Consider the following 115,343-nt stretch of genomic DNA (forward strand, 5'->3'; position numbering starts at 1 on the left):
TAAGCAATCGCTCGGCTTCGGCTTTAAAGAAACTTACTAAAACTAATCGCCTAACGCCACTGCCACGTTTGTTTAAAGGGATTCCATCTGTACTTAGATTAACTGAAAACAACCCTGTCCATTTAGCTGGAGTTGGTGGTGTGAACTCTGGCGTCAATTCGCTTGCTAAATTGCTGTCGATAGTTTTTAGAGCTTCATGCGTGTTATTCGCAATCTCCTCCGTTCTCTCCTGAACTTTTCGCTGAATACGGTCAATATCATCTTGAACCTCAGCAATGGCAGCTGCGACAGCAGCTTTCATTGGATCTTGAACTTCACCATCAGAATCTTTACTGCTACGATCACTTTGGAATAGCGCAAATAGTGGAAGGTATTTATCTACTTGCTCCCAGATTCTTTTGCTATCTTCTTTTGGTTTCGTAACTTGAATTGCAACTTCATTTAACTCTAATTCAGTTGTATTGCTCCAAATAGCAGACCTCATTAAAGGGTTTCCCTTTAATGGGCTTTCTATTTTTCTATCCTTGATGATTTTCTGAAGATCTTTTTCTTTCAACTCTAAGAGGTTGTCACAACCTTTTGCTGTTGGATGTTCCGCCAAGATGAATACATCGCAAGACGGAGTTTTTTTGCTACAGTCAAAAACTTTTTTAATCTTCAGTGTAGCGTCTTTCGTTAGTAAATATTCGTTTGCTAATGTTGTTTCAGTGCCGCTATCAAGAATTATTGTTTCTGGAAGGGATGTGAACTCACACGTGATCGATACTTTTTCATTCGCACTATGTATATTCGCGTCATCTTGGGATATTTTCACGACATCATTATTAAAAAATATCTCCATTGCTTCCAGTATCGTAGATTTCCCAATATCATTTTTACCAATAACAGTGGTTAAATCATCAATTTTTACTTTTACTGGCTCTTGATAACACCGTAAATTTTCAACTTCTAAAGATATTAATTTCACCTAAAACTCCTTTAGGGTTATAACGCCGCATTAAGTGGTGAACAACGCCAACCACCCGACCTAAACCATTGTGCCGTAAACACTAAAGCTAAATCAAACCGAAAGCGCCAAGCGTTGTGAATCCGTCTTAAATGCCTTGTTATGTTCGGACTAAAACTTGACGCTTAATAAAGTTTTTAGTCCGAAAGAACAATTAAATATACCTGAACCTAGAAAGTAGCAACACACCGCTTGTATGAGAAACTTGATTTCATCTGAATATTTGAACAGTTGAATTTGCTCTTCATACAACCAAGCTATTCCAGGCACAATTATCATTGGAATCGTACACATAATCCCATGAAGGAAATGAATCGATCCTTCCCTGTAAATCTTATGGTCATGACCATTATTTGACTGTCCGCTAAAACACAAACTAGCCAGTGCTAACAATATCGAAATTAGAGTAACGGACACCTTGAACAAGCTCTCATAATCACCAGAAATGATCAAAGCAAGCAGCGCAGCAAAGCCAGTAACAAACGAAAAATATACACTGGATATTACTATTTTATTCATAAATCTCTACTTACTCTTTATAGAACATAACGCTGCGTTAAGTGGTGAGCAACGCGACCACAATCCTAAACCATTGCGCCTTAAACACAAAACTCAACCTAGAACCGAAACTCCCAAGCGTTGGGAATCCGTCTTAAACGCCTTGTTATGCCTGTACTACTTTCTGCGTGAAGTGCTCAAAAGCCGTAACTTTAGAGTAACCCTCAGATAAATATAGACTTTTTGCAGATTCATTATCTACTGAAGTAGCAAGCTTAACAGTTAAAGCATTGGTTTCTCTGGCATAAACTTTGACTTGTTGTAGCAATGCTTTACCAACACCATTATGTCTCGCTGATTCAGTGACATACAAGTCATTCAAATACCACATTCGCTTCATCGCGACTGAAGAGTATGACGGGTAAAGCTGAACAAAACCCAACGGTTGACCATGATGATCAAGTGCTAGGAAAATGACTGAGTCTGAATGGTTGAGCCTCTCTTCAATGAAACTCATAGCCTGCGCTAAATCCGATTCTTGTCCATAAAATTGGCGATATAAATCAAATAATTGAGCGACAGCTTCAAGGTGAATTTTATCTACTTCTACTATTTTCAAATTGACTCTCCTTATCGATTTTTGTGGAAAAGGCATAACGCCCAATTAAGGGGTGAACAACGCCACCACCCAACTTAACGCATTGTACCGTAAACACTAAATTTGAAGTAGAAGCAAAAGTGCCAAGCGTTGAGAATCCCTCTTAAATTGCTTGTTAGCTGCAAATTGTCGATATGGATTTTCGGATTACCCAAATATAGAACAACGCCAATAAGTCAATTTGAAAGAACCCCAAGTTATACTGGTTTGAATACTCTAGAAGTGAGCCACCTAAATTAAAGGATACTGATAACCAATTAAATGTATCACTAACCCAGTCTAAGGTGAGGAAAATACCGCCAATACCATAGTAATTGAAATACACACCACCAAACCCAAAGGCAAATACTTGTAGTCCAATATTCAAATATGGAAGTACGTAGTATGTTGAGGCCCTTTTGTATAGGATCAGACCCGATAATGTATTGAGGATAATTACAAAAAATGAAGCAACTACTTCAAGCATGCTCAATCCAGAGAACAAAAGAACAAGCATTACCAACGCTATTAGCGCAACCAGCAATTGATTCACGCTTATCACTGTTAGTATACGACTCCATCGTAGTTTTCTAGCGTTTGCCTGCTGCTCATAAAACTCTTGAATCTCGTGCTTTCTTGTCGCTATTTCATTGGTTAAATTTTTGTAGTTTTCAGGGTATGCCTCAGCATCAATGCTTCCTAACGCTTCAAGCAACGATTTCGCATTATACTTTGTATAGTTAATTTCCATTTATATACTCTATTTTCCAGTTTGCAACTAACGCCGCATTAAGGTGTGAGCAACGCTACCACGAAACCTAGCCATACCACCGTAAACACAAAACCCAACGCGAAGCTAAGAATACCAAGCGTTGGGAATCACTCTTAAATGCTTTGTTATTGCGCTATATCGTCGTTAGATCGATGGACAATTGCCTTTTACTGCCATGTCTACTTTTAAAACTTCAGCTTTACCTTTGCTTTCGTCCACTAACTCTACGCCAGCACCGCCAACAAACACACCCATTTTGATATATTGATTAACGAAGTAATTACGGCCTTCTTCGGTGTAAATGGTTAAATGATTCTCGGAAAACTCTGATTCCGTACTTACTTGATGCTCTTTATTACCTTCTACTTCATGGTAGAAGAAAATCCCAGGAGCAGTCTCACCTATACACTCGCCATCAACATAAACGTATTTTTTAAGTGCCGCGCCAACAAAGCTATCCTCACGATAAATATAAATACCAGAATTACCTTCTTGAGGAGCTTCAAATGATTTAGCTTCATTCGAAACTGTCGAATCGACGGTAGGAACTGAAGCACAGCCTGATAAACCCAAAAGCAGAGCGGAGCACAAAATTACTTTATTTTTCATATTATTAACCTAGCTACGATAAAAAACCGCGCCAAACATACTATATAATAATATGTTGTTTAATAATCATATTCGAAATTTGTGATTCAACTAGCGCTATAACGCCCAATTAAGGGGTGAGCAACGCTACCACCCAACCTAACGCATTGTACCGTAAACACTAAAATTGAAGTAGAAGCAAAATGCCAAGCGTTGGGAATCCCTCTTAAATTGTTTGTTATACATTTATATCAGCGCATTAAGTAACCTAATTGTGCTGTTGAGTAAATCTGCACTCTTCAGAAAAGTAGAAACTCGACTATCTTCATTTTCTTTCGACTCTTCAGTTGAATTAACCGGAAGTTGAACGACATTGTTGGTTGAGTTTTCAAGCTCTAACTTGATTTCCGGACTATGGCTTGCTGTTGAGATTAACTTGCTCTTCAGTTGCTCTGCTTCTTTCTGAAGAACTTCAAAACGTTGCTCAACTATAGACTCAAACTGTGTGAAAGAATCTCTCTGTTGAGATAGTTGAAGCTCAAGAATGCGAACTTCCTTTTTGTGCAATAGCCCCAATATGAGCCAACAAAGCGCAGCAACCGAACATAGCAAACCGACAAAACCACTTAATAGGTACTTCCAATTCTCGATGACGAATGTGCCAACAACTAATACTATCTCTTGATTATCCATATGTTCCGTAAGCCAAAATAAATGTATAACGCCCAATTAAGTGGTGAACAACGCACTGGCCAAGCCGCTGCATTGCACCGTAAAGCACTTTACCTGACGCATAGTAAAACTGCCACGCGTTGAGAATCCACTTGAATTGCTTGTTATGTGAATTTTACCGTGAATTCAAAGTAAACCACCGTAGAAATGAAGAGATTTTAATAAGTTACGTACAAAGACGATGCTGACCAAATCCTAAATATCACAGCGTTCTGAGCCAAAGAAAGCCACTTGCAGAATCAACAACAAAGAAAGCACCCTTTCAGCAACCGTTAAATTTTTTGCTTCACCAGACTTTCAGAGCTGAATGTCAGCAAATGAATCAGTCAAAAAGACATTTCAATTAAAGCGATTTGAACTAGCGAAATTCAACACAAACCAGATCCAAAACTTAATTGAGGCAACCCAAGAACCTTGAAAACGATAAATCTCAGATTGTTCAAGAATCCATTTCGACCAAGCCAACTTGCCGAAAACACGGAACGAATTCTCAATAAAATCGTAGAATTAACCTCAAAAACTCATCCAACACATAACGCCCAATTAATTGAGGCAACCCAAGAACCTTGAAAACGATCAATCTCAGATTGTTCAAGAATCCATTTCGACCAAGCCAACTTACCGAAAGTACGGAACGAATTCTCAATGAAATCGTAGAATTAACCTCAAAAACTCATCAAACACATAACGCTGCGTTAAGTGGTGAGCAACGCGACCACAATCCTAAACCATTGCGCCTTAAACACAAAACTCAACCTAGAATCGAAACTCCCAAGCGTTGGGAATCCGTCTTAAACGCCTAGTTAGCTGCTGCACTTTCGCTAGCAAATTACACCAAAATGCCTAATTTGAAACACATTATTGCTTTCAAACGGCAAAGTAAAACGGACAGCTGTGAAATTAAAACCTAATCCACGAAATGCGCTTGGCAAAGAAGAAATGACCGAGAAAATCACCATTTTTAAGCATGGTAATTTGCAAAGAATTCTATCGAAAAAGCCAACGACAGAGCACACGAAATGAATTTAGGCATTCATGAATTTCAACAGCAAAGAAACCACGCCAACGAACTTAACAAACACAACATTTCCCGTAAGCAGACTTCGTTAAGTTCAAACACTTCCCAAAAAGTGCCACTGGCGAGATAGTTGAGAAACTGAGATTTGTCCGGTGTGTAGCTAGAAAACCGAAAGCCTTTCCACCCTAAATTCACCGTTTTTCTTAACCCCAGCTAACGCCCAATTAAGTGGTGAACAACGCACTGACCAAGCTGCCGCATTGCACCGTAAAACACTTTACCTAACGCATAGTAAAACTGCCACGCGTTGAGAATCCACTTGAATTGCTTGTTATGTGAATTTTACCGTGAATTCAAAGTAAACCACCGTGGAAATGAAGAGATTTGAATAAGTTACGTACAAAGACGATGCTTACCAAAACCTAAATTTCACAGCGATCTGAGCCAAAGAGAGCCACTTACAGAATCGACGACAAAGAAAGCGCCCTTTCAGCAACCGCTAAATTTTTTGCGTCACCAGATTTTCAGAGCTGAATGTCAGCAAGAAAACCAGTCAAAAGGACATTTCAATTAAAGCGATTTGAAACTGACGAAACTCAACACAAGCCAGATCCAAAACTTAATTGAGGCAACCCAAGAACCTTGAAAACGATCAATCTCAGGTTGTTCAAGAATCCATTTCGACCAAGCCAATTTGCCGAAAACACGGAACGAATTATCAATGGAATCGTAGCTTTGACCTTAAAAACTCATCCAACACATAACGCCCAATTAAGGTGTGAACCACGCGACCACATAGCTCAATTTGAACGCCCTAAACACTGAACTTAACCCAAACCAAAAGTGCCAAGCGTGGTGAATCACTCTTAAATTGTTTGTTATAAAACAATTGGCCCCTTCATCTGAAAGATGTCTGCATATGTTTCAAATGATTTATATACTTCTTGAGTCAAATTCGTTTGACCAGTGAGGATAGAACCAAAAACTGCAACTAACCCGTTAACACCATTTGACGCTTTCAATACCTGTTCTAGCATAGCGATTGGATATCCTTTGCTATGTCTATCAACAGCATGTAAGCCTCCATGAACGTATGAGCTAAGCGGTTTCCAAGAATACTCTTTGAACTCAAGAATAGGATCTATTGCATTTTTGGGAGCCTTCTTCTCCAACTGGCTGATCATTTCGCTCAACATCGGCAAGTTGTTAGCTCTTCTCTGGTTTTCTTCATTTAACTCTGCAGTTAGTTTGCTTAGTGCTATGTCACTTGCAGCATACAACACCCACATTCCCCGAACTAGACTCTCAAACTGAAGCCTCAGAAGCCCAAGAGCAGAAGTGAAGTTTCTTGTCGCTAGCAGAATCTTTAAACTTTCAGCATGCTCCAATGATACGCTGCACATTATTTTGCTAACTCGAATCCTATCAGAGCCATCATACAGCGGTTGCCTTAGTATATAGTCAACATAGTTCTCGTATTCAGCTGACCTTGTAAGTAAATTGTCGATGGTCTACTCCTTGTTTTATAACGCCGCGTTAAGTGGTGAGCAACGCGACCACAATCCTAAACCATTGCGCCTTAAACACAAAATTCAACCTAGAGCCGAAACTCCCAAGCGTTGGGAATCCGTCTTAAACGCCTAGTTAGCTGCTGTACTTTCGCTAGAAAATTACGCCAAAGTGCCTAATTTGAAACACATTATTGCTTTCAAACGGCAAAGTAAAACAAACAGCTGTGAAATTAAAACCCAATCCACGAAATGCGCTTGGCAAAGAAGAAATGACCGAGAAAACCCCCATTCCAGAGCATGGTAATTTGCAAAGAATTCTATCGAAAAAGCCAACGACAAAGCACACGAAATGAATTTAAGCATTCATGAATTTCAACAACAAAGAAGCCACGCCAATGAACTTAACAAACACAACATTTCCCGTAAGTAGACTTCGTTAAGTTCAAACACTTCCCGAAAAGTGCCACTGGCGAGATAGTTGAGAAGCTGAGATTTGTCCGGTGTGTAGCTAGAAAACCGAAAGCCTTTCCACCCTAAATTCACAGCTTTTCTTAACCCCAGCTAACGCTGCGTTAAGTGGTGAGCAACGCGACCACAATCCTAAACCATTGCACCTTAAACACAAAACTTAACCTAGAGCCGAAACTCCCAAGCGTTGGGAATCCGTCTTAAACGCCTAGTTAGCTGCTGCACTTTCGCTAGCAAATTACGCCAAAATGCCTAATTTGGAACACATTATTGCTTTCAAACGGCAAAGTAAAACGGACAGCTGTGAAATTAAAACCTAATCCACGAAATGCACTTAGCAAAGAAGAAATGACCGAGAAAGTCACCATTCCTGAGCTCGGTAATTTGCAAAGAATTCTATCGCAAAAGCCAACGACAAAGCACACGAAACGAATTTAGACATTCATGAATTTCAACACCAAAGAAGCCGCGCCAACGAACTTAACAAACACAACACTTCCCGTAAGCAGACTTCGTTAAGTTCAAACACTTCCCGAAAAGTGCCACTGGCGAGATAGTTGAGAAGCTGAGATTTGTCCGGTGTGTAGCTAGAAAACCAAAGCCTTTCCACCCTAAATTCACCGTTTTTCTTAACCCCAGCTAACGCCGCGTTAAGGTGTGAGCAACGCCTCCACCGAACCTTAACCATACCGTCGTAAACACAAAACCCAACCTTGAACTGAAAATGCCAAGCGTTGGGAATCACTCTTAAATGCTTTGTTATGTACGTACTAACTAGTAACACCAAGAGCTTTTCTAAATATATCAATCACTTCTCTTCTCGGCTCTCTACCTTTGTTCACAACATCATGAAACTCTTCTGGCATCAAAGATAGCTGATTGTAGTTTAGTTCAAGAACTCTATCGAAATACGGCTTATATGCGCCCAATACCGACTCTATGAATTGGTCATCAAAGTAAAGAGCTTTCTTATGCATAACCGAATTAATGTATAAATATTTCTCACAGAATGCTTCTCCACGTATTCTCATTGAATCATCTGCTACAGCGGAATCTTGCTCTGAGCAAATACCATCATTAACTTTCCGTGTGTATGCCCACCAATGCAAAAGAAAATTTTGTAACTCAAACTCAGCTTCGAGCATCTGTTCGTAAAGCTCTTCGATGAGTTCAACTCTTTTATTGTGAAGTAAGCGTCGATTTAACCCCACCTACTAATATTTCCGCATGCTCGGCATAGTGATTCCATAACTAAGGAGTCACCATGAACCCATCCAATAAACCTCAGTTCTGGGCTGAAATCATTGAACAGCAGAGCCAAAGTGAGTTATCCATTGTCGCGTTCTGCAAAGCAAATCAATTGACGGAACATACTTTTTATTACTGGCGTAAAAAACTTTACGGCGGGGGTCAATGTCAGCTTGTCCATCCTGTTGTGATCGAAGATAAACCGAAAATAAAAAGCAATATTCAATCGGTAGTGCTCTCACTACCAACAGGAATAACGGCTGAGTTGCCCGCTGAAATGCCAGCACACCAAATCCAGAACTGGTTACAGGCACTGATGTGTTAACACCAAATTCGGGTATTTATCTGGTCTCTGGTATTACCGATATGCGTAAGTCCATTGATGGCCTGTCACTGATTGTTGCTGATGTACTGGACATGGATCCGTTCAGTGAAGCCTGGTTTATCTTCTGCAACCGTGGACGAGATAAAATCAAAATTCTCTTTTGGGATACCAATGGCTTCTGGCTTTATTACCGCCGACTGGAGAAAGGCCGCTTTAAATGGCCGAAACCAAATAAATCGGGTCACGTAGCTATTTCCAGACAGCAGCTTCAGTGGCTATTATCAGGGCTTAATCTGGAGCATCCTAAGGCTCACCAGCCCTTATATGGTCTTGAAGTGTGAGCTAAAACCATGATCGATATAAAGGGCTTGAACGATCCTTTTCCCCTGTCAGACTAACAGCATAATCTTGACCAAGAGCCTGACAAATGAATGACCTTCCTGATGATGTAGAACAACTGAAAGCGATGCTGTTAGCGCTTCAGGAAGCCAACCTGGCTAAGGATAAACTGCTACAGGCTCAGCAAGAAGAAATGGCTGAGCTTAAAACACGGGTGGAACTTCTACTTGAGCAACTCAATCTCAGTAAATCCAAACGGTTCTCTTCCCAAAGTGAAAAGGTGGCTAAAGGTACCTTTAACGAAGCAGAGCAGCAAAATGCGTTGAACAAGCCAGCCCATCATAAAAAAGGACGTAAGCCTTTACCCGAAGAGTTAGAGCGGGAAGTTCAGGTGCATACGCTGAATGCGCCACACTGCGAATGTTGCGGTCATGAACTGCATAAGTGTGGCGTGGAGACTTCGGAAGAGCTGAAGATCATCCCTCAGAGAATCAGTGTGCTCCGTCATGAACGAACCAAATATGCTTGCCGCCAGTGCGAGCATACCGAAATCAGTAGTAAGATAGTGACAGCTCCAAGACCCGCTAGCATGATCCCCAAAAGTATCGGCAGCCCAGAAACCTTCGCCGCCATCGTTACAGCAAAATATGTGGATGCATTACCGTTATACAGACAGGTTGATATCCTCAAACGCGGTAATATCGATATCAGCCGAGGTACTTTGGCAAACTGGTGCGTTCAGTTAGGGAGTAAAATTGACGTCATTATCGACCAGATGAAAGCCCGTCTGTTATCAGAAAGCCTTATCTGCGCAGATGAAACCACGGTACAGGTGCTATCGGAGCCAGGAAAGACAGCTCAGAGTCAATCCTACATGTGGGTCTACCGAAGTGGCGAGTTCCATACGACTCCCGTAGTCATCTACGATTACCAACCGAGTCGAAGTGCAAATTGTGTAAAAACCTTCTTGGGTGACTACTCCGGGTATCTACTGTCAGATGGATATCCTGCCTATGACACACTGAAAACAGTAACACAAGCGGGTTGCATGGCACATGTGAGACGTAAGTTCACCGATGCTCAAAAAGCCCAACCAACAAAGAAAGTGGGCCGTGTAGAGAAAGCGTTGAACTATATTGGAAAACTCTACGGCATTGAACGGGAAGTCAGAGAGCTAAGTCCAGAAATACGACAGCAGATTAGGCAACAAAAATCCAGCCCCGTTCTTGATGAGTTCCACAAATGGCTGGTCGGAATCAAAGAAACACAATTACCTAAGGGAAAGCTCGGGGTTGCTATCAACTATACGATAAACCAGTGGCCAAAACTCCTTACCTATCTGGCAGACGGAAATATCAGCATCGATAATAACGTGACTGAAAGAGATGTGCGTCCGTTTACGACTGGGCGCAAAAATTGGATGTTCTCAACTTCAGTTGGCGGAGCAAAGGCCAGTGCAAACCTCTATAGCCTAGTCATGACTTGTCGCGCTAACGATATCAATCCGTACTTCTACTTCGTGCACCTGTTCAGGGAATTACCGAAGCGCTCTTCAAGTGATGATCTGACCGATCTTATGCCATGGAATGTAGAAATCCGTGAGGCTGAATAAGGCCTCACTGGTTAATTAAGCGTTTACGAAAATCCTCTCATGTAGTTGCCCCTTTTGATAAATTATTCTAACGCCCTGTTAAGGTGTGAGCAACGCAATACCGAAGCTGCCGCATACCACCTTAATCACTTAAACCAACGCATAGCGAAAATGCCACGCGTTGCGAATCACTCTTAAACAGTTTGTTATGTGGCTGTTAACCAAATCAATATTTCACTCTTAAATACAAAAGACACAATGGCACTAGCGCTCAGAAAATAGGGAGCAAACAAATCTAAGCTTTCTCTGTACCTTAGTATTGATTCAGTTTGGTATTTGAGTTCGACCCAGATAAGATAAATGTAGTCTTTTGGTCGCCACCTATCAGTAAACTTATTTAACACAATATACTTGGTATAATAGTAGGGACCTCGATGCTCATCTTCTCCCTCACTTCTATAAGACAAAGAACGTTTGAAAAATCCTGTGTAACAGTATGATGGTTGACCTATCCCAGGCTCATCATAGCCCAATACATCGACTGCTTTACCCAATAATCCTGACACTTCCTCTTCTTCGTGATCATAATGAAAAACGTTATAGTCATCCAGCAACCGTTGAGTCCAAAATTTATACAATCTATTGTGATAACTCTGAGCATAAGAGTAATACCTGATTGTCATGAATAAAATTGAAGCCACGAAGAAATAGCTCAAACCAACATGATTAGTAAACGTTATTTTGAATAAAAATGTATTTGCTTCTTCCAAAGTAGCCCCGCTTAAATTCAAGGCTAAAAAGATTAGGCAAACCATTACAAGTATACGCCTCTTGGATTGAAGACCAGAATCTTCATCAAGTGATTTACGAAAATTTTCTAGTTCATTACTCATTATATTTATTTTCTCGAAACTCGATTAGCCACATAACGCCCAATTAAGTGGTGAACAACGCACTGACCAAGTCGCTGCATTGCACCGTAAAACACTTTACTCAACGCATAGTAAAACTGCCACGCGTTGAGAATCCACTTGAATTGCTTGTTATGTGAATTTTACCGTGAATTCAAAGTAAACCACCGTAGAAATGAAGAGATTTTAATAAGTTACGTGCAAAAACGATGCTTACCAAAACCTAAATTTCACAGCGTTCTTAGCCAAAGAGAGCCACTTGCAGAATCAACAACAAAGAAAGCGCCCTTTCAGCCACAACCAAACCTTTTGCTTCACCAGACTTTCAGAGCTGAACTTCAGCAAGAGAGTCAGTCAAAAAGACATTTCAATTGAAGCGATTTGAAACTGGCGAAACTCAACACAAGCCAGATCCAAAACTTAATTGAGGCAATCCAAGAACCTTGAAAACGATCAATCTCAAGTTGTTCAAGAATCCATTTCGACTAAGCCAACTTGCCGAAAACACGGAACAATTCTCAATGAAATCGTAGCTTTGACCTTAAAAACCCATCCAACACATAACGCCCAATTAAGGGGTGAGCAACGCTACCACCCAACCTAACGCATTGTACCGTAAACACTAAATTTGAAGTAGAAGCAAAAATGCCAAGCGTTGGGAATCCCTCTTAAATTGCTTGTTATGTGAACTTTACCGTGAATTCAAAGTAAACCACCGTAGGAATGAAGAGATTTGAATAAGTTACGTACAAAAACGATGCTGACCAAAACCTAAATTTCACAGCGATCTTAGCCAAAGAGAGCCACTTGCAGAATCAACAACAAAGAAAGCTCCCTTTCAGCAACCGCTAAATTTTTTGCGTCACCAAATTTTCAGAGCTGAATGTCAGCAAGCAAATCAGTCAAAAATGCATTTCAATTAAAGCGATTTGAAACCGATGAAACTCAACACAAACCTGATCAAAAAACCAATTGAGGCAACCCAAGAACCTTGAAAACGATCAATCTCAGGTTGTTCAAGAATCCATTTTGAGCAAGCCAACTTGCCGAAAACACAGAACGAATTCTCAATGAAATCGTAGCTTTGACCTAAAAACCAACCAAACACATAACGCCGCATTAAGGTGCGAACAACGCTAAACACCTAGCTTAAACCATTGCACCTTAAACACTAAAGCCAAGTTTAAACTGAAATCGCCAAGCGTTGTGAGTCACTCTTAAATGCTTTGTTATGTATATTCCCTCTCGAACATACTAGGCTACTCCCGGAACTGATTCGGTTCTCATATATCGACGCCCTTTGCTTTCTTCCGTAATAAATACATCGATCAAGCTCATCTTATTGTTTTTTCTTATTTTTTCATACAAAGATTGCAGTTCTTCATCATTGCTGTATAAGTAAACCCATATGCTTGGCTGACGTTGACTGTTCAATTTTGAAACTAATGCAAAGTACTCATACCCTTTCTTTGAAGCTAATTCTGACGCTCGATTTACATAGTTTGACAGACTATGCGCCTCTATCTCTTGGCTTTTAGGAGCTAATAGTTGTTTCATAATAGGAGCTAATGTCCTTTGCGTACTAGCTGTACTTTGACAACCTAACAACGCCATCAGAAACACAATTACAACTGTTACTCTCATTAATTTTATCTCCTTTATCAAATTAGAATCTAATTTATATTCATATGAAACACTCAGCATTTTGCATCACATCAATAATAATTAATATCTGAAAACGCAGGACTTTTGAGGTTAGTAGTTGAATATACATAACGCTGCGTTAAGTGGTGAGCAACGCGACCACAATCCTAAACCATTGTGCCTTAAACACAAAACTCAACCTAGAGCCGAAACTCCCAAGCGTTGGGAATCCGTCTTAAACGCCTAGTTAGCTGCTGCACTTTCGCTAGCAAATTACGCCAAAATGCCTAATTTGAAACACATTATTGCTTTCAAACGGCAAAGTAAAACAGACAGCTGTGAAATTAAAACCCAATCCACGAAATGCGCTTGGCAAAGAAGAAATGGCCGAATAAATCACCATTCCTGAGCTCGGTAATTTGCAAAGAATTCTATCGAAAAAGCCAACGACAAAGCACACGAAACAAATTTAAGAATGCATAAATTTCAACACCAAAGAAGCCGCACCAACGAACTTAACAAACACAACATTTCCCGTAAGCAGACTTCGTTAAGTTCAAACACTTCCCGAGAAGTGCCACTGGCGAGATAGTTGAGAAGCTGAGATTTGTCCGGTGTGTAGCTAGAAAACCGAAAGCCTTTCCACCCTAAATTCACCGTTTTTCTTAACCCCAGCTAACGCCGCATTAAGTGGTGAGCAACGCAGACCACCACACTTAACGCATTGTGCCGTAAACACTAAATTCAAAGCAAACCTAAAATGCCGAGCGTTGGGAATCCGTCTTAAATGCCTTGTTAGTTGCTCATTTTTAGTGGTAGTGCTAACATTTGTGTGCACACCACTTTTTAAGGACTAGCACATGGACACTAGAATCCAGTTTCGTGTTGATGACGAAACAAAACGCCTAGCTCAACAAATGGCAGAAAGCCAAGGTCGTACTCTTAGCGATGCGTGCCGTGAACTCACTGAGCAAATGGCTGAACAACAAAGAAAGACATTATCCCACGATACTTGGCTTACTGAACAAGTAAACCTTGCTTTTGAGAAGTATGACTCTGGTAAAGCTGTGTTTATTGACAATGAATCAGCTAAGTCACGAATGGAAGCACGCAAAGCTAGGATTCGTAGTCGAGGCCAACAATGATTTTATGGGAAGAAGAATCACTAAATGATCGAGAAAAGATCTTTGAGTTTCTCTACGATTTTAACCCAGACGTTGCAGAAAAAACTGACAATATCATTGAAGCCAAAGTAGAAAGCCTACTTGAGCAACCTTTGATGGGTGTACAACGAGATGGCATTCGTGGAAGACTATTAATAATTCCCGAAGTTTCAATGATTGTATCTTATTGGGTTGAGGGCTCGATAATTCGCATTATGCGAGTGCTGCACCAAAAACAAAAATTCCCTGCGGACTGATGCGGCGTATGGCAACTAACGCCGCGTTAAGTGGTGAACAACGCGACCACCTAACCTAAATCATTGTGCCGTAAACACTAAAGCTGATTCAAACCAAAACTGCTAAGCGTTGTGAATCCGTCTTGAACGCTTTGTTAGTTGTTTATTAGCACCTTTTGATAAAAAATTTTGTCTACGTCTTTTACCAAATAGTCCTTATAACGACCAATTTCCTTGAAACCATGAGACTCATAAAATTTGGGAGCTTGAAACGTATACGTATCAACTGCAATATTACTTATTTCTCGCTCTTTACAGATTAGTTCTATTTTCTGCATTAGCGCACTTCCAACCCCTTGATTTCTTAGTTTTTCTGATAGCCACAAAAATCTAATTTGAACTGAAGTTATATAGATAAAACCAGTCAAACCACCGAGAATTTCTCCTGATTTATCCCGAACAAAAATAGCAAAAGACTCATCTGTGATTTCTGGTACAAATCTTTGATTAAAATCGCCTAATCCTTGATAGATGCAATCGATGTCCTCAGAGTTTGGCGAATAAGTAAAAATGATATCCAATGAATTCTCCGTAATCTGATTAAACAACTAACGCCCAATTAAGGTGTGAAGCACGCAGCCACTACACTTAATTTGACCACCGTAAACACTGAACTAAACCCAAACCAAAAATGCCGAGCGTGCTGAATCACCCTTAAATTGTTTGTTATAAGACATTTTCGCTTGGGACATTATCGATTAAGAATTCTAAATAACACTCCAAATTGCCTTTTATCTTTTCAAATATTTGAGGAAAGTAGTTCGAGAACTCTTGGAACGTTGGGTTGTCCGTACTAGGTCCACCATGGTAATGACGCATATGCTCAAGAATGTCCTTTTTTTCTTCAGCGGACAAAATTTCCAGAGGATTTGAAACGTTATAGCCATGGAAATTAGAAAGATGAATGAAAGCACAACCAAACTTATAGACGGAGCGAGACCAGCCTTGAAATTTTTCCGATACTTCTACCATCATTGCATCTGTTACGACTGCATGCTTACCTTTATCAGTTTTTATTCTCCATCGTTCGCCATCAATAGTACATTTCATCAGCCGATCTCTTTCACTAAAATCAGCTAAAGATAAAAGGAATAAAACTCTGATCAAAGAGTCTAGCTCTTGCCTCAAAATGGGCATCATAGCTCCAGGAAGATCATGTAAACGAGAGAACGCCTGTTCATTTTCATCGGATCTTGATTGAATTAATTTTATGAACTTTTCCACGAAACTTCCTTTGTCTTATAACGCTGCGTTAAGTGGTGAGCAACGCGACCACAATCCTAAACCATTGCGCCTTAAACACAAAACTCAACCTAGAGCCGAAACTCCCAAGCGTTGGGAATCCGTCTTAAACGCCTAGTTAGCTGCTGCACTTTCGCTAGCGAATTACGCCAAAATGCCAAATTTGAAACACATTATTGCTTTCAAATGACAAAGTAAAACGGACAGCTGTGAAATTAAAGCCTAATCCACGAAATGCGCTTGGCAAAGAAGAAATGACCGAGGAAATCCCCATTCCTGAGCATAGTAATTTGCAAAGAATTCTATCGAAAAAGCCAACGACAGAGCACACGAAATGAATTTAAGCATTCATGAATTTCAACAACAAAGAAGCCGCGCCAATGAACTTAGCAAACACAACATTTCCCGTAAGCAGACTTCGTTAAGTTCAAACACTTCCTGAAAAGTGCCACTGGCGAGATAGTTGAGAAACTGAGATTTGTCCGGTGTGTAGCTAGAAAACCGAAAGCCTTTCCACCCTAAATTCACAGCCTTTCTTAACCCCAGCTAACGCCCAATTAAGGGGTGAACAACGCCTCCACCCACACCTAAAGTATTGTGCCATAAACACTAAATTTGAAGTAGAAGCAAAAATGCCAAGCGTTGAGAATCCCTCTTAAATTGCTTGTTAGGGCTCTTAGCCGGCTGCAACCGAAATTCCCGTAACAAGAACAGATACAATAACAGCACCAAAAGCTAGCCACACTGCATACATAGAAAATTCAGTTTGTATAGCAGACAACAAATCCCGAATTTCAGTTAAGATCGTCTGCAACTCAGACTCTAACAAACCAACTTTGTGTAACACATTATCGATTGTAGCTGTATACAATGGAGGCATAGAAATATCTTTTAAGTCCGTAATTTTCCCCTTTACCAACTTTGCCTCAAAGAAGTTTTGACACCAATACGAGTTTTGCCACTCCTCATCAAACTCCCCTTCAAAAAATAATTGTCGAGGTGAGTTCCTAGAAGCCCAACGTTCCTTTGATATCTGCTGAAGTGACTCAGACATGAGCTCATACTTTTTGATTGACTGTTTAATACTGTACATCTCTTGAATACTTGCCTTCGAGGCATTCCAAGAAGTGTACTTATCCACAAACATTGGCAGCGATTTTGTTATGTCAGTCATAGCCTTAGAGATCGTATCAGAAGCTATGTTGATACGATTTCGAACGCTATCAATATTATCAGCAAAATTAGAGTACTCTAAAATGTAAAACATGTGGTGTGAGTTCATTTCTAGAATGGTACTCCTCTCCCCAATGTATACTTCGTACTCTTTGCCAATTTTAGAGTGAATCAATCCAGTTACAGTAACAAAGTTACTGTCGTTAAGCCGTAGGCTTAACTGGGCTTCACCTTCTCTTTTCAACCCAAATAGATTCCAATCAGGAGCCTCAGCAGAATAGAATGAATACATTGAGTACTGCATTTCCGGCAGCTCAGGAATTATCTGGCGTAAAACATCGCCAAAGTCTCTGATAATGTTATCTTTACGATACGGATAACCCGTAAAATCTTGTAGTTGCTCCAATGAACAGTCGCCACTGTGCACTGTCTCAGATACACAGTAAACTAAACCATCATACATAATTTCATGTCCACTATTGTGCTTAGCAACCAATTGATACGGTAAACCCAAATGTGATGATTTATGAAAAATTTCCGCTTTTTCAAACTTGTCACTACTTTCAATTTTTTCTAGCAACGGTTGCAAAGTTTCATGACTGGTTCGGTATAGGTGGCTCGTGCGATCGAAATAATTAAGGTTTGAATCATACACATCATCTATTTTTAATAGCGAAATTGTCTCTTTAATCGTTTCTTTTCTTGAAATGAGAGTTTTTGGAAAGCACCCTAGATGATGTAAATAAACTTCTTTTATAGCTTTGTTTTCTTGCATAATATTCTCGTATAGCTCGGAGCCCTAACGCTGCGTTAAGTGGTGAGCAACGCGGCCACAATCCTAAACCATTGTGCCTTAAACACAAAACTCAACCTAGAATCGAAACTCCCAAGCGTTGGGAATCCGTCTTAAACGCCTAGTTAGCTGCTGCACTTTCGCTAGCAAATTACGCCAAAATGCCTAATTTGAAACACATTATTGCTTTCAAACGGCAAAGTAAAACGGACAGCTGTGAAATTAAAACCTAATCCACGAAATGCGCTTGGCAAAGAAGAAATGGCCGAATAAATCACCATTCCTGAGCTCGGTAATTTGCAAAGAATTCTATCGAAAAAGCCAACGACAAAGCACACGAAACGAATTTAGGCATTCATGAATTTCAACACCAAAGAAACCGCGTCACCGAACTTAACAAACACAACATTTCCCGTAAGTAGACTTCGTTAAGTTCAAACACTTCCCGAAAAGTGCCACTGGCGAGATAGTTGAGAAGCTGAGATTTGTCAGGTGTGTAGCTAGAAAACCGAAAGCCTTTCCACCCTAAATTCACAGCTTTTCTTAACCCCAGCTAACGCTGCGTTAAGTGGTGAGCAACGCGACCACAATCCTAAACCATTGCGCCTTAAACACAAAACTCAACCTAGAATCGAAACTCCCAAGCGTTGGGAATCCGTCTTAAACGCCTAGTTAGCTGCTGCACTTTAGCTAGCAAATTACGCCAAAATGCCTAATTTGGAACACATTATTGCTTTCAAACGACAAAGTAAAACGGACAGCTGTGAAATTAAAACCCAATCCACGAAATGCGCTTGGCAAAGAAGAAATGACCGAGAAAATCCCCATTCCTAAGCATGGTAATTTGCAAAGAATTCTATCGAAAAAGCCAACGACAAAGCACACGAAATGAATTTAAGCATTCATGAATTTCAACAACAAAGAAGCCGCGCCAATGAACTTAACAAACACAACATTTCCCGTAAGCAGACTTTGTTAAGTTCAACCACTTCCCGAAAAGTGCCACTGGCGAGATAGTTGAGAAGCTGAGATTTGTCCGGTGTGTAGCTAGAAAATCCAAAGCCTTTCCACCCTAAATTCACCGTTTTTCTTAACCCCAGCTAACGCCCAATTAAGGGGTGAGCAACGCTACCACTCAACTCAAAGCATTGTGCCATAAACACTAAATTTGAAGTAGAAACAAAAATGCCAAGCGTTGGGAATCCCTCTTAAATTGTTTGTTATGAAACATTCTGTCAGCCTCCCAATAACTTCAGAAGGACTTGTATCAAAACATCCGCAAGCTCTGAAATAGAAGGAAAATCCACAAACATAGAAGTTAAGTAATCATGAGCTTTGACAGCTGCTTCTTGGTCATTAACGAATGATTCAAGCTCTCCACTAACTAAGTCTGCATTATCTGAAATGTAATCCAATACAGAACTACGCTCCTTTTCAGAAAGTTCTTCAGTTGCTTTAACTGTATCCGTAAATTTTTTGAGGGTTGTAACTTTAAGCTGTTCAAAGTCGATACCATTAGATGTAACCATAAAGGGTTCGGGATCTTTACCTTGTTCGGTAACAACTTCGAAGCCTTCAACCGACTTCTTATAGTATTCTTCTTCCACTGTAACCTCCTTGTTTCATAACGCCCTGTTAAGGTGTGAGCAACGCAATACTGAAGCTCCCGCATACCACCTTAAACACAAAACGCAACGCATAGCAAAAATGCCAAGCGTTGCGAATCACTCTTAAACAGTTTGTTATGTGCGTACTAAACGTTGCCACTGTTAGAAGAATTGAAAGAAAACATACGAACTTCGTCGCGAGGAAACCAACCTAATTTTTCGTAGAAAGACTGCGCATTAATGTTTTCATTTGCGACGAATAGATGCGTTTTGGCTATACCTACATTTGATAAGGCTTCCAGTGCTGACGATATGAGCTTTGCACCAACTCCTTTACCTCGAAAAGTTGAATCAACAGCCAGATGCTGCACATAACCTCGACGACCATCAGTCCCAACTAAAATAGCACCAATAATATCGTCACCATCCAATGCGACGAAACTAAGGTTTGGATTGCGTTTTAGGTACTTACCTATGTTTTCCTTTGAATCTGCATCTCGCAGCAACATCGCTTCTGTTGTTGACCACAAGCCGATTACTTGCGAGTAATCTGAGATATGCATTTCTCTTATCACTACCGATTTTCCTCTAAGCACATAACGCCCAATTAAGTGGTGAACAACGCACTGACAAAGCCGCTGCATTGCACCGTAAAACACTTTACCTAACGCATAGTAAAACTGCCACGCGTTGAGAATCCACTTGAATTGCTTGTTATGTGAATTTTACCGTGAATTCAAAGTAAACCACCGTAGAAATGAAGAGATTTGAATAAGTTACGTACAAAAACGATGCTTACCAAAACCTAAATTTCACAGCGATCTGAGCCAAAGAGAGCCACTTGCAGAATCAACAACAAAGAAAGCGCCCTTTCAGCAACCGCTAAATTTTTTGCTTCACCAGATTTTCAGTGCTGAATGTCAGCAAGCAAATCAGTCAAAAAGACATTTCAATTAAAGCAATTTGAAACTAACGAAACTCAACACAAACCAGATCCAAAACTTAATTGAGGCAACCCAAGAACCTTGAAAACGATCAATCTCAGATTGTTCAAGAATCCATTTCGACCAAGCCAACTTGCCGAAAACACGGAACGAATTCTCAATGAAATCGTAGAGTTGACCTCAAAAACTCATCAAACACATAACGCCCAATTAAGTGGTGAACAACGCACTGGCCAAGCCACTGCATTGCACCGTAAACACTTTACCTGACGCATAGTAAAACTGCCACGCGTTGAGAATCCACTTGAATTGTTTGTTATGCCTGTGATGCGATGTAAGATTTATAATTAACTTCTTCAAATACAAGAGAGAATTGATCGTTCGACCTTTGTCCTTGATAGAATTTAACATTCGGATTTTGCCCTTGGATTATAAGGCACAGGATTTCTAGAAAGTCGCGATCAATTTCCGAACCAAAATAAACAGCAGTTAGTGCATCAGAAGAATAATGATAGACCTTATTCATTTCATTGTGAAAAACACGCCATTCTTTTTCGTAAGCCCAGTGTAATGACTTTGTGCACAACAAGTTGTCTAAGAAATAATCTCCACCGCCTATCATCATGCTTACGTAATCTACCTGTTGTGGGTTTTCCACGTAGTTCACTTTACGTGCTTTTTCGAATGGTTCAATGTCTGTACGAAATTCAAGGCAAAACCCTTTTGCAGAAGATGCATAGTGCGACCACATAAGTAAGTTATCATTCGTTTCACTGAAACAACTAACGCCTTTATCTTTAAACAAGCTTTTAACACGTTTTTCGTATAGATCTAGTGCCATTTTTTCAAGACTGACTTTGAATTCATTCAAAGGTGTATTACGAAGATGGTCATATTCTTCAAACTTATTGCTATTCAGAAATTCAACTTCAAAGTCTTTCTTTATAAGACTTGCCTCAAGATCATATGGGCATCGAAGCTTCAAAGGAACTTCACAATCAAAAGGGTCATTAAAGTTACTCGGTGAGTTAAAGTACAAAGCCTGAGATTTCAGATTAATCAAAGACTGCACTGTCATCGGCTCATATTTATATATTTTATTAGGAAGTTTCATATTTTCTCACTAGAGGCATAACGCCGCATTAAGGTGTGAGCGACGCTTGGCTATACTTGAGCGAAGCGAAAGCGCCAAGCGTTGCGAATCACTCTTAAATGCTTTGTTATATTCGTTGTTTAACAATCCCTAGAATATCAAAAACTTCCGTCCCATTCAGGAACTTGTTATCAATTTCATATGCCATCAGTTCAAGAGGTGCATTGTTGTAGCCTAAGCTGCTAACCTCGCTAATATAACGCGTAATAAAGCCCTGAACACCCAGCATTGACCATTGAGCAACATGAACTAACTCGTGAACGTGAAGAGCTAGATTGCTCGCCATATGAGGTTTAACAAAATACAGATTCTTGTATGTTATACCGTCAACGTCCATCTCAATAAATGCATTCAAGAAAGGGTCAGACGAAGGAATCTGTGGCTTGGGAATATCATTAGTTACTACAAAGTAACTGTTTTCCAAAAACTCTTCTGGATAATACCCTTTTAAATGAGGAGCTAATTCTGAGCACTTACGAGCATGTGGCATATATTGAGCCACTGTGAATTCGATCCATTGTGATACTTCGTTTATCATTTTCCCACCGAGAATATAACGCCGCATTAAGTGGTGAGCAACGCTACCACCCTACCTAAACCATTGTGACATAAACACTTAAACCGAAGTACGCCGAAAACGCCAAGCGTTGGGAATCCGTCTTAAATGCTTTGTTATGTACGTGGCTCACTTTTACCGAGAAGGTAACCAGTCAGCAATGCATCAAGTTCGATTCGACTCATGTGCCCGAACGATTTAACCAAATACTTTGTCGCCTCAGACGAATGGGAAGCACCAGTGATACCAAATTCCGACTTATAGTTACCCACTTTAGCTTTTACCGACTCAAACTTTAGTCCTGTCGATACAGCTAATACTTCACAAAGATCACTTTGTAGTCCTCTCGGGAAATCAAGCTCTTCAAGCGTTTTATAGACGATCAAACACCTTATCTCGGTTTCAATACTCCAACCTGAGTCAACTCTGAATGAGAACATATTTCCTCCTAGTACATAACGCTGCGTTAAGTGGTGAGCAACGCGACCACAATCCTAAACTATTGCGCCTTAAACACAAAACTCAACCTAGAACCGAAACTCCCAAGCGTTGGGAATCCGTCTTAAACGCATAGTTAGCTGCTGCACTTTAGCTATCGAATTACGCCAACATGCCTAATTTGAAACACATTATTGCTTTCAAACGGCAAAGTAAAACGAACAGCTGTGAAATTAAAAGCTAATCCACGAAATGCGCTTGGCAAAGAAGAAATGACCGAGAAAATCACCACTCCTGAGCTCGGTAATTTGCAAAGAATTCTATCGAAAAAGCCAACGACAGAGCACACGAAACGAATTTAGGCATTCATGAATTTCAACACCAAAGAAACCGCGCCAATGAACTTAACAAACACAACATTTCCCGTAAGCAGACTTCGTTAAGTTCAAACACTTCCCGAAAAGTGCCACTGGCGAGATAGTTGAGAAGCTGAGATTTGTCCGGTGTGTAGCTAGAAAACAGCAAGCCTTTCCACCCTAAATTCACCGTTTTTCTTAACCCCAGCTAACGCCCAATTAAGTGGTGAACAACGCACTGGCCAAGCCGCTGCACTGCACCGTAAAACACTTTACTCAACGCATAGTAAAACTGCCACGCGTTGAGAATCCACTTGAATTGCTTGTTATGTGAATTTTACCGTGAATTCAAAGTAAACCACCGTAGAAATGAAGAGATTTGAATAAGTTACGTACAAAATGATGCTGACCAAAACCTAAATTTCACAGCGATCTTAGCCGAAGAAAGCCACTTACAGAATCAACAACAAAGAAAGCGCACTTTCAGCAACCGCTAAACCTTTTGCGTCACCAGACTTTCAGAGCTGAATTTCAACAAGAGAATCAGTCAAAAAGACATTTCAATTAAGGCGATTTGAACTGGCGAAACTCAACACAAACCAGATCCAAAACTTAATTGAGGCAACCCAAGAACCTTGAAAACGATCAATCTCAGGTTGTTCAAGAATCCATTTCGACCAAGCCAACTTGCCGAAAACACGAAACGAATTCTCAATAAAATCGTAGAATTAACCTCAAAAACTCATCCAACACATAACGCCGCGTTAAGTGGTGAACAACGCAACCACCTAACCTAAACTATTGTGCCGTAAACACTAAAGCTGATTCAAACCAAAACTGCCAAGCGTTGTGAATCCGTCTTAAACGCTTTGTTAGCCGTCTTGGACACCGACCATAGAAAAGTGGTGACTAGCGATATTGAAGCCTTCACGTAAGTAGAACTTATGTGCCGGAAAACGCTGAACACCAGAATCCAGATGTATTTGTTCACAACCGCTTTCTAAGGCGTATGTTTTAAACCAATCGATAATAAATTTACCGACTCCACGCGAACGAAATTGAGCATTAGTTACCAAGTCTTCAATGTAAATATGCTTACCCCAAGCCAGCTTTTCACCTACGCTAAAGCCAGCTACCACAAGTACACCTTCTGACGATTTAACATAGACGACCTGGTAACCATTTGATTGCTGTTTCTCGATCTGAGCAGACAAAGTATCTAAGTTGTAATTTGGGCGAAGTTGCAACAACACCTCTAGGACTGGCTCATAATCAGAGTTTTTCTCTAAAAATTGGACTTCCATGTTTTCTCCATTTTGACGTTGACGGCTAACGCCCAATTAAGTGGTGAACAACGCACTGACCAAGCCGCTGCATTGCACCGTAAAACACTTTACCTAACGCATAGTAAAACTGCCACGCGTTGAGAATCCACTTGAATTGCTTGTTATGTGAATGTAACCGTGAATTCAAAGTAAGCCACCGTAGAAACGAAGAAATTTGAATAAGTTACGTACAAAAACGATGCTGACCAAACCCTAAATTTCACAGCGTTCTGAGCCAAAGAGAGCCACTTGCAGAATCAACAACAAAGAAAGCACCCTTTCAGCAACCGCTTAATTTTTTGCGTCACCAGATTTTCAGAGCTGAATGTCAGCAAGAAAATCAGTCAAAAAAACATTTCAATTAAAGCGATTTGAAACCAACGAAACTCAACACAAGCCAGATCCAAAACTTAATTGAGGCAACCCAAGAACCTTGAAAACGATCAATCTCAGGATGTTCAAGAATCCATTTCGACCAAGCCAACTTGCCGAAAGCACGGAACGAATTCTCAATGAAATCGTAGAATTAACCTCAAAAACTCATCAAACACATAACGCCCAATTAAGTGGTGAACAACGCACTGACCAAGCCACTGCATTGCACCGTAAAACACTTTACCTGACGCATAGTAAAACTGCCACGCGTTGAGAATCCACTTGAATTGTTTGTTATGCAAATTCAATAAGATAAGCTGACTTTACTCGATCAAAAACCACAATTGCAATAGTCGAGTGATTCAAGAATCAACCCAAGCAAAAGCCGTGATAAATAAGCCGCAAAAATGAAGTCTGCCTTTCAGCGACAAACTAGGCTTTTGAGCCAAACAAACTCAACGAGCAAAGCCTTCAACAAATACAAAATGATCGATTAACTTGCTCTTTCCACACTTTGCGCCAACTAAATTGACAACACGCCAACGCTAAAACCGATTGAGGCAAACAAAGAAATTTGTCTGTTTTACGGTTTGAGTTAACCACGAATTTGAGGGTAAAAATGCTCATTTGCCGACAGCTCAAAACGAATGGTCGGAGAAATCCCAAAAGATTGAACCCCTAAATTTACCTGAGTTGCATAACGCCCAATTAAGGTGTGAAGCACGCTGCCACGATACTCAAACTGGATGCCTTAATCACTAAACCCAACTCAAACCAAAAATGCCAAGCGTGCTGAATCACTCTTAAATTGTTTGTTATATGCCTGACCACTCTGTAGACAGAACTGACATTAGTACTTTATCGACAAATTCACCATTGCGAAAACCTGATTGTCGCATCACGCCCTCATGTTGATAACCTGCATTTTCATAAGCCTTAATTGCACCGTAATTAAGAGAGCTTGCTGTAAGCTGAACTCTGTGCAAACCAAGAGTTCGTATAGCGTAATCTGTTACGATTTTTGTTACTGATGTACCAACACCCTTACCCCAGTAACTTTTTTCTCCAATAAGAATGAAGTATTCACCGCTACGATTTAGAGTACTGATCCCAGATATACCAGCATATCCAAGTAGCTGATCATTCTCGTTACTACATATGCCAAAAGAGACATTTTTAGGGTTTGAATTTATGGATAAAAGCCATTTTTCGATATCTGATTTTGATTGAGGGTACGCATATGAAGAAAGACTATAAAGTGTAACTTCACGGTCACGAGACCACTTGTAAAATGCTTCCTTATCTTCCACATCCAGTGAACGAAGATAGTAACCATCTAGTTCCAATTGCATGATTTTCCTTATAATCTCCGATTGGCATATAACGCCCTGTTAAGGGGTGAGCAACGCAATACTGAGGCCGCCGCATACCACCTTAAACACTAAACGCAACGCATAGTGAAAATGCCACGCGTTGCGAATCACTCTTAAACAGTTTGTTATGCGACTTAATGTGCTGAAATCACCATATTAATGTGGTAATTTTTAGATATTAAATTAGATTTATTAATTATAGCTTCTTTCATAGAGTCTATATTTTCTAAATCTTCAAATTTAAGGCAATACATATCAACACCGTCAATACGACTTCGATTAATTATTGAAATTATCCTACTCACTATATCTCGAACCTCTCTCAAAAAGCACACAATATCCTCATCATAAAAGTCATCTATAGATTTGCACTTATTTTGCTTTCCTAGCTTACCTTTGCTAATAATTTCAGTGATCTCTTTGAGGCCTTTAACCATATCATCATAGCTACCTTCACAATGCATTCTGTGCTTGATTGCTGAACGATCGATTAATCGAAGTATTATTTTTAAACAATTAAGATCATCATAAGGATGAACTCTCGAAAAATCAGTATGTTGCTTAACTGCATCTATCACACTTTGAACTGCATCCTCATCATTTTTATCCATTAGTTCAGAGACTAATTTTGATGAATTGACAAGAACACAATAATCGGGAACGTCTTTTAAATTTGAATGCTTTAAGAATCCATATATATATAATTTTTTGTATTTCTTGTTTAGATTATTTTTCTCATAAACCTTTATTGTATGCCTAATTTTAGTTGAATCAGCATTCGTGGTTACTTGTACAGCGACATTTTTTTCGTCGTCTGCCAAATCTATAGCAGGAAAGTTGCATTTAATTTGATTTTTGTTTTTTAAATTATAACCATAAGTTTCATTAAAAAGTGAAATAGATAAACTTTCTAGTAATCTAGCCATATCACTAAATCCAGACTCCTGACTATTCTTTACATATAATTCTAATAATGAAATATCATGATTTAAGTTATTCACTGCTTCTTTTAACATACACTCCGTTCCTTTTTATAAAATTACGTTATCTATCACATTAAAATATCCTTGGGTGTTAACTGCGCTTGAACAGTTAAATCGCATAACGCCAAATTAAGGTGTGAACAACGCCACCACCTTACCTAACGCATTGTGCCATAAACACTAAACTGGCTTGAAGTGAAGGCGCCAAGCGTTGTGAATCACTCTTAAATTTATTGTTAGGCAAATTTTCCTGCACACTCAATAACTTGGTTAAAAGACAGAATACCTTAAATACGATAAGCAACCAATCACCCACTGACTTTTTGTGGCTCAAGAACTACTGAAGTCGCTATGTTACAACCGAGGTTTCAATAACCACGAAATTCGACCTTTCAGCGACGAAGTAGCTTTTGAACCTGAGAAACTAAAAGCTGTGAACTGGCAGCACATGCGAAAGCTTCAATGAACTAGCTCTTTCCACACTTTAAGCCAGTTAAGCTCACCACCAACCGACACTGAAAACCAATGAGGCAACCCATGAACTTTGGCATGTTTTACGGTCAGAGAGATTCAAGAATTTGAACCGACAATGCTGAATTGCCGACTACGATAAACGGATTGCCGAAGGGAACAAGAAGATTAGAACTAAGAGCTTTTTTGCCCTTTGCCTAACGCCCAATTAAGTAGTGAGCAACGCCACCACTGGCCCTAAAGCATTGTGCCGTAAACACTTAAACCAATTCAAACCAAAAATGCCACGCGTTGCGAATCTGCTTAAATTGTTTGTTATGCGATTTCTCCTACCAAGCCAAGTCGGGCAGATGAAGATTACCTTAGACACGAAAAACCACAAATAAACCAAGCACTTTTTGTGATTCACTAAACAGACGAAGTCACTATGTTACAGACCAACTTCCTACAAGTGACTAATGGTGAATTTCAGCTAGTGACTAAGCTTTTGCTTCGAGAAACTCAACGCGGCGGCAGACCAGTGAATGAAGCACTACCGATAAACTTGCCGTTGCCACACTTTGCGCCAGTCAAACTCGCCACGAACCAATACTGAAAACCAATGAGGCAACCCACGAACTTTGGCATGTTTTACGGCCTGAGTGATTCTAGAACTTGGGCCGACAATGCTAAATTGCCGAAACCGAGAACCGACTGCCAAAGAGAGCGAAAAAGAGAGATATAGAAGATTTTTTGCTTAGTCGCATAACGCTGCGTTAAGTGGTGAGCAACGCGACCACAATCCTAAACTATTGCGCCTTAAACACAAAACTCAACCTAGAACCGAAACTCCCAAGCGTTGGGAATCCGTCTTAAACGCATAGTTAGCTGCTGCACTTTAGCTATCGAATTACGCCAACATGCCTAATTTGAAACACATTATTGCTTTCAAACGGCAAAGTAAAACGAACAGCTGTGAAATTAAAAGCTAATCCACGAAATGCGCTTGGCAAAGAAGAAATGACCGAGAAAATCACCACTCCTGAGCTCGGTAATTTGCAAAGAATTCTATCGAAAAAGCCAACGACAGAGCACACGAAACGAATTTAGGCATTCATGAATTTCAACACCAAAGAAACCGCGCCAATGAACTTAACAAACACAACATTTCCCGTAAGCAGACTTCGTTAAGTTCAAACACTTCCCGAAAAGTGCCACTGGCGAGATAGTTGAGAAGCTGAGATTTGTCCGGTGTGTAGCTAGAAAACAGCAAGCCTTTCCACCCTAAATTCACCGTTTTTCTTAACCCCAGCTAACGCCCAATTAAGGTGTGAAGCACGCTACCACGACACTTAATTTGAACACTGTAAACACTGAACTTAACCCAAACCAAAAATGCCAAGCGTGCTGAATCACTCTTAAATTGTTTGTTATATGCGATCACAGAAAACTATCTTGCGAGTAGTATCCGGCTTATTTTAGCCAAATTGAGTAATCCAACTTTCCAAGTGTTGTCGTCAAATTGGCTATTGCGATAGCCTGTCCAACACTGGTTAAAGTTACTTGCCCATCCTTACTGCCATTATCGAAAGTATCGAGCAGCAATTTAGTTGTTGGCGAAAACTTGGCTATATCGCTTTTAAATACATTAATATCTGTATAACCCATATATTTGTATAATTGATTCATCCAACCATCATAAATATCAATGCTCATCATAGTCGCAATAGAGCATGAACCTGCATATTCTAGATGACGCTTCTGGGGTTCTGAAAGTTCAAAACCAGCAGAAACTGCAGCCAATACTCGCCTAGAAAACGGTTCCATTTGGGTCACATGTGACAAGCCTTGCACGCCTACATGCGTCATATAATGAACAAAAGACAAGTATGCTATTTGAGATTGAGTTATTTTGGGTACAACAGTAACAGCTTCGGAGATTACAATATCTTTGAAATCATTAGATACTCCCGATACCCTCTCTGCGATTAAATCAACAAGTACCGATGGGTTTGCTTTTTGTCCCTTTCGGGCACTAGCCTGAACAGCATCATTTATTGCAGCTTGTACGTCAGGATCACTGAACTTTTCAAGTACAATATCGCCTGATTTATCGACTATTTTCCGCTCAAGTTCTGCTGCAAATATTTGTACATTTTCTTCTGCCAATTTTATAGCTTCATCTCGAAGAGCAGGAAAGTTATCACGCAAAAATAGCAAACAAAGCTCTCTAACCTCTGAGACTGACATCCCATAGTTTTGTGTAACTGAAACATTACCGCCAGCTTGTATCGCTGTACTGTTCGAGTCAACTTCTTGCTGCTGTTTATCTCCGAGCATTACTTCTTATCCCCTTTCGTTATATTAATTGTTACGTTTCCGTTAGCTTGAATTCCTTTACCATTCTTAACCTTTTGAACTTGTTTCGAACGATTTACTATCGTTTTAGCCCCGATGATCAAGCCAACTACAGCCAAAAACGTCCCAATATAGGTCGCAGCATCTGCACCTATAGTTTCATTCAAAAAATCTAACATTTCATCTACCTAAATTTTCCGACTTCGAGCATATAACGCCCAATTAAGGGGTGAACAACGCCTCCACCCAAACCTAAAGCATTGCGCCATAAACACTAAATTTGAAGTAGAAGCAAAAATGCCAAGCGTTGAGAATCCCTCTTAAATTGCTTGTTAAATTCGTTCTGATGGAGTCCCACAGACTTCAACATGCTTTGGTACCCACCATTCTTTACAAAGACGTGGTTTCAATGAAAAAAAGTAGTCACCATCGACTGGCATTACTTGTTTTTCGCAGTATGTTTTATTTTTCAGAGTTTTATGAAGTGCTTTCCAACACTTTGAGCCTTTCATATTGGTCTGCATCCATTTATCCGAACGAGGCGATATAACCGGAACTTGTATATCTAATGCGCATAGAGAGTATAAAAACTGATCATTTGGTAACTTTATAATTTCTTGCGAATTACTTCTAGGGTTAACAAAATTCCACCCTAGCAGCCAATAAGGAAACGGTTTATCTTTTTTCGACCAAACTTCAGATAAGAAACTAGCCGTCACTTCAATGATCTTTGAGCCAGTTAATGCTTCAAGTGTTTCATATTCATCTGTTTGAGTTAACTTAGGATGTATTAAGCCACAGCGAACATCATAAAAGAGGTTGATGTGCTTCATTACTCCCGGCGAATACTTCAAACTACTGTCGCTTCCTAAAGCATCTTTAGGCCAATTTTGTAGTTTTTGACTGAATTTCGTACTCTTTATCAAGCGTAATATTTCGCTATCCTCAGTATGTGACTCACGCAACTCTTCTGTTTTCAAGTGATTGAGGAAAGCTTCAATACACGCAATTGAAAAATACACAGCTGATGTCACATGGTGAAGTATACTTTCTTCATGAGGAGCCCTGTCACTCTCAGTAGCCTCTCTATACATCGAACAATAATTTTTAAATACAGGATCAAGATTCCAAGGATTCATTTAACTCTCCCCGTTCGTAAAAGAATTTAACGCCGCATTAAGGTGTGAGCAACGCTACCACTAAACCCAACCATACCACCGTAAACACAAAACCCAACGATGACACCAAAAATGCCAAGCGTTGGGAATCACTCTTAAATGCTTTGTTATGTTTATGCTACGTTAGCCCAAGAACATATTTCGTCCGCCAAACCACTTACAGAGGTATGCCCACCTACAGAAATACCTTGCTTATTCATATGCCAGTCAAATTTATCAAGCGTATTCTCAATTGAAATTACTTGTTCTTTATTTAACTTTTCTACTTCATCTCCAGGCATTAGTATAAATACTGACGCTTTGTTTCCTTTACCTAACTTAACCGCCGACTCAACATCTCTGGCCGCTTTTAATAAGTTAAGCTCTATTCTTTGAACGTTTGAGTAAACAGTTGAAGCAAGTCCTCCAACAAGGTTTTTGTTATCTCGAAACGGTACAAAGAGTTCATGTGAACCCAAATCATCCTCAATAAAAATTGAACTATCAGCGGGTACAAACTCTTCAAATTGTAATGCTGCTTTTATTTTTAATTCATCAACTAAACAAGTATAAAGTTTATCTGTATTGATGGAATTAAAGCGCTTCGCATTACTGGATACACGGATTTTTTTCTGCAAAGGAACTGTCTGTTCAAAGAGGCTACTTAAAACTTCATCAACAGAGAAACCTTGAGCATAACCAGAGTTATCGTATGTAATTTGTGGGATCGGTGATGACTTTTTATTTTGACGTAAGCTTTCACCGACGATGGAAGTAACGAGCTCAGCGTGATAAATACCTCGTTCACCATACAGGCATTTTACGCGTTCGAAATAGCTCAACAACCTGCTATGAACTCGACCATTTTCTACAAACCCAACCCCAATATTAAGTTTTTCGCCAGTAGCTATGTCAGGCGTCCACCTGATATTAAACCACTCACCTTTTACTAAGCTTTTCTCAGTATTTTGTCCTAATAGCTTTTCAAGATTATTCATTTAAGCCACCAATAACCCTGTTTTGTCCTTAATTCTCGATACGCTAAGATGCGCACGAGCTTCAAGGAAGTGCTGAAGGTGTGACGAGCAATCTTCATCAAGTAATGCGTCACACCACTTAATTAATTCTTGATGAGCTTTTCTAAAAGCCTCTGGATGTTCTTTACTTGACTCGACTAAGGACGCTGATAAAGGTAATGGGTAGTTGTTATCTAGGTACAACCCATCAAGTAACTTGTTTTTATACACGCCTTCAACCACTAAATTATCTTTAGTCCACTTCTCTGAAACAGGCACATTACCATGGTCAATAACGTAAAAGTCATTGTATCCTTTGATTGTAATGTTACCTGTATTCCTATCTTGGTTTGCAACCCAGTCATCGAACGCCAGCATATTGGGGAATGATTTCCACTTTTTTAACAGTTCTATACATTGATTATATGCCACCATATCTTCCATTTTCAGGTATGTATTGGGAGTCGTCCCAGACTCTTCAGTAGCCCATCCCCAATAGTAGTCACCAGAACATTCAAAGTCACCTTTGAAATTATTTTCTATCACTTCTTTGGGGATTTGTATGACTGCGACTTTCTTAGGTTGCGGGATACCAGTGGCGTGAGCCACTAAGTAGCCAGTAATTTCATTGATTAAGCCACGCGGATGACATTTTGGATAAACTTTTACGTAGAAACGACCAGCTTTGTTATCTATCCACTTAACACTAGCCAAGTGTGTCGCTGCCATTCGACCATCAGACGTATGCTCCAGAGGAGCTATATATTTATCAAACGATAAAATCTGTACGATATCGCTCATTTATAATTTCCTTTTGCATAATTATATAGCTGCCTGAGCCATACAAACTAAGCTGATTCTAACACTAACCTATGTAGTTGCATATTGGTCTATGATGGATGGTTGAGGTAGATCTGACAATAAACATAACGCCGCATTAAGTGGTGAGCAACGCCAACCACCCGACCTAACCCATTGTGACATAAACACTTAAACTGAAGTATGCCGAAAGCGCCATGCGTTGGGAATCCGTCTTAAATGCTTTGTTATATTTAGGGCTTTGAACTTAGAAGGATCCCACTACCCATCCCTATAAATAAGCTACCTGATACTTTTGCTAGCCTACCCTCGAATTTTTTTGTACTCAGCTTTTTCCCTATGCGGCTAATGGCTAGTGCGTAGCTCAAATGGACGCTCGCTACAATAACGCAAATTGATAGATACATTATGACAAATTGCGCCATATGAGAATGAGTTGTATCTAAAAATTGAGGCAAGAATGCCGAAAGAAAAATCATAGTTTTAGGATTACTCACTGAAACAAAGAAAGCCTCTTGAAACAGGGATTTTGAGTTCCTTTTTGGTAGTTCAAAATCGAGATTTGATAGTTTAAGGCTATCTTTCCTTATTTGTTTGAAACTTTTAATTCCAAGGTAAATTAAATACAAACCACCCACACACTTCATGACAAAAAACCATGTTGGTAGACGAGTAAGAATTTCCCCAACACCTACAGCAACCAAACCAACAATGAGAAATTGACAAAATAGGTTACCTAGAATGGTAACAAAAGCAGACCCAATACCGTATTGAACACTATTTTTCACAACCAACAATACATTAGGGCCCGGCGATAATGTAACGACTAAATATGCAAGAAAAAACATCAACCAAGTATCTAAATTCATTGAACACTCCTTTGCTCAAAAAAATATAACGCCCAATTAAGTGGTGAACAACGCACTGACCAAGCAGCTGCATAACACCGTAAAACACTTTACCTGACGCATAGTAAAACTGCCACGCGTTGAGAATCCACTTGAATTGCTTGTTATGTGAATTTTACCGTGAATTCAAAGTAAACCACCGTAGAAATGAAGAAATTTGAATAAGTTACGTACAAAAACGATGCTGACCAAAACCTAAATTTCACAGCGATCTTAGCCAAAGAGAGCCACTTGCAGAATCAACAACAAAGAAAGCGCCCTTTCAGCTACAACAAAACCTTTTGCTTCACCAGATTTTCAGAGCTGAATATCAGCAAGCAAATCAGTCAAAAAGACATTTCAATTAAAGCGATTTGAAACCACCGAAACCCAACACAAACCAGATCCAAAACGCAATTGAGGCAACCCAAGAGACTTGGACGTGACCAATTGAAGTTCTTTCACGGATTCATTTCGACAAATCTAACTTGCCGAAAATACGGAACGAATTCTCAATGAAATCGTAGCATTAACCTTAAAAACTCATCCAACACATAACGCCGCATTAAGGTGTGAGCAGCGCTTGGCTATACTTGAGCGAAGCGAAACTGCCAAGCGTTGCGAATCACTCTTAAATGCTTTGTTATGTCTATAAGCCGAGGATATCGCTAACAAATTTTTGTTTCATTTCATATTCAATATGTTGAACCAAATCCCTAGAATTGTTCACTAGTTCTTTGACTGATTCAGGTGTTATTGCGACCTTATTTCCATTACTGTCCAAACCAGCTCGGTGAACGCAATCGTGGCGAACTTTAACCGCAGAAAACAGCCAAGATATATTGCCAAAATCGCAGTCTAATACGGACTTATACATCGGCTTGATTATGTCCAAACGATGAAATATTAGCTTTTTTAAATAGTCCGCTACTGTTAGCTTAAGACCTTCATGCTTCTTATAAATATCCTTCATTGTGAACTTCATGTCTGAAAATACCGGATCTGTTTCCACCAAACGACGAATCAGTTCATCTGAATTAGTTACTCTATGGATGAAAGTAGAAGCAAGATACGCCTCTAAAGAAGCAACTGTATGAGCATGCAGCATGACTAGCAACGAGAATTGAGTTTCATTATCGGTAGCCACATTCAAAAGGTTTAAAATACTTTTAATTTGGCTGTCAAAAACACCAACTTGAGATTGGTCTTTGACATACCACTCTAATTCTTCATGAAGATACCAATCTAGCTCTTGTTGGCGTAGCTCATGTTCAATATGGTCATCATATGCTTGTACTGCTTCTTCCCATTCATCTGAGCCTTCTTCACCAGCATCGTCACCATAATTATCCTCGATCCAGTCATACATTGGCTGCAACTCATCACGAAGTATCATTTCTTCTTTTGCTCGACCCATAATAAACACCTCAAATATGTGGATAGACATAACGCTGCGTTAAGTGGTGAGCAACGCGACCACAATCCTAAACCATTGCGCCTTAAACACAAAACTCAACCTAGAGCCGAAACTCCCAAGCGTTGGGAATCCGTCTTAAACGCCTAGTTAGCTGCTGTACTTTCGCTAGCAAATTACGCCAACATGCCTAATTTGAAACACATTATTGCTTTCAAACGGTAAAGTAAAACGGACAGCTGTGAAATTAAAACCCAATCCACGAAATGCGCTTGGCAAAGAAGAAATGGCCGAATAAATCACCATTCCTGAGCTCGGTAATTTGCAAAGAATTCTATCGAAAAAGCCAACGACAAAGCACACTAAACGAATTTAGGCATTCATGAATTTCAACAGTAAAGAAGCCACGCCAATGAACTTAACAAACACAACATTTCCCGTAAGCAGACTTCGTTAAGTTCAAACACTTCCCGAAAAGTGCCACTGGCGAGATAGTTGAGAAGCTGAGATTTGTCCGGTGTGTAGCTAGAAAACCGAAAGCCTTTCCACCCTAAATTCACCGTTTTTCTTAACCCAAGCTAACGCCCAATTAAGGGGTGAACAACGCCACCACCCAAACATAAAGCATTGTGCCATAAACACTAAATTTGAAGTAGAAGCAAAAGTGCCAAGCGTTGTGAATCCCTCTTAAATTGCTTGTTAGCCGCTCATTCCCAAAGGTTATTGCTTACTCAACAAGAACTTACGCAAATCTCTCTCTGCACGCATAACAAACAAAATAAACACTTTGTCACCGTCTTGTTTATAGAAAACACGACATGGATTAACGACAACTTCACGATAACTTAAATGTTCTAGCTCGGGTAGAATACGACCTGACTCTGGGAAAATTTGTAGGCGTTCGACTTTGGAGAAGATCGTTTGCACTAACTGCTTTGCAGCTACGATATTTTCAAGTGCTATGTATTCAGCGATATCGTTGAGGTCGGATAACGCTGGCTCAGTCCAGATTATTTCAGCCATTTTGACATTTTGTCCTTGGCTTCATCATGACTTACCACTTTACCGTCAGCTAGTGCACGCTCACCTCGTGCAATACCCTCAAGAATAGCTAAACGATTTTGCATAAACTCGTAGTCATCAACATCAACGAGATACGCGGATGGCTTACCATGCTCAGTAATTAGCACTGGTTCTTTGGTGTCGTGGAGATCGGCGAGGATCTTAGTTGCTTGACGTTTGAGTGATGTAACTAGTTCTACTTTCATGAGAGCTGCTCCAAAGGAATACTAAAGTGATACTATTATATCACTTTGAGTATAGCAAGCTCCATGACGGCTAACGCCCAATTAAGTGGTGAACAACGCACTGACCAAGCCGCTGCATTGCACCGTAAAACACTTTACCTGACGCATAGTAAAACTGCCACGCGTTGAGAATCCACTTGAATTGCTTGTTATGTGAATTTTACCGTGAATTCAAAGTAAACCACCGTAGAAATGAAGATATTTTAATAAGTTACGTGCAAAAACGATGCTTACCAAAACCTAAATTTCACAGCGATCTGAGCCAAAGAGAGCCACTTACAGAATCAACAACAAAGAAAGCGCCCTTTCAGCAACCGCTAAACTTTTTGCTTCACCAGACTTTCAGTGCTGAATGTCAGCAAGTAAATCAGTCAAAAATGCATTTCAATTGAAGCGATTTGAAACCGATAAAACTCAACACAAACCAGATCCAAAACTTAATTGAGGCAACCCAAGAACCTTGAAAACGATCAATCTCAGATTGTTCAAGAATCCATTTCGACCAAGCCAACTTGCCGAAAACACGGAGCGAATTCTCAATAAAATCGTAGAATTAACCTCAAAAACTCATCCACCACATAACGCCCAATTAAGTGGTGAACAACGCACTGGCCAAGCCGCTGCATAACACCGTAAAACACTTTACCTGACGCATAGTAAAACTGCCACGCGTTGAGAATCCACTTGAATTGCTTGTTATGTGAATTTTACCGTAAATTCAAAGTAAACCACCGTAGAAATGATGGAATTTTAATAAGTTACGTGCAAAACGATGCTTACTAAAACCTAAATTTCACAGCGATCTTAGCCAAAGAGAGCCACTTGCAGAACCAACAACAAAGAAAGCGCCCTTTCAGCTACAACAAAACCTTTTGCTTCACCAGATTTTCAGAGCTGAATATCAGCAAGCAAATCAGTCAAAAGACATTTCAATTAAAGCGATTTGAAACTGACGAAATTCAACACAAACCAGATCCAAAACTTAATTGAGGCAGCCCAAGAACCTTAAAAACGATAAATCATAGGTTGTTCAGAATCCATTTCGACCAAGCCAACTTGCCGAAAAAACGGAACGAATTCTCAATGAAATCGTAGAGTTAACCCTAAAAACTCATCAAACACATAACGCCCAATTAAGTGGTGAACAACGCACTGGCCAAGCCGCTGCATAACACCGTAAAACACTTTACCTGACGCATAGTAAAACTGCCACGCGTTGAGAATCCACTTGAATTGCTTGTTATGTGAATTTTACCGTGAATTCAAAGTAAACCACCGTAGAAATGATGGAATTTTAATAAGTTACGTGCAAAACGATGCTTACTAAAACCTAAATTTCACAGCGATCTTAGCCAAAGAGAGCCACTTGCAGAACCAACAACAAAGAAAGCGCCCTTTCAGCTACAACAAAACCTTTTGCTTCACCAGATTTTCAGAGCTGAATATCAGCAAGCAAATCAGTCAAAAAGACATTTCAATTAAAGCGATTTGAAACTGACGAAATTCAACACAAACCAGATCCAAAACTTAATTGAGGCAGCCCAAGAACCTTAAAAACGATAAATCATAGGTTGTTCAGAATCCATTTCGACCAAGCCAACTTGCCGAAAAAACGGAACGAATTCTCAATGAAATCGTAGAGTTAACCCTAAAAACTCATCAAACACATAACGCCGCATTAAGTGGTGAGCAACGCCAACCACCCGACCTAACCCATTGTGACATAAACACTTAAACTGAAGTATGCCGAAAGTGCCATGCGTTGGGAATCCGTCTTAAATGCTTTGTTATATTTAGGGCTTTGAACTTAGAAGGATCCCACTACCCATCCCTATAAATAAGCTACCTGATACTTTTGCTAGCCTACCCTCGAATTTTTTTGTACTCAGCTTTTTCCCTATGCGGCTAATGGCTAGTGCGTAGCTCAAATGGACACTCGCTACAATAACGCAAATTGATAGATACATTATGACAAATTGCGCCATATGAGAATGAGTTGTATCTAAAAATTGAGGCAAGAATGCCGAAAGAAAAATCATAGTTTTAGGATTACTCACTGAAACAAAGAAAGCCTCTCGAAACAGGGATTTTGAGTTCCTTTTTGGTAGTTCAAAATCGAGATTTGATAGTTTAAGGCTATCTTTCCTTATTTGTTTGAAACTTTTAATTCCAAGGTAAATTAAATACAAACCACCCACACACTTCATGACAAAAAACCATGTCGGTAGACGAGTAAGGATTTCCCCTACACCTACGGCAACCAAACCAACAATGAGAAATTGACAAAATAGGTTACCTAGAATGGTAACTAAAGCAGACCCAATACCGTATTGAACACTATTTTTCACAACCAACAGTACATTAGGGCCCGGCGATAATGTAACGACTAAATACGCAAGAAAAAACATCAACCAAGTATCTAAATTCATTGAACACTCCTTTGCTCAAAAAAAATATAATCGCAGCGTTAAGTGGTGAGCAACGCGACCACAATCCTAAACCATTGCGCCTTAAACACAAAACTCAACCTAGAGCCGAAACTCCCAAGCGTTGGGAATCCGTCTTAAACGCCTAGTTAGCTGCTGTACTTTCGCTAGCAAATTACGCCAACATGCCTAATTTGAAACACATTATTGCTTTCAAACGGCAAAGTAAAACGGACAGCTGTGAAATTAAAACTTAATCCACGAAATGCTCTTGGCAAAGAAGAAATGGCCGAATAAATCACCATTCCTGAGCTCGGTAATTTGCAAAGAATTCTATCGAAAAAGCCAACGACAAAGCACACGAAACGAATTTAGGCATTCATGAATTTCAACAGCAAAGAAGCCGCACTAATGAACTTAACAAACACAACACTTCCCGTAAGCAGACTTTGTTAAGTTCAAACGCTTCCCGAAAAGTGCCACTGGCGAGATAGTTGAGAAGCTGAGATTTGTCCGGTGTGTAGCTAGAAAACCGAAAACCTTTCCACCCTAAATTCACCGTTTTTCTTAACCCCAGCTAACGCCCAATTAAGTGGTGAACAACGCACTGACCAAGCCGCTGCATTGCACCGTAAAACACTTTACTCAATGCATAGTAAAACTGCCACGCGTTGAGAATCCACTTGAATTGTTTGTTATGCAAATTCAATAAGATAAGCTGACTTTACTCGATCAAAAACCACAATTGCAATGGTTGAGTGATTAAAGAATCAACCCAAGAAAAAGCCGTGATAAATAAGCCACAAAAATGAAGTCTGCCTTTCAGCGACAAACTAGGCTTTTGAGCCAAACAAACTCAACGAGCAAAGCCTTCAACAAATACAAAATGATCGATTAACTTGCTCTTTCCACACTTTGCGCCAACTAAATTGACAACACGCCAACGCTAAAACCGATTGAGGCAAACAAAGAAATTTGTCTGTTTTACGGTTTGAGTTAACCACGAATTTGAGGGTAAAAATGCTCATTTGCCGACAGCTCAAAACGAATGGCCGGAGAAATCCCAAAAGATTGAACCCCTAAATTTACCTGAGTTGCATAACGCTGCGTTAAGTGGTGAGCAACGCGACCACAATCCTAAACCATTGCGCCCTAAACACAAAACTCAACCTAGAATCGAAACTCCCAAGCGTTGGGAATCCGTCTTAAACGCCTAGTTAGCTGCTGCACTTTCGCTAGCAAATTACGCTAAAATGCCTAATTTGAAACACATTATTGCTTTCAAACGGCAAGGTAAAACGAACAGCTGTGAAATTAAAACCTAATCCACGAAATGCGCTTGGCAAAGAAGAAATGACCGAGAAAATCACCATTCTTAAGCATGGTAATTTGCAAAGAATTCTATCGAAAAAGCCAACGACAGAGCACACGAAATGAATTTAGGCATTCATGAATTTCAACAGCAAAGAAGCCGCACCAACGAACTTAACAAACACAACATTTCCCGTAAGCAGACTTCGTTAAGTTCAAACACTTCCCGAAAAGTGCCACTGGCGAGATAGTTGATAAGCTGGGATTTGTCTGGTGTGTAGCTAGAAAACCGAAAGCCTTTCCACCCTAAATTCACCGTTTTTCTTAACCCAAGCTAACGCCCAATTAAGTGGTGAACAACGCACTGGCCAAGCCGCTGCATTGCACCATAAAACACTTTACTCAACGCATAGTAAAACTGCCACGCGTTGAGAATCCACTTGAATTGCTTGTTATGTGAATTTTACCGTGAATTCAAAGTAAACCACCGTAGAAATGAAGATATTTTAATAAGTTACGTACAAAAACGATGCTTACCAAAACCTAAATTTCACAGCGATCTTAGCCAACGAGAGCCACTTGCAGAATCAACAACAAAGAAAGCGCCCTTTCAGCAACCGCTAAATTTTTTGCGTCACCAGATTTTCAGAGCTGAATGTCAGCAAGTGAATCAGTCAAAAAGACATTTCAATTAAAGCGATTTGAAACTGATGAAACTCAACACAAACCAGATCCAAAACGCAATTGAGGCAACCCAAGAACCTTAAAAACGATCAATCTCAGGTTGTTCAAAAATCCATTTCGACCAAGCCAACTTGCCGAAAATACAGAACGAATTCTCAATGAAATCGTAGAGTTAACCCCAAAAACTCATCAAACACATAACGCCCAATTAAGTGGTGAACAACGCACTGACCAAGTCGCTGCATTGCACCATAAAACACTTTACTCAACGCATAGTAAAACTGCCACGCGTTGAGAATCCACTTGAATTGCTTGTTATGTGAATTTTACCGTGAATTCAAAGTAAACCACCGTAGAAATGAAGATATTTGAATAAGTTACGTACAAAAACGATGTTTACTAAAACCTAAATTTCACAGCGTTCTTAGCCAAAGAGAGCCACTTACAGGATCAACAACAAAGAAAGCGCCCTTTCAGCAACCGCTAAACTTTTTGCTTCACCAGACTTTCAGAGCTGAACTTCAGCAAGAGAATCAGTCAAAAAGACATTTCAATTGAAGTGATTTGAAACTGACTAAACTCAACACAAACCAGATCCAAAACGCAATTGAGGCAACCCAAGAACCTTAAAAACGATCAATATCAGGTTGTTCAAGAATCCATTTCGACCAAGCCAACTTGCCGAAAACACAGAACGAATTCTCAATGAAATCGTAAAATTAACCTCAAAAACTCATCCAACACATAACGCCCGCTTAAGTGGTGAGCGACGCTACCACGATACTCAATTATTACACCGTAAACACAAAAGCCAAATCAAACCAAAACCGCCGAGCGTTGCGAATCCGTCTTAAAGCGTTTGTTATGTGCGTGCTAAACGGTAGCGCCTCACAGTACCCTCGCTTTCGTTTTTGTAGTTGCCAAGATACTCACCACCGCAGTTTTCGATAACTTTTTGGGACGCAGGGTTGTCAATTGAACAAGTAACAATAACTGGATCAGTTACAACATGCTCGCGAACCCAAGTGAGAAGAAATGAGGCAACACCTTTGCCACGAGCTGATGGTCTAGTCTCATAGCCAATATGGCCTATAACATTTTCAATGTAATCGTTTGTACCGTGACGAACTCTGATTGAACCAAGTATCACACCAGACTCAAAACAAAAATAAGTTGTTATTGGAGCCCAACCTGAAGGTAATTTTTGCCCTTTAGCATAGGCAATTCTCTTTTTTAGGTACGCACAGCTATCAATTTTTGCTTCATCATACAGCTCTAAGCCATCAGCGATACAGGACTGAGCGTAGTCTTTAAACTGATCTTGATGGCTCATTTTCGCTTTCGTAATTTCCATTTTACTCCTAAGCACATAACGCCCAATTAAGTGGTGAACAACGCACTGGCCAAGCCGCTGCATTGCACCGTAAAACACTTTACCTGACGCATAGTAAAACTGCCACGCGTTGAGAATCCACTTGAATTGCTTGTTATGTGAATTTTTACTCGTACTTTTTACCGTTGTGCTTTAACCAACCATGCGGATGTTTATTGTTAGGATCGTGGTGTGTCCAGTGCATTACACCACCCTTTTTAGTCCATTCATATTCACCGTAAAACTGAACTCGATCGCCTACTCTTAAGTTAGGAATCCTCGGCGCAAGATCGATATTGTGAGCAACAAGTAGGGTTTGTTTACTATTCAGTCTTATGATGAATTTTTGATGTCGACTTCCATCATTATCATCGGGTAACAAACGAATTACAGTACCTACCCCCTGAACTTGAAGGTCACTTTGATGGTTTTCATATGCCTGTTTCAATTTGTGATCATTGGCTTGCGCACCAACTGAAATCAGGCACAAAGCTGCCACAAATATTGCTAAAAACTTCTTCATATACTCAAATCCCTTGGATTCACATAACGCCGCATTAAGGCGTGAACAACGCAATACAACGGCTACCGCATTGCGCCTTAAACACAAAACTTACCGCAAACCAAAACTGCCACGCGTTGTGAATCGCTCTTAAATGCTTTGTTATACGCCCAGCACTGAAGTTACGATTTTAAGCCAAGCACCACTTTGTAAGCACGAAATTTTATGTGTATTGATGCATTTATGTGAGGCTAAGATTTTTAGCGACTGTGATTGAAGCGCACTTGGAACACCCCACATCAAAGAAAGCGGTATTTAAGCAAACACATAACCTTTTAAACCGACAATTTAGTAGAGCGGTGTTTCAACAAACGAAACTGTTTCTAATTTAGCCAATCGATTAAAACTAGGGAACACTTACCAGCTACGAACTTGGGATTATTAGTATGGATACATTGTCTAATGATTTAGCGTAAATACGAGAAAATAATACAAATTGGGCGAAGTAATAAGTCATGTGAAAAAGTGACTTTGAAGCTAGAGATTAGCTACAAAACTCACCCTGCGTATAACGCCCAATTAAGTGGTGAACAACGCACTGACCAAGCCGCCGCATTGCACCGTAAAACACTTTACCTAACGCATAGTAAAACTGCCACGCGTTGAGAATCCACTTGAATTGCTTGTTATGTGAATTTTACCGTGAATTCAAAGTAAACCACCGTAGAAATGAAGAGATTTGAATAAGTTACGTACAAAAATGATGCTTACCAATACCTAAATTTCACAGCGATCTTAGCCAAAGAAAACCACTTACAGAATCAACAACAAAGAAAGCGCCCTTTCAGCAACCGCTAAACTTTTTGCTTCACCAGACTTTCAGTGCTGAATGTCAGCAAGCAAATCAGTCAAAAATGCATTTCAATTGAAGCGATTTGAAACCGATAAAACTCAACACAAACCAGATCCAAAACTTAATTGAGGCAATCCAAGAACCTTAAAAACGATAAATCTCAGGTTGTTCAAGAATCCATTTCGACCAAGCCAACTTGCCGAAAACACGAAACGAATTCTCAATGAAATCGTAGCTTTGACCTTAAAAACTCATCAAACACATAACGCTGCGTTAAGTGGTGAGCAACGCGACCACAATCCTAAACCATTGCGCCTTAAACACAAAACTCAACCTAGACCCGAAACTCCCAAGCGTTGGGAATCCGTCTTAAACGCCTAGTTAGCTGCTGCACTTTCGTTAGCAAATTACGACAAAATGCCTAATTTGAAATACATTATTGCTTTCAAACGGCAAAGTAAAACGGACAGCTGTGAAATTAAAACCCAATCTACGAAATGCTCTTGGCAAAGAAGAAATGACCGAGAAAATCACCACACCTGGGCTCGGTAATTTGCAAAGAATTCTATCGAAAAAGCCAACGACAGAGCACACGAAATGAATTTAGGCATTCATGAATTTCAAAAACAAAGAAGCCGCGCCAACGAACTTAACAAACACAACTCTTCCCGTAAGCAGACTTCGTTAAGTTCAAACACTTCCCGAAAAGTGCCACTGGCGAGATAGTTGAGAAGCTGAGATTTGTCCGGTGTGTAGCTAGAAAACCGAAAGCCTTTCCACCCTAAATTCACAGCTTTTCTTAACCCCAGCTAACGCCCAATTAAGTGGTGAACAACGCACTGACCAAGCCACTGCATTGCACCGTAAAGCACTTTACCTGACGCATAGTAAAACTGCCACGCGTTGAGAATCCACTTGAATTGCTTGTTATGTGAATTTTACCGTGAATTCAAAGTAAACCACCGTAGAAATGAATAGATTTTAATTAGTTACGTACAAAAACGATGCTGACCAAAAACTAAATTTCACAGCGATCTGAGCCAAAGAGAGCCACTTACAGAATCAACAACAAAGAAAGCGCCCTTTCAGCAACCGCTAAATTTTTTGCTTCACCAGACTTTCAAAGCTGAATGTCAGCAAATGAATCAGTCAAAAAGACATTTCAATTGAAGCGATTTGAAACTGACGAAATTCAACACAACCCAGATCGAAAACTCAATTGAGGCAACCCAAGAGACTTGGACGTGACCAATTGAAGCTCTTTCACGAACTCATTTCGACCAAGCCAACTTGCCGAAAGAACGGAACGAGTTCTCAATGAAATCGTAGAATTAACCTCAAAAACTCATCCAACACATAACGCCCAATTAAGGGGTGAACAACGCCTCCACCCAACCTAACGCATAGTGCCATAAACACTAAATTTGAAGTAGAAGCAAAAGTGCCAAGCGTTGTGAATCCCTCTTAAATTGCTTGTTAGGCATCTTTTAGGTGCGCTCGCAGCAAAACATCTGCACAAGACATTCTCTTTCCATATTGATGCTGCAGATATGCGGTAAACTTTCGCGATTTAACATCAACGGTTAAGCCATTTAGTCTTTTGTTAGCAAGAAAGTTAGGAAGTTCATAGATAGCAATAGACTCATCCGAAATAGTAGACAACATCATTGAATCAATTTTTCGCATACAAACTCGCGAAAGGTTTATCAATGCAAATACTTCATTGACTTCAAATTCAGCGTAGGATTGCAGAGAAAAGTCAAAGCCATTTAACTCTGTTGCTTGCTTTGCCCAGTAATTATTTAGATGGTTAGAGTCATTCTTTATCAATGAACGGTAGCCTTCACTCATATCTTCACGAACATGAGCAATGTGGTTTCTTCGCAACCGCAAGTATGCGATTGTTTTTATGATTGCACTTTCAGGAACTTCACCAAGCCAGTGGCTTAACTTCTGTTTAAGTTGCTCCTCTGGTTTTTTATCAGTTATAGCATCATGAATAGATGTTTCTACGCTAGCACGAAACTCTTCAATTTCTTCAATATAACTCAACAAGTACTCTACTGAAGCAATTACACTCATGCTAACCAGAGTGTGAAAAGCTTTGGTACGAAAAGCAGGTAAAGCTTCAATTTTTATATGGAGTCGTTCAGAAAATTCATTTTCTGAGAATACTTCCGTTGTATATGTGCTAGCGAGCTCATGAGATAACTTGGAAAAAACGTTCTCGACCTCAACATCCGAAAACAAAAAGTAGCAAAGCTGATCATTCATCTCTTCAAGCTTTGCTTCAAACTTTCTAAGTACCTGGGATTTCATTCTTACTCCTCTTGATGCCTAACGCCGCATTAAGGTGTGAGCGACGCTTGGCTATACTTGAGCGAAGCGAAACCGCCAAGCGTTGCGAATCACTCTTAAATGCTTTGTTAGGCATTCAGTTCCTTGGGATCATGCCCATACTTATTTGTTCCAGAATCACCATTGGATACCATGAAATATAGTAAAACCAAGATGCCAATTATTGGGATAAGCATTATCAGTAACCACCAACCAGTTCGACCAGTATCATGTAGTCTACGGACACCAACCGCTATCCCTGGAATGAATAAGGCTAAAGTGTACATACTGCTAAATAAACCGTAACCAGTAGCAGGATCAAAACTACCGGTTAAGGCATCGATAAAGCCAAGGAACATGCTTATGAGTAGGTTAAAAAGAAAGAAATACCAATATTCCTTTCTGCGCGACCGCCCGCTAAAAGTGGCATATTTTTTAACTGCTGTAATGTACCAATTCATCATTTTTCCTTTCGAACAACGTAATAGAATGCCTAACGCTGCGTTAAGTGGTGAGCAACGCGACCACAATCCTAAACCATTGTGCCTTAAACACAAAACTCAACCTAGAGCCAAAACTCCCAAGCGTTGGGAATCCGTCTTAAACGCCTAGTTAGCTGCTGCACTTTCGCTAGCAAATTACGCCAAAATGCCTAATTTGGAACACATTATTGCTTTCAAACGGCAAAGTAAAACGGACAGCTGTGAAATTAAAACCTAATCCACGAAATGCTCTTGGCAAAGAAGAAATGACCGAGGAAATCACCATTCCTGAGCTCGGTAATTTGCAAAGAATTCTATCGAAAAAGCCAACGACAAAGCACATAAAACGAATTTAGGCATTCATGAATTTCAACACAAAAGAAACCGCGTCACCGAACTTAACAAACACAACTCTTCCCGTAAGCAGACTTCGTTAAGTTCAAACACTTCACGAAAAGTGCCACTGGCGAGATAGTTGAGAAACTGAGATTTGTCCGGTGTGTAGCTAGAAAACCCAAAGCCTTTCCACCCTAAATTCACAGCCTTTCTTAACCCCAGCTAACGCCCAATTAAGTGGTGAACAACGCACTGGCCAAGCCGCTGCATTGCACCGTAAAGCACTTTACCTGACGCATAGTAAAACTGCCACGCGTTGAGAATCCACTTGAATTGCTTGTTATGTGAATTTTACCGTGAATTCAAAGTAAACCACCGTAAAAATGAAGATATTTAAATAAGTTACGTACAAAAACGATGCTTACCAAAACCTAAATTTCACAGCGATCTGAGCCAAAGAAAGCCACTTGCAGAATCAACAACAAAGAAAGCGCCCTTTCAGCCACAACAAAACCTTTTGCTTCACCAGAATTTCAGAGCTGAACTTCAGCAAGAGAGTCAGTCAAAAAGACATTTCAATTAAAGCGATTTGAAACCGACGAAACTCAACACAAACCAGATCCAAAACTTAATTGAGGCAACCCAAGAACCTTGAAAACGATAAATCTCAGGTTGTTCAATAATCCATTTCGACCAAGCCAACTTGCCGAAAACACGGAACGAATTCTCAATGAAATCGTAGCTTTGACCTTAAAAACGCATCAAACACATAACGCTGCGTTAAGTGGTGAGCAACGCGACCACAATCCCAAACCATTGCACCTTAAACACAAAACTCAACCTAGAATCGAAACTCCCAAGCGTTGGGAATCCGTCTTAAACGCCTAGTTAGCTGCTGCACTTTCGCTAGCGAATTACGCCAAAATGCCTAATTTGAAACACATTATTGCTTTCAAATGACAAAGTAAAACAGACAGCTGTGAAATTAAAACCTAATCCACGAAATGCTCTTGGCAAAGAAGAAATGACCGAGAAAATCTCCATTCCTGAGCATAGTAATTTGCAAAGAATTCTATCGAAAAAGCCAACGACAGAGCACACGAAACGAATTTAGGCATTCATAAATTTCAACAACAAAGAAGCCACGCCAATGAACTTAACAAACACAACCCTTCCCGTAAGCAGACTTCGTTAAGTTCAAACACTTCCCGAAAAGTGCCACTGGCGAGATAGTTGAGAAGCTGAGATTTGTCCGGTGTGTAGCTAGAAAACCGAAAGCCTTTCCCCCCTAAATTCACAGCTTTTCTTAACCCCAGCTAACGCCCAATTAAGTGGTGAACAACGCACTGACCAAGCCGCTGCATTGCACCGTAAAACACTTTGCCTGACGCATAGTAAAACTGCCACGCGTTGAGAATCCACTTGAATTGTTTGTTATGTGAATTTAGCTATGAATTCAAAGTAAACCACCGTAGAAATGAAGAGATTTGAATAAGTTACGTACAAAAACGATACTGACCAAAACCTAAACTTCACAGCGATCTTAGCCGAAGAAAACCACTTACAGAATCAACAACAAAGAAAGCGCCCTTTCAGCAACCGCTAAACTTTTTGCTTCACCAGACTTTCAGTGCTGAATGTCAGCAAGCAAATCAGTCAAAAATGCATTTCAATTGAAGCGATTTGAAACCGATAAAACTCAACACAAACCAGATCCAAAACTTAATTGAGGCAACCCAAGAACCTTGAAAACAATCAATCTCAGATTGTTCAAGAATCCATTTAGACCAAGCCAACTTGCCGAAAACACGGAACGAATTCTCAATGAAATCGTATAGTTAACCCTAAAAACTCACCAAACACATAACGCTGCGTTAAGTGGTGAGCAACGCGACCACAATCTTAAACCATTACGCCTTAAACACAAAACTCAACCTAGAGCCGAAACTCCCAAGCGTTGGGAATCCGTCTTAAACGCCTAGTTAGCTGCTGCACTTTCGCCAGCGAATTACGACAAAATGCCTAATTTTAAACACATTATTGCTTTCAAACGGCAAAGTAAAACGGACAGCTGTGAAATTAAAACCTAATCCACGAAATGCGCTTGGCAAAGAAGAAATGACCGAGAAAATCACCATTCCTGAGCTCGGTAATTTGCAAAGAATTCTATCGGAAAAGCCAACGACAAAGCACACGAAACGCATTTAGGCATTCATGAATTGAAGCAACAAAGAAACCGCGCCAACGAACTTAACAAACACAACACTTCCCGTAAGCAGACTTCGTTAAGTTCAAACACTTCCCGAAAAGTGCCACTGGCGAGATAGTTAAGAAACTGAGAATTATCCGGTGTGTAGCTAGAAAATCCAAAGCCTTTCCACCCTAAATTCACCGTTTTTCTTAACCCCAGCTAACGCTGCGTTAAGTGGTGAGCAACGCGACCACAATCCTAAACCATTGCGTCTTAAACACAAAACTCAACCTAGAGTCGAAACTCCCAAGCGTTGGGAATCCGTCTTAAACGCCTAGTTAGCTGCTGCACTTTCGCTAGCAAATTACGCCAAAATGCCTAATTTGAAACACATTATTGCTTTCAAACGGCAAAGTAAAACGGACAGCTGTGAAATTAAAACCCAATCCACGAAATGCGCTTGGCAAAGAAGAAATGACCGAGAAAATCACCACACCTGGGCTCGGTAATTTGCAAAGAATTCTATCGAAAAAGCCAACGACAAAGCACACGAAACGCATTTAGGCATTCATGAATTTCGACAACAAAGAAACCGCGCCAACGAACTTAACAAACACAACACTTCCCGTAAGCAGACTTCGTTAAGTTCAAACACTTCCTGAAAAGTGCCACTGGCGAGATAGTTGAGAAGCTGAGATTTGTCCGGTGTGTAGCTAGAAAACCGAAAGCCTTTCCACCCTAAATTCACAGCTTTTCTTAACCCCAGCTAACGCCGCATTAAGGTGTGAGCAACGCTACCACGAAACCTAACCATACCACCGTAAACACAAAACCCAACGATGACATCAAAAATGACAAGCGTTGGGAATCACTCTTAAATGCTTTGTTAGCACTATATTTCGCGCTTTGAGTTCGTTAAGTAATTACTACCTGACAAAGGACCCTTATATATATCTTCCAATAGAAAATGGAGAACTTCTTTTAGCTCACGTTTATCAGATGGAAGAACAAGCTTACCTTGATTAACGGTGATTGGGACGTTTGGGAACCCCTGTGCGGCGGTTTGGATTTCAGCGACAGAATAGTTGTCTAACAGTGCAGTCGATGAAATCGTATGTACCATTTTCCTGACTTGACTATCTGCTTCTGCAACAAAATTGTCAGTATCTGCCACTTCTAAAGAGGAATGCTGACAAATTGCATTAAGATCTGTATCTGTAGCTTCTTGGTAAAAATTGGCTAAGTTGAATACCATTCGAGCATTGTGAAAACTTTTGAACTTCGTACTATTGCCAACAATGACCGCTACTAACTTATTGTCTAAAGTGAAAATGTCTTCAGTTGCCTTTACAAACGTATTACCTGTTTGCATTTTGATGATCGGAATTTGACTTAAAGAAAGAGCTTGGCGACTAGAGAACTTCTGAACTAATACAGTTGTCTCGTTGTTTTCTACAAACCCTGTAAATACTGCCTTAATCGGTTCCGAAGCAAAGTTAGATAATTGAAGAGCATGAAATGAGCTAGCATTGGCACTAATTGCATCCACCATTACTTGAGCTTCATCTACATCAGTTAAAACCAGCACTTCATTTGTATCAGGCTTCCAGTCACCATTAAATGGCACTTCAGTATCAACGTCATGATTAAAGCTAATTAATTGCTGACTGAATAAACTGACGAGTTCATTTTGTAATGGACCTTGAACTCGAATTCGTTTTACCTGAGTATTGCCGCTATCATCTTTTATAAGCGCAAAAAAGTTTTGACTAGCCAATTAATCTTCCCCTATATCAAGGACAATATATTCCGTTAACTGAACAACTACTAGCGGATCGCTAGCTCGTCGAAGTTCTTTCTTTGTAATAAGTACATACGTCACACCCTCGGGTGTTCCTACTTTATAAAAATGCCACTTCATTATGCCTAAAAGTGGATTGAAGTGATAACTGTATCCCGTACTGGTTATAAGGGCAAATATAATTAAAATTGGTGCCCATACGACCCAATTTAGTGCATCAAAACTAGCTGTGAATAGTGGTAAGAGATATAACAACAGAAAAGCCATATTCTCACGATCTGCGGCTTCAATTGAAGAAACTTGAAAAGAGAACGATTCCAAATTGTTTTTTGCGTATCTCAAAACCCAGATACAAACCAAGACTAAAAATAAGGATGCCGCTATAGAAAGCCCTGCAAACTCCTTTTTATCTGCAAACCATGCGACCCAAGCATAACTAAACCCAACGGGTGCTATGGCTGTGCATGTGAGCATAATTTTTGCTAACCAACTAAGCATACGACCCCCCTGACTGTTTTTATATACAGTTATTTTAGATCAATTTGTACCGCGTGACTACAACCGTACGCTTATAGTGCTAACGCTGCGTTAAGTGGTGAGCAACGCGACCACAATCCTAAACCATTGCGCCTTAAACACAAAACTCAACCCAGAATCGAAACTCCCAAGCGTTGGGAATCCGTCTTAAACGCCTAGTTAGCTGCTACACTTTCGCTAGCAAATTACGCCAAAATACCTAATTTGAAACACATTATTGCTTTCAAACGGCAAAGTAAAACGAACAGCTGTGAAATTAAAACCTAATCCACGAAATGCCCTTGGCAAAGAAGAAATGACCGAGAAAATCACTATTCCTGAGCCTGGTAATTTGCAAAGAATTCTATCGAAAAAGCCAACGACAAAGCACACGAAACGAATTTAAGAATGCATAAATTTCAACAGCAAAGAAGCCGCGCCAATGAACTTAACAAACACAACACTTCCCGTAAGCAGACTTCGTTAAGTTCAACCACTTCCCGAAAAGTGCCACTGGCGAGATAGTTGAGAAGCTGAGATTTGTCCGGTGTGTAGCTAGAAAACCCAAAGCCTTTCCACCTTAAATTCACCGTTTTTCTTAACCCCAGCTAACGCTGCGTTAAGTGGTGAACAACGCGGCCACAATCCTAAACCATTGCGCCTTAAACACAAAACTCAACCTAGAATCGAAACTCCCAAGCGTTGGGAATCCGTCTTAAACGCCTAGTTAGCTGCTGCACTTTAGCTAGCAAATTACACCAAAATGCCTAATTTGAAACACATTATTGCTTTCAAACGGCAAAGTAAAACGGACAGCTATGAAAGTAAAACCTAATCCACGAAATGCGCTTGGCAAAGAAGAAATGACCGAGAAAATCACCATTCCTGAGCTCTGTAATTTGCAAAGAATTCTATCGAAAAAGCCAACGACAGAGCACACGAAACGAATTTAGGCATTCATGAATTTCAACACCAAAGAAACCGCGCCAATGAACTTAACAAACACAACATTTCCCGTAAGCAGACTTCGTTAAGTTCAAACACTTCCCGAAAAGTGCCACTGGCGAGATAGTTGAGAAGCTGAGATTTGTCCGGTGTGTAGCTAGAAAACCCAAAGCCTTTCCACCCTAAATTCACCGTTTTTCTTAACCCCAGCTAACGCCCAATTAAGGGGTGAGCAACGCTACCACCCAACCTAAAGCATTACACCGTAACCACTAAAAGTGAAGTAGAAGAAAAAATGGCAAGCGTTGGGAATCCCTCTTAAATTGTTTGTTATGCAAATTCAATAAGATAAGCTGACTTTACTCGACCAAAAACCACAATTGCAATAGTTGAGTGATTCAAGAATCAACCCAAGCAAAAGCCGTGATAAATAAGCCGCAAAAATGAAGTCTGCCTTTCAGCGACAAACTAGGCTTTTGAACCAAACTAACTCAACGAGCGAAGCCTTCAACAAATACAAAATGATCGATTAACTTGCTCTTTCCACACTTTGCGCTCACTAAATTGACAACACGCCAACGCTAAAACCGATTGAGGCAAATAAAGAATCTTGCCTGTTTTACGGTTTGAGTTAACCATGAATTTGAGGGTAAAAATGCTCATTTGCCGACAGCTCAAAACGAATGGCCGGAGAAATCCCAAAAGATTGAACCCCTAAATTTACCTGAGTTGCATAACGCCCAATTAAGTGGTGAACAACGCACTGGCCAAGCCGCTGCATTGCACCGTAAAACACTTTACTCAACGCATAGTAAAACTGCCACGCGTTGAGAATCCACTTGAATTGCTTGTTATGTGAATTTTACCGTGAATTCAAAGTAAACCACCGTAGAAATAAAAGGAATTAGAATAAGTTACATAAAAAATCAATGCTTACCAAACCCTAAATTTCACAGCGATCTGAGCCAAAGAGAGCCACTTGCAGAATCAACAACAAAGAAAACGCCCTTTCAGCCACAACCAAACCTTTTACGTCACCAGACTTTCAGAGCTGAATGTCAGCAAGAAGAACAGTCAAAAAGACATTTTAATTGAAGCGATTTGAAACCACCGAAACCCAACACAAGCCAGAGCCAAAACTTAATTGAGGCAACCCAAGAACCTTGAAAACGATCAATCTCAGGTTGTTCAAGAATCCATTTCGACCAAGCTAACTTGCCGAAAACACGAAATGAATTATCAATGAAATCGTAGCTTTGACCTTAAAAACTCATCAAACACATAACGCTGCGTTAAGTGGTGAGCAACGCGACCACAATCCTAAACCATTGCGCCTTAAACACAACACTCAACCTAGAGCCAAAACTCCCAAGCGTTGGGAATCCGTCTTAAACGCCTAGTTAGCTGCTGCACTTTAGCTAGCAAATTACGACAAAATGCCTAATTTGAAACACATTATTGCTTTCAAACGGCAAAGTAAAACGGACAGCTGTGGAATTAAAACCTAATCCACGAAATGCGCTTGGCAAAGAAGAAATGACCGAGAAAACCCCCATTCCAGAGCATGGTAATTTGCAAAGAATTCTATCGAAAAAGCCAACGACAAAGCACACAAAACGAATTTAGGCATTTATGAATTTCAACAACAAAGAAGCCGCGCCAACGAACTTAACAAACACAACTCTTCCCGTAAGCAGACTTCGTTAAGTTCAAACACTTCACGAAAAGTGCCACTGGCGAGATAGTTGAGAAACTGAGATTTGTCCGGTGTGTAGCTAGAAAACCCAAAGCCTTTCCACCCTAAATTCACAGTCTTTCTTAACCCCAGCTAACGCTGCGTTAAGTGGTGAGCAACGCGACCACAATCCTAAACCATTGTGCTTTAAACACAAAACTCAACCTAGAGCCGAAACTCCCAAGCGTTGGGAATCCGTCTTAAACGCCTAGTTAGCTGCTGCACTGTAGCTAGCAAATTACGCCAAAATGCCTAATTTGAAAGACATTATTGCTTTAAAACGGCAAAGTAAAACGGACAGCTGTGAAATTAAAACCTAATCCACGAAATGCGCTTGGCAAAGAAGAAATGGCAGAGGAAATCTCCATTCCTGAGCATGGTAATTTGCAAAGAATTCTATCGAAAAAGCCAACGACAAAGCACACGAAACGAATTTAGGCATTCATGAATTTCAACAACAAAGAAGCCACGCCAATGAACTTAACAAAAACAACATTTCCCGTAAGCAGACTTCGTTAAGTTCAAACGCTTCCCGAAAAGTGCCACTGGCGAGATAGTTGAGAAGCTGAGATTTGTCCGGTGTGTAGCTAGAAAACCGAAAGCCTTTCCACCCTAAATTCACCGTTTTTCTTAACCCAAGCTAACGCCCAATTAAGGGGTGAACAACGCACTGGCCAAGCCGCTGCATTGCACCATAAAACACTTTACTCAACGCATAGTAAAACTGCCACGCGTTGAGAATCCACTTGAATTGCTTGTTATGTGAATTTTACCGTGAATTCAAAGTAAACCACCGTGGAAATGAAGAGATCTGAATAAGTTACGTACAAAAACGATGCTGACCAAAACCTAAATGTCACAGCGATCTTAGCCGAAGAAAACCACTTACAGAATCAACAACAAAGAAAGCGCCCTTTCAGCAACCGCTAAACTTTTTGCTTCACCAGACTTTCAGTGCTGAATGTCAGCAAGCAAATCAGTCAAAAAGACATTTCAATTGAAGCGATTTGAAACCGATAAAACTCAACACAAACCAGATCCAAAACTCAATTGAGGCAAACCAAGAACCTTGAAAACGATCAATCTCAGATTATTCAAGAATCCATTTCGACCAAGCCAACTTGCCGAAAACACGGAACGAATTCTCAATGAAATCGTAGAATTAACCTCAAAAACTCATCCAACACATAACGCCGCGTTAAGTGGTGAGCAACGCGACCACAATCCTAAACCATTGCGCCTTAAACACAACACTCAACCTAGAGCCGAAACTCCCAAGCGTTGGGAATCCGTCTTAAACGCCTAGTTAGCTGCTGCACTTTCGCTAGCAAATTACGCCAAAATGCCTAATTTGAAACACATTATTGCTTTCAAACGGCAAAGTAAAACGGACAGCTGTAAAAGTAAAACCTAATCCACGAAATGCGCTTGGCAAAGAAGAAATGGCCGAATAAATCACCATTCCTGAGCTCGGTAATTTGCAAAGAATTCTATCGAAAAAGCCAACGACAAAGCACACGAAACGAATTTAGGCATTCATGAATTTCAACAGCAAAGAAGCAGCGTCAACGAACTTAACAAACACAACACTTCCCGTAAGCAGACTTCGTTAAGTTCAAACACTTCCCGAAAAGTGCCACTGGCGAGATAGTTGAGAAGCTGAGATTTGCCCGGTGTGTAGCTAGAAAACCCAAAGCTTTTCCACCCTAAATTCACCGTTTTTCTTAACCCCAGCTAACGCCCAATTAAGGGGTGAGCAACGCTACCACCCAACCTAAAGTATTGTACCGTAAACACTAAAATTGAAGTAGAAGCAAAAATGCCAAGCGTTGAGAATCCCTCTTAAATTGTTTGTTATGCGAATTTTTCCACTCTTAAAGCTACGCCTAGCCAGTTACCCAGAACTGACAAAGGTACTGCTTGACTAACCGAACCGTCAGCAGGGTCAAACAAGCCTTGGTCACTCAAGGCAACACTGTGCTTCTCATCTGTATTATGCACAATAGTTGGGAGCAATATTGTCGAAGAACTCCGCTTACTTAAGCCCAGCTCAATCTTAAGATTTTGAGCTTCAGCAAGTTTAAGCTCTTGAGGGTAGTCATTAGACAATGTCTGGAAAGTATCCGTATCTTTCACGATTACAGATGTGGAAAAACCAAACTGTTTGGCGACATAAGCCATCGCAACAATTGAGTTCAATCCATTGCTAACATTTGCGAAAGTATGCTGCTCAGTTTCAGGAATAATACCTGTAACTTCATAGACGAGTTTTGCAATAGTGTCTAAGCTTTGTTCTTGCTGAATGCGGATCGATTTTTCAGTAAATGTCAGGCTGTTGAGGTCTAACTTATTGAGTACTACTGGCTCGAACGAATCAAAGCATCCAAGGGTACTTAACGCCGCAACTAAGCTGTAAGCTCCACACATATTAGAGCCTAAAGGCTGTACTATTTTAGGGTATCGCTGCATCAATTTACTCCATATTCGCATAACGCCGCGTTAAGTGGTGAGCAACGCGGCCACAATCCTAAACCATTGTACCTTAAACACAAAACTCAACCTAGAATCGAAACTCCCAAGCGTTGGGAATCCGTCTTAAACGCCTAGTTAGCTGCTGCACTTTCGCTAGCGAATTACGCCAAAATGCCCAATTTGAAACACATTATTGCTTTCAAATGACAAAGTAAAACGGACAGCTGTGAAATTAAAGCCTAATCCACGAAATGCGCTTGGCAAAGAAGAAATGACCGAGAAAACCACCATTCCTTAGCATGGTAATTTGCAAAGAATTCTATCGAAAAAGCCAACGACAAAGCACACGAAACAAATTTAAGAATGCATAAATTTCAACACCAAAGAAGCCGCGCCAACGAACTTAACAAACACAACTCTTCCCGTAAGCAGACTTCGTTAAGTTCAAACACTTCCCAAAAAGTGCCACTGGCGAGATAGTTGAGAAGCTGAGATTTGTCCGGTGTGTAGCTAGAAAACCGAAAGCCTTTCCACCCTAAATTCACCGTTTTTCTTAACCCCAGCTAACGCCCAATTAAGTGGTGAACAACGCACTGACCAAGTCGCTGCATTGCACCGTAAAACACTTTACTCAACGCATAGTAAAACTGCCACGCGTTGAGAATCCACTTGAATTGCTTGTTATGTGAATTTTACCGTGAACTCAAAGTAAACCACCGTAGAAATGAAGAGATTTGAATAAGTTACGTACAAAAACGATGCTTACCAAAACCTAAATTTCACAGCGATCTGAGCCAAAGAGAGCCACTTACAGAATCAACAACAAAGAAAGCGCCCTTTCAGCAACCGCTAAATTTTTTGCGTCACCAGATTTTCAGAGCTGAATGTCAGCAAGAAAACCAGTCAAAAGGATATTTCAATTAAAGCGATTTGAAACTGACGAAACTCAACACAAGCCAGATCCAAAACTTAATTGAGGCAATCCAAGAACCTTGAAAACGATCAATCTCAGGTTGTTCAAGAATCCATTTCGACCAAGCCAACTTGCCGAAAATACAGAACGAACTCTCAATGAAATCGTAGCTTTGACCTTAAAAACTCATCAAACACATAACGCCCAATTAAGTGGTGAACAACGCACTGACCAAGTCGCTGCATTGCACCGTAAAACACTTTACCTGACGCATAGTAAAACTGCCACGCGTTGAGAATCCACTTGAATTGATTGTTATGTGAATTTAGCTATGAATTCAAAGTAAACCACCGTAGAAATGAAGAGATTTGAATAAGTTACGTACAAAAATGATGCTTACCAAAACCTAAATTTCACAGCGATCTGAGCTAAAGAGAGCCACTTACAGAATCGACAACAAAGAAAGCGCCCTTTCAGCAACAGCTAAACCTTTTGCTTCACCAGACTTTCAGAGCTGAATTTCAGCAAGTGAATCAGTCAAAAAGACATTTCAATTAAAGCGATTTTAAACTGACAAAATTCAACACAAACCAGACCCAAAACTAAATTGAGGCAACCCAAGAAACTTAAAAACGATCAATCTCAGGTTGTTCAAGAATCCATTTCGACCAAGCTAACTTGCCGAAAAAACGGAACGAATTATCAATGAAATCGTAGAATTAACCTCAAAAACTCATCAAACACATAACGCTGCGTTAAGTGGTGAGCAACGCGACCACAATCCTAAACCATTGCGTCTTAAACACAAAACTCAACCTAGAGCCGAAACTCCCAAGCGTTGGGAATCCGTCTTAAACGCCTAGTTAGCTGCTGCTGCACTTTCGCTAGCAAATTACGCCAAAATGCCTAATTTTAAACACATTATTGCTTTCAAACGGCAAAGTAAAACGGACAGCTGTGAAATTAAAACCTAATCCACGAAATGCGCTTGGCAAAGAAGAAATGACCGAGAAAATCCCCATTCCTAAGCATGATAATTTGCAAAGAATTCTATCGAGAAAGCCAACGACAGAGCACACGAAATGAATTTAGGCATTCATGAATTTCAAAAACAAAGAAGCCGCGCCAATGAACTTAACAAACACAACCCTTCCCGTAAGCAGACTTCGTTAAGTTCAAACACTTCCCGAAAAGTGCCACTGGCGAGATAGTTGAGAAGCTGAGATTTGTCCGGTGTGTAGCTAGAAAAACGAAAGCCTTTCCACCCTAAATTCACCGTTTTTCTTAACCCCAGCTAACGCCCTGCTAAGGGGTGAGCAACGCAATACCAAAGCCGCCGCATACCACCTTAATCACTTAAACCAACGCATAGTAAAAATGCCACGCGTTGCGAATCCCTCTTGAGCAGTTTGTTAGTTTGCAAACCCAAAGCGTTGATTTTACGTTATTTTAAACTTTGCAAACAATAAACTTTATGTGTTTTGATGCACTTAAGTCGGGCGTAGTCTCAAAGCGGCTAGTCAATGAAACCACTTGGAACAAACAACGTCGCAGAAAACGAGCTCACAACACCAAAAAGCGCCTTTGGAAAACCAATCTCACAATGCGGACTTTCAACAAAGTCACTGAAACCACATGAACTTACCACACCAGAGAAAACGCCATTTCATCGAGTAAATCGGCTTTTGTACCAACAAACTCAACGAGCAGAGTTTCAGCAAAAAAGTTCGACTAAGGTAACCCAAAAGTCGCCGCACAAAAAAACAAATCAACCGTTGAAACGATGCCAATTTTGAATTTTCACCACGCTAGTTAACACTGAAATTGAACGCCGATACGACAATTGCTACTTTGAGCTTTTACCGCTAGATCTTGCGATATAGCTGCGTTTTTCCTCTTGCAAACTAACGCCCAATTAAGTGGTGAACAACGCACTGACCAAGTCGCTGCATTGCACCGTAAAACACTTTACTCAACGCATAGTAAAACTGCCACGCGTTGAGAATCCACTTGAATTGCTTGTTATGTGAATTTTACCGTGAATTCAAAGTAAACCACCGTAGAAATGAAGAGATTTTAATAAGTTACGTGCAAAAACGATGCTTACCAAAACCTAAATTTCACAGCGTTCTTAGCCAAAGAGAGCCACTTGCAGAATCAACAACAAAGAAAGCGCCCTTTCAGCAACCGCTAAACCTTTTGCTTCACCAGACTTTCAGAGCTGAATTTCAGCAAGTGAATCAGTCAAAAAGACATTTCAATTAAAGCGATTTGAAACTGACTAAACTCAACACAAACCAGATCCAAAACGCAATTGAGGCAACCAAAGAACCTTGAAAACGATCAATCTCAGGTTGTTCAAGAATCCATTTCGACCAAGCCAACTTGCCGAAAACACGGAACGAATTCTCAATGAAATCGTAGCTTTGACCCTAAAAACTCATCCAACACATAACGCCCAATTAAGTGGTGAACAACGCACTGGCCAAGCCGCTGCATAACACCGTAAAACACTTTACCTGACGCATAGTAAAACTGCCACGCGTTGAGAATCCACTTGAATTGCTTGTTATGTGATTTTTACCGTGAATTCAAAGTAAACCACCGTAGAAATGAAGGAATTTAAATAAGTTACGTAAAAAATGATGCTTACCAAAACCTAAATTTGACAGCGATCTTAGCCAAAGAGAGCCACTTACAGAATCGACAACAAAGAAAGTGCCCTTTCAGCAACCGCTAAATTTTTTGCGTCACCAGATTTTCAGAGCTGAATGTCAACAAGAAAACCAGTCAAAAGGACATTTCAATTAAAGCGATTTGAAACCATCGAAACTCAACACAAACCAGATCCAAAACTTAATTGAGGCAACCCAAGAACCTTGAAAACGATCAATCTCAGGTTGTTCAAGAATCCATTTCGACCAAGCCAACTTGCCGAAAACACGGAGCGAATTCTCAATGAAATCGTAGAATTAACCTCAAAAACTCATCCAACACATAACGCTGCGTTAAGTGGTGAGCAACGCGACCACAATCCTAAACCATTGCGCCTTAAACACAAAACTCAACCTAGAATCGAAACTCCCAAGCGTTGGGAATCCGTCTTAAACGCCTAGTTAGCTGCTGCACTTTCGCTAGCAAATTACGCCAACATGCCTAATTTGAAACACATTATTGCTTTCAAACGGCAAAGTAAAACGGACAGCTGTGAAATTAAAACCCAATCCACGAAATGCGCTTGGCAAAGAAGAAATGACCGAGGAAATCACCATTCCTGAACTCGGTAATTTGCAAAGAATTCCATCGAAAAAGCCAACGACAAAGCACACGAAACGAATTTAGGCATTCATGAATTTCAACACCAAAGAAACCGCGCCAACGAACTTAACAAACACAACACTTCCCGTGAGCAGACTTTGTTAAGTTCAAACGCTTCCCTAAAAGTGCCACTGGCGAGATAGTTGAGAAGCTGAGATTTGTCCGGTGTGTAGCTAGAAAACCGAAAGCCTTTCCACCCTAAACTCACAGCCTTTCTTAACCCCAGCTAACGCCCTGTTAAGGTGTGAGCAACGCAATACAGAAGCCGCTGCAAACCACCTTAATCACTAAAATCAACGCATAGTAAAAATGCCACGCGTTGCGAATCACTCTTAAACAGTTTGTTAGGCTAAAATTGAGCATCAAAAGCTTCGTTTATGGCTTTTTGCAAAGGTTCCTGATTTATGCCCCTATCCTTTGAAAGTTTCTGTATTTCTTGCCAAAACATTTCCGATGCTCCATTAAAAAACACAGAAAGTTCATGCAAGTTATGCTCTAGGTTTTCCATACCATTTTCCTGAACAACATACCCAAGCATATCTCGAGCTATATGGTGAACCATCCAATTTCGATGTTCTAATATGAGTTTCAAATTTTCATTTGAACTTTCAGTAAAAATTGAAGATTTTTGAGCCTCTTTTATAAGACTGCCTAAAGTTTTGCGATGAAGTTTCTCATACTCTATGGTGAAAACTTCATCACTTTGGTTTTCACTTCGATGCAATGCAATGAGCAATATTAGCTTATTTTCCAATCCAGCCGCAGCGAGCGCCGCTTTGCCATATTCTCGGTATAAATCCATGATTAACCTTTTTAGCCTAACGCTGCATTAAGGTGCGAACAACGCTAAATCTCCAAACCCAAACCACTCCACCTTAAACACTAAAGCCAAATTTAAACTGAAGTCGCCAAGCGTTGTGAGTCACTCTTGAATGCCTTGTTATGTCACGACCAAAGTCAGTCAAATTTAAGTGAAATATTCTTTTAATACAATAAGGTAGCTGTAAATAGACAAAAAATCGAAGCCGAAGTATTTGTTATCGCACTACCTTGAGTAGCGCTAGCGCGATCTCTTGAATTGTCGCGCAATTAAGGATCGCGAAAGCGCCTCAAGGTTAGCATGGAAATAACTAATATTCGTCCTTTTTGCCGTCTTTCTTCCACCCCGTTAGATTACACTCAAACTTGAGTATCATTACCGTACATCCAACCTGTGATGACCGTCGTGTCATAACGCCGCATTAAGGTGTGAGCAGCGCTTGGCTATACTTGAGCGAAGCGAAACTGCCAAGCGTTGCGAATCACTCTTAAATGCTTTGTTATACATCATTTTCACGATGTAACTTATCAATATAGATTTGTAATCTAGTATGCCAAAAGTAAAAACCTAAAGCAGAAATTAGCAGTCCCAATATGATTCCTGCAAAGCTCACCAGCTTTACCAACTTATAGCGTTCAAACCTTGAATTGAGAGCGATTCTTTTGGCTGGATTTCGGTTAATAATTTGGTCTGCCTCGTCTCTCAAAATTTCAGCATCGGCAAGAATTGCTTCAAGAGCCAATTCCTGTTGTTGTGTTAACTTACTTCTATCACCACCCACGCTGTTATAGATAGCTATTGCTTCGTTAGTTTTTTCCGCAAACTTTCCATAAGCTTCACCACTTTTTGGAATATCATTTACGTAACTTTCGCTTCTTTCAAAGAACTCACTAAGTTCATTGGATGCTTTCCACCAAAAAGCACCACTGGAAAGAATCATAATAAGCCCAAACACAGCCATGAACTTATACAGATTATCTGTTGGAGGTGTGAGCATATAGTCTCCTTGATGTATAACGCCCAATTAAGTAGCCCGAAACGCCCTGACTCACTTTCCGCATTGCTCGGCAACACCGAATACGACGCAAACCAAAATCGCCGAGCGTTGAGGGTCTGCTTGAATTGTTTGTTATGTGTATTGTTCAACCAAATTCTAAAGTCGCGGCTTTCGTGCCGACTTCCGAACCGTACAATTAACTAGTATTTTCTGCTTTTCGAGACTACTTGCTGATGACCAGCTTAAAATTTCACTAAGCGTCCTATGACAGCCAAGACAAATATCGTTTTCATCAAGACAGCAGTTCCTTACACAAGGATTCTGTATCGTTCTTCCACTTTGTCTACGATTTAGGTCGTTTAACTTCATATACCACCCCACTAGCTACAGTTTAGCTTTTAATAGGGATGAGTAGGTTTTTCAAAATACACATAACGCTGCGTTAAGTGGTGAGCAACGCGACCACAATCCTAAACCATTGCGCCTTAAACACAAAACTCAACCTAGAATCGAAACTCCCAAGCGTTGGGAATCCGTCTTAAACGCCTAGTTAGCTGCTGCACTTTCGCTAGCAAATTACGCCAACATGCCTAATTTGAAACACATTATTGCTTTCAAACGGCAAAGTAAAACGGACAGCTGTGAAATTAAAACCCAATCCACGAAATGCGCTTGGCAAAGAAGAAATGACCGAGGAAATCACCATTCCTGAACTCGGTAATTTGCAAAGAATTCCATCGAAAAAGCCAACGACAAAGCACACGAAACGAATTTAGGCATTCATGAATTTCAACACCAAAGAAACCGCGCCAACGAACTTAACAAACACAACACTTCCCGTGAGCAGACTTTGTTAAGTTCAAACGCTTCCCTAAAAGTGCCACTGGCGAGATAGTTGAGAAGCTGAGATTTGTCCGGTGTGTAGCTAGAAAACCGAAAGCCTTTCCACCCTAAACTCACAGCCTTTCTTAACCCCAGCTAACGCTGCGTTAAGTGGTGAGCAACGCGACCACAATCCTAAACCATTGCGCCTTAAACACAACACTCAACCTAGAGCCAAAACTCCCAAGCGTTGGGAATCCGTCTTAAACGCCTAGTTAGCTGCTGCACTTTAGCTAGCAAATTACGACAAAATGCCTAATTTGAAACACATTATTGCTTTCAAACGGCAAAGTAAAACGGACAGCTGTGGAATTAAAACCTAATCCACGAAATGCGCTTGGCAAAGAAGAAATGACCGAGAAAACCCCCATTCCAGAGCATGGTAATTTGCAAAGAATTCTATCGAAAAAGCCAACGACAAAGCACACAAAACGAATTTAGGCATTTATGAATTTCAACAACAAAGAAGCCGCGCCAACGAACTTAACAAACACAACTCTTCCCGTAAGCAGACTTCGTTAAGTTCAAACACTTCACGAAAAGTGCCACTGGCGAGATAGTTGAGAAACTGAGATTTGTCCGGTGTGTAGCTAGAAAACCCAAAGCCTTTCCACCCTAAATTCACAGTCTTTCTTAACCCCAGCTAACGCCCAATTAAGTGGTGAACAACGCACTGACCAAGTCGCTGCATTGCACCATAAAACACTTTACTCAACGCATAGTAAAACTGCCACGCGTTGAGAATCCACTTGAATTGCTTGTTATGTGAATTTTACCGTGAATTCAAAGTAAACCACCGTAGAAATGAAGATATTTGAATAAGTTACGTACAAAAACGATGTTTACTAAAACCTAAATTTCACAGCGTTCTTAGCCAAAGAGAGCCACTTACAGGATCAACAACAAAGAAAGCGCCCTTTCAGCAACCGCTAAACTTTTTGCTTCACCAGACTTTCAGAGCTGAACTTCAGCAAGAGAATCAGTCAAAAAGACATTTCAATTGAAGTGATTTGAAACTGACTAAACTCAACACAAACCAGATCCAAAACGCAATTGAGGCAACCCAAGAACCTTAAAAACGATCAATATCAGGTTGTTCAAGAATCCATTTCGACCAAGCCAACTTGCCGAAAACACAGAACGAATTCTCAATGAAATCGTAAAATTAACCTCAAAAACTCATCCAACACATAACGCCCAATTAAGGGGTGAACAACGCACTGGCCAAGCCGCTGCATTGCACCATAAAACACTTTACTCAACGCATAGTAAAACTGCCACGCGTTGAGAATCCACTTGAATTGCTTGTTATGTGAATTTTACCGTGAATTCAAAGTAAACCACCGTGGAAATGAAGAGATCTGAATAAGTTACGTACAAAAACGATGCTGACCAAAACCTAAATGTCACAGCGATCTTAGCCGAAGAAAACCACTTACAGAATCAACAACAAAGAAAGCGCCCTTTCAGCAACCGCTAAACTTTTTGCTTCACCAGACTTTCAGTGCTGAATGTCAGCAAGCAAATCAGTCAAAAAGACATTTCAATTGAAGCGATTTGAAACCGATAAAACTCAACACAAACCAGATCCAAAACTCAATTGAGGCAAACCAAGAACCTTGAAAACGATCAATCTCAGATTATTCAAGAATCCATTTCGACCAAGCCAACTTGCCGAAAACACGGAACGAATTCTCAATGAAATCGTAGAATTAACCTCAAAAACTCATCCAACACATAACGCCCAATTAAGTGGTGAACAACGCACTGACCAAGTCGCTGCATTGCACCGTAAAACACTTTACTCAACGCATAGTAAAACTGCCACGCGTTGAGAATCCACTTGAATTGCTTGTTATGTGAATTTTACCGTGAACTCAAAGTAAACCACCGTAGAAATGAAGAGATTTGAATAAGTTACGTACAAAAACGATGCTTACCAAAACCTAAATTTCACAGCGATCTGAGCCAAAGAGAGCCACTTACAGAATCAACAACAAAGAAAGCGCCCTTTCAGCAACCGCTAAATTTTTTGCGTCACCAGATTTTCAGAGCTGAATGTCAGCAAGAAAACCAGTCAAAAGGATATTTCAATTAAAGCGATTTGAAACTGACGAAACTCAACACAAGCCAGATCCAAAACTTAATTGAGGCAATCCAAGAACCTTGAAAACGATCAATCTCAGGTTGTTCAAGAATCCATTTCGACCAAGCCAACTTGCCGAAAATACAGAACGAACTCTCAATGAAATCGTAGCTTTGACCTTAAAAACTCATCAAACACATAACGCCGCATTAAGGCGTGAACAACGCAATACAACGGCTACCGCATTGCGCCTTAAACACAAAACTTACCGCAAACCAAAACTGCCACGCGTTGTGAATCGCTCTTAAATGCTTTGTTATACGCCCAGCACTGAAGTTACGATTTTAAGCCAAGCACCACTTTGTAAGCACGAAATTTTATGTGTATTGATGCATTTATGTGAGGCTAAGATTTTTAGCGACTGTGATTGAAGCGCACTTGGAACACCCCACATCAAAGAAAGCGGTATTTAAGCAAACACATAACCTTTTAAACCGACAATTTAGTAGAGCGGTGTTTCAACAAACGAAACTGTTTCTAATTTAGCCAATCGATTAAAACTAGGGAACACTTACCAGCTACGAACTTGGGATTATTAGTATGGATACATTGTCTAATGATTTAGCGTAAATACGAGAAAATAATACAAATTGGGCGAAGTAATAAGTCATGTGAAAAAGTGACTTTGAAGCTAGAGATTAGCTACAAAACTCACCCTGCGTATAACGCCCAATTAAGGGGTGAGCAACGCTACCACCCAACCTAAAGCATTACACCGTAACCACTAAAAGTGAAGTAGAAGAAAAAATGGCAAGCGTTGGGAATCCCTCTTAAATTGTTTGTTATGCAAATTCAATAAGATAAGCTGACTTTACTCGACCAAAAACCACAATTGCAATAGTTGAGTGATTCAAGAATCAACCCAAGCAAAAGCCGTGATAAATAAGCCGCAAAAATGAAGTCTGCCTTTCAGCGACAAACTAGGCTTTTGAACCAAACTAACTCAACGAGCGAAGCCTTCAACAAATACAAAATGATCGATTAACTTGCTCTTTCCACACTTTGCGCTCACTAAATTGACAACACGCCAACGCTAAAACCGATTGAGGCAAATAAAGAATCTTGCCTGTTTTACGGTTTGAGTTAACCATGAATTTGAGGGTAAAAATGCTCATTTGCCGACAGCTCAAAACGAATGGCCGGAGAAATCCCAAAAGATTGAACCCCTAAATTTACCTGAGTTGCATAACGCCCAATTAAGTGGTGAACAACGCACTGACCAAGCCGCCGCATTGCACCGTAAAACACTTTACCTAACGCATAGTAAAACTGCCACGCGTTGAGAATCCACTTGAATTGCTTGTTATGTGAATTTTACCGTGAATTCAAAGTAAACCACCGTAGAAATGAAGAGATTTGAATAAGTTACGTACAAAAATGATGCTTACCAATACCTAAATTTCACAGCGATCTTAGCCAAAGAAAACCACTTACAGAATCAACAACAAAGAAAGCGCCCTTTCAGCAACCGCTAAACTTTTTGCTTCACCAGACTTTCAGTGCTGAATGTCAGCAAGCAAATCAGTCAAAAATGCATTTCAATTGAAGCGATTTGAAACCGATAAAACTCAACACAAACCAGATCCAAAACTTAATTGAGGCAATCCAAGAACCTTAAAAACGATAAATCTCAGGTTGTTCAAGAATCCATTTCGACCAAGCCAACTTGCCGAAAACACGAAACGAATTCTCAATGAAATCGTAGCTTTGACCTTAAAAACTCATCAAACACATAACGCCTTGCTAAGGTGTGAGTAACGCAACACAAAGGCTACCGCACAGCGCCTTAATCACATAAGCCACCGCATAGTAAAAATGCCACGCGTTACGAATCACTCTTAAGCAATTTGTTAGTACATGCGCCACTTCTATTTATGCGCTCCAAGATATTGAAAACTTAGATAATATGAAAGGCTTTGAACGCTGAAGTGAGACGGGCAGCTACAAAACTTTACCCCGATTAAGGGAGGAAAGTTGGCTAGAAGAAAAACACACTGAACTCCCCTTCTTTCACTCACTTCAAATTAGAAAAGGATTCAATCCTCGTACTCCGACAGCAGCCCTAAAGGAAGACAAGATTCACTTGGAAAGCACAGCGAAAGTGAAGAAGCGCCAAAGGAATAGGCTAAGAGTTAGAAACCGTAAACGATCAAATCAAAGCGAACACTCCACATATAGTGCCACCGGAAAGAACGTGAGACGTACAAACTGAAAGGTGTAAAGGCGAGCGCCAAAACAGATAAACACCAGGACTTGTGACCTTTAATGTCAAACCCGTACTAACGCCCAATTAAGGGGTGAGCAACGCCTCCACCCAAACCTAAAGCATTGTGCCATAAACACTAAAACTGAAGTAGAAGCAAAAGTGCCAAGCGTTGGGAATCCCTCTTAAATTGCTTGTTATGTGAATTTACACAGCGCACAAATGATTTAAAGGAGCCCATGCCAATTCTTTCGGGCTACCCAATTTACTACTCCAGATCCAGCCGTTTAACTCATGTTCTTTTACTAGAATTTCGCCGATTACCAAACGATGCTCCTTGGCGAAATAATCCTCAAGTGCAGTTACCTCGCCATTGTCGATAGCTAGTATTTGTTTAGGAACCCAACCTTCTTTGTTTTCCCCTCGACAGAAAATCCAGTTTGCCCAGTCACCTTCGGGATTGGATTCCTCTACAAACTGCAATTTTTCGCCTAGAACTATTCGAATAGGCGATTCTGGAGCGTCTTGATATTCTCTAACGACTCTGTATTCCATAGCTTATTCCACTCCATTCACATAACGCCGCGTTAAGTGGTGAGCAACGCGACCACAATCCTAACCCATTGTGCCTTAAACACAAAACTCAACCTAGAACCGAAACTCCCAAGCGTTGGGAATCCGTCTTAAACGCCTAGTTAGCTGCTGCACTTTCGCTAGAAAATTACGCCAAAGTGCCTAATTTGAAACACATTATTGCTTTCAAACGGCAAAGTAAAACAAACAGCTGTGAAATTAAAACCCAATCCACGAAATGCGCTTGGCAAAGAAGAAATGACCGAGAAAACCCCCATTCCAGAGCATGGTAATTTGCAAAGAATTCTATCGAAACAGCCAACGACAAAGCACACAAAACGAATTTAGGCATTTATGAATTTCAACAACAAAGAAGCCGCGCCAACGAACTTAACAAACACAACTCTTCCCGTAAGCAGACTTCGTTAAGTTCAAACACTTCACGAAAAGTGCCACTGGCGAGATAGTTGAGAAACTGAGATTTGTCCGGTGTGTAGCTAGAAAACCCAAAGCCTTCCACCCTAAATTCACAGCCTTTCTTAACCCCAGCTAACGCCGCGTTAAGTGGTGAGCAACGCGACCACAATCCTAAACCATTGCGCCTTAAACACAAAACTCAACCTAGAGCCGAAACTCCCAAGCGTTGGGAATCCGTCTTAAACGCCTAGTTAGCTGCTGCACTTTCGCTAGCAAATTACGCCAAACTGCCTAATTTGAAACACATTATTGCTTTCAAACGGCAAAGTAAAACGGACAGCTGTGAAATTAAAACCTAATCCACGAAATGCTCTTGGCAAAGAAGAAATGACCGAGAAAATCTCCATTCCTGAGCATGGTAATTTGCAAAGAATTCTATCGAAAAAGCCAATGACAGAGCACACGAAATGAATTTAAGCATTCATGAATTTCAACAGCAAAGAAGCCGCGCCAATGAACTTAACAAACACAACATTTCCCGTAAGCAGACTTCGTTAAGTTCAAACACTTCCCGAAAAGTGCCACTGGCGAGATAGTTGAGAAGCTGAGATTTGTCCGGTGTGTAGCTAGAAAACCCAAAGCCTTTCCACCCTAAATTCACCGTTTTTCTTAACCCCAGCTAACGCCCAATTAAGGGGTGAACAACGCACTGGCCAAGCCGCTGCATTGCACCGTAAAACACTTTACTCAACGCATAGTAAAACTGCCACGCGTTGAGAATCCACTTGAATTGTTTGTTATGCAAATTCAATAAGATAAGCTGACTTTACTCGATCAAAAACCACAATTGCAATCGTTGAGTGATTCAAGAATCAACCCAAGCAAAAGCCGTGATAAATAAGCCGCAAAAATGAAGTCTGCCTTTCAGCGACAAACTAGGCTTTTGAACCAAACTAACTCAACGAGCGAAGCCTTCAACAAATACAAAATGATCGATTAACTTGCTCTTTCCACACTTTGCGCTCACTAAATTGACAACACGCCAACACTAAAACCGATTGAGGCAAACAAAGAATCTTGCCTGTTTTACGGTTTGAGTTAACCATGAATTTGAAGGCAACAATGCTCATTTGCCGACAGCTCAAAACGAATGGCCGGAGAAATCCCAAAAGATTGAACCCATAAATTTACCTGAGTTGCATAACGCCGCGTTAAGTGGCGAGCAACGCCAACCACCTTACCTAAACCATTGTGACATAAACACTTAACCTGAAGAAAGCCGAAAGCGCCAAGCGTTGGGAGTCCGTCTTAAACGCTTTGTTATGAATCATTTAGCTTGATGTACACTACTTGTCTAGGCTCACCGACCTTAGTGCAATCTTCATCAATTTGATCAGCTAAAGCATCACCGTAATTATCACGAATATATGACAACACTTCTGTACGACTAAAGGTTGATGAACCTTTGGATTCACCGTAGTACACGTTTCCGTGCTCAAACTTCACAGAGCCATGTTCCTGTAAAAGAGGTTTGATTTCGTCCTTAAGCAATTTTTCTTGATTAAGTAACGCTTTGATTTGTCGTTTTGTTTCAATTAGATCCTGAGCTAGTTGCTCGATTCTAGTATCGTTTTCCATAACCTACCTATTTATTTTATAACGCTGAAATTTGAGTGATTCATAACGCTGCGTTAAGTGGTGAGCAACGAGACCACAATCCTAAACCATTGCGCCTTAAACACAAAACTCAACCTAGAACCGAAACTCCCAAGCGTTGGGAATCCGTCTTAAACGCCTAGTTAGCTGCTGCACTTTCGCCAGCGAATTACGACAAAATACCTAATTTGAAACACATTATTGCTTTCAAACGGCAAAGTAAAACGGACAGCTGTGAAATTAAAACCTAATCCACGAAATGCGCTTGGCAAAGAAGAAATGGCCGAGGAAATCCCCATTCCTGAGCATGGTAATTTGCAAAGAATTCTATCGAAAAAGCCAACGACAGAGCACACGAAATGAATTTAGGCATTCATGAATTTCAACAACAAAAAAACCGCGCCAACGAACTTAACAAACGCAACACTTCCCGTAAGCAGACTTCGTTAAGTTCAAACACTTCCCGAAAAGTGCCACTGGCGAGATAGTTGAGAAACTGAGATTTATCCGGTGTGTAGCTAGAAAACCGAAAGCCTTTCCACCCTAAATTCACCGTTTTTCTTAACCCCAGCTAACGCCTTGTTAAGGGGTGAGCAACGCAATACCAAAGCTGCCGCAACCACCTTAAACACTAAACTCAACGCACAGTGAAAATGCCACGCGTTGCGAATCCCTCTTGAACAATTTGTTAGTTGCCAAGCCTAACTCCTTGATTTTAATTTATTACCGCTTTGCTATCACCGAACTTTCGTACTTTGTGGACTCAAATCAGGCGTAGTTTTAAAGCGACTGTCAATGAAACCACGTGAACAAACAACGCCGTAGAAAACGAACTGGCAACACCAAAAAGAGCTTTTGAAAAGGTAATGCCACAATGCTGACCTTCAGCCAGTAAATTAGTTTCTGAAATGACAAATAAAACCGCTTGAAAGTTAATGAGTGGTTTATGAAAAACTAAAACTTGGGCAAAGATCGAGACGAAAACAACGCAGAAATATAGCCCTAAACTTCTACTTTGGCTGCGTTTTCCTCGTTGGCAACTAACGCCCAATTAAGGTGTGAGCAACGCTACCTCGAAACGAAACCATTGCACCTTAAACACGAAACCCAACGATGGAATGAAAAATGCCATGCGTTGGGAATCACTCTTAAATTGTTTGTTATGTGAATTTAGACTGCATGAGCAAGCCACTTACAAGGTTCTAAGTTCATATCTGTGAAACGGGCTGTGAATGACGAATCTAATGGGCTACACGCATACACACCGAAATTTACTACTGAATTTGCTGGCATTGGTGGGTTGCATTTACCCATTTCTACTGTCGTTTCGCCAAGCTTATGCAGGTGGAAAATACGCATTTGCTTAAAAGTAATACCATCGAAGGATGATTCAATTAAGAAATCAGGTCCTCTTCGACTTAAGCGATACCAAATTTCGTTTGGAAGCGGAATATCTGAAGTCGCCCAATCTGAGTAGCCTAGGTTAGTAACTACACTACCTAATCGTGAAAACTCACTGTTTTCGTACTCAATAGAAGCTTTAAACCAGTTTTCATTATCTAGGTAAATAATCAAGCCACATTGATCAAATAGAGCCTGATAATCGAAGCTCACTTTAGTTGTAAAAGTGAAATTTTCATCAGATTCAATCTGTAGTGCTGGTGCATTATCATTACGGAAACCGTAGTATGAACGTTGCCAAAAATCAGTACCCGGCTCGGTTGTGATTGAGACTGATTCTGCACTCACTTCACTGACTTTCGGCTCAAATATCCACTTACCAACTGTAAAATCTATCATTGTTATTCTCACGTAATTGTTCGGAATTTACTGTATTCACATAACGCCGCATTAAGTGGTGAGCGACGCTAAACACCAATGCCTCGACAAACCACTTAAAATGCAAAAACTGAATTTACACTAAAGCCGCCAAGCGTTGCGAATCCGTCTTAAATGCTTTGTTATGCAAATTCAATAAGATAAACCAGAAGTTACACCAAATTTGATTAAGAAAACAATCAAAATATTGGTTAAGTGAATCAAGAATCAGCCAAAGCCTGAACCGTGATAAATAAGCCGCCAAAACAAAGTCCACCTTTCAACGACAAACCAAGCTTTTGAATGAGACAAAATCACCGAGCAAGACTTTCAGCAAATGCGAAATGATCGACTAACTTGCCATTTCCACACTTTGCACCCGCTAAACTGACAACGCCCCAACGCTAAAACTGATTGAGGCAAACCAAGAAACTTGCCTGTTTTACGGTTTGAGTTAACCAAGAATTTGAGGGTAAAAATGCTCATTTGCCGACAATACAAAACGAATGGCCGGAGAAATCCCAAAAGATTGAACCCCTAAATTTACCTGAGTTGCATAACGCCAAATTAAGCTGCTACCAACGCACAAAGTCATTGAAAGCAATGCACCGTAATCACTAAACCACTTTGGAACCGATTCAGCCGCGCGTTGGTAGTCAGGCTTGAATTTTTTGTTAGGTGTTACTGTTTCGCATTCATTCACTTGGCAAAGAATCGCTAGATTACCGCATTGTAATAAACGAAACCCAAACCTTTCACTCAATTTGGCAGCCAAATGCGATGAACTTAAAACAAGCAACTCATTCATTCGATTGAGAAAATCAAAGCGCCTTTGCGCCAGAGAAACTCTCAACCGACCAACACGAAAACTCAATGAAGCAACCCACGAACTTTGACATGAGAAACCGTTAAAGAAACGTGATGATTTGGGCAAACCAAGCCGATTTGCTGAAATCTGTAAACGGATGGCTAGAGAAATCCCCAACTCTTTTTCCCAAAAATTATGCTTTTCTCTTCGTAAACCTAACGCCCTGTTAAGGTGTGAGCAACGCAATACCGAAGCTCCCGCATACCACCTTAATCACTTAAACCAACGCATGGTGAAAATGCCACGCGTTGCGAATCACTCTTAAACAGTTTGTTATGTGAACTGTTTTCACATGCGATGGTACACATACTCTAGATCTTCAAGGTAGTCTTCATCTACATCGTTCTCATCCCATACCCAACGTTCCTTAGAGACAAGTGAAAATATCTTATAATGAGGGGCTTGGGCAATGGGACAGCAGTAAACGGATTTAAATTGCCTACCTGTCTTAATTTTGTAGCTAAGCAAACGATCATCAATAAAATTAAATTGATCAGCTGTAATATCAATTAAGAGGTTATCAACTTCGACCCACCAATGACCAACTGTACCACTCCGTTTTTTGGACACACCAAATACTAAACAAGGAGATTTATATCCTTTTCTATTCAAGTGGTAACACAGCAACATCGAGGCGTGCTTACAAGCATCAATTGGAAATTCAGAATTGAAGTAACCTAGCGCTTCCTCTGCAAGCAACTCCAATCGTTGCCTGACCAAGTAACGTCTTGTTCAAGATTCTTCATATTACCTCGGTTCACATAACGCCAAATTAAGCTGCTACCAACGCACAAAGTCATTGAAAGCAATGCACCGTAAACACTAAACCATTTTAGAGCAGATTCAGCCGCGCGTTGGTAGTCAGGCTTGAATTTTTTGTTAGGTGTTACTATTTCGTATTCATTAACTTGGCAAAGAATCGCTAGATTACCGCATTGTGATGAACGAAACCCAAACCTTTTACTCAATTTGGCAGCCAAATGTGATGAGCTTAAAACAAGTAACTCATTCATTCGACTGAGAAAATCAAAGCACCTTTGCGCCAGTGAAACATTCAGCCAACCTACGCCATTTTCCAATGAAGCAACCCACGAACATTGGCATGAGAAACAGGTAAAGAAACGTGATGATTTTGAGCAGACCAAGCTGACTTGCTGAAATATGTAAACGAATGGCTAGAGAAATCCCCAAATCTTTTCCCCAAAAATTATGCTTTTCTCTTCGTAAACCTAACGCCAAATTAAGCTGCTACCAACGCACAATGCCACTTTAAGCAATGCACCATAATCACAAAACCACTTTAGAGCAGATTCAGCCGCGCGTTGGTAGTCAGGCTTGAATTTTTTGTTAGGTGTTACTGTTTCGCATTCATTAACTTGGCAAAGAATCGCTAGATTACCGCATTGTGATGAACGAAACCCAAATCTTTTACTCAATTTGGCAGCCAAATGCGATCAACTTAAAACAAGCAACTCATTCATTCGATTGAGAAAATCAAAGCGCCTTTGCGCCAGAGAAAATGTCAACCAACCGCTGCGGTTTTCAATGAAGCAACCCACGAATTTTGGCATGGGAAAGAGTTAAAGAAACGTGATGATTTGGGCAAACCAAGCCGATTTGCTTAAGAAATCCCCAAATCTTTTCCCCAAAAATTACGCTTTTCTCTTCGTAAACCTAACGCCGCATTAAGTGGTGAGCAACGCAGACCACTGAACTTAAAGTATTGTGCCGTAAACACTTAAGCCGAAGCAAACCGAAAATGCCGAGCGTTGGGAATCCGTCTTAAATGCTTTGTTAGATGATTTTTTGCGTCAATTTTTTCAGTTTAGCCATCACATATTACTTTATTGCTAAGCATCTTAGTTTCGCAATTAACCTTCGCATTTATGCTACGTATTACAATCATCTTATCGATGCTATCTAAAATATCTGCAGGTTGATTTTTAGATTGATAACCTTCATAAGTAAAGTTGTAACTAATTGACGAATTCTTTGTGTTACCAGTGAATTTACCCAGTTTCGGATCAATAGATAGTCGGCGCTTAAAAATTATGATGCTTTCTAATACTGCTTCTTTATCGGCTCTAATATCAAACGAAAAATCTATGAAAATTTTATCTTCGCCATAGTCATATGACACCGAGCAATATTTAACACCGTACGCCTGTTCATTAATAGGGCAAGGGTAATCCTCTAGGTACAGATTAGTTTTAAGAATCCCAATATCCATTAGCGATGCTGGCGTGCTCATTAAATATAGTGATGCGTTTCTGCCTTCCGCTTGAAGGCTAAATGGAAGAAGAATAAAAAGTACGACTAAAACTTTTTTCATTGAATCTCTCTGATTTTAATAATTGACTAATTCATCTAACGCCCTGTTAAGGGGTGAGCAACGCAATACCAAAGCCACCGCATACCACCTTAACCACTAAAACCAACGCATATTGAAAATGCCACGCGTTGCGAATCCCTCTTGAACAGTTTGTTAGCTGCAAATTCCACCGTCAAAGAGCAAACTCTAAGTTATAAACTTTGAAGACATTCACTAAAGGCTCTTCCCAACCGAGGCACACTCGTAACTGTTCAACTATGGGTTTAACTTGGCTCTTGGCCACGTTAATTTCTACTTTTAACAGTGGGTAGTTTTCCACTTTTCCCTTATCTCCAAATATGGGAGTTGAGCCATCGAGAGCTCGGTGAGACCCTGTAACCGACCCAATAGCCCAGCAGTGATCATAGTTTCCGATTTTATCGACACCTGACTCATGTAAAGTACTTAGAACTAGGTCTTGTTGCTCAGGTGTGCAAAAAATTTCTAGTTTATACATCTGATTTTTAATCTCCAAAATACCGATTGCAGCTAACGCCCAATTAAGGGGTGAACAACGCCACCACCCAACTTAAAGCATTGTACCGTAACCACTAAAATTGAAGTAGAAGCAAAAATGCCAAGCGTTGGGAATCCCTCTTAAATTGTTTGTTATATGCGTTCTTAAAGTTACCTAAGATACTTATCTCTGGCTGGCCTGAATAGCATCAACCAACTATTTAGAATATTCCATCAATTCAACTGGAGCTCCATTTACCTCAATGAAAGCAACAAGTAAACCCTCACTTGGTGAGTTAGGTTCAATAATGACTTTCTTACCTTTAATTTCAGCCATTAGATCATCAACTTCAAAAGCGGCATGAGGAACTGTTTTTACCAACTCAGGATATGGAGCATCAGCCCAAAAACGCTGCCACTGGATACCATAAGGGTTGTTTTCATGATCAGATACGGTCATCTTTAAATGAGGTAAATCGATTTCGCCATCGAATCGTTCTGTTGTTGGTATACCTAAATGATTGAACTTCATTGAATATCCTTCTTATTTCCACTTCAGCATATAACGCCGCATTAAGGGGTGAACAACGCCACCACCTAACCTAAAGCATTGTGCCGTAAACACTAAAGCCAATTCAAACCAAAACTGCCAAGCGTTGTGAATCCCTCTTAAATGCTTTGTTATGTTTACGAGAACCGTCCTAATCCAGGAGCACCAGCCCCCCACATTTTAAAAATATTGCCCGACTCTGGACGAGACATCGCATACATCCCTTGAAATTTAGTTTTAGGGGCATACTTATATAATGTTTTTGAGTCTAGGATTTTCTTTAAAATAGCGCGAGCAGCAGGATTTTTAGACAATTCACGTTTCAACTTTACCTCTGAAACTATATCACCTCGGCTTGTTTTATAAGCTAGGTGACCGATTTTGAACTTATATAAAGAATGAGAATTTTTCAGGATTTGAGTTTTATGTTTTTTGCTACCCTGCTTTTTGACTTTCTTCATTTTAAAACACTCTAATACATGACACGATTTGTATAATCAAACCAACCAATTAAATCAAATCTACGGACTTTGAAAGTAAACATAACGCCCAATTAAGGGGTGAACAACGCCTCCACCCAAACCTAAAGCATTGTGCCATAAACAATAAAACTGGAGTAGCAGCAAAAGTGCCAAGCGTTGGGAATCCCTCTTAAATTGCTTGTTATGCCTTGCCCCATTCGGTTCGAAGGACTGCCAAAACCACTGTATCCCACCACTGTCCTTTGAAAAAACGATGCTCTCTAAAATGTGCTTCTTGGCGCATACCTAAAGACTTACAGAGCTTGATAGCTGGCAGGTTCCTACTTATCGTCTCCGCGTAGATACGGTGAACTCTCAATTCCAAGAAACCAAAATCTGCGAGAGCTAAGGCCGCTTCATGACTTAACTTGTTACCTTGAGATGCTCTTGAAAACGCACACCCCATTGATGCTTGCTGACTGTCCTCTAGACGCAAACAAACAGTTCCAATGAAATCCCCTGACGCCTTACATACAACAGCTAATTGGTATGACTTTCTTGGTTTCTCAGAAGCCTGAGCAATAAACAAGTTTGTTAACTCTCTGTATTTATTAGGGTCACAATCGCTTTCGTCATAGAAACGCTGATATTTAGCATCCTGAGACATAGCAACAAAAGCGCCTTCATCGTTCGGAGTCATGTCCCGAATAATCAACCGCTTAGTCTCGATTTTAAACATCGAAAGTTCCTTTTTCTTTGTGAGGCATAACGCCGCATTAAGGTGTGAGCAACGCTACCACGAAACTTAACCATACCACCTTAAACACAAAACCCAACGATGGAATGAAAAATGCCAAGCGTTGGGAATCACTCTTAAATGCTTTGTTAGTAGCGTGCCGATTTCTTACGCCTAAACAAAGAAATGATCTTGTTGAAGTCAACTCCAATACCAGAGATATTAGGCTGTAAAATTAAAGCATCCACTAATGAACCTGACTCACCTGCTTTTATTTCCTGTGCAACTGTAAAATCGGGTAATTCCTTTTTAGCTGCTATATCCGCTACTATTTTCTGAATAACACCAATTACATCAGTAGCTGTTGTACAGACATTTTTTAATGGTACAAGTAGCATATTGTGTTCAGCTGGATCAATGCGACGTTCTGAAAATTCATGTGGATTTCTAGTAGTAATCAAAATTGCTGGCAAAATCTCTTTACCATCGATTCCATTGACACTATGCCATGACAATACTTCATCGGTGAAATGATGCCCAACAGTACCTTGAAAGACTACAGCATCATTTTTCGATGCGTGATCTGCCAATAGATGAAAATTTTCAAATAAAGCATCACGGATTGGCTCCTGCCAACCATAATCTAATAGATAAATGTAGAAGGATCTTTCCACATTAGCGGGAACTTCTCCCATTGAATGGATCATTAATCCCATTTTTACTCCTAAGCTACTAACGCCAAATTAAGGTGTGAACAACGCCAACACCTTACCTAAAGCATTGTGCCATAAACACTAAACTGACTTGAAGTGAGGGCGCCAAGCGTTGTGAATCACTCTTAAATTTATTGTTAGGGCTCTGAACTCACCGATCGATGAACTCTATTGACCTTACAGCAAACATTTTGTATTTTGAACGGTACAAGCTTGTTAGTAAGTTCAGTACTGAATTCAAGTTTGCCTACATCAAGCGCTTTTCTCTAGCTTTTTGTATAGGTGTGACATTAGAGAGTTAATGCATCTAACTTATACAACGGTAATTTATGAAAACGACTAGATTCCTCATTAAAGCTACTATAGTCAGCCTACTTTTATTATTGATACTTAGACGCAATAGATCTGCGCGTTCATCTTCTCAAGAACTCAAACTAGTAATAGAACTTATAGACAAAATTCAATCACTGAAATAAGGCTTTCGATATGGGCTCTATGGCTAGAGCCCTAACGCCGCGTTAAGTGGTGAACAACGCGACCACTGAACCCAACCCATTGCACTGTAAACACTTAAGCTGATTTAAACCGAAATTGCCAAGCGTTGTGAATCCGTCTTAAACGCTTTGTTATACCTGTGCTCAAGGTTGCTCCGTAGCTACATTATCAGCGTCTTCTTCCTGCAAGTTTTCAGCTAAACCAATTTCTCCAGCTATGAATAGTACACTCCCTATCGATGATAAGGTTTCATTACCTGTTCTTTCTGGAAACTCCCCTGCCTTAGTAACACTTTCTTCTACAATGACATTTGTGCAAACGACACTAGCGCAGCCCGCTTCTTTTTCACCCACAAACGTAGTATTCAGAATATCGCTAGCTAAACTACTTGCAGAAAAACTGCTAATTAAACCCACTACTACAACCTTAGACTTCATTGCACCAACCAATACATTCACAAGATAGATGAAACATATGACACCAATTAATATATATTGTTCAACGTAAAAAGGTATAACGCTATCTATACTGCTATTTGCCTACTTTTATTTTATTCCTTCGCCATCTATCACACCATCAAATTAGTCTAAAATTTGTATAAAAATATTTATATTCAGTTAATTACAATATTGAACAACATGAAGAAGATCGCATTAGACGGATTTTTGTAACTTAGCCAATTGACTAGTAAGAAAAGCATACTACTGTATATACATACATGCCATTGAACTAAAGGATTGCAATGAAATCACAATTCATCTTAAGTATAAAAGAGTATATGCAAGCACGCCATTATGCGAATAAAACAATCGAGGCTTACTTACATTGGATTACTCGATACATTGTTTACCACGATAAAATACACCCGATGAAAATGGGAGACAATGAGGTAGAAGCCTTTTTGACTAATTTAGCTGTTAAAGGAAAAGTTGCAGCTAAAACTCAAGCTCTAGCGCTAAACTCATTACACTTTTTGTACCGTGAGATAATAAAAGAACCGCTTTCTATTAACATGAACTTTAAAAAGTCACAATTAGATAGAAAATTACCCGTGGTGATGACTAGAGATGAAACAAAACGATTTCTAGAACACATAGACCCACGTTATCAGCTACCAATCAAACTACTATACGGATCAGGGCTAAGGCTTATGGAATGTGTTAGATTACGTATACAAGATATTGATTATGACTACGGTGCAGTGAGAATTTGGCAAGGAAAAGGTGGGAAAAACCGAACCGTTACACTAGCTAAGGAGCTCTACCCTCAGCTAAAAGAGCAGCAAGCCTTAGCAAAAAGATACTATGATAAAGATATGCAAACAAAAGGATATAGTGGTGTATGGCTTTCAAATGCACTCAGTGAAAAGTATCCCCATGCTGCTTATGAATTCAATTGGCATTACCTGTTTCCCTCACATTTAATTTCTCTCGATAAAGAGACAGGTTTAAAACGTAGACAGCACATCAACGAATCGGCAGTACAGCGCGCGGTTAGAAAGACTGCACGTGATGCAGAAATTAAAAAAAGTATTTCATGCCATACCCTAAGGCACAGTTTTGCTACACATCTCCTTGAATCAGGAGCCGATATTAGGACTGTTCAAGAACAACTTGGGCATAGCGATGTGAAAACCACCCAAATTTATACACATGTATTGGATAGAGGTGCAAATGGAGTACTAAGCCCACTATCTCGGTTATAAAATCAATGACAAAATATGAAATGTCGATAAAGAAAAAAGGAGAGCAAATGCTCTCCTTTTTCTTAAACCTGACTGCTAATTAAAGAGCAGCTTTCGCTTTTTCAACTAGAACTGCAAATGCAGCTTTGTCGAATACCGCGATATCGGCAAGGATCTTACGATCGATCTCGATAGATGCTTTCTTAAGACCGTTAATGAAACGGCTGTAAGATAGACCATTCTGGCGAGATGCAGCGTTGATACGCGCAATCCATAGCTGACGGAACTGACGCTTTTTAGTGCGACGGTCACGGTAAGCGTATTGACCAGCTTTGGTAACTGCTTGGAAAGCTACGCGGTAAACACGTGAACGTGCTCCGTAGTAACCTTTAGCTTGTTTTAGAACTTTCTTATGACGTGCACGAGCTTGTACACCACGTTTTACGCGAGGCATTATGCTTCTCCTAAACTAAACGATAAATAAACTAAAAAGAATTAAGCGTATGGCAACATACGGATAACTGCAGCCACTTCACATTTAGGAAGGATTGCATTTGGACGTAGTTGACGCTTGTTCTTAGTAGTACGCTTAGTCAAGATGTGACGTTTTGTAGCGTGCTTGTACTTAATACCACCAGCAGTTTTCTTGAAACGCTTAGCAGCACCTTTGTTGGTTTTCATCTTAGGCATGATGAATAACTCCGCATTGTAGTAGTTTAATAACAATGTAATTAGGGCGAATAAAACCTTGCCGTTTTTCAACAGCAAGGTTTTATTACTTGTCAGCCGTTAATTACTTCTTTTTAGGGGCAAGCATCATGATCATCTGACGTGCTTCAATTCGACTCGGGAAAGATTCTACTACTGCTAAATCAGCGGTATCTTCTTTCAAACGATGAAGAACATCAACACCGATGTCTTGGTGCGCCATCTCTCGGCCACGGAAGCGAATAGTAACTTTCACTTTGTTGCCTTCTTCTAGGAAACGCGTCAGGTTGCGTAGTTTTACCTGATAGTCTCCAATATCAGTCCCAGGACGGAATTTAATTTCCTTAATCTGGATCTGCTTTTGCTTCTTCTTCTGCTCTTTAGCAGACTTGCTCTTTTCAAAGAGGAACTTGCCATAGTCCATCACACGACAAACTGGTGGCTCGGCGTTAGGGCTGATCTCTACAAGATCCATACCAGCTTCTACAGCAGCTTCAAGTGCTTCGTTGATTGATACAACACCAACGGGTTCACCATCTGCGCCAGTTAAACGAACTTCACGAACGCCACGAATTTCACCGTTTAAACGGTGCTGGTTTGGTTTGGCCGGCTGTTGGCCACGTCTTCCGCCTTTAATAGTTTATTCCTCCAGATTGAGCTTACGGCTCGAAACTTCGGCTTGGATGTATGAAATTAAATCATCCACTTTAAACTTGCCTAAGTCCTTACCCCTACGAGTACGTACTGCGATTTCGCCAGCTTCCATCTCTTGGTCGCCACAAACCAGCATATACGGTACACGTTTCAAAGTGTGTTCGCGGATTTTAAAGCCAATCTTCTCATTTCTCAAGTCTGCTTTAGCTCTAATTCCACATTTTTGTAGTTTTTGCGCTACTTCTTGAGCATAAACTGCCTGTTTGTCAGTTATGTTCATAATAACGGCTTGTTCAGGTGCCAACCACGTAGGGAAGAAACCTGCATATTCTTCAATTAGAATACCAATGAAGCGCTCTAACGAGCCAAGGATCGCTCGGTGAATCATCACTGGAACTAATCGTTCATTGTTCTCACCAACATAGGTTGCACCTAAACGAGTTGGTAAGTTGAAATCAAGCTGTACTGTACCACATTGCCACGCGCGATCTAAGCAATCATGCAAAGTAAATTCGATTTTAGGACCATAGAAAGCACCTTCGCCTTCTTGAATCTCATATTCGATGCCCATAGCTTCAAGAGATAACTTCAGAGCTTCTTCTGATTTGTCCCAAATTTCGTCACTACCTACACGCTTTTCAGGGCGAGTTGATAACTTCACAACAATATTGTCAAAACCAAAGGTTGTGTAAGTATCGTAGACCATTTTAATACAAGAAGTGACTTCTTGCTGAATTTGGTCTTCTGTACAGAAAATATGAGCATCATCTTGTGTGAAACCACGAACACGCATAATTCCGTGTAGTGAACCTGACGGTTCATTACGGTGACACGAACCAAACTCAGCCATACGTAGTGGCAAGTCACGGTAAGATTTTAGACCTTGATTAAAAATCTGAACATGGCCTGGGCAGTTCATTGGCTTGATTGCATATTCACGATTCTCTGAAGAAGTTGTAAACATGGCATCAGCGTACTTATCCCAGTGACCAGAACGTTCCCAAAGCACGCGGTCCATCATCAACGGACCTTTCACTTCTTGGTAATCATACTCGCTCAGTTTTTGACGAATAAATACTTCAAGATCACGGAAAATTGACCAACCATTATGATGCCAGAACACCATGCCAGGTGCTTCTTGTTGCATGTGGAATAGGTCTAAGTGCTTACCAATTTTGCGATGGTCACGTTTAGCTGCTTCTTCTAAACGCGTTAAATGCGCTTGCAGTGCTTTCTTATCGTGGAAAGCAGTACCGTAGATACGTTGCAGCATTTTGTTGTCGCTGTTACCGCGCCAATATGCACCAGCAACACTCAATAATGTGAAGTGTTGGCAAAAGCTCATATTTGGTACGTGTGGACCACGACACATATCTATGTATTCTTCATGATGATAAAGACCTGGTCGATCATCACGAGATACATTTTCATCCAAAATTTCAATTTTGTATGTTTCACCGCGAGCTTCAAAAGCATCACGAGCTTCCTGCCAACTGACTTTCTTTTTAACGACTTGATATTTCGTCTTAGCCAACTCTTTCATGCGCTTTTCGATCTGTTCTAAATCGTCTTGCGTTAAAGATTGCTCAAGGTCGATGTCATAGTAAAAGCCGCTATCGATCGTCGGGCCAATCGCCATTTTCGCTTGTGGGTAAAGTTGCTTTAATGCATGACCTAGCAAGTGTGCGCAAGAGTGACGCACAATTTCTAAACCATCAACTTCATCTTTAGCAGTAATGATTTCAAGGCTGGCATCGTTTTCGATAAGGTCGCATGCATCAACACGCACCCCATCAACACGACCTGCAATGGTTGCTTTCGCAAGACCTGGGCCAATTGAAGCTGCAACTTCCATTGTAGATATAGGGTTATCGAAATGACGCTGACTGCCGTCAGGAAGTGTAATAATAGGCATGTTATATCCTTACAGTGGTGTTGCACACCAAGCAACACATGTTTATTTGAATGAAAAATAAGTCATCAAAGATCAATCGGTAACACGAATACCGGAACTTCAATGAAGTGAGGATTTTAACTAGCTCACACTAGCGATGTAAAGCGCGAATAGTCCAAATAAAAAGAAAAAGCCCACGGCACTAACCATGGGCTTAGTAATTACACTATGAATTATGCTTCGCTGCGACGTGGGCGACTAGCACCACCAGTACTACTGCTATTGCCGTGACCACGTTCGCCACGGAAGTTACCACGGTGGTCACCACCACGGTTGCGATCAAAACGACGCTCACCATCGCGACCAGAAGCAGCACCACCTTCACGGTTACCGCGGAAGCCACCTTCACGGCCACCACGACCAGCGCTTGCACCAGCTTCACGATTGCGGAAACCGCCATTGCCACCTTCACGACGAGCACCGTTACCACCTTCACGACGGCCACGAGACTCACGGAAATCATCAAAATCACAAACCACTGCGCCCACTTCTTTTTGGCGAATACGTAGCTTGCGCAGTTTACCTGTCACGTCTGATGACATCGCTTTTGGAAGTTGAACGAATGTATGACCTTGCGCTAGCTTAATCGCACCGATAGAGCCTTTGGTTAAACCAAGCTCGTTCGCTAATGCGCCAACGATGTCTTTAACTTGAACGCCTTGCTCACGACCAACTTGAAGTTGATAAGTATCCCAATCTGTATTTGAGGTACCGTATTCACGACGGCTGCCTTCACGGCCACCTTCACGACGATCACCACCTTCTTTACGATCACGGCGACGAGTTTTTTCACGCTCAATCGCTTCAATCATTGGGTCAGCACCTACGTAGAACAGAGGACGCTTACCTTGTTGGCGTTTAAGTAAAATAGCAGCTAAAGTCGCAGCATCAATTTCTAAGCTTTCTTGTAGCTTTTCAATCAACTCAGCAAATTTGTCTAATGCTGTGTGACCTTTTTCAGCTTCTAGTTCTGCGCCTAATTTGACAAGACGAGACTCAGCTACTTTGTCACGCAGTGGTAGTTGAATTTCTTCCATTGAAGAACGTGTAACACGTTCGATAGTGCGAAGCATACGAATTTGGTTAGTACGAACAAGAAGAATCGCCTTACCTTTACGTCCAGCACGACCAGTACGACCAATTCGGTGAATGTATGACTCAACGTCAAATGGAATATCGTAGTTAAATACGTGTGTAATACGAGGCACATCAAGACCACGCGCTACAACGTCGGTTGCTACAAGAATATCAATCACACCTTGTTTGATATGATCAACAGTACGTTCACGCAATGACTGAGGAATATCACCGTGGAGTGCTGCCGCTTTAAAGCCACGTGCAGACAACCAGTCAGCCAAACGCTCAGTATCTTGGCGAGTACGTACGAATACGATTGAAGCATCGGTCTCTTCTGTTTCAAGAAGACGAGACATCGCTTCGTCTTTCTCTACGCCTTTCACTACCCAGTATTGCTGCTCTACTTTTGCAACAGTTTGGTTTGAACCAGCAACGTCAACACGCGCAGGATCACGTAGGTAGCGATCAACAATGGTCTTAACCATTGGTGGCATAGTCGCAGAGAACAATACACGCTGAGCTGTGTCAGGCGCTTGTTCCATGATCCACGTTACATCATCAACGAAGCCCATTTTTAACATTTCGTCAGCTTCATCTAGAACGAATGTGTGGCATTCGTCTAAGTGTAGACGGTCACGAGTGATCAAATCTTTTACACGACCAGGAGTACCAACCACAATGTGAGCACCTGATTTAAGTGCACGCATTTGATCAACAATAGAAGCACCACCGTAGATCTCAAGAACTTTAAGACCTTGAATTTTCTGACCAAGGTTTTTGATTTCTGCGGCAACTTGAATGGCTAGCTCACGAGTAGGAGCCATCACAATCGCTTGTGGTTTGTACTGAGAAAGATTTAGCTTGTTTAATAGAGGCAGAGAAAACGCAGCCGTTTTACCTGTACCTGTTTGTGCTTTACCTAGCGCATCTTTACCTTCGAGAAGGAAAGGAATAGCTGCTGCTTGAATAGGTGTTGGAGAAACGAATCCCATTTCATTTAAAGCTGATAGAATTGAGTCGTTCAGGGCTAATTCACTGAATTGAATTACAGAGTCTTGCATGGAGATCCCACTAGATTAATTAACAAAAGGTCCCACGAGCTCTACCAATTCCAATACCGATCCAATAAAAGAGCTGAGTTCCGTTCAGATGCGGATAAGTCTTAAAACGCATCAAGCCGCTAGGGACATATAAGGGACGCGGATTATTCCCTAAAAGCATAAAAAAAGCCAGTAAAAATTGAATTACATCACATATTTCTCTCATAAACACCATTTCAGCATATAAATTCACCGAAAATTGATGAAAATTTGCGTCATGGTAAAACGATGAGGATACAGGTTGGCAAAAATAGCGCTTTCGGTAGTAATCATCCCTCTCAATGATTATAGTGTGCTTAATCACATTCGTTAGAAAAAGACACATGTTTCAAGATAATCCACTACTCGCCCAGCTCAAACAACAAATCCAAGAAAACCTGCCCAAAAAAGAAGGCACAATCAAAGCGACAGATAAAGGCTTTGGCTTTTTAGAGGTCGACAGCAAAAAAAGCTTCTTTATTCCGCCTCCATACATGAAAAAGTGTCTTCACGGCGATAAAGTGATCGCTATCATTCGCACTGAGAATGAAAAAGAAGTAGCAGAGCCTCAAGAGTTGGTAGAACAGTCTTTAACACGATTTATCGGCCGCGTGAAACTATTGAAAGGAAAATTGCACGTTACGCCTGATCTTCCTCAGTTAAAGAAACTCTCTTTAAAAGCGAAAGTACAAAAAGGACTCAATCCTGAACATTTTGCTGAAAATGATTGGGTGGTAGCACAACTTACTCGCCATCCTTTAAAGGATGATAGTGGGTTCTTTGTTGAGATCACTCAGAAAATCACAGATGCAAACGATAAAATTGCTCCTTGGTGGGTAACATTGGCTGAAAATGATCTCCCCAACAGTGAGCCGGAAGGTATTGAACACTGGGAGATAAACGATGACGCAGATCTAGAGCGCATCGATATGACGCATATTCCTTTCGTGACCATCGATGGTGCTTCAACGAAAGATATGGATGATGCACTTTATGCTCAGAAAACTGAAAACGGTGATTTCAAACTAACCATCGCAATTGCCGACCCAACGGCCTATATCGCTCCCGAAGATGAAATGGATAAAGTTGCTCGTGAGCGAGGCTTCACTATTTATCTACCGGGCCGCAACATTCCAATGCTTCCTCGCGATTTAGCCGATGAGCTATGCTCTTTGATGGAAAATGAAATCCGCCCAGCCCTTTGCTGTAGTGTGACCGTTACTAAAGATGGTGTGATTGGTGATGACATCCACTTCTTTGCAGCCAATATTAAATCACACGCTCGATTAGTGTATGACCACCTATCCGATTGGTTAGAGAATGGTCACTCTGACGATTGGCAACCTAGCGAAGAGATCGCGACCGTTGTGCGTGAACTTTATGACTTCTCTTTGGCTCGCGTACAATGGCGCGAGACTCACGCTGTTGTTTTCCCAGATCGCCCAGATTACCGATTTGAACTCAGTGAAGATAATGACGTGATTGCTATCCATGCTGATATGCGTCGTTCCGCAAATCGTTTGGTTGAAGAGGCAATGATCACCGCTAATATTTGTGCCGGTAAAACGCTGCGAGATAGCTTCGGACAAGGCGTTTTCAATACACATGCTGGCTTTAAACCTGAGAAAATCGCGGATGTGGTTGAAATGGTCAACCCAACAGGTGAACTTGAATTCAACGCAGATAACCTTACGACCCTTGAAGGATTTGCTGCGGTACGTCGCTGGCTGTGCAAACAAGAGACTAGCTACTTAGATAACCGTATCCGTAAATGCCAAGCATACAGTGAAATTGGTAATCAACCCCTACCTCACTATGCGATGGGTTTAGATATCTACGCAACTTGGACATCTCCAATTCGTAAATATGGCGATATGATCAACCATCGTATGTTGAAGGCGCATATTCTTGGCAAAGAGCCGATACAAAGACCCGATGAAACCGTGGGTGAAGAGCTCGCATTGCATCGTAAACATCACAATATGGCAGAACGTAATGTTGGCGATTGGCTGTATGTGCGAACTCTTGCTGATGAACCAAGTAAAGGAACCAAATTTACTGCAGAAATTTTCGATATTAATCGCGCTGGTATGCGTGTACGCCTTGTTGAAAACGGCGCTGCAGCCTTCATTCCTAGTTCTCTAATACTCAATAATAAAGAGCGTCTAGAATGTAATAACGATAACGGCACGGTTCTGGTTGATAAAGAAGTGGTCTTTAAGTTGGGCGACACTTTAGAAGTGGTTTTAGCAGAGGTAAACCAAGAAAATCGTAGCCTAGTTGCCAAACCGACACAAATTTTCGCTGATGCGCCTGTTGCTACTGAACCTTCAGATTCTGCACCTGAAGTTAATGAGCAACAAACAGCTAAGTAACACGTTTCACTTAAATCAGAAAAAGGCATTCTTCGGGGTGCCTTTTTTACGATTAGTCACTCACAGAGCCTATAGATAATAAAAAACCTAAACTTACCAAAAATATGACTTAGGATCTTTTTCAATTTCTCTGATTAAAGCGGTTAAATCATCGCTTTTCGGTAAATAGGGATAAGGCTGCCACGACTGCGTATCTTGCTGGCCATTGAGAATATACTTCGCTGAACTATGGTCACTGGGAATGTATAAACCCCATTGCAGTTCTTCTCGAATTACTTTGGCAACAATGCTCGAATAATCAGAATGGGTTGAGTCTAACTTGTAATGATGTTTAATAAACTGTACCCCATCAGCGATAGGCTCAAAGCACGATTTCCCCAACTCCACAGGCAAACTTTGGTTACGGTTGTGGCAAACTAACTCTGCCCTTCGCTCCAATTGACGTTGTAACAAATTCACTACCGCCATATAAACCTCGATGAAAAGTGGATTACCTCGCTGACTATAACTGACTTACAGCATGAGGGGAGATAAAAACTAACTCAACTCTCCCATTTCGATTTCCATTCACAAAAGTGTCATCTGTACGACATATTATAGCCGCTCAATTCATAACTATATTGGAGTCTTTATGTTTCGAGTCGCGCTTGCAGCACTACTCTCAACCTCTTTATTTACTCAGTTTGTCTTCGCAAGTGAAATCAATATTTCAGGCTCAACTTCGGTCGCTCGAATCATGGATGTATTTGCTGAAGACTACAATGCCAGTCACCCGGACACTTATATCGCGGTTCAAGGCGTGGGGTCGACCGCAGGTATCACACTATTGAAAAAAGGCGTTGCTTCGATAGGAATGAGTTCACGTTATCTCACAGAAAATGAACAAGATGACGCCATGACAACATTGCCTATCGCCTACGATGGATTAGCCGTTGTAGTGAATCGTTCGAATTCTGTTGAAAACCTCTCTAGACAGCAGTTGTATGACATCTATAAAGGTAAAATCACTAATTGGAAGCAAGTGGGTGGCAATGATCAAAAAATCGCGGTAGTAACACGAGAAGCTTCCTCGGGTTCTCGGTACAGCTTTGAAAGTCTGCTAGGGCTCACTAAAGTTATCAATGATCGCTTAGTTTCCGACATTAACCCTAATAACTTAGTCGTCAATAGCAACAGTATGGTTAAAACATTGGTAAACCATAACCCACAAGCGATTGGTTTTATTTCAACTGGCTCTGTGGACAAATCGATTAAAGCGATAAAATTTGAAGGTGTGGAAGCAACCGCTAAAAACATTGCGAACCATGAATACCAACTTTCACGACCATTTTTAGTTCTGTACTACCCACAAAAAATGACGGAGGAAGTGAAAGCGTTCATTTCATATCTAGGATCAGACAAAGCCAATGCACTTATCGATGAATATGGGTATATTTCGTTGAACGCTCATGAATAGCAACAGCATCAACTTGTAGTTCAAATAGCAAAAAAGGAGAGCATAATGCTCTCCCTTTTTTAAATTCATTCAAAATTAAAAGTGCAGTTGGATCACGGAAGTAACAACACAACCCGGTCTACGCACACCGTCAATCTCGATTTTGATTTCTCGTTCAATCTCTAAGCCTTTTTTAATCGGCGTGACTTTCAATAAAGTACTTACCGCTCGAACGCGATTACCAGACTTAACCGGATAAGGAAACCTAACTTGGTTAAGGCCAACATTGACTACCATTTTTGCTGTTGGAAACATCAACTTACTCGGATCAACGCTATCGGTTAACTTAGGCAGTAAAGACAAGGTCAGAAAACCGTGAGCTATCGTTGTCTTGAACGGTGAATCTACCTCTGCTTTTTCTGGATCAGTGTGAATCCATTGCATATCTTCGGTGACTTGACCAAACTGGTTGATACGTTGTTGATCAACAGTCATCCAATCACCAATATGAATCACATCGCCAATTTGAGCTTGCAGTTGATTGTAGAGCGTCTGCGCTTCTGGCTTTAGTTGAATAGGCTCAGCAATGGGAATATCTTCATTGACCGCTGGTTGGTGAAAATCTCTAACCCAAGAAAACAACTGACGGCTATTTGTTCTATGTAAAAACTCACCCCAGTACTCTCGTACTGTTGGAGACACCCAATGCATAAACTCAGATTGATACTTACTCATTGAATCACCGCGATGCTTAAAAAGATTCTCGACTTTCATCTAAACCTCAATGATTATCTAAAATGATGGAATTTGCTAATTTTGAAGCAGTTCACAGTTATCTGCAAACACTTTCGGGCGTACACATGTTCCCCCAACACCAATAAACCATTATTTTTCAAAAACATAAAAATAAAACACTATTTTATTGGCTTTATAATAAATAGAGTAATTACCTGAAAAATCAAATCAAAATATATCAATAAGAATCATCAGCGCTGCTACTAACTCTTTCACCTGTACAGCAATTAGCCAAACAGAACAGACTTAATAAATTATTACTTTACAAGACACTAGCCAAAAACTATTATTAGCGCCGCACGGAGAGATGGCTGAGTGGTCGAAAGCACCGGTCTTGAAAACCGGCAACCGTTAATAGCGGTTCTAGGGTTCAAATCCCTATCTCTCCGCCACATTTAAAGGAAAAACCGCTGTTTTTACAGCGGTTTTTTCGTATCTAGAGCATCGAAAATCATCTTACACATATAGATGGCACAGATGTACTTATTGAGACTTCCGAATAGCGTTTACGACACTCGTATCGCGCCTCCTCTTCCATTACGTGAAAGCGGCTACCCTAAAGAGTTCACATTATTCTTTCTTACCCGTGATCGAAAGATTGCTTACCTAAGAAATATCGAACAGGTTCAACTACTTCATGCTCTTTTCGATAAAGCCAAAGCGACGGTATTAAGTTTTTCCGAGTTCAAAGCAGAACTGGCTGATGCCATTAATCGGTTACGTCAGGATTATCGTTCCCAACCAGAAACTGCAACCAGTGCACCGATACTTAGTGCTACCACCGCAATAAAGACACCCTCACCTCGACCTAGTGTAGACAAAGAGGCGCTTGCTCAGTTCATAGATTCCAAGCAGCTTGAGAATGTTACCCAATTAACGATTAAACAGCTCCAACCGTTGTAGTGATTTTCTTAACTACCTATGTAGACAAGATGATGTAAAACCAAGTAACAGCCATGCCATGGCTTATAGAGATGAACTAATTCAACGCAGGCGTTGGAAGGCGATAGAGCTTAAAAAGTTTTTCATCAGCCAAGCCTATCAAGCACAGGGGGAACAGTTTGACTGGATAACCAAGTTGCAAATGCACCAAGGGTGTCGACCTTCGGAGGCTTGCCAGCTTCGTGTTGGCGACATTAGGCAAGGCGCAACCCCTTGTATCCATTTTTCCGAAACTGGAGAACAACAACACCTCAAAAACGCCACCTCCAACCGAGTGATACCGATACACAAGGCTTTGCTCCACTCTGGCTTTCTAGACTACGTGGCGAAACGAAAGAAACAGGGAGCGACTCAGCTTTTTGACCTGACTCCGCGTGGAGACGACCTAGATTGGTCTAAAGATTATCGTGACACGTTTGGCGATGTTCTAGATGCCTGTCATTTCAAAGCGGGACAGCGACCAACCGCTTATTCATTTCATCATACCGTTGTTGATGAACTGCAAAAGGCTGGCATTGACGAACATGTGGTCGCACAAATTGTTGGGCATAAACACAATACGATGACTTATGGACATTATGCGAAACCGCTATCACCAGAAGAGTTGGCCGATGCGGTAAACAGCTTTACGCTGAGTGTGGATTAGCTTGTTTATTATGGGCATTGCCGCTGCCATCAATGGCACTATCAGTGCCAGATAAAAAGTGTGACGTCATAGCAACCCGCTACGGTTGTGTCACACTTTTACTTCGTAAAAGATGAACACAATCTGCGGGCAAGAGAAGTCTCTCTTGCCTCTCTACCATGCACAACCTTCGGTTGGCATGAATGGAGCAGTTGTAAACACGATTTTGCCCCATTTCTTGTTTCTGAAGTAATTAACTTTGGTTCAAGTTTTTGTCATTTAGTTAGTTACTTTTTAACAGGCACCCTGTAGTCAGTTAAATACTAACTTAGTTCTAATTCTTCTCTAAACAGCTCGTAAACGTAGTTGGATTCATTCGCTAGTTGGAAAGTTTCGTTGATCACGCCACCAGCCATGTGAGGGTGCCCTCCGCCGAATCCAACACCAGAATCGTTTAGCACGCGCCTTACGATAGCTGCCATGTTATTTTTCTTACATTCTGAGCGAAGGGAGATAAAGGTTTTTTCTCTGTTTCTGGCACTAAGAACCACGATATCGAGTTCATCAACCGACAGTAAGAAGTCTCCAAGAATACCTAACATGTTTTTGGGACATCCTTCAGGTAAGGTAGCAAAAGCGCAGTTTCCTTCTTTTTTCATACTTCCTAGCATGGAATCAAATAGTTTAAGCTCTTGATACTCTATTTGATTGCGGCAAATTCTATTCACCATATCCATGTCGGCTTTCACTTGTAGCTGTAAGAGTGCTTTAATATCAGCAGAACTAACCGCTCGTGTGAAGTTTGCTGTATCGAAACTTAGACCAACGAGAAGCGCCGTTGCCACCCGTTTAGGGATAGGTAATTCATAGTAATTAAAATACTCAACCATGATGGTCGCTGTAGCACCATAATGAGGGCGAATATCTTTATAGGCGACAAAACTTGGCGCTTTCACTTGATGGTGGTCTATCACCCTCACTTCAATTCCTGGAAGATCGGTGACATTTTTTTCACCAATACAACCATCTACGACAATGATCTTGTCAAATGGCTTCAAATCAAGCTGATGGGATTTTGTAATAGGAATATCGAGCCAATCAGTTAAGTTTCTTAGAGAAACTCGATCAATAAAGCCTTGATAAGAAATAAAGGGAGCAAACCCCTTTTTTTGAGGAGGTAAGCGAGAGCAAATGCAGAGCCAATTGCATCATGATCGGGAAAATCATGAGCCTGAATTATGATTCGAGAAGAGCCTCGTAAACTCGTTAATAAGCGATCAAACTTTTCAAGTGACATTGTTAGTTACCCTGAATTAATTGCTCAACTCTTCCACGGTATCGACAATAGTTTCGGAACTATCTTTCAACTGCTCGATATGATCTTGGTTAACGGCACTTTGAATCTCATCAGAGTGCTGAACGCCCATAACCCCCCAAAAAGGGTAAGGGCTAGGGCGATAAACTTAAGCATTATATACCTTGCAAAAACGCGTAGCTCACTATGCATCTAGCACGTGTGCAACGTATTTAAAATTCTAAATTTAAAGAGAAATTAAATATCCGGACAGATGATTTTGCAAGGTTGACTAAGACTTTACAATTATATTCTTGACAGTGCTCTCATTATCATAAGTTATCCTTGTATCCATACTACGGGATATATATATTTTTTGCACTCTGGTGTGATATTAATCCCATATGGAATTTCAATCTAATGAAGCGGAATCGAATCGTCAGTGGCTTACTGATCGCGCTGTGTCCAACTGTTGCTTTTGCGGCATCAAGTAATAATCAATTTGAGTTTTCAAATACCCTTCATGGTACCGTTTGCTCTGAAAACCCAGATGTTTGGCTACTTGGTGGAGAATTAAAAGTTGATGCTCCTATTACCACCAATGGAACGTTAATTACTCGTGAGGGCGTAAATCTATCCAGTAACTCCCTCGCTGCACTAATTGGTAAAGGAGACTCTACAACACAGCACTTTATGACAGATGCTATCGGCTGTATTCAAAGTGATGATCCTATCGCTTTGGTTGGTGCTGTAGCTTCTTTATACGAAAAGCAGTTTACCAGTTTGAGTAGTGCAGATATTCCTGCCCCAATTCCTGAACCCGCCCTACCTGAAGCGCCAAAAATCGTTAAAGATCAATTTGAAACGAAAGCTCAATTTGAAGAGCGCGTAGAGAAAATTCGTTTTGAACGTCAGCAAGAAATTGCCGCAATTCAGCAGAACTATCGTCAACAGGTTGAAGCAAGAAACGCAAAAATTCGCGCTCTACAGAGCAATGTTGATCAGCGCAAAGGCAGTTTAGATGAGAAAAAGTCTCAGCTTGTTGCTCGTGCATTCAGAGACGTAATGGGCAAGCCAGTTGTTACAACGAAAAGTTATGATGCCGAGAATCAGCAGATGCATTTGCTTGTCAAAGCATCTAATCAAAACTACCAACGCGACATAGTACTTAACGTCCCTTTAGAACAAGCTCGTGAACTATATAATTCTATTGAACAATTGGACCTTGCTTTAACCTACAGTTACAACCAAGACCAGCTTGAGTTGGTGAGCATTTCAGGTTCTTATCAAGAGAGTGAGTTCGCTGGAGACATTGCAAAAAGTCAATTCAAGCCGGAGGCTTTATCTGTTGTGCTTGATAGCAAATCATCTGTAGCAGTACCAGGCTTAGAAATGCAAAACCCGAACTTGATTGACAGCTTTGAAGTCGATTCACGTTTATCAGCCAGTGACAGCACAATTGCCGATGAGTTGAAAGTGCTACTTGCCAAGGCTACACCCGCTAAAACCAATAAATCAACTTGGTTCTTCAACCTTTCAATTGAAGACTACGCGAACTCTGATCAGGTTGCTTATGCACGTAATAGTGGCGAGATAATGTCTGAGGTCGCAACCAAAGTGTTGGGTGTGCCTGAGCGTCATCTATACGATCTTATTGACCGCGATGCAACCAGTGGTGCAATTAAAGATAAGCTACGTTTGATGTTAGATAATGTTGCTGAAGGTGACACCGTTTACTTCTACTACAGTGGCCACGGTATTCCTGCAATTCCTGACAATGACCCCTACATCTTACCTCAAGATAAGATTCCTGATTACGTTACCGATGATCCATTCTTTAAGCTCGATAACGTCTACAAAACGTTATCCAACAGTAAAGCAGGCAAGATCGTTGTCATGGTGGATAGCTGCTTTAGTGGTGCCACTGATGGCGTTTCTGTGATCAAAGGGGTGGCAGCCTCACGCCTTGCTCCAAAGAAAGTCAGTATCGACCCAGAACGCATGGTGGTAATGACCGCTGGTCGTGACAAAGAATACTCCAATATGTATCAGGAGAAGGGGCACCGCCTGTTTAGTTACTACCTAATGAAATCCATGATTGAGGGTAACCGTGATGTCGATACGCTGTACCAAGAAGTCTACGATCAAGTGAAGTCGGCTTCATTTGAAATGGGTGATCTAAAACGTCAGCACCCAACCATTACTGGTAACCAAACCATTTCACTTTAACTATATTGAAAACATTGATTAAGGCTTACATCCATGTTTAAGAAAACAATTCTAGCTACATCAGCACTTTTAATGACATCAACAGCTTTCGCTGCAGATGTAGAAAACTCTAATCTAGATATCGCGTTTCAAGGTGCACACTTCCAAGGTGCTGGTAACCAAGTAACCATGTTACGCGTGCCAGTAACTAACAAGGACACAGGGCAAACTCAATTCTTTGATATGAGTGCTGAGTTCGCAGCGGACAAAAATGGCAACCTGGTATTTAAGAATATGAGTTCCATAAAATCAGTTGCCTTTACAAGTGCCAACCAATTGATTGCCGGACACTACCTAGACACTGACAATTGTAGTTGGTTTGTAGAAGGGCCATCAGTTACATCAAATGGAAGATCCAGTTGGAGCTTTTTTAAACCAGCCAATAATATTGGTTGTAAAAACACCGATCAGCGTTCTGGTCAAGTACTAAGTGGACCGTTAGAAAAAAATCAACTAGCTATTACTCAATCAAAAACCTACGAAAGGATTATTAAAACTTCAGAAGGAAACCTTAATTACGGTGTATATCGTGGAAGCTACATTATGTCAGCAGTTCAAACTGGAAGAAGTATTGCAATTAATACCTATAATCAGTACGGACTATATGGTAGTTGGACAATAATGCAAGCGCCAAACCCAGGTAAAAAAGAAGATTAATGAAAACTCTAGCTCTAATCATCTCGCTATCGAGTGCATGTGCTTTCCCCTCCCCATCTTGGTACGGCGAAGTGCCTTCTGATGCCAATCTCAGTTATGGATTCGGTCATGGGAATAGCTACCAACAAGCCAAAGACAATGCGTACCATGACTTAGCGAAATCTATCGAAAGCCGAGTGATTAGCGAAACGAGCTCATCCAAGGAATTTAAGGATGGCAAGTTAAGCAAAAGCGCGTCTTCAAATAAGACTTCTCTATCTGATATCGTATTCCGCAACAATGTAACTATTAGTAAGAGTGAACAAATTGAAGGCAAGTTCTATCTTGAAGTTCAGTATGACCCTACCTCTTTTGCGCAGAAGCTCTCACATTGGTTGAAAGGTTCCCAATGTAATAGCAAGCTTCATCCTTATTGGTCTAATACTGCGCTGCTTCAGAATTGGGTGGAACAACATCAATGTTTACCTCATATCGACATCGAGCGCTTTGCGGGAGGCTGGCAACTTACAAACAACTCCGGACAGTTAGTTCTTCCTGAAGCACAATACAACCACCTTTTTTTCAATCACCACTCTTCCTCTCTTTCCCTCGAGTCAACTCGTACTCGCTTGAACGCAGGAGACCACTACTTCATTAACATTTCTGCGCAAAAGGCCGGTTACTTGTCGTTATTTCAGGTTTATGAAGATGGTAGTACCGGAGTCTTGCTTGAGAATGAGCAGGTAAGTAAGCGAGCGAATATCGAATTCCCCGACAAAAGGCTCTACGACGGAATTGAAGCACTTTTGAACCAAGGTAAAGAAACTTACGACACTAATATCGCATTGTTGTGCCCACATAAAATTGATACCTCGAGATTTGAAAAGCTAGATGAGTCCCGCCTTTCGACAGACACACCAGGATTTGGACTCATTCTAAGATATTTAGAAAAATGCGATTTTGTCATGGAACGACTATCGATTAGTAAAGCCTAGTCAGCGAATGCAAAGGAAAAATCATGAAGAATACGATTGTGCGCTTGTCGCCCCTCGCGCTAATACTCTCTAGTTCATTGAGTTATTCTGAAACTCTTCAGCAAGCTTGTGTGCTGGATGTTACTGAAAATCAGTGCGCTAGTGTTGAGTACTTTGTAAATAAGCCTTTTGAGGCCAAAGATGAATTTGAGAAGTACAAACTTTGTAGTGAAGCAGCTTTCGATTTATATAAAGTCCAAAAAAACTGTGAGTTTGACCAATATCTCGCGAACGCACAAAAAAGCTTTGATGAGTTTAAAAATACAGTTTCAAAGAAATGGGATAAGCCAAACTTTAGTGATCAATACTCTTGGGTTAGTTACAGTCCTTCACTTGAACTAAAACGTGAAGTTAACTTTGAAAAGAACGTCATCAAAGTAACTACTATCGTTGGCGAAGAGACAAGTGTTGAAGAACTGAAAGAGGAAATTTTAGCCACGTCAAAACTGACTATTGGTGAGGCGCAAAAAGCCGATGTATTTACAGCAACTTTGATCGAAGAAACCAAGGTCGAAGAACTCAGCAACCAAACATTACTCCCCGTATCTGAAGACCAGGATGTTCAACTTCAAGAGCTAGAAAAAGCCCTTAAAGAGGTTGTCATAACAGAGTTTATTGACAGTAAGGGTAACAGCGTTATTGAAGCACAAATTAGCTTTCCGCCTAAATGGTTAAATCGCAAAGAGAAACGTTTCTACGACGCTGTTGAAACATACTCAACTAAATATGGTCTTGAGCCGGAATTCGTGCTTTCTATCATTAAAACAGAAAGTGCGTTTGATCCAACCGCCATTTCACACATTCCAGCCTTTGGTCTAATGCAGATCGTTCCTAGTTCTGCTGGCCTTGATGCAACAAGCTTTCTTTTTGGTGAGCAACAACTGCTAAAACGAGACTACTTATTTGACCCAGAAAAGAACATTGAAGTAGGTACTGCTTACATTCACCTTCTCCGCTCTCGCTACTTCAAAGGCATTGAAGATGAAGAGAGCCTGAAATACTGTGTTATTGCTGCCTACAATGGTGGTATGGGGCCCATCTACCGTATATTTGGTGGCAAACGTTCTGTCGCCGTTAAAAACATCAATCAGCTTACTCCTGAAAAAGTGTTCAGCACGATTCAGAAAAAACATTCTGCAGCGGAAACTCGCAATTACCTAAAGAAAGTACACAAAGCAGAACTTAACTACGAAAAAAACATGATTTAGGGATTTAACATGAAAAAGACTCTACTCCTTACTGCAATGACAGCGTTGGCGTTCCAAGCATCTGCGAACACTGAGTTTCCTGACTGGCACATGAACCCACAAGCAGAATTAGATGAAGGTTTGATCGCTGGAGTTGCATGTGTTGAAAGTATGGGAGATCTAACTTTAGACATAGATGTAGCTGCTATGGAAGCTCGCGCGTCACTTGCCGCTTCCTTAGAAGCTATGGTGCAGAAAGAGTTAGAAACAAACCGAACGGCTGAAAAGAAAAAAATTGTCACTGCTGATCGCAAAGACAACGTTGTAACAACAACGGTAACCGCGACATCAACAACTAAGCAGCTAACAAACCAACTAATGAAATACACTTGGGTGGCTGAATCGATATCAGTTGAAAAAGATGTTGACGAATATCTATGTACTCGCGTTGTTGCGCGACTACCTCAGATAGTGACAGAGTAAGAGGTCAGGATGCAAGAACAAGCAGTGCAAGCACCTGAAGAGCCGTCAACCGCTTCAGTAGAGACAGAACAAGCTATTCTCGATAAACTAAGGGAAAAGACACCCAACCCAATTCTAGCAATTATGGCACTTATTATCGCAGCTGGTCAGTTCAATGATGCCATTGATATGACGGGGAAAGGTTGGGATTTGTTGGTCTCAAATTTCTCAGATTCTCCGTCAAATGAACGCTTATCAAACGTATATATTCGAGCATCAAGTGGTGTGTTAGAAGAAACCTTTGGCTCGCCCGTATATACAAAATATTCTAATGGTGAAGTTGAGATTAAGTACTACAAAGACAGCAAGTTTATTCTATCTGCTATTACATCCAATGGCACAATAGACGCATTTTTAGTGTTTCCGAAACCTGGCTTTGTCCCAGAGATAAAGTATCATGCGGGCAACAACACCTACTTGCAAAGCACTTTTTCTGATTCAACAACACCGCTAGAAGCCATGTCTAATTTAGCTAGAAGTGGTAACTACTACATTGAAGAAGCACAGGGTGGTCGATACGAGCTACTGTACAACTCAGTCGGCGGATACAGTGAATACTTATCTGATCTCACCAAAAGCCAAATGCAGCTGTTAGCTACGTTTAACGATAAGTTAATGATGGAAGAAGACTCTACGTCAGCTTTGGTTAGTTTACGCCAACAGATCAATCCTAACTTCTATGGCTACAGCGCTGTTGGCCTAGAAGATTTGGCGCCAGCGATTTTAACCAAACTTGAATATGAATTAATTACTAATTAGGGTTCATTGTGAAAGAACTTTGCTTGGCCACTGGTCTCGGGGCGGGAACTGATGGAAAGCAGCAGACAGGGAGCAACGTCTTGTGTTAATACTCTTTTGAATCAAGCGAGGCTAGACACTTATCCGACCAAGTTTACCTTCGTTTTTTAGCTACGAAATGGAAAGCTTGAATTTGTCAATATCTCGCATGTTGGTTTTAATAAACTGCAAATGACTTATATCCAGTTAAACTTGGGTTTCTGTAGGTGACGGTAAACCTGTACTGTTTGACTTTTTGGATGCGAGAAGTAGTCCGAATTAGGACATCTTAGTGTGTTTACTTTAAAATGGCTCTGTCCAACAATGCGTCAGGCGCTCAGGCTGAGGTTTTTGTGATCACCGAAGTTCCAAAGTTAGTAAGTTAATAAGTTCAGTAACTAACTTGCTAACCTAACGTTATGAGGTAAGTCATCGGATTTATCTTGACGCTAAGCTATGAAGCGGGCTTTAATCTGTACCAGACAGATGACTAAATTGATTTTCTTTAAATCTAGATAACCAATTGTAAAATAAGCGCATTTTCGCTTTTACCGTTAGATTTAAATCCCTATATCTCCGCCAAATTCAAGCCCCTGCTTTATCAGGGGCTTTTTGCGTTTTGAAGCAATCAAATGTCACCTAACACAAATAGCTGATACATATGTATTGGGCTGATTACTACCCTACTGATTTGTTTATTTATCCTCTTTTAAAGGATAACCAATATGTTAATGTAGGACCATACGCCATAACTTAGTCCTATATCTAACAATGGCTAGTAAGACAACTAACCAGCTTACACTCCCACCACTGTCTTGTTGTGGTGCAATACTTGGTTTCGCTTGCTCAACCAAAGTCCGTACACCATTTCGGGTTTCGACATAATACTTGGGTAGTTCAACATTGGTAATGACTCGGTTTATCCAGGACTGATAGTCATAAAGTTCCGTAAATACCGAAGTTACGGGTTGGCTGCTGTCGCCACAAATTGCCGGGCCAAAGCTAGTTAAACCGATTTGTATATATTGAAAGCCGTTAAACCAATACACTGGACCACCTGAATCACCTGAGCAGGTGGAATTCTTATAAGAACCATTTAATGCCCCATCAAAACAGATGTGAGTTGATGTCAAAGCTGAGCCATAATATGCAGCGCACGTTGCATGATCGACAAAATCAAGCGTTGTCTCTTGCAGTCGAGTACTACCGAAAACATTCCCAGCAATAAGACCATGACCGATAGTTCTATAAACACCATTCAATGGATAGCTGTCATTAAGTTGAACATTGAGAAGGCTAGAATAGTCAGTAACGTTTAGGGGCGTTTCTAACTTAATTATCGCAATATCATCTTGCCATAACGTTTCTTCAGTACCGACGTAGCTATCGAGGTAATAGAAAGCCGACGCACGTGACTGTTGGATATTGCCGTACGGAAAATCTGCGGCATCATCAAGTTGTGGTACAACTACGGTATAAAGCATCGTGTCTGGTTCATTATAAATACAGTGGGCAGCTGTCAGAATGAACTGGGCGTTGATAATACTTGCACCGCAAAAACTACGAGTACTGTACTGCGTAGTAGTTTGATAGAAAAGACTCGCGAATGAAGGGTATGTTGCCGAAGTGGTATCCGTACCATTAACAATATAAGGTTGAATGTCGACCGCGCTTACGCTGGCAGAAAAAAGTAAAACCAATAATATCCGTTTATGCATAAGCTCACATCTTCGTTTTAAGATCATATTAATCGACACCGATAATAAGTATAGCTGTGAATAGGGGCTATACCCTTCCTACTTGAAGTTGCAGCAGTGTTGGCTACATTCGCTCACCCCAATCACATAGTTTATCTATGCTCATGGGGATGAACTCACTTGCCGCCTACCTGCAACTTCAAGTTGTTTGGATATATGAATGTAGAATTAAACGACTAACTAACATAGATTCCTTAAAAAGCCAGTCAGTTGACTGGCTTAATTGCATTATACGTCAGGATAACCCTGTGGATTGTTCGATTGCCAACGCCACGTATCTTCCGTCATTGCTTGTAAGGTTCGCTTAGCTTCCCATCCAAGTTCGGTGATTGCTTTAGTTGGATCAGCCCAACATTCAGCAATGTCGCCTGCACGACGTTCAGCTAATTGGTAAGGTATGGTTTGACCTGAAGCTTGTTCAAATGCTTTGACCATATCAAGTACACTGTAGCCATTACCTGTTCCTAGGTTATAGATATGCAGGCCTGATTTTTCACCTACTTTTTCAAGAGCAGCAACATGTCCATCCGACAAATCCATCACATGGATGTAATCACGAACACCAGTACCATCTTTTGTTGGGTAATCACTACCAAATACCGACAAAAATTCTCGGCGACCGACCGCGACTTGTGAAACGAAAGGCATCAGATTATTGGGAATTCCTTGTGGATCCTCGCCTAATTCGCCCGATGGGTGTGAACCAACAGGGTTAAAGTAGCGAAGTAGCGTAATGCTCCAGTCAGGGTTAGCTTTTTGGAAGTCGGTCAAACACTCTTCAACCATCAATTTACTGCGGCCATAAGGGTTGGTAGCACTGGTCGGGAAATTTTCGGTGATCGGCACTGAAGCCGGGTCGCCATAAACGGTTGCAGATGAACTGAACACTAATGTCTTCACCTCTGCTTCTCTCATCGCTGACACCAGTACCAATGTACCGTTAACGTTATTGTCGTAGTATTCCAGTGGTTTCTCTACTGACTCACCCACTGCTTTCAAACCAGCAAAGTGGATTACCGCTTGGATATCATGCTCTTTCAGAACATTGATAAGTTGTGATTTATCACGAATATCCCCTTGAATAAAGGCTGGTTTTACACCAGAGACTTTTTCTATACGTTCTAACACTGACGATTTGCTGTTATACAAGTTATCAAAAATAACTGGTGTCATTCCTGCCTGAATCATTTGGATGCAGGTATGGCTACCGATATAACCCATCCCGCCCGTTACTAATACATTCATTTTAATAAACCTTCCGACGTTGATGGCACAATGTTAACCAGTTTCCACCAAAATTTCATTTACAAATCAATCTTCTTTAAACTTTCTCTATCAACCAAAATATAACGCCCTTTACCAGACGACTTGGCCATATACATCGCAGAATCTGCCGCTTTAAGGATGCTATCTAAGCTTTCGTTGGCATCATCAATGAAATAAACACCAATACTCACACCAACCTGCAATACTTTGCCATGATAAACGATATTCTGTGTCAACAAATCCAGTAAGCGCTGCGCCAATAATGCGACACTCATGCGATCACTCGGAATAACAACAAGCACAAATTCATCTCCCGATAACCGGGCTACCATATCTTGGCTCCGTACCTGTGACAACAAACGCTCTGCCACTTGTTTTAACACCTCATCCCCAGCATCATGTCCATGCGTATCGTTTACTTGTTTGAACCCATCTAAATCAAGATAAAGCAACGAAAAGCTCTGCAGTTGCTGCTTATTTTTAACTAAAATTTCATCTAATCGACGATAAAGATGGGCGCGGTTTGCTAACCCCGTCAATGAGTCATGATGAGCCAAGTGCTCAAGCCGCTCCATTTCTTTCAGGTTAGATAAGTCAGATAACATGAAAACAAAGTCATAACGATGGTGATTATCTTGCCGAGTAATGCGATTCACTTTGACAAACATCGGTACTAACGTGCCATTTTGATGCTGCTCCCAGATCTCGCCCTGCCACTGACCATAATTCATCACAGAGGATGTAATGGTCGGCATTAATGAGGTGAACTGCTGCCATGACAACACCGTGCTCGGCTTATGATTCACTAATCTCTCAGCAGGATAACCAAGTAAGCGCGTCACGGCAGGGTTAACCATGGTAATCACGCCGTCTTGGTTAATCACCATTAACCCATCTTGACTGTTTTCAAATACTCGTGCCGCCAATCGTTGACGACTAAGCGCCGCCTCGATATCGGTGACATCTTGAATGGCGAAAAGCATTTGACCAGGACGAGATAAAGCTCGGCTGCTCAGTTGCAATAGCTGCAGTTGTTGAAAAACGTCTTTTACCGTAATAAGTTGTTCATCCAATTGCGCTCGGTTGATGATCGCACTTCGGATAGTATCAATCTCATCGCTATTCAGTATATTGAGTAAATTTTCACCTTTTAGATACCCAGGTGTACATTTAAATACGTGATTAGCCGCACCATTAAAATGGAGGATCACGCCAGAATCATTGACCACAATCAACGCATGCTGAACCGTTTCCACCACTTCATTGGCAAATGATTTTTCTTGCTCGAGTTTATCTAAAGTAAATAGAACCTGAGTCTCTCTTTTTTCCAGCCGGTCAAGCATCGTATTGAACGCGGTAACTAACTCTCCAATTTCATCATCGCTGTGGCTAACCAACTGTTTACGCTCGCGGTGTTCAATAAATAGACACATCGCTTGATTGAGCGAAAAAACTGGGTCAACAATCAATTTCTGCACCATCAAATACAACGTAATACCGCACACAAGCAGCAATACGAAAAAGAAAAAGGCGTTATACAAAACAGTTTGGTAAATTTCATCAAACGATTGTTTCGATATCGTAACTCTTAAAAAACCAGCCTTCTCATTTTCAATAATTATTGGGACGCGTAAGTAAATAAAATTTTTCGAGACTACGTAGCTGCGCAGTCTAATGTGATTGCGTTGCGCTTCGTTAGGTATCGGCGCGATAAAATTGTTGCTTTCGTATATTCCTGTTAATTGTTCATTGTTATCAAACAACTTTACGCGCACCACATCGCTATCGGCAGCAAAAGCCGATAATATCTCTTGAGCGGTGTAACTATCACCAAATAGCACCGCAATCTGCAGGTTATACGCTACCCCTTTAGATAGCACTTGCACCCGTTCAATCAACTCCGCTTGCTTTTGCTTTAATTCCGTTGAGATGCTGAACCACTGAGAGCCTATGAAGATCGCTGTCATAAAAAATAAAATGGGGAGCATCAATTTAAATCGTAGGGATAAATGACGAAACATAGCTATTGCCCCTCGACTGTCTGCACAATGCACCGAATACTCATTACGTTTTTATTTTCCATCGAATCCTTTACCAACCAGAATGACTCCGCGGAGCAGTAAGTTCTATAAGTACTAGCAGCCTCCAAAGCCTCACCTTTCATGCAATGAATCGATAGAGTGGCGACTTTCGCAATTCTTATATAAGGAAAGTCTATTATTTCATTTATCAATATCTTATTGTGGCAAAAGGTATAGATAAGCGATGGATAATTCCTCAAACAATGAATCGGATCACTGTTTATTGGGCACAATTCCTGCAATTTAATCAGAAATAAGGCAACCAGGACGACATTATTGGTGACAAAACGAATAATTACGCTTAATTGCGATATGGGAGAAAGTTTTGGTGCTTGGAAAATGGGCGCCGATGAACTGGTGATGCCTTGGATTGATATGGCCAACATTGCCTGTGGTTTTCATGCTTCTGACCCACATGTAATGAGCCAAACCATCGATCTCGCCATTCGTCATGATGTCATGATTGGGGCGCACCCAGGCTACCCTGACCTACAAGGCTTTGGCCGCCGTTCAATGCGCTTTAATGAAGAAGAAATTTGTGAGCTTCTAATCTATCAAATTGGTGCCCTCAAAGCTTTGTGCGAAAGTAAAAACACGCAAGTCAGCTATGTGAAACCACACGGTGCGCTCTATAACGACATGATGCGTGATAAATCTATATTCCGCGCTGTGGTCGATGCCGTTTCCTGCTTTAATGTTCCACTGATGATATTGGCATCCAGTAATAATCAAGATTACCTTGATGTAGCAGACCACTACGATGTGCCACTGCTGTTTGAAGCTTTTGCTGACAGAACTTATCTTGCTAATGGCATGCTAACACCAAGAACGCAAACCAATGCTGTGCTTAGCAATGAAGAGGCGATTATTAACCAAATTAAACAGATCGTTCACTATGGCAAAGTAACCAGCGCTGATGGTTTTGTGATCCCAATTGAAGCGGACACCATATGCGTTCACGGCGATAACCAAGATGCCATTGAGCTGATTGAAAAAATTCGCCACTGTTTAGAGTAGAAATTGCTCCGTACTTATCACACTGACAAGGAACGTCCATTGAAACTCAATTTCTCCATTGAACCCATCGCGGAATGCAGCCTTCTTATCCGTTTTGCACACCCTGCATCGACGCGGCTGTCATTGGATATTGGAAATATTGCCCAGAACATCACGGAGCAACTTCAGCATTGCATCATGAATGTCACGCCATCCTATAACTCAATATTGATCGACTACCTCCCCTATCGAATTTCACAAGCTAAACTTGAATATCTGTTACTCAATACTCTACAAACCGTGACGTCACACGATACAAAATTACCTGACTGTATTGAGTTGCCGGCTTATTATGATCTGCAAGTCGCACCTGACTTAGCTCGGTACCATCAAAAGGGGCTCTCCACTGAACAGGTCATTGAACTGCATACTCAACGAATTTACACCGTTTGTGCGATTGGCTTTACACCCGGCTTCGCCTTTATGACTGATGTTCACGATGACTTAGTCATGCCTCGTCATACAACACCTCGCTTATCGATTCCAAAAGGCAGTGTCGCCATTGCCGAGTCACAAACAGCGGTCTATCCAAGTCGTTCCCCGGGAGGCTGGAATATTATCGCCAATTGCCCCTTATCTCTATTTGATGCAAACCGTGCCCCAATGACACTTTTTACCATCGGGGCACAAGTGAAGTTTACGTCCATTTCTAGCGAGGAATATAGCGCACTCGGTGGGCAACTTATTGATCGTGGGGATTTCAAGGAGACCAAGGCATGAATGCGGCTTTACGTGTAATCAAACCTGGACAGCTCAGCTTAATTCAAGACTTTGGGCGCTTTGGCTTAAGCCATATTGGCATTACTCAATCAGGCCCTGTTGATGACTATGCGTACAGTTGGGCAAATCATTTATTAGGTAACGAGGTTAACTTACCCACCTTAGAAATAACCCTTGGACAAGCCGAATTCAAAATAGAGCATGCCTGTATGCTCGCTATCGCTGGGGGGAACTTGTCAGCAACCTTAGATGGGAAGCCTATCGACAACTGGCAAAGTTTTGGTGCGCAAGCTGGGCAAACGTTAAAATTTGGCTTGCCGAAAAATGGCTTGAGATCTTATCTAGCCGTGCGGGGAGGTTTTGCTGTCACTGCTCACTTGGGCAGTGTTTCAACCAGTTTAAAGGAAACGTTAGGTGGCTTGAACCAAAATGGCGAACCTTTGCAAGCAGGAACTGCACTCAGTTTCAACCCACACCTTATCGATAACAAACCTACCCATATTACTTTTCGTTATAAGCCGGACTATGATTTACCACTCAAACTTCGAGTCATAGAAAGCTACCAAATCGATTCATTTGATCCTCAGATTATCGAGCAGTTTTACCATTCTAATTTTACGGTCAGCCAACATGCCGACCGAATGGGTTATCGCTTAAGTGGGGCAATTATCAGCCCACCAAGTGAACCGATTTTGTCAGAAGGTATCGCTTTGGGTGCAATCCAAATCCCCCCTGATGGACAACCGATTATTTTACTCAATGATAGACAAACCATTGGGGGTTATCCGAAAATAGGCTGCGTAGCACGAATCGATTTACCACGTTTGGCTCAAGCAAAACCGGGACAAAAAGTGCAGTTTGTTCGGGGGACTTGCAAGGACTTCAGGAAGTGTGGAGCCAATGGGCGCTATTTTTTGGTTATTAGTTTTACTTACACTAAAAAGAATTAAGGAAGTCGCTTATTAACCGCGACTTCCTTGAACAAAAATAATGCCTTTGTTAAACGACTCCGGCTACTTTGGCTAACGCTTCAGGGTAGGCTCGAAGTCTGGCTAGTTCTATCGCCTTCTCTTCAATCTGTTCAAGGCTAAAGCTCATGCTGATCGGGTGACGATCTTCAATGGTGGCAGACATGTCGTTGTTATCGGCTAACTGCCAGTGCTTAACAATTTTTGTGGCTGCTTCTAACGCTGACGAACCTTTTACCACTTCTATGCGCGCATAATGGTTAGCTTCAAACGTGACATCAGCAGCTCTTAACGTTGCATCTTGTCCAGGAATTTGCTGAGCACCAAACAGTGGCTTACCACCCACTTTAGCTTGTGCATAAGCGGGAATGAATTGGCTCATGTGCATAATCGCACGTTCACTACGCTCTTGTAACGCTTCTTGTTGCCAACCTTGTTTGATTTTGCGCTCTAAATAATCAGGCAGTAACGGCTGTGATGACTCTGAATTCGACGCAACCAAACCGTCCTTAAACAAGGTTATACCTTCTGTCATGCCGTGCAGCTGGAATATACCATCAGCATAGGGCGTTAACTGTGCCATACCCTGAGGAGTGCCTCTCGGGCCATGGAAAATCACTTCCGGCCAGTGTTGATGACATTGTGCCCACTGGGTGACATAGGCAGCTTTAAACTCAACAAGCCTCTGCCGAGGCGCTCGAACTAAGTCATCAACCTTACCCGTCTCATAGCCACAAGCATTGATTAGGTAATCAACCGATAGCTCTTGCTCTACACCTTGTGCATCTTGATAGGTAAGTTGCCATTGATTATCGACAAAATCGGATTGAACCAAGGTCGCTTGTGTCAGGACTTGGCAATTAGGCATTGCTTGCAGCGCTAATTCCGCACTGGCCGCTAAACGAAAAACACTCCAACCGTATTCTTGTACCGCCACGACTGGGAACTTGAGTTTGCTTAAATCCGTATGTTGGGCAAAGGGGATTAACCAATCATCAAAGGTTTCCGGTGTTTCATTTTGCTCCAAAGCCACCAGCTTTTGCAATTCTGCTTGGCTGTATAACTTAAAGTAATCATCAGGTTCACCGAGCTGTTTATTTCGACTGTCTTCATCCACCAGTTGTTGATAACTGCGCTGAATAAGCTCGAGTCGCGGCAGTAAATCATGCGGGTTACCACCATCACTATGTGGTACTGCAATCACGGTTGGACGTCGGTTTAAGGTATGCGGATAAAGGCGCACTGTATCAATCGACTGTTTCAATAGTTCCAAACATTGCTGCTGAGAAATTTCACGATACAGATTGCCCCCCGCATGTAAATGACAGATAGGTGGCCCGCTCACCAACCCCTTGCCTTTTTCCAACAGTATTACATTTAACCCTAACTCTCCCATGTGGACGGCGGCCGTCGCACCGGCTACACCACCACCAACGATAGCGATACTAGGGGACTCTGCGTTTAACTTTTTATATAACATAGAATTAGGGCTACTCTTGAAATCTCGGGCGTATTCTAAAGCTTATAAAGCGTTAATAAAATCACATTTTTTACGCGGTCTTATCCGTTTTATATCTAACAATCAATACGCAAGAATGATAAATAATATAAAAAATGACTTGACTCAATAATGCCAAAACGATGATTTTTCAACCTTGTGAATAACAAAACTGCTCAACCCAACGTAACCACGGGGCTAGACGAGAATGAGCAGTTATCAACATGCTAAGTTATCCCAAACTTTATCCACTGTTTTTGTGGATAACTAGGTAAGAGTTCATTCTCGCTTCTAGCTAAACTCTTTATTTATAGGGGTCAGCAGCCTTTTAATTAAACTGTTAACCACTAGCGCTAGTGTGCAAAAAGTCACGAAAGGCAAGACAAGCCACATACTGTAATGCGCTACCGGGTCTAGTTCAAAACCAAACTTCATCACCCCTGCCACCACAGCATCTGAACCAAGGCTTGCCACTGCTCCAGCCACCAATGCCATCAGTCCATATTCAGCCCAAATAGTTTGCTCAACTCGTCGCTTACTGGCCCCCAAAGTGCGATAAAGACGAATTTCCTGCTGACGCTGACTTAAGCTCAAACGCAACAGAGTAAAAATCAATAAAATGCCCGCAACCACTCCAAGCCCGGCCAGAACCGTAATTGACCAGACGATTTGTGTTAATAGGGTTTGGATCTTACTCCCCATCGAGCGAATATCCATCAGGCTGACTGTGGGATAGGTACGAGATAGATTGGTTAAAAGATCATTGTCTTTATCTTGCGCCCTAAAACTGACTAACCATGTCGCAGGGATCGCTTGCAACACATCAGGAGTGAAAATGAAATAGAAGTTCGGCTTCATTTCTCGCCATTCCACTTGACGGATCGAATTGACTTGCGCTTCAACGTGTTGACTGTTGATCACAAAGCCTAAGGTATCACCGATCTTTAACCCTAGGTCGCGTGCAACATCAGACTCAACAGATACTCCATTTTGCTCGCTCCATTGCCCTTCGAGTACTTGATTGTATGTCGGTAACGCTTCACCCCAAGTGAAATTCAGTTCACGCCTTAACGCGTCGGTTTTTTCTTCATCTTCAGCATTCTGTTTTGCTTGCTGACCATTAATAGTAGTCAGACGTCCGCGAATAATTGGATAGGCTTGCGAACGTTCGATGCTGGCCGCATCAAGTGTATCTAGGTATGCCTCTCTCTCATAGGGTGCAATATTGAGCGCAAATGCGTTATGCGCATCACTGGGCAATGTGCGTTGCCAATCGGAGAGTAAATCGGTTCGAACTAACCACATAATGGCCAATAGCATCAATGAAAGTGCCAACGCGCCAAATTGAATGCCAGTGGTCATAGAAGAGCGGTTGATGCGGCTCAATGCCAGTTTTAGAGCGGTAGATAATGGCAAGCGCCCAAGCGACCGAGTGAGCAGCACACTCACTAACGCTAACACCGCAAATAATGCCACAATACCGATCAGCACAATCCATACTAAGCTGTTGCTCCAATAAACCACAAGCATAGGGATGATAGGAATAAGTACTAAGCTCAAGTTACGGCGATGACTAGTCTGCGCTTTCACCGTTTGCATTACATTCAATGCATTGGTGTCTAACAGCTGCATCAGTGGAATACCAAGCGCTGGCACCGCAATCAGCAAACTGGCAATCACAGCAATCATTGCGGGTTTGATGCCATAACTCGGTAACGGATTCGGTAGCAAGTCAACCAGAGGGACGCGCAGTAAAAACTCTAAACCAATGCCAATTAGCACACCAAATACCGCCGCTGACACAAACAAAATCAGCACTTGTACTGCCAGCCATTGGCTAATCCAACGTCGACTTGCACCCAAGCTTTTCAGCATAGCGATCGTCTTTTGGCGAGTAGAAACGTAATGCTGACACGTCAACACCAAGGTTGTCGCTGCCATGATGATCACGATCGCCACCGTCAACGATAAATATTGCTCGGTACGCTCAAACACTTCATTAGTTCGACTGCCGCTGTTTCTATCTCGCCAGCGGTCACTTGGCGTTAACGCTATCGATGATTTCAATGTTTCAATCTGTGCATCATCACCATTCACAAATAAGCTAAATCGTACCCGACTACCCAGTTGCAGGGCCCCTGTCTTCACGACATCATCTTGGTGAATCAGCACTGCCGGCATTTGCTGGAAAGGATTGAAACTCAGACCAGGCTCTTCGACGATACGCCCTGAAATAATGAAGTCTGCATCGCCTAATGTGACTTTATCGCCAACACTGACCTCTAATTGAGTAAATACACGCTCATCAAGCCATAGTTGGCCAGGAGACACACGGTTGACCGTTGCCACGCCGTCAGACAGGAGCATCTCGCCACGTAACGGATAAACGCTATCCACCGCTTTGACAGTAACAAGCTGCATGCCGTTATCGCTAAACGCCATGGTAGCAAAGCGCGTCAATTGGGACGACGGCAATTGTAACGTTTGCAGTTGTTCTAGTAATGGCGTTGGTAATGAGTTAGATGAAATATAAACACTGTCAGCAGTAAGTGCATCCTTGCCTTGTTTGACAATCACTTGTTCCATCCGATCAGCCAAAGCAGTAAGCGCAAAAATACAAGCGATAATCAAAGTTAAAGCAACCGAGATCGGCCATAGCTGCCCATGGCGAATCTCACCAAGGCTCCAGCTCACCAGACGCTTGTTTAATGATGTTTTTAGAGCTTGGGTCATTATCGCTCCTCCAACATACCTGCCTGCATACGCAAAGTGCGATCACACTGAGCGGCTAACGCAGGATCATGAGTTACCAACACAAGCGTGGTGCCATGTTGCTTGTTTAGTTCAAACAGCAGTTCAACCACTTTAGCCGCGGTTTCTTGGTCGAGATTCCCGGTCGGCTCATCAGCAAACAGGACCTTAGGGTTGATCATAAAAGCGCGAGCTAAAGCGACCCGTTGCTGCTCACCGCCAGAAAGTTGAGCTGGTGAATGATGCATGCGATGCTCTAAGCCGACCGAAATCAACAGGGATTTAGCACGTTCAATGTCTTCTTTTTCGCCTTTTAACAAACAAGGTAGCGTTACATTTTCCAATGCAGAGAGGCTTGGGATCAAAAGAAAACTTTGAAATACAAAACCAACCGATTCACTGCGAATCGCCGCGCGCGCTTCATCATCAAGTTTGGATAGTGGCTGAGCAAGCAGTTCAACTTCACCTTGAGTCGGTGTATCCAGCCCCGCCAACAAGGTCATTAGCGTCGACTTCCCCGCACCTGAAGTCCCGACAATTGCAACACTCTCGCCAATTTTGATCTCTAAATTCACTTCTTTTAAGATTGTTAAATGCTCTTGATTGGTAGAGACTGTTTTAGACAATGACTGTGCTTTTATTATGGATGTTTGCATGACTCGATTACTTTCCTTGCTTGGTATTTTATTATTCTCAGCTAACGCTAGTAGTACCACACTCTTGATACTGGGCGATAGCTTAAGTGCTGGTTATGAAATGCCCATAGAAAGCGCTTGGCCCAGCCTATTACCCAGCGCGCTCGACGCTCAAGGTAAAGAGGATGTCACGGTTATCAATGCGAGCATTTCAGGTGACACCACTGGCAATGGTTTAGCCAGACTTCCCGCGCTATTAAAACAACACTCACCCGACGCTGTATTGGTTGAGCTTGGCGCCAATGATGGATTACGTGGCTTCCCACCGGCCTTAATCGGTAAAAATTTAACCGCGATAATCGACCACATCGAACAACAAAACGCGACCCCAATTTTGATGCAAATTCGTATTCCACCTAACTACGGTAAACGCTACAGCGATGCGTTTTATAACCTTTACCCTCAACTTAGCAGCCAAAAACAAATCACATTACTGCCCTTTTTCTTAGAGCAAGTGATCATCAAGCCCGAGTGGATGATGCCAGATGGCTTACACCCTAAGGCTGATGCTCAACTTTGGATTGCTGAATATGTTGCGCAACATTTAGCACAGCATCTCTAATTTTAATGGTCTAGCTCAATAAACTTTACCTAGCTTTACGTTATTTTGACTCCATCTCTCTATCACCGAAGGTACAAAATATGCGCATTGAACCTGTGATCAAAGGTGTTGTCGCTCGCTCTGCTCATCCCAAAGGGTGTGAACAAGCGGTTCTTCAACAAATTAATTACGTTAAATCCTGCAAACCGATCACTCATGGGCCAAAACGAGTCCTTATTTTAGGCGCCTCTTCTGGTTTTGGATTAGCTGCACGCATTGCACTGACTTTTGGTGGATCTAATGCCGACACGATTGGTGTTTCGTTTGAGAAAGCCCCTTCAGATAAAGGCGTCGGCACTGCGGGTTGGTATAATAATCTGTTTTTTAAGCAGCATGCTGAACATGCAGGTCGAACCGCGATTAATATTGAGGGTGATGTTTTTTCTCAATCCGTTCGCGAACAGGTCATTGAAGCGATAGAGACCTACTTCGAAGGTGAAGTGGATTTAGTGATATATAGTATTGCCAGCGGACTACGCCCTAAACCAAATTCAGAGCAATTTTGGCGTTCGGCGATCAAACCTATTGGTGAGTCAGTCTCTGGCGCCAGTATCTTGCTAGAAAACGATACGTGGGTAAACACCACATTAGAACCAGCCAGCGATGAAGAAGTTGAAAGCACACAAAAAGTAATGGGCGGGGAAGATTGGGAAAATTGGATCGACACACTTATCAATGCGGAATCTATCGCTCCGGGCTGTAAAACTGTTGCTTTTTCCTATATTGGGCCACAAATCACCCACCCTATTTATCTTGATGGGACACTTGGTCGGGCCAAAATCGATTTGCATCAAACAAGTCATGCACTGAATCTTAAACTGGCCAATTACGGTGGTAGTGCTTACGCAACGGTGTGTAAAGCTCTGGTCACTAAAGCCAGCGTGTTTATTCCCGGTCTAAGCCCTTATATTCTTGCTTTGTATAAAGTGATGAAAGAGAAACAAACACACGAAGGCTGTATTGAACAGATGCAACGCCTATTTAGCGAGAAGCTCTATTGCCAAGGAAAAGTGCCAGTAGATAGTGAACGTTTGATCCGCTTAGACGATTGGGAACTTAACCCTGATACCCAGCAAAGAGTTGCAACACTCCTTAACGAAATGGACCAAAGTAATTTCCAACAAATTGGCGATTATGCAGGTTTCAAACAAGAGTTTATGCAATTAAACGGTTTCGGCTTCGACACGATTGATTACTCTAGCGATATCGATATCAAACAATACATCAAACTAACCTATTGATTATTAGTGTCACATTTGTGAGACGCAGCCAACTATCCTCCAGTCCCGATATTTTATCGGGACTTTTTTTTGGTACATTGGCGACCCGTTCTTATACTTAAGACTGACTAGTTTCTAACGAAGCCCGATTCAATGGTCGTTTACCTAGAGCAAAGGATGCTCGGCTGTTAAGCTTGGTTGCCACAGGATTTGATTATTATGTCAAAAATCGATACACAAAATCTGCCTATCCCTTCATCCATTTTGGAAAACTGGCAGGGTATTGTGAATTTACTCGCTGAGATTTTGCACGTCCCCGCGGCTCTCATTATGAGAGCAAATGCAAAGCATATCGAAGTGTTTTGTAAAAGCACAAATACCGCTAACCCGTACCAAGTTGGAGCCAAAGAGCCTCTACAACAAGGCCTCTATTGTGAAACAGTGATGGCGACTCAAAAAGAGCTACTGGTACCCAATGCGTTAGTGAGTGAACAGTGGCAGAATAATCCTGATATCTCACTTGGCATGATAGCCTACTGTGGCATACCGCTAGTTTGGCCCAATGGCGATATGTTCGGCACTATATGTGTGCTTGATAGCAAAGAAAACCATTTCAACCACACTTACCGACAGTTGCTAGAATGCTTTCGTGAATCAATACAATCTCAACTCACTACCCTATATCAACAGATAAAACTGCAGCAGTTGAATGAGGAACTGAAAGCTCGTGTCAACAACCGAACGCAAGATTTGGCAAATTTGAATTATTCTCTGACGCAGGAAATTGATAAACGTCGCGCCGCAGAGCAACAAATTCAGTTCCAAAAACTTCACGACATTGGTACTGGCTTTTTA

Annotated in this window: 97 protein-coding genes, 1 tRNA gene and 2 pseudogenes (2 of these 100 only partly in view); 31 read left to right on the forward strand and 69 right to left on the reverse strand. The window is 41.1% G+C overall.

Features of this window, described 5'->3' with window-relative positions; genetic code table 11:
• The 8 genes from MCT08_RS16705 to MCT08_RS16740 form a co-directional block, all read right to left on the reverse strand.
• On the reverse strand, window positions 1–967 hold the 5' portion of the coding sequence (locus tag MCT08_RS16705; protein ID WP_274678913.1) for an ATP-binding protein. 857 nt of this gene lie to the left of the window's left edge; only the first 967 of its 1,824 coding nucleotides appear in the window; its start codon is at window positions 965–967; its stop codon lies beyond the left edge, outside the window.
• Between the two features lie 150 nt (window positions 968–1,117).
• Window positions 1,118–1,525: a hypothetical protein gene (locus MCT08_RS16710; RefSeq protein WP_274678914.1), complete on the reverse strand. Its 408-nt coding sequence runs from the start codon at window positions 1,523–1,525 to the stop codon at window positions 1,118–1,120.
• A gap of 145 nt (window positions 1,526–1,670) precedes the next feature.
• A complete protein-coding gene (locus MCT08_RS16715; RefSeq protein ID WP_069496059.1) occupies window positions 1,671–2,123 on the reverse strand; it encodes a GNAT family N-acetyltransferase in 453 nt (150 codons plus the stop codon).
• Window positions 2,124–2,277: 154 nt separating this feature from the next.
• Entirely contained in the window at window positions 2,278–2,892 is a 615-nt protein-coding gene (locus MCT08_RS16720; RefSeq protein ID WP_172533813.1) for a hypothetical protein, read from the reverse strand.
• 165 nt (window positions 2,893–3,057) lie between these two features.
• Entirely contained in the window at window positions 3,058–3,522 is a 465-nt protein-coding gene (locus MCT08_RS16725) for a DUF2846 domain-containing protein (RefSeq protein WP_017050760.1), read from the reverse strand.
• Between the two features lie 225 nt (window positions 3,523–3,747).
• Window positions 3,748–4,194 carry a hypothetical protein gene (locus tag MCT08_RS16730; RefSeq protein ID WP_038141683.1) on the reverse strand — a complete coding sequence of 149 codons (447 nt, stop codon included), beginning with the start codon at window positions 4,192–4,194 and terminating at the stop codon, window positions 3,748–3,750.
• 1,935 nt (window positions 4,195–6,129) lie between these two features.
• Window positions 6,130–6,654, reverse strand: coding sequence for a DUF6988 family protein (locus MCT08_RS16735; RefSeq protein ID WP_425609361.1), 525 nt, complete (start codon window positions 6,652–6,654; stop codon window positions 6,130–6,132).
• A gap of 1,346 nt (window positions 6,655–8,000) precedes the next feature.
• Window positions 8,001–8,441 carry a hypothetical protein gene (locus tag MCT08_RS16740; protein WP_274678916.1) on the reverse strand — a complete coding sequence of 147 codons (441 nt, stop codon included), beginning with the start codon at window positions 8,439–8,441 and terminating at the stop codon, window positions 8,001–8,003.
• A 53-nt stretch (window positions 8,442–8,494) separates the two neighbouring features.
• Here MCT08_RS16740 and tnpA point away from each other — a divergent pair, with 53 nt between their 5' ends.
• From tnpA to tnpC, 3 genes are all read left to right on the forward strand, one after another.
• Entirely contained in the window at window positions 8,495–8,803 is a 309-nt protein-coding gene (gene tnpA, locus MCT08_RS16745) for an IS66 family insertion sequence element accessory protein TnpA (RefSeq protein WP_274678170.1), read from the forward strand.
• Window positions 8,797–9,144, forward strand: a complete 348-nt coding sequence (tnpB, locus tag MCT08_RS16750) for an IS66 family insertion sequence element accessory protein TnpB (protein ID WP_168524632.1) — start codon at window positions 8,797–8,799, stop codon at window positions 9,142–9,144. Before tnpA ends, tnpB begins: the two co-directional genes overlap by 7 nt.
• Window positions 9,145–9,230: 86 nt before the next feature.
• Window positions 9,231–10,754, forward strand: coding sequence for an IS66 family transposase (tnpC, locus tag MCT08_RS16755; protein ID WP_274678169.1), 1,524 nt, complete (start codon window positions 9,231–9,233; stop codon window positions 10,752–10,754).
• Between the two features lie 185 nt (window positions 10,755–10,939).
• Here the strand turns inward: tnpC and MCT08_RS16760 are convergent, their stop codons facing one another.
• Both MCT08_RS16760 and MCT08_RS16765 read right to left on the reverse strand, forming a co-directional pair.
• On the reverse strand, window positions 10,940–11,626 hold the full coding sequence (locus tag MCT08_RS16760) for a hypothetical protein (protein ID WP_274677561.1): 687 nt from the start codon (window positions 11,624–11,626) through the stop codon (window positions 10,940–10,942).
• A gap of 1,272 nt (window positions 11,627–12,898) precedes the next feature.
• A complete protein-coding gene (locus MCT08_RS16765) occupies window positions 12,899–13,288 on the reverse strand; it encodes a hypothetical protein (protein WP_192076249.1) in 390 nt (129 codons plus the stop codon).
• Between the two features lie 860 nt (window positions 13,289–14,148).
• On the opposite strand from MCT08_RS16765, the gene MCT08_RS16770 reads away from it, so the two are divergent.
• Window positions 14,149–14,433 carry a type II toxin-antitoxin system RelB/DinJ family antitoxin gene (locus MCT08_RS16770; protein WP_136998851.1) on the forward strand — a complete coding sequence of 95 codons (285 nt, stop codon included), beginning with the start codon at window positions 14,149–14,151 and terminating at the stop codon, window positions 14,431–14,433.
• Window positions 14,430–14,708 (forward strand): type II toxin-antitoxin system RelE/ParE family toxin, encoded by a 279-nt coding sequence (locus tag MCT08_RS16775; protein WP_136998850.1) that lies wholly within the window; start codon window positions 14,430–14,432, stop codon window positions 14,706–14,708. Before MCT08_RS16770 ends, MCT08_RS16775 begins: the two co-directional genes overlap by 4 nt.
• 134 nt (window positions 14,709–14,842) lie before the next feature.
• Here MCT08_RS16775 and MCT08_RS16780 read toward each other — a convergent pair whose 3' ends face one another.
• From MCT08_RS16780 to MCT08_RS16805, 5 genes are all read right to left on the reverse strand, one after another.
• Window positions 14,843–15,268 carry a GNAT family N-acetyltransferase gene (locus MCT08_RS16780; protein ID WP_274678917.1) on the reverse strand — a complete coding sequence of 142 codons (426 nt, stop codon included), beginning with the start codon at window positions 15,266–15,268 and terminating at the stop codon, window positions 14,843–14,845.
• Window positions 15,269–15,413: 145 nt separating this feature from the next.
• Window positions 15,414–15,971: a hypothetical protein gene (locus MCT08_RS16785; RefSeq protein WP_229625303.1), complete on the reverse strand. Its 558-nt coding sequence runs from the start codon at window positions 15,969–15,971 to the stop codon at window positions 15,414–15,416.
• A 694-nt stretch (window positions 15,972–16,665) separates the two neighbouring features.
• A complete protein-coding gene (locus MCT08_RS16790) occupies window positions 16,666–17,937 on the reverse strand; it encodes a hypothetical protein (RefSeq protein ID WP_274678919.1) in 1,272 nt (423 codons plus the stop codon).
• A 1,253-nt stretch (window positions 17,938–19,190) separates the two neighbouring features.
• Window positions 19,191–19,562, reverse strand: coding sequence for a hypothetical protein (locus MCT08_RS16795; RefSeq protein WP_274678920.1), 372 nt, complete (start codon window positions 19,560–19,562; stop codon window positions 19,191–19,193).
• 146 nt (window positions 19,563–19,708) lie between these two features.
• Window positions 19,709–20,125: a GNAT family N-acetyltransferase gene (locus MCT08_RS16805; protein ID WP_274675781.1), complete on the reverse strand. Its 417-nt coding sequence runs from the start codon at window positions 20,123–20,125 to the stop codon at window positions 19,709–19,711.
• A gap of 483 nt (window positions 20,126–20,608) precedes the next feature.
• On the opposite strand from MCT08_RS16805, the gene MCT08_RS16810 reads away from it, so the two are divergent.
• Window positions 20,609–20,776 (forward strand): hypothetical protein, encoded by a 168-nt coding sequence (locus MCT08_RS16810; RefSeq protein WP_274678921.1) that lies wholly within the window; start codon window positions 20,609–20,611, stop codon window positions 20,774–20,776.
• Between the two features lie 46 nt (window positions 20,777–20,822).
• Here MCT08_RS16810 and MCT08_RS16815 read toward each other — a convergent pair whose 3' ends face one another.
• From MCT08_RS16815 to MCT08_RS16830, 4 genes are all read right to left on the reverse strand, one after another.
• Complete coding sequence (locus MCT08_RS16815; protein ID WP_274675775.1) at window positions 20,823–21,620, reverse strand: DUF2971 domain-containing protein; 798 nt, start codon at window positions 21,618–21,620, stop codon at window positions 20,823–20,825.
• Window positions 21,621–21,726: 106 nt separating this feature from the next.
• Complete coding sequence (locus MCT08_RS16820) at window positions 21,727–22,197, reverse strand: hypothetical protein (protein WP_274678922.1); 471 nt, start codon at window positions 22,195–22,197, stop codon at window positions 21,727–21,729.
• 134 nt (window positions 22,198–22,331) lie between these two features.
• On the reverse strand, window positions 22,332–22,655 hold the full coding sequence (locus MCT08_RS16825; protein WP_225506252.1) for a hypothetical protein: 324 nt from the start codon (window positions 22,653–22,655) through the stop codon (window positions 22,332–22,334).
• A gap of 1,226 nt (window positions 22,656–23,881) precedes the next feature.
• Window positions 23,882–24,313: a GNAT family N-acetyltransferase gene (locus MCT08_RS16830; protein ID WP_274678923.1), complete on the reverse strand. Its 432-nt coding sequence runs from the start codon at window positions 24,311–24,313 to the stop codon at window positions 23,882–23,884.
• A gap of 475 nt (window positions 24,314–24,788) precedes the next feature.
• Between MCT08_RS16830 and MCT08_RS16835 the strand changes: the two genes are divergently transcribed.
• Window positions 24,789–24,983 (forward strand): hypothetical protein, encoded by a 195-nt coding sequence (locus MCT08_RS16835; RefSeq protein WP_274678924.1) that lies wholly within the window; start codon window positions 24,789–24,791, stop codon window positions 24,981–24,983.
• 541 nt (window positions 24,984–25,524) lie between these two features.
• Here MCT08_RS16835 and MCT08_RS16845 read toward each other — a convergent pair.
• The gene (locus tag MCT08_RS16845) at window positions 25,525–26,061 is read right to left on the reverse strand and encodes a GNAT family N-acetyltransferase (RefSeq protein ID WP_017046975.1); all 537 of its coding nucleotides are present in this window, start codon (window positions 26,059–26,061) and stop codon (window positions 25,525–25,527) included.
• A 155-nt stretch (window positions 26,062–26,216) separates the two neighbouring features.
• Window positions 26,217–27,098, reverse strand: coding sequence for an SMEK domain-containing protein (locus tag MCT08_RS16855; RefSeq protein WP_274678925.1), 882 nt, complete (start codon window positions 27,096–27,098; stop codon window positions 26,217–26,219).
• Window positions 27,099–27,963: 865 nt separating this feature from the next.
• Here MCT08_RS16855 and MCT08_RS16860 point away from each other — a divergent pair.
• Window positions 27,964–28,131: a hypothetical protein gene (locus tag MCT08_RS16860; protein WP_274678926.1), complete on the forward strand. Its 168-nt coding sequence runs from the start codon at window positions 27,964–27,966 to the stop codon at window positions 28,129–28,131.
• A gap of 857 nt (window positions 28,132–28,988) precedes the next feature.
• Here the strand turns inward: MCT08_RS16860 and MCT08_RS16870 are convergent.
• From MCT08_RS16870 to MCT08_RS16915, 10 genes are all read right to left on the reverse strand, one after another.
• Complete coding sequence (locus MCT08_RS16870; protein ID WP_274678927.1) at window positions 28,989–29,855, reverse strand: LPO_1073/Vpar_1526 family protein; 867 nt, start codon at window positions 29,853–29,855, stop codon at window positions 28,989–28,991.
• Entirely contained in the window at window positions 29,855–30,052 is a 198-nt protein-coding gene (locus MCT08_RS16875) for a hypothetical protein (protein WP_274678928.1), read from the reverse strand. Before MCT08_RS16875 ends, MCT08_RS16870 begins: the two co-directional genes overlap by 1 nt.
• Before the next feature lie 153 nt (window positions 30,053–30,205).
• Window positions 30,206–31,012 (reverse strand): hypothetical protein, encoded by an 807-nt coding sequence (locus tag MCT08_RS16880; protein ID WP_274678929.1) that lies wholly within the window; start codon window positions 31,010–31,012, stop codon window positions 30,206–30,208.
• 152 nt (window positions 31,013–31,164) lie between these two features.
• A complete protein-coding gene (locus MCT08_RS16885; RefSeq protein ID WP_274678930.1) occupies window positions 31,165–32,028 on the reverse strand; it encodes a hypothetical protein in 864 nt (287 codons plus the stop codon).
• The gene (locus tag MCT08_RS16890) at window positions 32,029–32,847 is read right to left on the reverse strand and encodes a HipA family kinase (protein WP_274678932.1); all 819 of its coding nucleotides are present in this window, start codon (window positions 32,845–32,847) and stop codon (window positions 32,029–32,031) included.
• A 251-nt stretch (window positions 32,848–33,098) separates the two neighbouring features.
• Window positions 33,099–33,734 (reverse strand): LysE family translocator, encoded by a 636-nt coding sequence (locus MCT08_RS16895; protein ID WP_274678933.1) that lies wholly within the window; start codon window positions 33,732–33,734, stop codon window positions 33,099–33,101.
• 667 nt (window positions 33,735–34,401) lie between these two features.
• Window positions 34,402–35,169, reverse strand: a complete 768-nt coding sequence (locus tag MCT08_RS16900; RefSeq protein WP_274678935.1) for a hypothetical protein — start codon at window positions 35,167–35,169, stop codon at window positions 34,402–34,404.
• A gap of 717 nt (window positions 35,170–35,886) precedes the next feature.
• Complete coding sequence (locus tag MCT08_RS16905; RefSeq protein WP_274678936.1) at window positions 35,887–36,189, reverse strand: type II toxin-antitoxin system RelE/ParE family toxin; 303 nt, start codon at window positions 36,187–36,189, stop codon at window positions 35,887–35,889.
• Window positions 36,177–36,434: a type II toxin-antitoxin system Phd/YefM family antitoxin gene (locus MCT08_RS16910; RefSeq protein WP_005448240.1), complete on the reverse strand. Its 258-nt coding sequence runs from the start codon at window positions 36,432–36,434 to the stop codon at window positions 36,177–36,179. Before MCT08_RS16910 ends, MCT08_RS16905 begins: the two co-directional genes overlap by 13 nt.
• Window positions 36,435–38,266: 1,832 nt before the next feature.
• On the reverse strand, window positions 38,267–38,902 hold the full coding sequence (locus MCT08_RS16915) for a LysE family translocator (RefSeq protein WP_274678937.1): 636 nt from the start codon (window positions 38,900–38,902) through the stop codon (window positions 38,267–38,269).
• Between the two features lie 2,092 nt (window positions 38,903–40,994).
• On the opposite strand from MCT08_RS16915, the gene MCT08_RS16920 reads away from it, so the two are divergent.
• Window positions 40,995–41,189 carry a hypothetical protein gene (locus MCT08_RS16920; protein ID WP_274678938.1) on the forward strand — a complete coding sequence of 65 codons (195 nt, stop codon included), beginning with the start codon at window positions 40,995–40,997 and terminating at the stop codon, window positions 41,187–41,189.
• A gap of 567 nt (window positions 41,190–41,756) precedes the next feature.
• On the opposite strand, the gene MCT08_RS16925 is transcribed toward MCT08_RS16920, so the two are convergent.
• The 6 genes from MCT08_RS16925 to MCT08_RS16955 form a co-directional block, all read right to left on the reverse strand.
• A complete protein-coding gene (locus tag MCT08_RS16925) occupies window positions 41,757–42,248 on the reverse strand; it encodes a GNAT family N-acetyltransferase (protein WP_274678939.1) in 492 nt (163 codons plus the stop codon).
• Window positions 42,249–42,393: 145 nt separating this feature from the next.
• The gene (locus MCT08_RS16930; protein WP_026028411.1) at window positions 42,394–42,789 is read right to left on the reverse strand and encodes a DUF3465 domain-containing protein; all 396 of its coding nucleotides are present in this window, start codon (window positions 42,787–42,789) and stop codon (window positions 42,394–42,396) included.
• A 2,308-nt stretch (window positions 42,790–45,097) separates the two neighbouring features.
• A complete protein-coding gene (locus tag MCT08_RS16940; RefSeq protein WP_274678940.1) occupies window positions 45,098–45,895 on the reverse strand; it encodes a hypothetical protein in 798 nt (265 codons plus the stop codon).
• 152 nt (window positions 45,896–46,047) lie between these two features.
• Complete coding sequence (locus MCT08_RS16945; RefSeq protein WP_274679083.1) at window positions 46,048–46,419, reverse strand: DUF805 domain-containing protein; 372 nt, start codon at window positions 46,417–46,419, stop codon at window positions 46,048–46,050.
• Window positions 46,420–49,859: 3,440 nt separating this feature from the next.
• Window positions 49,860–50,744, reverse strand: a complete 885-nt coding sequence (locus MCT08_RS16950) for a Kiwa anti-phage protein KwaB-like domain-containing protein (RefSeq protein ID WP_258635869.1) — start codon at window positions 50,742–50,744, stop codon at window positions 49,860–49,862.
• Window positions 50,745–51,266, reverse strand: coding sequence for a hypothetical protein (locus MCT08_RS16955; protein WP_124941992.1), 522 nt, complete (start codon window positions 51,264–51,266; stop codon window positions 50,745–50,747).
• A gap of 836 nt (window positions 51,267–52,102) precedes the next feature.
• On the opposite strand from MCT08_RS16955, the gene MCT08_RS16960 reads away from it, so the two are divergent.
• Window positions 52,103–52,237 (forward strand): hypothetical protein, encoded by a 135-nt coding sequence (locus tag MCT08_RS16960; RefSeq protein WP_274678941.1) that lies wholly within the window; start codon window positions 52,103–52,105, stop codon window positions 52,235–52,237.
• 3,581 nt (window positions 52,238–55,818) lie between these two features.
• Here the strand turns inward: MCT08_RS16960 and MCT08_RS16965 are convergent.
• Window positions 55,819–56,433, reverse strand: coding sequence for a T3SS effector IpaJ family cysteine protease (locus MCT08_RS16965; RefSeq protein WP_274678942.1), 615 nt, complete (start codon window positions 56,431–56,433; stop codon window positions 55,819–55,821).
• Window positions 56,434–57,449: 1,016 nt separating this feature from the next.
• Between MCT08_RS16965 and MCT08_RS16970 the strand changes: the two genes are divergently transcribed.
• Window positions 57,450–57,644 carry a hypothetical protein gene (locus tag MCT08_RS16970; RefSeq protein WP_274678944.1) on the forward strand — a complete coding sequence of 65 codons (195 nt, stop codon included), beginning with the start codon at window positions 57,450–57,452 and terminating at the stop codon, window positions 57,642–57,644.
• A 2,059-nt stretch (window positions 57,645–59,703) separates the two neighbouring features.
• Entirely contained in the window at window positions 59,704–59,850 is a 147-nt protein-coding gene (locus MCT08_RS16975) for a hypothetical protein (protein WP_274678945.1), read from the forward strand.
• A gap of 1,166 nt (window positions 59,851–61,016) precedes the next feature.
• Here the strand turns inward: MCT08_RS16975 and MCT08_RS16985 are convergent.
• The 3 genes from MCT08_RS16985 to MCT08_RS16995 all read right to left on the reverse strand — a co-directional run bounded on the left by MCT08_RS16985 (window position 61,017) and on the right by MCT08_RS16995 (window position 62,853).
• A complete protein-coding gene (locus MCT08_RS16985) occupies window positions 61,017–61,469 on the reverse strand; it encodes a hypothetical protein (RefSeq protein ID WP_274678946.1) in 453 nt (150 codons plus the stop codon).
• A gap of 517 nt (window positions 61,470–61,986) precedes the next feature.
• A complete protein-coding gene (locus tag MCT08_RS16990; protein ID WP_029865852.1) occupies window positions 61,987–62,484 on the reverse strand; it encodes a hypothetical protein in 498 nt (165 codons plus the stop codon).
• 156 nt (window positions 62,485–62,640) lie between these two features.
• Window positions 62,641–62,853, reverse strand: coding sequence for a DUF1289 domain-containing protein (locus tag MCT08_RS16995; protein ID WP_274678947.1), 213 nt, complete (start codon window positions 62,851–62,853; stop codon window positions 62,641–62,643).
• Between the two features lie 2,700 nt (window positions 62,854–65,553).
• Here MCT08_RS16995 and MCT08_RS18625 point away from each other — a divergent pair.
• Window positions 65,554–65,760, forward strand: coding sequence for a hypothetical protein (locus tag MCT08_RS18625; RefSeq protein WP_338062584.1), 207 nt, complete (start codon window positions 65,554–65,556; stop codon window positions 65,758–65,760).
• A gap of 2,162 nt (window positions 65,761–67,922) precedes the next feature.
• Here the strand turns inward: MCT08_RS18625 and MCT08_RS17010 are convergent.
• The 14 genes from MCT08_RS17010 to MCT08_RS17085 all read right to left on the reverse strand — a co-directional run bounded on the left by MCT08_RS17010 (window position 67,923) and on the right by MCT08_RS17085 (window position 79,266).
• Window positions 67,923–68,270: an SH3 domain-containing protein gene (locus tag MCT08_RS17010; RefSeq protein ID WP_274678949.1), complete on the reverse strand. Its 348-nt coding sequence runs from the start codon at window positions 68,268–68,270 to the stop codon at window positions 67,923–67,925.
• 1,755 nt (window positions 68,271–70,025) lie between these two features.
• A complete protein-coding gene (locus tag MCT08_RS17015; RefSeq protein ID WP_274678950.1) occupies window positions 70,026–70,343 on the reverse strand; it encodes a hypothetical protein in 318 nt (105 codons plus the stop codon).
• A gap of 1,188 nt (window positions 70,344–71,531) precedes the next feature.
• Window positions 71,532–72,161 carry a DUF1349 domain-containing protein gene (locus MCT08_RS17025; protein ID WP_038938930.1) on the reverse strand — a complete coding sequence of 210 codons (630 nt, stop codon included), beginning with the start codon at window positions 72,159–72,161 and terminating at the stop codon, window positions 71,532–71,534.
• 472 nt (window positions 72,162–72,633) lie between these two features.
• Window positions 72,634–72,987, reverse strand: coding sequence for a hypothetical protein (locus MCT08_RS17030; protein ID WP_274678951.1), 354 nt, complete (start codon window positions 72,985–72,987; stop codon window positions 72,634–72,636).
• A gap of 348 nt (window positions 72,988–73,335) precedes the next feature.
• Window positions 73,336–73,617, reverse strand: a complete 282-nt coding sequence (locus MCT08_RS17035; RefSeq protein WP_338062585.1) for a hypothetical protein — start codon at window positions 73,615–73,617, stop codon at window positions 73,336–73,338.
• 107 nt (window positions 73,618–73,724) lie between these two features.
• The gene (locus tag MCT08_RS17040) at window positions 73,725–74,126 is read right to left on the reverse strand and encodes a hypothetical protein (RefSeq protein ID WP_274678952.1); all 402 of its coding nucleotides are present in this window, start codon (window positions 74,124–74,126) and stop codon (window positions 73,725–73,727) included.
• Between the two features lie 150 nt (window positions 74,127–74,276).
• Window positions 74,277–74,483 (reverse strand): hypothetical protein, encoded by a 207-nt coding sequence (locus MCT08_RS17045; protein ID WP_274678954.1) that lies wholly within the window; start codon window positions 74,481–74,483, stop codon window positions 74,277–74,279.
• A gap of 389 nt (window positions 74,484–74,872) precedes the next feature.
• Complete coding sequence (locus MCT08_RS17050; RefSeq protein ID WP_274677539.1) at window positions 74,873–75,379, reverse strand: hypothetical protein; 507 nt, start codon at window positions 75,377–75,379, stop codon at window positions 74,873–74,875.
• Window positions 75,380–75,551: 172 nt separating this feature from the next.
• Window positions 75,552–75,875 carry a YqfO family protein gene (locus tag MCT08_RS17060; RefSeq protein ID WP_274678955.1) on the reverse strand — a complete coding sequence of 108 codons (324 nt, stop codon included), beginning with the start codon at window positions 75,873–75,875 and terminating at the stop codon, window positions 75,552–75,554.
• Window positions 75,876–76,091: 216 nt separating this feature from the next.
• On the reverse strand, window positions 76,092–76,406 hold the full coding sequence (locus tag MCT08_RS17065) for a hypothetical protein (protein ID WP_064626880.1): 315 nt from the start codon (window positions 76,404–76,406) through the stop codon (window positions 76,092–76,094).
• 155 nt (window positions 76,407–76,561) lie between these two features.
• Complete coding sequence (locus MCT08_RS17070; protein WP_274678956.1) at window positions 76,562–76,885, reverse strand: hypothetical protein; 324 nt, start codon at window positions 76,883–76,885, stop codon at window positions 76,562–76,564.
• 202 nt (window positions 76,886–77,087) lie between these two features.
• Window positions 77,088–77,624, reverse strand: a complete 537-nt coding sequence (locus MCT08_RS17075) for a GNAT family N-acetyltransferase (RefSeq protein WP_088729490.1) — start codon at window positions 77,622–77,624, stop codon at window positions 77,088–77,090.
• Window positions 77,625–77,770: 146 nt separating this feature from the next.
• Window positions 77,771–78,337, reverse strand: a complete 567-nt coding sequence (locus tag MCT08_RS17080) for a hypothetical protein (protein ID WP_038970067.1) — start codon at window positions 78,335–78,337, stop codon at window positions 77,771–77,773.
• A 635-nt stretch (window positions 78,338–78,972) separates the two neighbouring features.
• Window positions 78,973–79,266, reverse strand: coding sequence for a hypothetical protein (locus tag MCT08_RS17085; RefSeq protein WP_080610082.1), 294 nt, complete (start codon window positions 79,264–79,266; stop codon window positions 78,973–78,975).
• 305 nt (window positions 79,267–79,571) lie between these two features.
• Here MCT08_RS17085 and MCT08_RS17090 point away from each other — a divergent pair, with 305 nt between their 5' ends.
• Window positions 79,572–80,534 carry an integron integrase gene (locus tag MCT08_RS17090; protein WP_274678957.1) on the forward strand — a complete coding sequence of 321 codons (963 nt, stop codon included), beginning with the start codon at window positions 79,572–79,574 and terminating at the stop codon, window positions 80,532–80,534.
• A gap of 79 nt (window positions 80,535–80,613) precedes the next feature.
• Here the strand turns inward: MCT08_RS17090 and rplT are convergent, their stop codons facing one another.
• The 5 genes from rplT to MCT08_RS17115 form a co-directional block, all read right to left on the reverse strand.
• Entirely contained in the window at window positions 80,614–80,967 is a 354-nt protein-coding gene (rplT, locus tag MCT08_RS17095) for a 50S ribosomal protein L20 (RefSeq protein ID WP_040992521.1), read from the reverse strand.
• A 41-nt stretch (window positions 80,968–81,008) separates the two neighbouring features.
• The gene (rpmI, locus tag MCT08_RS17100; protein ID WP_005377932.1) at window positions 81,009–81,203 is read right to left on the reverse strand and encodes a 50S ribosomal protein L35; all 195 of its coding nucleotides are present in this window, start codon (window positions 81,201–81,203) and stop codon (window positions 81,009–81,011) included.
• Between the two features lie 103 nt (window positions 81,204–81,306).
• Complete coding sequence (gene infC, locus MCT08_RS17105; protein ID WP_080996372.1) at window positions 81,307–81,858, reverse strand: translation initiation factor IF-3; 552 nt, start codon at window positions 81,856–81,858, stop codon at window positions 81,307–81,309.
• Window positions 81,859–81,861: 3 nt separating this feature from the next.
• Window positions 81,862–83,790 (reverse strand): threonine--tRNA ligase, encoded by a 1,929-nt coding sequence (gene thrS / locus MCT08_RS17110; protein WP_053311015.1) that lies wholly within the window; start codon window positions 83,788–83,790, stop codon window positions 81,862–81,864.
• Window positions 83,791–84,002: 212 nt separating this feature from the next.
• Window positions 84,003–85,967: a DEAD/DEAH box helicase gene (locus MCT08_RS17115; RefSeq protein ID WP_274673717.1), complete on the reverse strand. Its 1,965-nt coding sequence runs from the start codon at window positions 85,965–85,967 to the stop codon at window positions 84,003–84,005.
• 362 nt (window positions 85,968–86,329) lie between these two features.
• Here MCT08_RS17115 and rnb point away from each other — a divergent pair, with 362 nt between their 5' ends.
• On the forward strand, window positions 86,330–88,360 hold the full coding sequence (gene rnb, locus MCT08_RS17120; RefSeq protein ID WP_274678958.1) for an exoribonuclease II: 2,031 nt from the start codon (window positions 86,330–86,332) through the stop codon (window positions 88,358–88,360).
• A gap of 93 nt (window positions 88,361–88,453) precedes the next feature.
• On the opposite strand, the gene MCT08_RS17125 is transcribed toward rnb, so the two are convergent.
• Window positions 88,454–88,828, reverse strand: a complete 375-nt coding sequence (locus MCT08_RS17125; protein WP_274673719.1) for a DUF3024 domain-containing protein — start codon at window positions 88,826–88,828, stop codon at window positions 88,454–88,456.
• A gap of 163 nt (window positions 88,829–88,991) precedes the next feature.
• Here MCT08_RS17125 and MCT08_RS17130 point away from each other — a divergent pair, with 163 nt between their 5' ends.
• On the forward strand, window positions 88,992–89,816 hold the full coding sequence (locus tag MCT08_RS17130; RefSeq protein WP_274678959.1) for a phosphate ABC transporter substrate-binding protein: 825 nt from the start codon (window positions 88,992–88,994) through the stop codon (window positions 89,814–89,816).
• 75 nt (window positions 89,817–89,891) lie between these two features.
• On the opposite strand, the gene MCT08_RS17135 is transcribed toward MCT08_RS17130, so the two are convergent.
• Complete coding sequence (locus MCT08_RS17135) at window positions 89,892–90,569, reverse strand: MaoC family dehydratase (RefSeq protein ID WP_274678960.1); 678 nt, start codon at window positions 90,567–90,569, stop codon at window positions 89,892–89,894.
• A 322-nt stretch (window positions 90,570–90,891) separates the two neighbouring features.
• On the opposite strand from MCT08_RS17135, the gene MCT08_RS17140 reads away from it, so the two are divergent.
• From MCT08_RS17140 to MCT08_RS17150, 3 genes are all read left to right on the forward strand, one after another.
• Window positions 90,892–90,982 (forward strand) — tRNA-Ser (locus MCT08_RS17140).
• A gap of 85 nt (window positions 90,983–91,067) precedes the next feature.
• Window positions 91,068–91,493, forward strand: coding sequence for a hypothetical protein (locus tag MCT08_RS17145; RefSeq protein WP_274678961.1), 426 nt, complete (start codon window positions 91,068–91,070; stop codon window positions 91,491–91,493).
• A 58-nt stretch (window positions 91,494–91,551) separates the two neighbouring features.
• Window positions 91,552–92,178, forward strand: a complete 627-nt coding sequence (locus MCT08_RS17150) for a site-specific integrase (protein ID WP_274678962.1) — start codon at window positions 91,552–91,554, stop codon at window positions 92,176–92,178.
• 302 nt (window positions 92,179–92,480) lie between these two features.
• Here MCT08_RS17150 and MCT08_RS17155 read toward each other — a convergent pair.
• Window positions 92,481–93,454: pseudogene (locus MCT08_RS17155) on the reverse strand (DHH family phosphoesterase).
• Between the two features lie 417 nt (window positions 93,455–93,871).
• Here MCT08_RS17155 and MCT08_RS17160 point away from each other — a divergent pair.
• The 6 genes from MCT08_RS17160 to MCT08_RS17185 are packed head-to-tail and all read left to right on the forward strand — an operon-like array spanning window position 93,872 to window position 99,857.
• Window positions 93,872–95,680: a caspase family protein gene (locus tag MCT08_RS17160; protein WP_274678963.1), complete on the forward strand. Its 1,809-nt coding sequence runs from the start codon at window positions 93,872–93,874 to the stop codon at window positions 95,678–95,680.
• A 33-nt stretch (window positions 95,681–95,713) separates the two neighbouring features.
• Window positions 95,714–96,376 carry a hypothetical protein gene (locus MCT08_RS17165; protein ID WP_274678964.1) on the forward strand — a complete coding sequence of 221 codons (663 nt, stop codon included), beginning with the start codon at window positions 95,714–95,716 and terminating at the stop codon, window positions 96,374–96,376.
• Entirely contained in the window at window positions 96,376–97,350 is a 975-nt protein-coding gene (locus MCT08_RS17170) for an LPP20 family lipoprotein (protein ID WP_274678965.1), read from the forward strand. The genes MCT08_RS17165 and MCT08_RS17170 overlap by 1 nt, the downstream gene beginning before the upstream one ends.
• Before the next feature lie 23 nt (window positions 97,351–97,373).
• Entirely contained in the window at window positions 97,374–98,597 is a 1,224-nt protein-coding gene (locus MCT08_RS17175; RefSeq protein ID WP_274678966.1) for a murein transglycosylase domain-containing protein, read from the forward strand.
• 9 nt (window positions 98,598–98,606) lie between these two features.
• Window positions 98,607–99,059 carry an LPP20 family lipoprotein gene (locus tag MCT08_RS17180; protein ID WP_274678967.1) on the forward strand — a complete coding sequence of 151 codons (453 nt, stop codon included), beginning with the start codon at window positions 98,607–98,609 and terminating at the stop codon, window positions 99,057–99,059.
• A 9-nt stretch (window positions 99,060–99,068) separates the two neighbouring features.
• The gene (locus MCT08_RS17185) at window positions 99,069–99,857 is read left to right on the forward strand and encodes an ETEC_3214 domain-containing protein (RefSeq protein WP_274678968.1); all 789 of its coding nucleotides are present in this window, start codon (window positions 99,069–99,071) and stop codon (window positions 99,855–99,857) included.
• 746 nt (window positions 99,858–100,603) lie between these two features.
• Here MCT08_RS17185 and MCT08_RS17190 read toward each other — a convergent pair.
• The 3 genes from MCT08_RS17190 to MCT08_RS17200 all read right to left on the reverse strand — a co-directional run bounded on the left by MCT08_RS17190 (window position 100,604) and on the right by MCT08_RS17200 (window position 104,919).
• Window positions 100,604–101,593 carry a S1 family peptidase gene (locus tag MCT08_RS17190; protein ID WP_274678969.1) on the reverse strand — a complete coding sequence of 330 codons (990 nt, stop codon included), beginning with the start codon at window positions 101,591–101,593 and terminating at the stop codon, window positions 100,604–100,606.
• A gap of 267 nt (window positions 101,594–101,860) precedes the next feature.
• Entirely contained in the window at window positions 101,861–102,877 is a 1,017-nt protein-coding gene (gene galE, locus MCT08_RS17195) for a UDP-glucose 4-epimerase GalE (RefSeq protein ID WP_274678970.1), read from the reverse strand.
• Between the two features lie 59 nt (window positions 102,878–102,936).
• Window positions 102,937–104,919: a diguanylate cyclase gene (locus MCT08_RS17200; protein WP_176246470.1), complete on the reverse strand. Its 1,983-nt coding sequence runs from the start codon at window positions 104,917–104,919 to the stop codon at window positions 102,937–102,939.
• Between the two features lie 339 nt (window positions 104,920–105,258).
• Here MCT08_RS17200 and MCT08_RS17205 point away from each other — a divergent pair, with 339 nt between their 5' ends.
• From MCT08_RS17205 to MCT08_RS17215, 3 genes and pseudogenes are all read left to right on the forward strand, one after another.
• Window positions 105,259–105,996, forward strand: a complete 738-nt coding sequence (locus tag MCT08_RS17205) for a 5-oxoprolinase subunit PxpA (protein WP_171980740.1) — start codon at window positions 105,259–105,261, stop codon at window positions 105,994–105,996.
• 39 nt (window positions 105,997–106,035) lie between these two features.
• Window positions 106,036–106,755, forward strand: a complete 720-nt coding sequence (locus tag MCT08_RS17210; RefSeq protein WP_274678971.1) for a 5-oxoprolinase subunit B family protein — start codon at window positions 106,036–106,038, stop codon at window positions 106,753–106,755.
• Window positions 106,752–107,680: pseudogene (locus MCT08_RS17215) on the forward strand (5-oxoprolinase subunit C family protein). Before MCT08_RS17210 ends, MCT08_RS17215 begins: the two are co-directional and overlap by 4 nt.
• A 74-nt stretch (window positions 107,681–107,754) precedes the next feature.
• Here the strand turns inward: MCT08_RS17215 and MCT08_RS17220 are convergent.
• From MCT08_RS17220 to MCT08_RS17230, 3 genes are all read right to left on the reverse strand, one after another.
• Entirely contained in the window at window positions 107,755–109,203 is a 1,449-nt protein-coding gene (locus MCT08_RS17220; protein WP_274678972.1) for an FAD-dependent oxidoreductase, read from the reverse strand.
• A gap of 309 nt (window positions 109,204–109,512) precedes the next feature.
• Window positions 109,513–111,954 carry an ABC transporter permease gene (locus MCT08_RS17225; protein WP_274678973.1) on the reverse strand — a complete coding sequence of 814 codons (2,442 nt, stop codon included), beginning with the start codon at window positions 111,952–111,954 and terminating at the stop codon, window positions 109,513–109,515.
• The gene (locus MCT08_RS17230; RefSeq protein WP_274678974.1) at window positions 111,954–112,628 is read right to left on the reverse strand and encodes an ABC transporter ATP-binding protein; all 675 of its coding nucleotides are present in this window, start codon (window positions 112,626–112,628) and stop codon (window positions 111,954–111,956) included. Before MCT08_RS17230 ends, MCT08_RS17225 begins: the two co-directional genes overlap by 1 nt.
• Between MCT08_RS17230 and tesA the strand changes: the two genes are divergently transcribed.
• From tesA to MCT08_RS17245, 3 genes are all read left to right on the forward strand, one after another.
• Window positions 112,627–113,229 carry a multifunctional acyl-CoA thioesterase I/protease I/lysophospholipase L1 gene (gene tesA, locus MCT08_RS17235; protein WP_274678975.1) on the forward strand — a complete coding sequence of 201 codons (603 nt, stop codon included), beginning with the start codon at window positions 112,627–112,629 and terminating at the stop codon, window positions 113,227–113,229. The two genes, MCT08_RS17230 and tesA, sit on opposite strands and share 2 nt — an antisense overlap.
• A gap of 80 nt (window positions 113,230–113,309) precedes the next feature.
• Window positions 113,310–114,509, forward strand: coding sequence for an enoyl-ACP reductase FabV (fabV, locus tag MCT08_RS17240; protein ID WP_274678976.1), 1,200 nt, complete (start codon window positions 113,310–113,312; stop codon window positions 114,507–114,509).
• A 198-nt stretch (window positions 114,510–114,707) separates the two neighbouring features.
• Window positions 114,708–115,343 carry the 5' portion of a sensor domain-containing phosphodiesterase gene (locus MCT08_RS17245; protein ID WP_274678977.1) on the forward strand. 1,275 nt of this gene lie beyond the right edge of the window, so 636 of the gene's 1,911 nt are visible here — the first part of the coding sequence; its start codon is at window positions 114,708–114,710; the stop codon falls past the right edge of the window.

Source organism: Vibrio aestuarianus, from assembly GCF_028858425.1.
GTDB lineage: Bacteria > Pseudomonadota > Gammaproteobacteria > Enterobacterales > Vibrionaceae > Vibrio > Vibrio aestuarianus.

Coding starts and splice junctions, on each gene's coding strand:
- MCT08_RS16710 (WP_274678914.1), bottom strand. CDS start 1,525: ATGAATAAAATAGTAATATCCAGTGTATATTTTTCGTTTGTTACTGGC.
- MCT08_RS16720 (WP_172533813.1), bottom strand. CDS start 2,892: ATGGAAATTAACTATACAAAGTATAATGCGAAATCGTTGCTTGAAGCG.
- MCT08_RS16725 (WP_017050760.1), bottom strand. CDS start 3,522: ATGAAAAATAAAGTAATTTTGTGCTCCGCTCTGCTTTTGGGTTTATCA.
- MCT08_RS16730 (WP_038141683.1), bottom strand. CDS start 4,194: ATGGATAATCAAGAGATAGTATTAGTTGTTGGCACATTCGTCATCGAG.
- MCT08_RS16735 (WP_425609361.1), bottom strand. CDS start 6,654: ATGTGCAGCGTATCATTGGAGCATGCTGAAAGTTTAAAGATTCTGCTA.
- tnpA (WP_274678170.1), top strand. CDS start 8,495: ATGAACCCATCCAATAAACCTCAGTTCTGGGCTGAAATCATTGAACAG.
- tnpC (WP_274678169.1), top strand. CDS start 9,231: ATGAATGACCTTCCTGATGATGTAGAACAACTGAAAGCGATGCTGTTA.
- MCT08_RS16760 (WP_274677561.1), bottom strand. CDS start 11,626: ATGAGTAATGAACTAGAAAATTTTCGTAAATCACTTGATGAAGATTCT.
- MCT08_RS16765 (WP_192076249.1), bottom strand. CDS start 13,288: ATGAGAGTAACAGTTGTAATTGTGTTTCTGATGGCGTTGTTAGGTTGT.
- MCT08_RS16770 (WP_136998851.1), top strand. CDS start 14,149: ATGGACACTAGAATCCAGTTTCGTGTTGATGACGAAACAAAACGCCTA.
- MCT08_RS16775 (WP_136998850.1), top strand. CDS start 14,430: ATGATTTTATGGGAAGAAGAATCACTAAATGATCGAGAAAAGATCTTT.
- MCT08_RS16790 (WP_274678919.1), bottom strand. CDS start 17,937: ATGCAAGAAAACAAAGCTATAAAAGAAGTTTATTTACATCATCTAGGG.
- MCT08_RS16805 (WP_274675781.1), bottom strand. CDS start 20,125: ATGCATATCTCAGATTACTCGCAAGTAATCGGCTTGTGGTCAACAACA.
- MCT08_RS16815 (WP_274675775.1), bottom strand. CDS start 21,620: ATGAAACTTCCTAATAAAATATATAAATATGAGCCGATGACAGTGCAG.
- MCT08_RS16820 (WP_274678922.1), bottom strand. CDS start 22,197: ATGATAAACGAAGTATCACAATGGATCGAATTCACAGTGGCTCAATAT.
- MCT08_RS16825 (WP_225506252.1), bottom strand. CDS start 22,655: ATGTTCTCATTCAGAGTTGACTCAGGTTGGAGTATTGAAACCGAGATA.
- MCT08_RS16830 (WP_274678923.1), bottom strand. CDS start 24,313: ATGGAAGTCCAATTTTTAGAGAAAAACTCTGATTATGAGCCAGTCCTA.
- MCT08_RS16835 (WP_274678924.1), top strand. CDS start 24,789: ATGTTCAAGAATCCATTTCGACCAAGCCAACTTGCCGAAAGCACGGAA.
- MCT08_RS16845 (WP_017046975.1), bottom strand. CDS start 26,061: ATGCAATTGGAACTAGATGGTTACTATCTTCGTTCACTGGATGTGGAA.
- MCT08_RS16855 (WP_274678925.1), bottom strand. CDS start 27,098: ATGTTAAAAGAAGCAGTGAATAACTTAAATCATGATATTTCATTATTA.
- MCT08_RS16860 (WP_274678926.1), top strand. CDS start 27,964: ATGTTACAGACCAACTTCCTACAAGTGACTAATGGTGAATTTCAGCTA.
- MCT08_RS16870 (WP_274678927.1), bottom strand. CDS start 29,855: ATGCTCGGAGATAAACAGCAGCAAGAAGTTGACTCGAACAGTACAGCG.
- MCT08_RS16875 (WP_274678928.1), bottom strand. CDS start 30,052: ATGTTAGATTTTTTGAATGAAACTATAGGTGCAGATGCTGCGACCTAT.
- MCT08_RS16880 (WP_274678929.1), bottom strand. CDS start 31,012: ATGAATCCTTGGAATCTTGATCCTGTATTTAAAAATTATTGTTCGATG.
- MCT08_RS16885 (WP_274678930.1), bottom strand. CDS start 32,028: ATGAATAATCTTGAAAAGCTATTAGGACAAAATACTGAGAAAAGCTTA.
- MCT08_RS16890 (WP_274678932.1), bottom strand. CDS start 32,847: ATGAGCGATATCGTACAGATTTTATCGTTTGATAAATATATAGCTCCT.
- MCT08_RS16895 (WP_274678933.1), bottom strand. CDS start 33,734: ATGAATTTAGATACTTGGTTGATGTTTTTTCTTGCATATTTAGTCGTT.
- MCT08_RS16900 (WP_274678935.1), bottom strand. CDS start 35,169: ATGGGTCGAGCAAAAGAAGAAATGATACTTCGTGATGAGTTGCAGCCA.
- MCT08_RS16905 (WP_274678936.1), bottom strand. CDS start 36,189: ATGGCTGAAATAATCTGGACTGAGCCAGCGTTATCCGACCTCAACGAT.
- MCT08_RS16910 (WP_005448240.1), bottom strand. CDS start 36,434: ATGAAAGTAGAACTAGTTACATCACTCAAACGTCAAGCAACTAAGATC.
- MCT08_RS16915 (WP_274678937.1), bottom strand. CDS start 38,902: ATGAATTTAGATACTTGGTTGATGTTTTTTCTTGCGTATTTAGTCGTT.
- MCT08_RS16925 (WP_274678939.1), bottom strand. CDS start 42,248: ATGGAAATTACGAAAGCGAAAATGAGCCATCAAGATCAGTTTAAAGAC.
- MCT08_RS16930 (WP_026028411.1), bottom strand. CDS start 42,789: ATGAAGAAGTTTTTAGCAATATTTGTGGCAGCTTTGTGCCTGATTTCA.
- MCT08_RS16940 (WP_274678940.1), bottom strand. CDS start 45,895: ATGAATGATCAGCTTTGCTACTTTTTGTTTTCGGATGTTGAGGTCGAG.
- MCT08_RS16945 (WP_274679083.1), bottom strand. CDS start 46,419: ATGAATTGGTACATTACAGCAGTTAAAAAATATGCCACTTTTAGCGGG.
- MCT08_RS16955 (WP_124941992.1), bottom strand. CDS start 51,266: ATGCTTAGTTGGTTAGCAAAAATTATGCTCACATGCACAGCCATAGCA.
- MCT08_RS16960 (WP_274678941.1), top strand. CDS start 52,103: ATGAAAGTAAAACCTAATCCACGAAATGCGCTTGGCAAAGAAGAAATG.
- MCT08_RS16965 (WP_274678942.1), bottom strand. CDS start 56,433: ATGCAGCGATACCCTAAAATAGTACAGCCTTTAGGCTCTAATATGTGT.
- MCT08_RS16985 (WP_274678946.1), bottom strand. CDS start 61,469: ATGGATTTATACCGAGAATATGGCAAAGCGGCGCTCGCTGCGGCTGGA.
- MCT08_RS16990 (WP_029865852.1), bottom strand. CDS start 62,484: ATGCTCACACCTCCAACAGATAATCTGTATAAGTTCATGGCTGTGTTT.
- MCT08_RS16995 (WP_274678947.1), bottom strand. CDS start 62,853: ATGAAGTTAAACGACCTAAATCGTAGACAAAGTGGAAGAACGATACAG.
- MCT08_RS17010 (WP_274678949.1), bottom strand. CDS start 68,270: ATGGAATACAGAGTCGTTAGAGAATATCAAGACGCTCCAGAATCGCCT.
- MCT08_RS17015 (WP_274678950.1), bottom strand. CDS start 70,343: ATGGAAAACGATACTAGAATCGAGCAACTAGCTCAGGATCTAATTGAA.
- MCT08_RS17025 (WP_038938930.1), bottom strand. CDS start 72,161: ATGATAGATTTTACAGTTGGTAAGTGGATATTTGAGCCGAAAGTCAGT.
- MCT08_RS17030 (WP_274678951.1), bottom strand. CDS start 72,987: ATGAATGAGTTGCTTGTTTTAAGTTCATCGCATTTGGCTGCCAAATTG.
- MCT08_RS17050 (WP_274677539.1), bottom strand. CDS start 75,379: ATGAAAAAAGTTTTAGTCGTACTTTTTATTCTTCTTCCATTTAGCCTT.
- MCT08_RS17060 (WP_274678955.1), bottom strand. CDS start 75,875: ATGTATAAACTAGAAATTTTTTGCACACCTGAGCAACAAGACCTAGTT.
- MCT08_RS17065 (WP_064626880.1), bottom strand. CDS start 76,406: ATGAAGTTCAATCATTTAGGTATACCAACAACAGAACGATTCGATGGC.
- MCT08_RS17070 (WP_274678956.1), bottom strand. CDS start 76,885: ATGAAGAAAGTCAAAAAGCAGGGTAGCAAAAAACATAAAACTCAAATC.
- MCT08_RS17075 (WP_088729490.1), bottom strand. CDS start 77,624: ATGTTTAAAATCGAGACTAAGCGGTTGATTATTCGGGACATGACTCCG.
- MCT08_RS17080 (WP_038970067.1), bottom strand. CDS start 78,337: ATGGGATTAATGATCCATTCAATGGGAGAAGTTCCCGCTAATGTGGAA.
- MCT08_RS17085 (WP_080610082.1), bottom strand. CDS start 79,266: ATGAAGTCTAAGGTTGTAGTAGTGGGTTTAATTAGCAGTTTTTCTGCA.
- MCT08_RS17090 (WP_274678957.1), top strand. CDS start 79,572: ATGAAATCACAATTCATCTTAAGTATAAAAGAGTATATGCAAGCACGC.
- rplT (WP_040992521.1), bottom strand. CDS start 80,967: ATGCCTCGCGTAAAACGTGGTGTACAAGCTCGTGCACGTCATAAGAAA.
- rpmI (WP_005377932.1), bottom strand. CDS start 81,203: ATGCCTAAGATGAAAACCAACAAAGGTGCTGCTAAGCGTTTCAAGAAA.
- thrS (WP_053311015.1), bottom strand. CDS start 83,790: ATGCCTATTATTACACTTCCTGACGGCAGTCAGCGTCATTTCGATAAC.
- MCT08_RS17115 (WP_274673717.1), bottom strand. CDS start 85,967: ATGCAAGACTCTGTAATTCAATTCAGTGAATTAGCCCTGAACGACTCA.
- rnb (WP_274678958.1), top strand. CDS start 86,330: ATGTTTCAAGATAATCCACTACTCGCCCAGCTCAAACAACAAATCCAA.
- MCT08_RS17125 (WP_274673719.1), bottom strand. CDS start 88,828: ATGGCGGTAGTGAATTTGTTACAACGTCAATTGGAGCGAAGGGCAGAG.
- MCT08_RS17130 (WP_274678959.1), top strand. CDS start 88,992: ATGTTTCGAGTCGCGCTTGCAGCACTACTCTCAACCTCTTTATTTACT.
- MCT08_RS17135 (WP_274678960.1), bottom strand. CDS start 90,569: ATGAAAGTCGAGAATCTTTTTAAGCATCGCGGTGATTCAATGAGTAAG.
- MCT08_RS17145 (WP_274678961.1), top strand. CDS start 91,068: ATGTACTTATTGAGACTTCCGAATAGCGTTTACGACACTCGTATCGCG.
- MCT08_RS17150 (WP_274678962.1), top strand. CDS start 91,552: ATGGCTTATAGAGATGAACTAATTCAACGCAGGCGTTGGAAGGCGATA.
- MCT08_RS17160 (WP_274678963.1), top strand. CDS start 93,872: ATGAAGCGGAATCGAATCGTCAGTGGCTTACTGATCGCGCTGTGTCCA.
- MCT08_RS17165 (WP_274678964.1), top strand. CDS start 95,714: ATGTTTAAGAAAACAATTCTAGCTACATCAGCACTTTTAATGACATCA.
- MCT08_RS17170 (WP_274678965.1), top strand. CDS start 96,376: ATGAAAACTCTAGCTCTAATCATCTCGCTATCGAGTGCATGTGCTTTC.
- MCT08_RS17175 (WP_274678966.1), top strand. CDS start 97,374: ATGAAGAATACGATTGTGCGCTTGTCGCCCCTCGCGCTAATACTCTCT.
- MCT08_RS17180 (WP_274678967.1), top strand. CDS start 98,607: ATGAAAAAGACTCTACTCCTTACTGCAATGACAGCGTTGGCGTTCCAA.
- MCT08_RS17185 (WP_274678968.1), top strand. CDS start 99,069: ATGCAAGAACAAGCAGTGCAAGCACCTGAAGAGCCGTCAACCGCTTCA.
- MCT08_RS17190 (WP_274678969.1), bottom strand. CDS start 101,593: ATGCATAAACGGATATTATTGGTTTTACTTTTTTCTGCCAGCGTAAGC.
- galE (WP_274678970.1), bottom strand. CDS start 102,877: ATGAATGTATTAGTAACGGGCGGGATGGGTTATATCGGTAGCCATACC.
- MCT08_RS17200 (WP_176246470.1), bottom strand. CDS start 104,919: ATGTTTCGTCATTTATCCCTACGATTTAAATTGATGCTCCCCATTTTA.
- MCT08_RS17220 (WP_274678972.1), bottom strand. CDS start 109,203: ATGTTATATAAAAAGTTAAACGCAGAGTCCCCTAGTATCGCTATCGTT.
- MCT08_RS17225 (WP_274678973.1), bottom strand. CDS start 111,954: ATGACCCAAGCTCTAAAAACATCATTAAACAAGCGTCTGGTGAGCTGG.
- tesA (WP_274678975.1), top strand. CDS start 112,627: ATGACTCGATTACTTTCCTTGCTTGGTATTTTATTATTCTCAGCTAAC.
- MCT08_RS17230 (WP_274678974.1), bottom strand. CDS start 112,628: ATGCAAACATCCATAATAAAAGCACAGTCATTGTCTAAAACAGTCTCT.
- fabV (WP_274678976.1), top strand. CDS start 113,310: ATGCGCATTGAACCTGTGATCAAAGGTGTTGTCGCTCGCTCTGCTCAT.